Source organism: Bordetella genomosp. 7 (assembly GCF_002261265.1).
In the GTDB taxonomy this organism is placed as follows: domain Bacteria; phylum Pseudomonadota; class Gammaproteobacteria; order Burkholderiales; family Burkholderiaceae_B; genus Bordetella_A.
This window is the reverse complement of record NZ_NEVK01000004.1, coordinates 171027-286369: the sequence shown is the minus strand read 5'-3', so window position 1 is coordinate 286369 and position 115343 is coordinate 171027. Positions and strand designations below refer to the sequence as shown.

Annotated in this window: 101 protein-coding genes (2 of these 101 cut by a window edge); 52 read left to right on the top strand and 49 right to left on the bottom strand. The window is 66.3% G+C overall.

Features of this window, described 5'->3' with window-relative positions; all coding sequences use genetic code 11:
- The 4 genes from CAL19_RS08470 to CAL19_RS08455 form a co-directional block, all read right to left on the bottom strand.
- On the bottom strand, window positions 1-280 hold the 5' end (the start) of the coding sequence (locus CAL19_RS08470; RefSeq protein ID WP_094796545.1) for an aldo/keto reductase. The gene continues 635 nt to the left of window position 1, outside the view; 280 of the gene's 915 nt are visible here — the first part of the coding sequence; it begins with the start codon at window positions 278-280; its stop codon lies beyond the left edge, outside the window.
- A gap of 116 nt (window positions 281-396) precedes the next feature.
- Window positions 397-1641: an arginine deiminase gene (arcA, locus tag CAL19_RS08465; protein ID WP_094796544.1), complete on the bottom strand. Its 1245-nt coding sequence runs from the start codon at window positions 1639-1641 to the stop codon at window positions 397-399.
- 16 nt (window positions 1642-1657) lie between these two features.
- Window positions 1658-3085 (bottom strand): basic amino acid/polyamine antiporter, encoded by a 1428-nt coding sequence (locus tag CAL19_RS08460; RefSeq protein ID WP_026638544.1) that lies wholly within the window; start codon window positions 3083-3085, stop codon window positions 1658-1660.
- A 74-nt stretch (window positions 3086-3159) separates the two neighbouring features.
- The gene (locus tag CAL19_RS08455; RefSeq protein WP_249276276.1) at window positions 3160-4611 is read right to left on the bottom strand and encodes an alpha/beta hydrolase; all 1452 of its coding nucleotides are present in this window, start codon (window positions 4609-4611) and stop codon (window positions 3160-3162) included.
- Window positions 4612-5077: 466 nt separating this feature from the next.
- Here CAL19_RS08455 and CAL19_RS08450 point away from each other — a divergent pair, with 466 nt between their 5' ends.
- Window positions 5078-5269, top strand: a complete 192-nt coding sequence (locus tag CAL19_RS08450) for a YqaE/Pmp3 family membrane protein (protein WP_026638542.1) — start codon at window positions 5078-5080, stop codon at window positions 5267-5269.
- A 24-nt stretch (window positions 5270-5293) separates the two neighbouring features.
- Here the strand turns inward: CAL19_RS08450 and CAL19_RS08445 are convergent, their stop codons facing one another.
- The 7 genes from CAL19_RS08445 to CAL19_RS08415 form a co-directional block, all read right to left on the bottom strand.
- On the bottom strand, window positions 5294-5794 hold the full coding sequence (locus CAL19_RS08445; RefSeq protein WP_094796543.1) for a hypothetical protein: 501 nt from the start codon (window positions 5792-5794) through the stop codon (window positions 5294-5296).
- Window positions 5795-6168: 374 nt separating this feature from the next.
- Entirely contained in the window at window positions 6169-8577 is a 2409-nt protein-coding gene (locus tag CAL19_RS08440; RefSeq protein WP_419670172.1) for a penicillin acylase family protein, read from the bottom strand.
- A gap of 178 nt (window positions 8578-8755) precedes the next feature.
- Window positions 8756-9508, bottom strand: a complete 753-nt coding sequence (locus CAL19_RS08435) for an amino acid ABC transporter ATP-binding protein (protein ID WP_026638539.1) — start codon at window positions 9506-9508, stop codon at window positions 8756-8758.
- Between the two features lie 31 nt (window positions 9509-9539).
- The gene (locus tag CAL19_RS08430) at window positions 9540-10193 is read right to left on the bottom strand and encodes an amino acid ABC transporter permease (RefSeq protein WP_026638538.1); all 654 of its coding nucleotides are present in this window, start codon (window positions 10191-10193) and stop codon (window positions 9540-9542) included.
- A gap of 48 nt (window positions 10194-10241) precedes the next feature.
- Complete coding sequence (locus CAL19_RS08425; protein ID WP_094796542.1) at window positions 10242-11033, bottom strand: amino acid ABC transporter substrate-binding protein; 792 nt, start codon at window positions 11031-11033, stop codon at window positions 10242-10244.
- A 158-nt stretch (window positions 11034-11191) separates the two neighbouring features.
- Window positions 11192-11629: a universal stress protein gene (locus tag CAL19_RS08420; protein ID WP_094796541.1), complete on the bottom strand. Its 438-nt coding sequence runs from the start codon at window positions 11627-11629 to the stop codon at window positions 11192-11194.
- Between the two features lie 108 nt (window positions 11630-11737).
- Window positions 11738-12787, bottom strand: coding sequence for a serine hydrolase domain-containing protein (locus CAL19_RS08415; RefSeq protein ID WP_094796540.1), 1050 nt, complete (start codon window positions 12785-12787; stop codon window positions 11738-11740).
- 518 nt (window positions 12788-13305) lie between these two features.
- Between CAL19_RS08415 and CAL19_RS08410 the strand changes: the two genes are divergently transcribed.
- The 6 genes from CAL19_RS08410 to CAL19_RS08385 are packed head-to-tail and all read left to right on the top strand — an operon-like array spanning window position 13306 to window position 20061.
- Window positions 13306-14859: an ABC transporter substrate-binding protein gene (locus tag CAL19_RS08410; protein WP_026638534.1), complete on the top strand. Its 1554-nt coding sequence runs from the start codon at window positions 13306-13308 to the stop codon at window positions 14857-14859.
- A 24-nt stretch (window positions 14860-14883) separates the two neighbouring features.
- Window positions 14884-15801: an ABC transporter permease gene (locus CAL19_RS08405; protein WP_026638533.1), complete on the top strand. Its 918-nt coding sequence runs from the start codon at window positions 14884-14886 to the stop codon at window positions 15799-15801.
- A 2-nt stretch (window positions 15802-15803) separates the two neighbouring features.
- Window positions 15804-16718, top strand: coding sequence for an ABC transporter permease (locus tag CAL19_RS08400; protein ID WP_094796539.1), 915 nt, complete (start codon window positions 15804-15806; stop codon window positions 16716-16718).
- 3 nt (window positions 16719-16721) lie between these two features.
- On the top strand, window positions 16722-17699 hold the full coding sequence (locus CAL19_RS08395) for an ABC transporter ATP-binding protein (RefSeq protein ID WP_026638531.1): 978 nt from the start codon (window positions 16722-16724) through the stop codon (window positions 17697-17699).
- On the top strand, window positions 17699-18670 hold the full coding sequence (locus CAL19_RS08390) for an ABC transporter ATP-binding protein (RefSeq protein WP_094796750.1): 972 nt from the start codon (window positions 17699-17701) through the stop codon (window positions 18668-18670). The genes CAL19_RS08395 and CAL19_RS08390 overlap by 1 nt, the downstream gene beginning before the upstream one ends.
- Complete coding sequence (locus CAL19_RS08385; protein WP_094796538.1) at window positions 18667-20061, top strand: M20 family metallopeptidase; 1395 nt, start codon at window positions 18667-18669, stop codon at window positions 20059-20061. The genes CAL19_RS08390 and CAL19_RS08385 overlap by 4 nt, the downstream gene beginning before the upstream one ends.
- A gap of 51 nt (window positions 20062-20112) precedes the next feature.
- Here CAL19_RS08385 and CAL19_RS08380 read toward each other — a convergent pair whose 3' ends face one another.
- The 3 genes from CAL19_RS08380 to CAL19_RS08370 form a co-directional block, all read right to left on the bottom strand.
- A complete protein-coding gene (locus CAL19_RS08380) occupies window positions 20113-20601 on the bottom strand; it encodes a DUF411 domain-containing protein (protein WP_026638528.1) in 489 nt (162 codons plus the stop codon).
- Between the two features lie 110 nt (window positions 20602-20711).
- Window positions 20712-23150 (bottom strand): mechanosensitive ion channel domain-containing protein, encoded by a 2439-nt coding sequence (locus CAL19_RS08375; protein WP_094796537.1) that lies wholly within the window; start codon window positions 23148-23150, stop codon window positions 20712-20714.
- Between the two features lie 294 nt (window positions 23151-23444).
- Window positions 23445-24173, bottom strand: coding sequence for a TerC family protein (locus CAL19_RS08370; protein WP_026638526.1), 729 nt, complete (start codon window positions 24171-24173; stop codon window positions 23445-23447).
- Window positions 24174-24443: 270 nt separating this feature from the next.
- Here CAL19_RS08370 and CAL19_RS08365 point away from each other — a divergent pair, with 270 nt between their 5' ends.
- The 4 genes from CAL19_RS08365 to CAL19_RS08350 are packed head-to-tail and all read left to right on the top strand — an operon-like array spanning window position 24444 to window position 27106.
- On the top strand, window positions 24444-25586 hold the full coding sequence (locus tag CAL19_RS08365) for a DUF3182 family protein (RefSeq protein WP_051423643.1): 1143 nt from the start codon (window positions 24444-24446) through the stop codon (window positions 25584-25586).
- On the top strand, window positions 25573-26334 hold the full coding sequence (locus CAL19_RS08360) for an alpha/beta hydrolase family protein (RefSeq protein WP_026638524.1): 762 nt from the start codon (window positions 25573-25575) through the stop codon (window positions 26332-26334). Before CAL19_RS08365 ends, CAL19_RS08360 begins: the two co-directional genes overlap by 14 nt.
- 53 nt (window positions 26335-26387) lie before the next feature.
- Window positions 26388-26924 (top strand): CinA family protein, encoded by a 537-nt coding sequence (locus tag CAL19_RS08355; protein ID WP_051423642.1) that lies wholly within the window; start codon window positions 26388-26390, stop codon window positions 26922-26924.
- The gene (locus CAL19_RS08350; protein ID WP_094796536.1) at window positions 26921-27106 is read left to right on the top strand and encodes a hypothetical protein; all 186 of its coding nucleotides are present in this window, start codon (window positions 26921-26923) and stop codon (window positions 27104-27106) included. Before CAL19_RS08355 ends, CAL19_RS08350 begins: the two co-directional genes overlap by 4 nt.
- Window positions 27107-27126: 20 nt before the next feature.
- On the opposite strand, the gene CAL19_RS08345 is transcribed toward CAL19_RS08350, so the two are convergent.
- The gene (locus tag CAL19_RS08345; RefSeq protein WP_026638523.1) at window positions 27127-27672 is read right to left on the bottom strand and encodes a type 1 glutamine amidotransferase domain-containing protein; all 546 of its coding nucleotides are present in this window, start codon (window positions 27670-27672) and stop codon (window positions 27127-27129) included.
- Between the two features lie 46 nt (window positions 27673-27718).
- Here CAL19_RS08345 and CAL19_RS08340 point away from each other — a divergent pair, with 46 nt between their 5' ends.
- Window positions 27719-28747 (top strand): DNA topoisomerase IB, encoded by a 1029-nt coding sequence (locus CAL19_RS08340; RefSeq protein ID WP_026638522.1) that lies wholly within the window; start codon window positions 27719-27721, stop codon window positions 28745-28747.
- Between the two features lie 21 nt (window positions 28748-28768).
- Here the strand turns inward: CAL19_RS08340 and CAL19_RS08335 are convergent, their stop codons facing one another.
- The 20 genes from CAL19_RS08335 to CAL19_RS08240 all read right to left on the bottom strand — a co-directional run bounded on the left by CAL19_RS08335 (window position 28769) and on the right by CAL19_RS08240 (window position 47998).
- On the bottom strand, window positions 28769-29050 hold the full coding sequence (locus CAL19_RS08335; RefSeq protein WP_026638521.1) for a hypothetical protein: 282 nt from the start codon (window positions 29048-29050) through the stop codon (window positions 28769-28771).
- Between the two features lie 16 nt (window positions 29051-29066).
- Window positions 29067-29675: a hypothetical protein gene (locus CAL19_RS08330; protein WP_051423649.1), complete on the bottom strand. Its 609-nt coding sequence runs from the start codon at window positions 29673-29675 to the stop codon at window positions 29067-29069.
- Window positions 29676-29687: 12 nt separating this feature from the next.
- Entirely contained in the window at window positions 29688-30554 is an 867-nt protein-coding gene (locus tag CAL19_RS08325) for a glycosyltransferase family 2 protein (RefSeq protein ID WP_094796535.1), read from the bottom strand.
- The gene (locus tag CAL19_RS08320) at window positions 30551-31240 is read right to left on the bottom strand and encodes a PIG-L deacetylase family protein (RefSeq protein WP_231494526.1); all 690 of its coding nucleotides are present in this window, start codon (window positions 31238-31240) and stop codon (window positions 30551-30553) included. Before CAL19_RS08320 ends, CAL19_RS08325 begins: the two co-directional genes overlap by 4 nt.
- A gap of 19 nt (window positions 31241-31259) precedes the next feature.
- The gene (locus CAL19_RS08315; RefSeq protein WP_051423641.1) at window positions 31260-32255 is read right to left on the bottom strand and encodes a UDP-glucuronic acid decarboxylase family protein; all 996 of its coding nucleotides are present in this window, start codon (window positions 32253-32255) and stop codon (window positions 31260-31262) included.
- Window positions 32252-33223 (bottom strand): glycosyltransferase, encoded by a 972-nt coding sequence (locus CAL19_RS08310; protein ID WP_094796534.1) that lies wholly within the window; start codon window positions 33221-33223, stop codon window positions 32252-32254. Before CAL19_RS08310 ends, CAL19_RS08315 begins: the two co-directional genes overlap by 4 nt.
- Window positions 33210-34280 (bottom strand): glycosyltransferase family 9 protein, encoded by a 1071-nt coding sequence (locus CAL19_RS08305; protein WP_094796533.1) that lies wholly within the window; start codon window positions 34278-34280, stop codon window positions 33210-33212. Before CAL19_RS08305 ends, CAL19_RS08310 begins: the two co-directional genes overlap by 14 nt.
- Complete coding sequence (locus CAL19_RS08300; RefSeq protein WP_231494525.1) at window positions 34277-35239, bottom strand: glycosyltransferase family 2 protein; 963 nt, start codon at window positions 35237-35239, stop codon at window positions 34277-34279. The genes CAL19_RS08305 and CAL19_RS08300 overlap by 4 nt, the downstream gene beginning before the upstream one ends.
- 23 nt (window positions 35240-35262) lie before the next feature.
- Window positions 35263-36999: a carbamoyltransferase family protein gene (locus CAL19_RS08295; protein ID WP_094796532.1), complete on the bottom strand. Its 1737-nt coding sequence runs from the start codon at window positions 36997-36999 to the stop codon at window positions 35263-35265.
- A gap of 27 nt (window positions 37000-37026) precedes the next feature.
- Window positions 37027-38130, bottom strand: a complete 1104-nt coding sequence (locus CAL19_RS08290; RefSeq protein ID WP_094796531.1) for a glycosyltransferase family 9 protein — start codon at window positions 38128-38130, stop codon at window positions 37027-37029.
- The gene (locus CAL19_RS08285) at window positions 38127-38714 is read right to left on the bottom strand and encodes a D-glycero-alpha-D-manno-heptose-1,7-bisphosphate 7-phosphatase (RefSeq protein ID WP_094796530.1); all 588 of its coding nucleotides are present in this window, start codon (window positions 38712-38714) and stop codon (window positions 38127-38129) included. The genes CAL19_RS08290 and CAL19_RS08285 overlap by 4 nt, the downstream gene beginning before the upstream one ends.
- The gene (locus CAL19_RS08280; RefSeq protein WP_094796529.1) at window positions 38705-39433 is read right to left on the bottom strand and encodes an SDR family oxidoreductase; all 729 of its coding nucleotides are present in this window, start codon (window positions 39431-39433) and stop codon (window positions 38705-38707) included. The genes CAL19_RS08285 and CAL19_RS08280 overlap by 10 nt, the downstream gene beginning before the upstream one ends.
- 86 nt (window positions 39434-39519) lie before the next feature.
- Window positions 39520-39930: a PRC-barrel domain-containing protein gene (locus CAL19_RS08275; RefSeq protein ID WP_026638513.1), complete on the bottom strand. Its 411-nt coding sequence runs from the start codon at window positions 39928-39930 to the stop codon at window positions 39520-39522.
- 30 nt (window positions 39931-39960) lie between these two features.
- Window positions 39961-40689 carry a BON domain-containing protein gene (locus CAL19_RS08270; protein ID WP_094796528.1) on the bottom strand — a complete coding sequence of 243 codons (729 nt, stop codon included), beginning with the start codon at window positions 40687-40689 and terminating at the stop codon, window positions 39961-39963.
- Between the two features lie 140 nt (window positions 40690-40829).
- Window positions 40830-43532 carry an ATP-binding cassette domain-containing protein gene (locus CAL19_RS08265; RefSeq protein WP_094796527.1) on the bottom strand — a complete coding sequence of 901 codons (2703 nt, stop codon included), beginning with the start codon at window positions 43530-43532 and terminating at the stop codon, window positions 40830-40832.
- A 74-nt stretch (window positions 43533-43606) separates the two neighbouring features.
- Window positions 43607-43939, bottom strand: coding sequence for a DUF883 family protein (locus CAL19_RS08260; RefSeq protein ID WP_026638511.1), 333 nt, complete (start codon window positions 43937-43939; stop codon window positions 43607-43609).
- Between the two features lie 86 nt (window positions 43940-44025).
- Entirely contained in the window at window positions 44026-44475 is a 450-nt protein-coding gene (locus tag CAL19_RS08255; protein ID WP_432759161.1) for a hypothetical protein, read from the bottom strand.
- Window positions 44476-44501: 26 nt separating this feature from the next.
- Window positions 44502-44750: a hypothetical protein gene (locus CAL19_RS19595; protein WP_141214369.1), complete on the bottom strand. Its 249-nt coding sequence runs from the start codon at window positions 44748-44750 to the stop codon at window positions 44502-44504.
- A gap of 42 nt (window positions 44751-44792) precedes the next feature.
- Window positions 44793-46559, bottom strand: a complete 1767-nt coding sequence (locus CAL19_RS08245) for a thiamine pyrophosphate-requiring protein (protein ID WP_094796525.1) — start codon at window positions 46557-46559, stop codon at window positions 44793-44795.
- A 68-nt stretch (window positions 46560-46627) separates the two neighbouring features.
- Window positions 46628-47998, bottom strand: a complete 1371-nt coding sequence (locus tag CAL19_RS08240; RefSeq protein WP_038851989.1) for a sigma-54-dependent transcriptional regulator — start codon at window positions 47996-47998, stop codon at window positions 46628-46630.
- A 309-nt stretch (window positions 47999-48307) separates the two neighbouring features.
- Here CAL19_RS08240 and CAL19_RS08235 point away from each other — a divergent pair, with 309 nt between their 5' ends.
- The 10 genes from CAL19_RS08235 to treY all read left to right on the top strand — a co-directional run bounded on the left by CAL19_RS08235 (window position 48308) and on the right by treY (window position 69587).
- Entirely contained in the window at window positions 48308-49231 is a 924-nt protein-coding gene (locus CAL19_RS08235) for a sigma-54 interaction domain-containing protein (RefSeq protein WP_094796749.1), read from the top strand.
- 137 nt (window positions 49232-49368) lie between these two features.
- Complete coding sequence (locus CAL19_RS08230) at window positions 49369-50406, top strand: mechanosensitive ion channel family protein (RefSeq protein WP_249276275.1); 1038 nt, start codon at window positions 49369-49371, stop codon at window positions 50404-50406.
- A 174-nt stretch (window positions 50407-50580) separates the two neighbouring features.
- Window positions 50581-52146 (top strand): glycogen synthase GlgA, encoded by a 1566-nt coding sequence (gene glgA, locus CAL19_RS08225; RefSeq protein WP_094796523.1) that lies wholly within the window; start codon window positions 50581-50583, stop codon window positions 52144-52146.
- A 13-nt stretch (window positions 52147-52159) separates the two neighbouring features.
- Window positions 52160-55381, top strand: coding sequence for an alpha-1,4-glucan--maltose-1-phosphate maltosyltransferase (locus CAL19_RS08220; protein WP_249276274.1), 3222 nt, complete (start codon window positions 52160-52162; stop codon window positions 55379-55381).
- Window positions 55382-55393: 12 nt separating this feature from the next.
- Entirely contained in the window at window positions 55394-58729 is a 3336-nt protein-coding gene (gene treS, locus CAL19_RS08215; protein WP_094796521.1) for a maltose alpha-D-glucosyltransferase, read from the top strand.
- The gene (gene glgB / locus CAL19_RS08210; RefSeq protein ID WP_094796520.1) at window positions 58726-60927 is read left to right on the top strand and encodes a 1,4-alpha-glucan branching protein GlgB; all 2202 of its coding nucleotides are present in this window, start codon (window positions 58726-58728) and stop codon (window positions 60925-60927) included. The genes treS and glgB overlap by 4 nt, the downstream gene beginning before the upstream one ends.
- Window positions 60928-60929: 2 nt before the next feature.
- Window positions 60930-63044: a glycogen debranching protein GlgX gene (gene glgX / locus CAL19_RS08205; protein WP_094796748.1), complete on the top strand. Its 2115-nt coding sequence runs from the start codon at window positions 60930-60932 to the stop codon at window positions 63042-63044.
- Window positions 63041-64885, top strand: coding sequence for a malto-oligosyltrehalose trehalohydrolase (treZ, locus tag CAL19_RS08200; RefSeq protein ID WP_094796519.1), 1845 nt, complete (start codon window positions 63041-63043; stop codon window positions 64883-64885). Before glgX ends, treZ begins: the two co-directional genes overlap by 4 nt.
- A complete protein-coding gene (gene malQ, locus CAL19_RS08195; RefSeq protein WP_094796518.1) occupies window positions 64882-66978 on the top strand; it encodes a 4-alpha-glucanotransferase in 2097 nt (698 codons plus the stop codon). Before treZ ends, malQ begins: the two co-directional genes overlap by 4 nt.
- Window positions 66975-69587: a malto-oligosyltrehalose synthase gene (treY, locus tag CAL19_RS08190; RefSeq protein WP_094796517.1), complete on the top strand. Its 2613-nt coding sequence runs from the start codon at window positions 66975-66977 to the stop codon at window positions 69585-69587. Before malQ ends, treY begins: the two co-directional genes overlap by 4 nt.
- On the opposite strand, the gene CAL19_RS08185 is transcribed toward treY, so the two are convergent.
- Entirely contained in the window at window positions 69546-72596 is a 3051-nt protein-coding gene (locus CAL19_RS08185) for a GAF domain-containing protein (RefSeq protein WP_094796516.1), read from the bottom strand. The two genes, treY and CAL19_RS08185, sit on opposite strands and share 42 nt — an antisense overlap.
- A gap of 221 nt (window positions 72597-72817) precedes the next feature.
- On the opposite strand from CAL19_RS08185, the gene CAL19_RS08180 reads away from it, so the two are divergent.
- From CAL19_RS08180 to CAL19_RS08140, 9 genes are all read left to right on the top strand, one after another.
- On the top strand, window positions 72818-73588 hold the full coding sequence (locus tag CAL19_RS08180) for an endonuclease/exonuclease/phosphatase family protein (RefSeq protein WP_094796515.1): 771 nt from the start codon (window positions 72818-72820) through the stop codon (window positions 73586-73588).
- Window positions 73585-74799, top strand: coding sequence for a cardiolipin synthase ClsB (clsB, locus tag CAL19_RS08175; protein WP_094796514.1), 1215 nt, complete (start codon window positions 73585-73587; stop codon window positions 74797-74799). Before CAL19_RS08180 ends, clsB begins: the two co-directional genes overlap by 4 nt.
- Complete coding sequence (locus tag CAL19_RS08170) at window positions 74792-75814, top strand: lysylphosphatidylglycerol synthase domain-containing protein (RefSeq protein WP_051423640.1); 1023 nt, start codon at window positions 74792-74794, stop codon at window positions 75812-75814. Before clsB ends, CAL19_RS08170 begins: the two co-directional genes overlap by 8 nt.
- 127 nt (window positions 75815-75941) lie before the next feature.
- Window positions 75942-77519: a cytochrome c oxidase subunit I gene (ctaD, locus tag CAL19_RS08165; RefSeq protein WP_094796513.1), complete on the top strand. Its 1578-nt coding sequence runs from the start codon at window positions 75942-75944 to the stop codon at window positions 77517-77519.
- Window positions 77520-77528: 9 nt separating this feature from the next.
- Window positions 77529-78128, top strand: coding sequence for a DUF2244 domain-containing protein (locus CAL19_RS08160; RefSeq protein ID WP_094796512.1), 600 nt, complete (start codon window positions 77529-77531; stop codon window positions 78126-78128).
- Entirely contained in the window at window positions 78100-79122 is a 1023-nt protein-coding gene (locus CAL19_RS08155; protein WP_094796511.1) for an SDR family oxidoreductase, read from the top strand. Before CAL19_RS08160 ends, CAL19_RS08155 begins: the two co-directional genes overlap by 29 nt.
- A gap of 125 nt (window positions 79123-79247) precedes the next feature.
- A complete protein-coding gene (locus CAL19_RS08150; RefSeq protein ID WP_094796510.1) occupies window positions 79248-80144 on the top strand; it encodes an NAD(P)-dependent oxidoreductase in 897 nt (298 codons plus the stop codon).
- 93 nt (window positions 80145-80237) lie between these two features.
- On the top strand, window positions 80238-81689 hold the full coding sequence (locus CAL19_RS08145) for an NfeD family protein (RefSeq protein ID WP_094796509.1): 1452 nt from the start codon (window positions 80238-80240) through the stop codon (window positions 81687-81689).
- Window positions 81686-82474 carry a slipin family protein gene (locus CAL19_RS08140; RefSeq protein ID WP_094796508.1) on the top strand — a complete coding sequence of 263 codons (789 nt, stop codon included), beginning with the start codon at window positions 81686-81688 and terminating at the stop codon, window positions 82472-82474. Before CAL19_RS08145 ends, CAL19_RS08140 begins: the two co-directional genes overlap by 4 nt.
- Before the next feature lie 5 nt (window positions 82475-82479).
- Here the strand turns inward: CAL19_RS08140 and CAL19_RS08135 are convergent, their stop codons facing one another.
- The gene (locus tag CAL19_RS08135) at window positions 82480-83052 is read right to left on the bottom strand and encodes a DUF4142 domain-containing protein (RefSeq protein ID WP_026641364.1); all 573 of its coding nucleotides are present in this window, start codon (window positions 83050-83052) and stop codon (window positions 82480-82482) included.
- Window positions 83053-83185: 133 nt separating this feature from the next.
- Window positions 83186-83404, bottom strand: coding sequence for a hypothetical protein (locus CAL19_RS19590; protein ID WP_026641363.1), 219 nt, complete (start codon window positions 83402-83404; stop codon window positions 83186-83188).
- 130 nt (window positions 83405-83534) lie between these two features.
- Here CAL19_RS19590 and CAL19_RS08130 point away from each other — a divergent pair, with 130 nt between their 5' ends.
- On the top strand, window positions 83535-83819 hold the full coding sequence (locus CAL19_RS08130; protein WP_038852704.1) for a hypothetical protein: 285 nt from the start codon (window positions 83535-83537) through the stop codon (window positions 83817-83819).
- A gap of 55 nt (window positions 83820-83874) precedes the next feature.
- A complete protein-coding gene (locus CAL19_RS08125) occupies window positions 83875-84369 on the top strand; it encodes a DUF421 domain-containing protein (RefSeq protein WP_094796506.1) in 495 nt (164 codons plus the stop codon).
- A gap of 63 nt (window positions 84370-84432) precedes the next feature.
- On the opposite strand, the gene CAL19_RS08120 is transcribed toward CAL19_RS08125, so the two are convergent.
- The gene (locus tag CAL19_RS08120) at window positions 84433-85698 is read right to left on the bottom strand and encodes a glycosyltransferase (RefSeq protein ID WP_026641361.1); all 1266 of its coding nucleotides are present in this window, start codon (window positions 85696-85698) and stop codon (window positions 84433-84435) included.
- Between the two features lie 256 nt (window positions 85699-85954).
- On the opposite strand from CAL19_RS08120, the gene CAL19_RS08115 reads away from it, so the two are divergent.
- Window positions 85955-87379, top strand: a complete 1425-nt coding sequence (locus CAL19_RS08115; RefSeq protein WP_094796505.1) for an RNA polymerase factor sigma-54 — start codon at window positions 85955-85957, stop codon at window positions 87377-87379.
- Between the two features lie 166 nt (window positions 87380-87545).
- Here CAL19_RS08115 and CAL19_RS08110 read toward each other — a convergent pair whose 3' ends face one another.
- Window positions 87546-87917, bottom strand: coding sequence for a hypothetical protein (locus CAL19_RS08110; RefSeq protein ID WP_094796504.1), 372 nt, complete (start codon window positions 87915-87917; stop codon window positions 87546-87548).
- Window positions 87918-88125: 208 nt separating this feature from the next.
- On the opposite strand from CAL19_RS08110, the gene CAL19_RS08105 reads away from it, so the two are divergent.
- The gene (locus CAL19_RS08105) at window positions 88126-88443 is read left to right on the top strand and encodes a BON domain-containing protein (RefSeq protein ID WP_026641359.1); all 318 of its coding nucleotides are present in this window, start codon (window positions 88126-88128) and stop codon (window positions 88441-88443) included.
- A 53-nt stretch (window positions 88444-88496) separates the two neighbouring features.
- Here the strand turns inward: CAL19_RS08105 and CAL19_RS08100 are convergent, their stop codons facing one another.
- Window positions 88497-89354: an SDR family oxidoreductase gene (locus CAL19_RS08100; RefSeq protein WP_026641358.1), complete on the bottom strand. Its 858-nt coding sequence runs from the start codon at window positions 89352-89354 to the stop codon at window positions 88497-88499.
- Window positions 89355-89526: 172 nt separating this feature from the next.
- On the opposite strand from CAL19_RS08100, the gene CAL19_RS08095 reads away from it, so the two are divergent.
- From CAL19_RS08095 to asd, 10 genes are all read left to right on the top strand, one after another.
- Window positions 89527-90255, top strand: a complete 729-nt coding sequence (locus tag CAL19_RS08095) for a FadR/GntR family transcriptional regulator (RefSeq protein WP_026641357.1) — start codon at window positions 89527-89529, stop codon at window positions 90253-90255.
- A gap of 55 nt (window positions 90256-90310) precedes the next feature.
- Window positions 90311-91291: a DctP family TRAP transporter solute-binding subunit gene (locus CAL19_RS08090; RefSeq protein WP_026641356.1), complete on the top strand. Its 981-nt coding sequence runs from the start codon at window positions 90311-90313 to the stop codon at window positions 91289-91291.
- Entirely contained in the window at window positions 91291-91773 is a 483-nt protein-coding gene (locus CAL19_RS08085; RefSeq protein WP_026641355.1) for a TRAP transporter small permease, read from the top strand. The genes CAL19_RS08090 and CAL19_RS08085 overlap by 1 nt, the downstream gene beginning before the upstream one ends.
- Window position 91774: 1 nt before the next feature.
- Window positions 91775-93058, top strand: coding sequence for a TRAP transporter large permease (locus tag CAL19_RS08080; protein WP_026641354.1), 1284 nt, complete (start codon window positions 91775-91777; stop codon window positions 93056-93058).
- The gene (locus tag CAL19_RS08075; RefSeq protein ID WP_026641353.1) at window positions 93055-93963 is read left to right on the top strand and encodes an HpcH/HpaI aldolase/citrate lyase family protein; all 909 of its coding nucleotides are present in this window, start codon (window positions 93055-93057) and stop codon (window positions 93961-93963) included. The genes CAL19_RS08080 and CAL19_RS08075 overlap by 4 nt, the downstream gene beginning before the upstream one ends.
- A 10-nt stretch (window positions 93964-93973) precedes the next feature.
- Window positions 93974-95689 carry a thiamine pyrophosphate-binding protein gene (locus CAL19_RS08070; RefSeq protein WP_094796503.1) on the top strand — a complete coding sequence of 572 codons (1716 nt, stop codon included), beginning with the start codon at window positions 93974-93976 and terminating at the stop codon, window positions 95687-95689.
- A 13-nt stretch (window positions 95690-95702) separates the two neighbouring features.
- A complete protein-coding gene (locus tag CAL19_RS08065; protein ID WP_094796502.1) occupies window positions 95703-96947 on the top strand; it encodes a Zn-dependent hydrolase in 1245 nt (414 codons plus the stop codon).
- A 25-nt stretch (window positions 96948-96972) separates the two neighbouring features.
- The gene (locus tag CAL19_RS08060) at window positions 96973-98472 is read left to right on the top strand and encodes an aldehyde dehydrogenase (RefSeq protein ID WP_094796501.1); all 1500 of its coding nucleotides are present in this window, start codon (window positions 96973-96975) and stop codon (window positions 98470-98472) included.
- A gap of 762 nt (window positions 98473-99234) precedes the next feature.
- Entirely contained in the window at window positions 99235-99705 is a 471-nt protein-coding gene (locus CAL19_RS08055) for a hypothetical protein (RefSeq protein ID WP_094796500.1), read from the top strand.
- A 79-nt stretch (window positions 99706-99784) separates the two neighbouring features.
- Window positions 99785-100648 (top strand): archaetidylserine decarboxylase, encoded by an 864-nt coding sequence (asd, locus tag CAL19_RS08050; RefSeq protein WP_026641348.1) that lies wholly within the window; start codon window positions 99785-99787, stop codon window positions 100646-100648.
- Between the two features lie 27 nt (window positions 100649-100675).
- Here asd and CAL19_RS08045 read toward each other — a convergent pair whose 3' ends face one another.
- Window positions 100676-101485 carry a MetQ/NlpA family ABC transporter substrate-binding protein gene (locus CAL19_RS08045; RefSeq protein WP_094796747.1) on the bottom strand — a complete coding sequence of 270 codons (810 nt, stop codon included), beginning with the start codon at window positions 101483-101485 and terminating at the stop codon, window positions 100676-100678.
- A gap of 183 nt (window positions 101486-101668) precedes the next feature.
- On the opposite strand from CAL19_RS08045, the gene rocF reads away from it, so the two are divergent.
- Together rocF and CAL19_RS08035 are read left to right on the top strand one after the other, a co-directional pair.
- Entirely contained in the window at window positions 101669-102619 is a 951-nt protein-coding gene (rocF, locus tag CAL19_RS08040; protein ID WP_249276273.1) for an arginase, read from the top strand.
- 69 nt (window positions 102620-102688) lie between these two features.
- A complete protein-coding gene (locus tag CAL19_RS08035; RefSeq protein ID WP_094796499.1) occupies window positions 102689-103063 on the top strand; it encodes a DUF423 domain-containing protein in 375 nt (124 codons plus the stop codon).
- 18 nt (window positions 103064-103081) lie between these two features.
- Here the strand turns inward: CAL19_RS08035 and CAL19_RS08030 are convergent, their stop codons facing one another.
- The 7 genes from CAL19_RS08030 to CAL19_RS08000 all read right to left on the bottom strand — a co-directional run bounded on the left by CAL19_RS08030 (window position 103082) and on the right by CAL19_RS08000 (window position 110190).
- The gene (locus CAL19_RS08030) at window positions 103082-103720 is read right to left on the bottom strand and encodes a glutathione S-transferase family protein (protein WP_026641344.1); all 639 of its coding nucleotides are present in this window, start codon (window positions 103718-103720) and stop codon (window positions 103082-103084) included.
- The gene (locus tag CAL19_RS08025) at window positions 103717-104901 is read right to left on the bottom strand and encodes a PQQ-dependent sugar dehydrogenase (protein WP_094796498.1); all 1185 of its coding nucleotides are present in this window, start codon (window positions 104899-104901) and stop codon (window positions 103717-103719) included. Before CAL19_RS08025 ends, CAL19_RS08030 begins: the two co-directional genes overlap by 4 nt.
- Window positions 104902-105340: 439 nt before the next feature.
- A complete protein-coding gene (locus CAL19_RS08020) occupies window positions 105341-106042 on the bottom strand; it encodes an ABC transporter ATP-binding protein (protein WP_026641342.1) in 702 nt (233 codons plus the stop codon).
- Window positions 106042-106809: a high-affinity branched-chain amino acid ABC transporter ATP-binding protein LivG gene (livG, locus tag CAL19_RS08015; protein WP_026641341.1), complete on the bottom strand. Its 768-nt coding sequence runs from the start codon at window positions 106807-106809 to the stop codon at window positions 106042-106044. The genes CAL19_RS08020 and livG overlap by 1 nt, the downstream gene beginning before the upstream one ends.
- A complete protein-coding gene (locus CAL19_RS08010) occupies window positions 106806-108041 on the bottom strand; it encodes a high-affinity branched-chain amino acid ABC transporter permease LivM (RefSeq protein WP_026641340.1) in 1236 nt (411 codons plus the stop codon). The genes livG and CAL19_RS08010 overlap by 4 nt, the downstream gene beginning before the upstream one ends.
- Window positions 108041-108967 (bottom strand): high-affinity branched-chain amino acid ABC transporter permease LivH, encoded by a 927-nt coding sequence (gene livH / locus CAL19_RS08005; protein WP_026641339.1) that lies wholly within the window; start codon window positions 108965-108967, stop codon window positions 108041-108043. Before livH ends, CAL19_RS08010 begins: the two co-directional genes overlap by 1 nt.
- Window positions 108968-109074: 107 nt before the next feature.
- Window positions 109075-110190: a branched-chain amino acid ABC transporter substrate-binding protein gene (locus CAL19_RS08000; protein WP_026641338.1), complete on the bottom strand. Its 1116-nt coding sequence runs from the start codon at window positions 110188-110190 to the stop codon at window positions 109075-109077.
- Between the two features lie 523 nt (window positions 110191-110713).
- Here CAL19_RS08000 and proC point away from each other — a divergent pair.
- The 5 genes from proC to ugpE all read left to right on the top strand — a co-directional run.
- Window positions 110714-111547: a pyrroline-5-carboxylate reductase gene (gene proC / locus CAL19_RS07995; RefSeq protein WP_094796497.1), complete on the top strand. Its 834-nt coding sequence runs from the start codon at window positions 110714-110716 to the stop codon at window positions 111545-111547.
- Entirely contained in the window at window positions 111544-112110 is a 567-nt protein-coding gene (locus tag CAL19_RS07990) for a queuosine precursor transporter (protein ID WP_026641336.1), read from the top strand. Before proC ends, CAL19_RS07990 begins: the two co-directional genes overlap by 4 nt.
- Window positions 112111-112302: 192 nt before the next feature.
- Entirely contained in the window at window positions 112303-113616 is a 1314-nt protein-coding gene (ugpB, locus tag CAL19_RS07985) for a sn-glycerol-3-phosphate ABC transporter substrate-binding protein UgpB (protein WP_026641335.1), read from the top strand.
- Between the two features lie 99 nt (window positions 113617-113715).
- Window positions 113716-114597 (top strand): sn-glycerol-3-phosphate ABC transporter permease UgpA, encoded by an 882-nt coding sequence (gene ugpA / locus CAL19_RS07980; protein WP_026641334.1) that lies wholly within the window; start codon window positions 113716-113718, stop codon window positions 114595-114597.
- Between the two features lie 17 nt (window positions 114598-114614).
- Window positions 114615-115343, top strand: the 5' portion of a protein-coding gene (gene ugpE / locus CAL19_RS07975; protein ID WP_026641333.1) for a sn-glycerol-3-phosphate ABC transporter permease UgpE. It continues 99 nt past the right edge of the window; the window shows 729 of its 828 coding nt (coding positions 1-729); it begins with the start codon at window positions 114615-114617; its stop codon lies off the right edge, out of view.

Below are 115343 nucleotides of genomic sequence, written 5' to 3'. Positions count from 1 at the left end.
TTTCCGCCCGCCCGTAGCTGGGGGCGGTATCGATCAGGGTACCGCCGCCGCTGAAGAACCGCTGCAGTACCTCTCGAATCGGCGCCCGCTCCGATGCTTCGCTGCCTACATTGAAGCTGTCGGCGGTGCCCATGCCGATGACGGGTACTTGCTGCCCCGTGGCCGGGATAGCGCGGGTCTGCATGGCGGGGCGCGCGGACGTCGCTGCGCGGGCGCGCGGCAATTGTGTGGCCAGGATCAGGGCGGGCGCCCCGGCAAGAAGGCGGCGGCGGGTCAGCATAACGCGGGCTCGTGTTGCGTATGACTGTTTATTCTTGACCGGATCGCCGCGCGCCGCAACCGTCCCGCAAGCCCGGGCCTGGCCCGGGCAATCGCGCATCCACCCTGCCAGCGCGCTCAATCCGCGGGCTCGCGCACGATCGGGCAAGTCATGCAGTGACCGCCGCCCCGCCCTCGTCCGAGCTCGGCGCCCACGAACGTAACCACCTCGATGCCCGCCTTGCGCAACTGCGTATTGGTGTAGACGTTGCGGTCGTACGCCAGTACCACCCCGGGGGCAATGCACACAAGGTTGGCCCCGCTGTCCCACTGCGTGCGCTCGCGCATGTAGGCGTTGCCGCCGGTTTCCACCACGCGCATCCGGGGCACGCCCAGGGCCTGGCCGATCACTTCCGGCAGCGTCCCTTCTTCCTTGCGCAGATCGAGCTGGCCCGGGCGGTCGCCGGGCCGGTATGAAAACGCCTTGATTCCGTTGACGATGTCCGGGTACACCAGCAGGCAGTCGCGGTCCGCGAATGTCAGCACTGTATCCAGATGCATGGCCGCGCGCAGCTTGGGCATGGCGGCCACAATGACACGGTCGGCGGCGTCGCGCTCGAAGAGCGCGGCCGCAAGCTGGCTTATCGCCTGCCGCGAGGTGCGTTCGCTCATGCCGATCAGCACGGTGCGGTTGCCGATGGGCATGACGTCACCGCCTTCCAGGGTGGCCAGGCCGTGATCCCGTGTGGGGTCGCCCCACCATACGTTGACCTTGCCGGCAAAGTCGGGGTGGAACTTGTAGATGGCCGAGGTCAGAATGGTTTCTTCGTGGCGCGCCGGCCAGTACAGCGCGTTGAGCGTGACGCCCCCATAGATCCAGCAGGTGGTGTCGCGCGTATACAGCGTGTTGGGCAGCGGCGGCAGCAGATACTCGGTGACGCCGGCGGCTTCCCTGATCAGTTCCAGCCGCTGCCCGCCGATCGACTCGGGAAACTCTTCGGTAGACAGGCCGCCTATCAGGGTTTCGGCAAGCTGCCGCGGCGGCAGTTCGTCCAGGTAGGCGCGTATTTCATCAAGCAGCTCCAACCCGACCTGGTTGGCCACCACCTGGTTGTCCAGTATCCACTTGCGGGCCTCGGGTAACGCCACCGTTTCGGCCAGCAGATTGTGCATTTCCAGGACTTCGACGCCGCGGTCGCGCATTTTCGTCATGAAGTCGAAATGGTCGCGCTTTGCGTTGTCTACCCACATCACATCGTCGAACAACAGCGCATCACAATTGGAAGGGGTCAGCCGCTGGTGCGCGCGGCCCGGCGCGCACACCATCACCTTGCGCAATTGTCCGACTTCGGAATGAACGCCAAATTCTGAATGGTCTGCCATGATCAGCTCCTGCAGGTTAAATCGCGATCCATCCGCGCACGAGTCCGACAATGGCGGCTATGCAGCCCGCCCATGCCGCAACAAAGACGAGTAGTTCAAAGCGGGTGAACAGACGCCGTCGTTGTTCCCGGCGCGCCCAGTAATACAGCACCGAGCCCGGCGCATACAGCAGCGCCGACAACAACACGAACTTCATGCCGCCCGCGTAAACCATGAAGGCCGTGTAAAGCGCCGCGATAGCGGCAATCACCAGGTCGCGCTGCCGCGCCTTGCCGTCCTCATAGGTCTCGCCCCGCCGGGCCAGCATGAAGCCGTAGCCCGCCACCAGGAAGTACGGAATCAGCGACATGGCGCTGGTCAGGCTCAACATCAGCGCGAAGGCGTCCGTGGACCAGTAGGTGCTGATGACGAATAACTGCACGATGATGTTGGTCAGCCACAAGGCCGCCGACGGCACGCCGTTTTTGTTCTCGCGGGCAAAAATCCGCGGCATGTCATCATTGTTCGACGCCGCATGCAGGACTTCCGCGCAGATCAGCGACCAGGCCAGGTACGCCCCCAGCACTGAAATGAGCAGGCCCGCGCTGATGAACACGGCGCCCCACGGCCCCACCACCGCGGCGAGCACGCCCGCCATGGACGGCTGCCGCAGCGCCGCGATATCGGCCTGTTCCATCACGGCGTAGGGCAATAGCGACACCAGCACCATCAGGAACAGCGCCGACACGAAGCCGATCAGCGTCGCCACCCCTACATGCGAGCGTTGCGAGGCATAGCGGGAATAGACGCTTGCGCCTTCGATGCCAAGGAAGACAAATACCGTCACGAGCATGGTCAGGCGTACCTGCTCGAACAGGCTGGGGCCATCCGGCGCCTGCACGCCCCAGAGGTTGGCGCGGAACAGATCAAGCTTGAATGCAACGAACAGCACGACGATGAACAGCAGAATGGGTATGACCTTGGCCACCGTGACCACTGCGTTGATGAACGCCGCCTGTTGCACGCCCCGCAGGATCAGGAAGTGAAACAGCCAGATTCCCGCGGATGCCGTTGCGATCGCGATCACGGTGTTGCCGTCGCCGAATATCGGAAAAAATGCGCCCAGCGTGGACTTGATCAGCACCCAGTACGACACGTTGCCGATGCAGCTGCCTATCCAGTAGCCGAAGGCGGACAGGAATCCCAGGTAGTCGCCGAAGCCGGCCTTGGCATAGGCGAACACCCCGGCATCCAGGCGGGGCTTGCGTTCGGCGAGCGTCTGGAAGACCCTGGCCAGCGTGTACATTCCTGATCCGGCGATGGCCCAGGCAATGATGGCTCCGATAACGCCCGTCGCCCCGCCGAAGGTGCGCGGCAAGGAAAATATGCCCGCGCCTATCATCGAGCCCACCACCATGGCGGTCAGGGCCATCAGGCCCAGTTTCTTCTCGGTGCTGTGTTCCATTGTTCACCTCGGCTCAAAAGGTTCCCGCAGCGGACCGCGCCCGCCCTGTCCGGCGCACGGACCGCCATGGCGCTTCATCTGGGTATTGCTTGGTCTACTCGCTCCAGCAGATAGCTGTAGAAGGGGTTGGATGTCAGGCGCGCCAGCGTGTCCATGCCGATCACGAACGCGCCCACCTCGCCGCGTATCGACATGGCCCCCAGGCTGACGCCGTATTCTTCAATGTTGTCGGGGTGCTGCCCGTACAGCGTGTCGCTGGTGGGAAACGGCAGCGCCACGTGCGACAGCGAGTAGATCTCGCGCGGATAGTGCAGATCCAGCGGCCGGTCGGTAAAGCCGGCCGCGCCGGCCTGCGTCACCCGCTCGATCATGCGGCTGGACGATTCATTCTCGTTGGTGATCAGGGTCAGCCGGTAATTGCGCTGGCCGCCCGGCAGCGTGCCGGCAATCGCCCATTCCATGCCCCGGCGGAATAATGGCCTCAGCTTGGTGGCGCGGTTCAGGTCGAACAGCACCAGCTCGCTGCCATTGGCGGGCAGGCGCGCGTAAAGCGCATTGATCAACGCGCGCGTGCTCACCGTAAAGTCCAGCACCGAGTGAAAGGTGATGATGGGAGCAAGCCTTTCCAGGCTGCCGTCGCGCTGCCTGGCCGCCAGTTCGCTTTGCAGCTCGCGTGTCAGCTCATAGGATTGCCGCGCCGCATTGATGGGAAACGAGTTGTACTTGAACGGATTGAATTCCGGCACGACGCTCAGCCAGGCGGCCTTGGCAAACGCCGGCAGCAGCGCGGGCAGCCCGGCCAGGCCGGCGAACCGCGCAAAGCGGGTGATGCCGATCATGGGAGAAATCAGCACCAGCCTGTCGGGCCGCGCCAGCGCGTCGTCGTCCAGGGCATCCAACGCGTACATCAGCGCCAGCGCGCCGCCATTGGAAAATCCCACGATGTGCAGCGGCCGGGGCGCAGGCGCCTGGCGGCGGGCCTCCCGCACCGCCAGGCGGGTGGCGGCGGCCCAGTCTTCCCAGTGAGTGTCGGTCAGGGATGCGGGAACGGTGCCGTGGCCGGGCAGCCGGATGACCACCACCACATAGCCCACGGCCCGGTAATGCGCTGCGATATGCCGCAAGCTGTATGGCGAATCCGTCAGGCCATGCAGCATCACCACAGCCCCCGCCGGCTCGCCATCGGGCGTCATGACATACGAACGGTTCCAGTCGCGCGGGAAATGGTTGGGATTGACGCCTGCGCCTTCGAAATAGCGGTTGCTGTCGACCTGGTCGTGCGCGTCGAGCCCGGCGCTGACATGCTGGCGCACCAGCGCGAACAGGCGCTGTTCGTGGGCAAGGTATTGCTGCCAGGACGTCAGGTCCAACTCCGCCGCGCGCAGTTCGTCGGGCACGTAGGTATGCCATGGCGCAAGCGGTGGCCCCTGTTGGATGGCATAAATGCGCAGTCCCAGAAGCAGCATCAGCACGGCTGCCAGTGCGATTGCGGTGATTCTGGCCCAGGCCTTCAGCTTAGCGACCACGCCCCGCCCCCTTCGCGCCGGAAGTTCGGTGGAGCCCTGCCGGCTGCCCCGCGTGGGCGAGGCTGCGCCGGGCAGGTGGCCTACCCCCGGCGCGCCCGCGCCGCCGCAACGCGCCTGAACGGCCCGCCGTGCGGCCATGCGGCAGACAACGTCGTGCCGCGTAGCCCAACAGTCGGCGCCATCGGTGCTTGCATGGAAGCGCTCCGGCAAAATGTCGACGCACAGGCCAGCCTGCAACTAGCGCGGGTCTGCCCCCAGTCACTGCCCCGACGACTTACGTCGCAAGACTCAGTGACAGTTACAACGGTTTTAGTATCGTTGTGTGAAATACGCAAGCTTATGGGGGGTTTTATTCAAACAAACGTTACGTTTGCGGGCGGTGTGTCCGCCTGGCCGGCATGTCGCGGCCATGACGCGCCGCTGTACACTAACGCACCTTTTTGTCGATTACAGGAAGCTCGTCCCTATGCGACTGTTGATTGCCCTGCTTCTGCCCTGGCTGGGCTTTTTCACCATTGGCCGGCCCATTGCCGGCATTGTGTGCCTGATTCTGCAGATCACACTGATCGGCTGGATTCCCGCGGCGATATGGGCCGTCTACGCGCTCAGCCAGTACAACACCGACAAGAAAATCAAAGAGGCCATGCAGTCCCGCTAGGCCTGGCGTGGTCTGCGCCCCGCGCTAGTCTTCGGATGCGCGGGGGGGGCCTTCTCCATATAAGTCTTCATCGTCCTGCACGTCACCGAATTTTCCGTGGCGCGCATCCCGGTAGCCGTCGCTGCGATCCTGTCGCGCACCTGGCGCGACGCCATACCCCCGGTTGAAACCCTCGCCTTCATAGTTGCCGCTTTCGGCGCCGGCTTCGTACGGCTCTGCCTCGGCCCCCGTGCCGCTGCCATGCGTGCCCGGATGCGGGGTTTGCGGGGCTGCCAGGCCCGGCGGGCTGCTGGAGCTGTCTTGCCGGCGGCCGGTATCTGCGGGCGCCGGGGAACTCCCCTGCTCTTGGGCGCGCTCACGATCTCCGGAAAGTTCGTGCTCGTTGCGGGCATCGGGCGCGGCCCCCACGCCATTGTTGCCTTCGGCCGGACCCAGGTCGCTATGCGGCACCTGCGCGCCTTCTGAAAGGGGCGAGACGTGGCGCCCGCGGGGGTGGTCGGGGGTGGGGTTATTGCTGTGTGGCATGCGTGTCTCCTTATTGCGCCGCCGGCGCGGGCGCTAAAGGGTTGGTGGACGCAAGGCTTGTGCCGGGGCGGTGTCTGGCACGGCCATCGGCGGTTGTGGGGTGTCTGACACCCTGTGGGAGTCAGACACCGATCAGCGGCGGGCGTGGAACGGGTGTGGGTGTCTGACTCCGAAGGTGTCAGACACCGTGCAACTTGCTTACCGCGCACCGTGCAGCTTGCCGCGGCTTACCGCGGTTGGGTGTGGGGTGTCTGCCACCCTGCGGGAGTCAGACACCGATCAGCGGGGGTCGTGGAACGGGTGTGGGTGTCTGACTCCGAAGGTGTCAGACACCGTGCAACTTGCTTACCGCGCACCGTGCAGCTTGCCGCGGCTTACCGCGGTTGCAGCACCAGCGTGTCGCTGCGTTCGCTTTCTACTTTTTCGCGGCTGAAGGCCATGGGGATATATTTACCGGTGGCCCAGCCTTCGAGCAGGTCGCGATAGTGCGGGCTGCGCGGATCGGCCGACTGGCCCGGGGTGTTCTGCATGCGCGAGTTGTCCCACGCTCCCACGTCGATAACCTGCCGATACGATGCGCCGCTGATCTGCCGGAAATCCGACTTGCGGAAGGTGGCGCGATGCACCGTGTCATTGTCGCCGCTGACCGGATAGCGCGGCGTGCCATACGCCTTGGCCGTTGCCGGGGGCAACAGCCCCGCCAGGCCGTGTTCGAACTGGATGTGATGCAGACGGCCCCACTCCCATTGTTTCGAATCGGTGCCCAGTGTTGCCGTCAGGTTGCGCATGCCATCGGCCAGGGCGGCCAGCAGCAGCGCATCCCTTCCTTGGTCGGGTCGCGGGCCGAAGGCGGCATCGGGCGTGGCCAGTTTGTCGAGCGCCTTGCGGGTAGACAGCTCGCCGAACACCGCCCGCCCCTGCGGCGGAACGTACAGGTCGGATACGCGCTTGATGACCTCGGGCAGCCAGAACTCATACACCGTAGCCGCTTCGGAATCGATCTCGGTGCGGTAGTCCCAGTCTTTCAGCAGACGCAGCGCCTCGCCCACCAGCGGATCGGTCGAGTTCAGGCCCTTCGCATACCCGGCCAGCGTGCGCGCCGGAATAGACAGGTTGTCGTACTGCAGCTGCTGCGAGGCTTCCAGGTCCAGCCCGCTGCGGTCGGCCAGCACTTCACGGATACGCAGTGCGCGGTAGGGTTCTGACCACGTGCGCGCCGCCATGTCTTTATACGGATAGTCGTACGGCAGGTTGTACTCATTGGCCGTGGCGATATAGCCCTCGGGCGGGTTGAACGCCTTGGGCAGCGAGCTGGTGGGCAAGAAGCCGTTCCATTCGAAATCCCCATGCCCCGGCACGGGCAGCAGCCCCGACCAGTCGGGCCGGTTGCGCAACGGCGCGATACTGCCGCCGAACCAGCCGATATTGCCGTCTACGTCGGCGTACACCATGTTCTCGCTGGGCGTGTAGTGCTTCTCCATGCCAGCCACGAATTCCTGCCAGTTCTGCGCCTGGTTCAGGCGCAGGCTGGCCAGGTAGGCCGCCGTGCCCGGAAACTCCAGATATGCCGCGCGCAGTGCGTAGGCCTTGTTGCGCGCCGGGTCTGTGTGGATGACAGGCCCGTGCCGCGTGAACTTCAGCTGCCGCACCGCCGCCGGCTGGCCGCGTACCGGAATGGTCTCGTCCACGGTGCGCATGGTTTCCCATCCGCCGCGATAGCGATACTGGTCCGGGTTGGCCGGGTTGGTGTCGTAGACATACAGGTCTTCTTCGTCGGCGAACGAAAAAATCGTCAGGCCGAAGGCGATGCGGTCGTTGTGGCCCATGGACACGCCCGGCAGCGCCGGCTCGCCCGCCCCGATGACATTCCACCCCGGTGCGTTCAGGTGCACCATGTAGCGCAGCGACGGCATGGCGATGCTGCGGTGCGGGTCGCCGGCCAGGATGGGGCGGCCCGTTGCGGTGCGCTGCCCCGCGATCACCCAGTTATTGCTTTCGTAGCGAGCCGCCATGGCGTCCGGTTCGGCGTCCAGCACGGCGACCCTGTCGGCCGACAGGCGCCGCGCCAGTTCGGCGCGTTCTGCTTCGGCCAGCGGGCTGCGCGGAAAATCGGCCGCGACGAACGCCTGACCCTTGCGCGCCAGGTTGTAATCGGCCAGCACCGCCTCGGTGATGTCATTGACATTCAGCCCCGCGGGCATCTGCAGCGCCAGGGGCGGTTCGTACACGTTCAGGTCCTGTACGGTGTTCAGGCCCAGCGCGGCCACCTGACGCGCCAGCTTCACCTCGCTGGCCAGGTTGCGCGTCAGGCCATAGATTCGGATCAACGAGGTCTGCGGGCTCCAGTAGCCGGGCTCGGTGCCGGTTAGCGTGAACTCGGGCGGCATGTGCTCGGGGTTGGCCTTGACCCAGTCTACGTAGGCGTTGATGCCTTGCGCGAACGCCGTCAGGATGGCCTGCCCTTCGGGGTGGTAACTGGAGAACTCGGCCTGCAGGTCGCCACGGTACAGGAAAAGCCGCGCTGCGCGGTCTTGTTCGATGAACCGGGGCCCGAATTGTTCGGCCATCTTGCCTTCGCCCTGCCGGCGCCACAGGTCCAGCTGCCACATGCGGTCGCGTGCGGCGCTGAAACCCTGGGCAAAGAACAGATCGTGCTGGTTCTGCGCATAGATGTGCGAAACGCCGTACTTGTCGCGCAATATTTCAACCGGTTGTGTCAGCCCCGGCATATCAATGGTGGCTTTCTTGCTGCCCGGCGCGGCGCAGCCAGCCAGCAAAGCCATGGCGCCGCACAGCAGCCAAGCGCCTATCCTGCGATGGTATGGTCGCATGCTCTTCTCCTCTGTGTACCCCACACACGCGCGCGAATTATTTCAGCCGGCGCAACATTGTTAAGGTAGTCAGATGGCGAAGAAATACTGTTTTATTTTATGAGTGCTTGCTTCGAGTGTAACCACGCGGCTACAGCATCTGCCCCAGGAACTGGCGCGCCCGGGGATGTTGCGGAGCCTGGAAAAAGGCCCGTGCGGGCGCAGCTTCGAGTATGCGGCCTTCGTCCATGAACACCACGCGATGCGCCGCTTCGCGTGCAAACCCCATTTCGTGGGTGACGACCAGCATGGTCATGTGTTCATCGGCAAGCTGCCGCATGGTGCGCAGCACTTCGCCGGTGAGCTCGGGATCGAGCGCCGAGGTGGGCTCGTCAAACAGCATGATCCGGGGTTCGAGCGCCAGCGCCCGGGCGATGGCGACTCGCTGTTTCTGGCCGCCGGACAGGCGCGAAGGATAGTTGTCGCGCTTGTTCAACAGCCCCACCTTGCGCAACAGCTCCTCGGCCTTGGGTATGGCGACATCTCGGGGCACGCCCTGCACCGTGACAGGCGCCTCGATGATGTTCTGCAGCACCGTCATGTGGGGAAACAGGTTGAACGACTGAAACACCATGCCCATCTTGCGGCAGATGCGCCGCAGGTCGGCGTCGCGCGCATACACGCTGGGCCCGCCTGATACGGCAGTGGCCAGCGGCTCGCCTTCGACGTGGATGCTGCCCTCGTCGATGGTTTCCAGGTGGATCAGGCAGCGCAGGAAGGTGCTCTTGCCCGAGCCCGACGGCCCGATCACCGCCACCACCTCGCCCTTGCGCAGCGTCAGCGACACGTCGTCCAGCACTTTGACGTGCCCGAACGACTTGCCGATGCCGCGCGCTTCAATCATGATGGCGCGCTCGGCCGCGTCGGCCCCAGCGCTATTGGTCGTACTTGGCATAGCGTTTTTCCATGTGCTGGAACAGCCAGGTCAGCAACAGCGTCATGATCAGATAGAAGGCCGCCGCCACCAGGAACGGCGTCGTCGTGAAATCGCGCTGCACAATGCCGCGCGCGGTGCGCAGGATATCGTTGAGCGCCAGCACGTAGATGAGCGACGTGTCTTTGACCAGGGTGATGGTTTCGTTGCTGAGCGGCGGCAGCACGCGCTGCACCATCTGCGGCAGGACCACGCGCCGCAGCGTCTGCAGATAGGTCATGCCCAGCACCTTGCTGCCTTCATACTGGCCGCGGTCGATGGACTGGATGCCCGCGCGGAAGATCTCGGCGAAATAGGCAGCGTAGTTCAGGGCAAAGGCCACCACCGCCGCCGGGAAGTCAGGCAGGCGCACCCCGACCACCGGCACGAAGGGCAAGGCAAAATAGATGAACAGCATCTGCAGCATGAGCGGGGTGCCGCGCATGAGCCAGATGTATGCGTTGACGAGCTGGCTGAGCAGCCGCCAATGGGAAATGCGCGCCAGCGCCAGCAGCAGCCCCAGGGGCAGCGCCAGCGCCAGTGTCACGAAAAACAGCGTCAGGGTGGTCTTGGCCCCCTGTGCCATCGGCCCCAGCAGGGAGATGACGTAGTCCATGCGGCGATCCGGTCGGCCGGGCCGGGGGGCGCATGCCCCCGGACGGGCTTATTTAATGATGTTGGCGCCGAACCACTGTTGGGCGATGCGGGCGGCGGTGCCGTCTTTCTTCATGGCGTCGAGCGTCTGGTCGATCTTGGCCAGGAGCTCGGTGTCTTCTTTGCGCAGCCCCACGCCGTAGTCTTCGGTGCCGAAGTTTTCTTCCAGCACGCGGTACTGCCCTGCCCGCTTGCCGGCCAGATAACGGCCCACGACCTCATCGAGCACGACCGCGTCGAGCCGGCCGGCCGACAGGTCCATCAGGGCCGTGACGTTGTCGCCGAACATTTTCAGTTCTTTCAGGCTGGCGGCCACGGCCTGGTCTTTATTGATGGCGTCAATGGCGCTGCTGCCGTCTTGTGCGCCCACCACGCGGCCGGCCAGGTCGGCCTTGGTCTGCACCGGCGAGTCGGCCGCCACCACGATGATCTGGTGGTTGGCCATGTACGGAGCCGTGAACGCGATGTTTTTCTTGCGTTCTTCGGTGATGGTCAGGCCGTTCCAGAGCACATCGACACGTTTGCCGTTGAGCTCGGCTTCTTTGGCGCTCCAGTCGATGGGCTTGAATTCGACTTCCATGTCCAGGCGGCGCATGGCTTCGCGAGCCATGTCGATATCGAAACCGACGATCTGGTTGTTTTCGTCGCGAAATCCCATGGGCGGGAAGTTGTCATCCAGGCCCACGACGATTTTCTGGGCGGGGGCCGGCGCGCCGGCTTGCGGCGCCGTATCTTCGCCCTGGCCGCAAGCCGCGAGCAGCGACGTGGCGCAAACCAGGAAGACAGCAGTGAGTTTTTTCATGTGAGGAGTACGCCTAGGCGCGCGAAGGAAGAATCAACAGATGGCCCGCAAAAGGCCGAACTGTTGATTATATCCAGTCTGGACTAGGGTTTGCCCGTATCGCGGCGCAAACCCGGCGCGGGCAGACCGCTCCGGGCCGTGGCGGCTGCGCCGATGGGCTAGCGATACACCAGCACGGGCAGCTTGGACTTGGCCAGCACCTTCTGTGTCTGGCTGCCCAGCACCATGGCGGCCATGCCGCTGCGGCCGTGCGAACACATTGCGATGAGGTCGCAGCCCGCGTTGGCGGCATAGTCGACGATGGCCACATAGGGCTGGCTTTCTTCGTGGACGTGCGTGGCGCAGTCGACCCCCGCCTGCCGGGCCCGCTCTGCCGCGGCATCGAGCCAGGCCTGCGCGCGGGCGCGAGATTGCTGCCGCAGTTGCTGGTGCACGCCGGGAAGCTGTACGCCTTCCGAAGCCGACAGGTGCAGCGGCTCGATGACCGTCATGATCGTGACCTTGGCGCGCAGCGCCTGGGCGAGTTCTATGCCGCGCGCCAGGCCGATCTGGGAAAGTTCGGAACCGTCGATGGGAAGCAGGATGTGTTGATACATTAGGGACGCTCTTGGAAAGTGGCGGGCGGAAGCCCCGCCTGCGGCCCAGGGTAGTGCGCCCTGCTGCGGCGACGCTTGATGGCGATCAAGCGCCGCCGCACAGCCCGTTCAAGCGTCCACGGCGGCCTGGATTTTGCCGAACAAGGTGTCGGCGTACGCGGAATCGAGCCACCGCACGATGACCACCATGCGCCGCTCGGGCTCGACCCAGGTGAAGGAGCTGCCGGCGCCGATGCCGAAGAAGCTGGATTCGCTGACGCTGGGAAAGATGCGCCGGTCCTGGTTGAGCCAGATCAGAAAGCCATAGTATGGCGCCAGGCTGCAGGGGGTGCGCATGGCGCGCAGCCAATCCGCGGAGATGATCTGGCGGTTGTTGGCACGCCCGTCGTCGAGCAGCATGCGCCCGATAAGCGCCTGGTCTTCTGCACTGATGGACATGCCGCCGCCCCAATGCGATCCGCCCGGAACGGATGGCATCAGTTGGCCGTCGATGTCGACCCAGGCATTGTCGTAGCAGGCCCAGTGCCAGTCGTCGCTGGCGCCCAGGGGCTGCATGATGGCTTCGCGGAAAACTTCGGGCAACGGCTTGCGAAACAGGTGCAGCAACGCGTACGACAGCTGGTTGATGCGTACGTCGTTGTATTCCCAGTAGCTGCCCGGTTCTTGCAGCGGGCGCGCGTCGCCCTTCTTGCCTTGCGGCGGTTCGCCGAAGGTGACTGCGCGATAGCGGTCGACCTGGTCGGGCACGCCAAACCGTTCGCCTTCCCATTCGCTGGTCTGCTGCAGCAGGTGCCGCCACGTGATGCGCGCATTGCGGCCGCTGTCGAAACCGATGCCGGGCACGCGCGCGCGCACCGGCTCGTCCACGTCGGGCAGCAGGCCCCGATCGTGCGCCACGCCCGCAACCAGGGCCAGATACATCTTGGCCACGCTGAAGGTCAGGTCGGCGCGGCGCGGCTCGCCCCAGGACGCCACGGTGCATCCGTCCACCACTACCAGGCCCGTTACCGGGCCGCGGCCGTGCACGGGCCCCAACAACCGGTTCCAGGGCGGAGGGTCTTGCTGGTGCACGCCCCACACGCCATCGACCTCGCGGTCCCAACCGGTTTCGTGTTCTTGCGCGTAGCGGATCGCCTGCTGCATCAAAGCGTCTTGCATGTTGGTCCTTTGGTATACCAATGGGAGGGCAAGCACGCATGATACGCAAGCGCCCAGGCACCGGCAATTGCCATCCGCATTTGTGCGCGGGCGAGGCGGCGCCTCAGGAGCAGGGCGGGTTTTGGGCGGCATCCAGGGTATTCCCCATGCATGTCCGCATGTCGGGTGCTTTATAGTTGCCGCAGCACTCTATACGTTGGTATACAAATGTGCAGCGACTCCGCCCTGATATCCGCTGATGCAGGCCATGCGGTCGGCCCGGCCGGCGCCGCCCATGCCCGGCGCTCGCGGCCCGCGCCCGTTCTGTGTCGGACCCTGGGCGCAACGTTATGACGCCTGTGGCCTGCCCACCCGGCTTGCGCGCAAACTCGCGCGTGCCGCCGTTGCCGCCCCGCGCGCATCCGCCATAGCAGGCGCCAGACCCGCGCCCGGGCTAGCGGCACCGACGGGCCCGGGAACGATTCACGCAGCAACGCAGTATTCCGCTTATTCGTCCATACGGTTTACAGGAGCCTGCCATGGCTGAACGTCGCGTCAGTTTCGTTGCACCACGTTTTTTTCGTTTGCCCGCCGCCGCCCTGCTGCTGGCCGGCGCCGCCCTGGCCGCCCACCCCGCCTGGGCCGGCAAACAGGATGACACGCTGCGCATGGCGTACGACCAGGCGCCGGAAAGCGTGGACCCGTACTTCAATAACGTGCGCATCGGGGTGATCATCGCCGCCAACGTCTGGGACACGCTGCTGTATCGCGACCCCCTGACCAACGAATACAAGGGCCAGCTGGCCAAGAGCTGGAAGCAGGTCGACGACAAGACGCTGGAGTTCGAACTGCGCGAAGGCGTCAAGTTCCACAATGGCGAGGAGTTCGACGCGGATTCGGTGGTCTACACCCTGAACTTCGTGGCCGATCCCAAGAACAAGGCCACCACGCAGCAGAATGTGCGCTGGATCGACAAGGTCGAGAAACTGGACAAGTACAAGGTGCGCCTGACCACCAAAGAGCCCTTCCCGGCCGCCAAGGAATACCTGTCGACGACGGTGGCCATCCATCCCGCCAAGTACTACGCCGAGGTCGGCCCGCAGGGCATGAACGCCAAGCCGGTGGGCAGCGGGCCATACAAGGTCACCGAGTACGTGCCCGGCAAGTCGATCACCCTGGAAGCCAACAAAGACTATTTCAAGGATTCGCCCAAGGCGCAGCCGAAGATCGGCAAGGTGGTGATCCGCTTCATTCCCGACCGCCAGACCCAGATGGCCGAGGTGATATCGGGAGGCCAGGACTTCATCATGCACGTGCCCAAGGACCAGGCGGAGCAGTTGAAGACGCTGCCCCACCTGCAGGTCAAGAGCGGCAACACCATGCGCATCGTGTTCATGCAGATGAACATCCTGGACAATACGCCGGCCCCCCAGCTCAAGGACGAACGCGTGCGCAAGGCCATCCTGCATGCCATCGACCGGGAAGCCATCGTCAAGAATATTGTGGGTGAAGGATCCGAGATCCTGAACACCATCTGCACGCCGTCGCAGGAAGGCTGCACCGATGACGGGGCGCCGGTATACAAGTACGACCCGGCGCTTGCCAAGAAGCTGCTGGCCGAGGCGGGCCATCCCGATGGCTTTGACATCGACATCGTGGCCTATCGCGAACGCAACCAGACCGAGGCCATCATCAACTATCTGCAGGCGGTGGGCATACGCGCCAAGCTCAACTTCCTGCAGTATGCGGCCATGCGCGACATGATACGCGCCGGCAAGGCGTCGCTTACCCACCAGACCTGGGGCTCGAACCTGGTGAACGACGTATCGGCTTCGACGCCGGTGTACTTCGCGTTCGGCAACGACGACATCACCCGCGACGCCGAAGTGCGCGACCTGCTGGACAAGGGCGACCGCACCATCGACAGCGCGCAGCGCAACGCCACCTACAAGAAGGCGCTGACCCTGATTGCCGAGCGCGCGTACGCCGCCCCGTTGTGGTCGCTGCCGGTGTACTACGTGGCCAGCAAGGACGTGGAGTTCAAGGCGTACCCGGACGAACTGGTGCGCTTCTGGGACATGGGCTGGAACTGATCTCGCGCGGCCGGGAGGAAGGTGATGCTTGCGTTCGTGCTCCGGCGCCTGGGCCTGGCTGTACTGGTGGCGCTGACCGTCTCGATCCTGGCCTTTCTGCTGTTGCATCTGTCCGGCGACCCGGCCATGGCGCTGGCCGGCGAAGGCGCCCGCGAAGCGGACATCGAGATGATACGCAAGACATATGGGCTGGACCGGCCCATTGTCGTGCAGTATGCGGACTGGCTGTGGAACATTCTGAACGGCCGGTTCGGCACCTCGGTGTATTTCAAGACCGACGCGGGCCCCTTGATCTTTTCCAAGCTAAAGACCACGCTGTGGCTGGGCCTGGCGGCATTGGGCGTGGCCCTGTCCATCTCGATTCCGCTGGGGGTGCTGGCCGCTCTGTACAAGGGCAGCCTGGCCGACCGCCTGTGCCTGGCGGTGGCAGTGCTGGGCCAGGCCCTGCCCAACTTTTTCTTCGCGCTCTTGCTGATCATGCTGTTTTCGATCACCTGGAGAGTGCTGCCGGTGTCCGGCAGCGGCACCTGGCAGCATTTCGTGATGCCGGCCATTGCGCTGGGCTATTACGTGGCGCCGGCCTTCATGCGGCTGATCCGCGCCGGAATGATAGAGGTGCTGGGCGCCGACTACATCCGCACGGCCCGCGCCAAGGGGCTGCCGGCGGGCACCGTGATCTTCAAGCATGCCCTGCGCAACGCCATCGTGCCGGTGGTGGCGCTGGCGGCCGTGCAGCTGGGCTACCTGCTGGGCGGGTCGGTCGTCATCGAGACCATCTTCGCGCTGGATGGCCTGGGCTACCTGGCCTACCAGAGCATTACTTATAAAGACTATCCCGTCATGCAGTTGATCGTGTTGTTGCTGTCGGTGCTGTATGTGCTGCTGACCCTGGCGGCCGACGTCGCCAATGCCTGGCTGGACCCGCGGATCAGGGTGGCGTGACCATGGCCACGCCGTTACCCCCCGTGCTTGCCGGCGCACCCGCACCGGATGCGCCCGCGGCCGCCCCGGCACGCCTGACGTGGCGGCGGCTATGGCACAACCAGGCATTGCTCACCGGCGGACTGATTCTGGCGCTGATCGTGCTGGCCGCGCTTTTCGCCCCCTGGCTGGCCCCTCATGACCCCTACTACCAGGACCTGGCCCACCGCACCGTGCCCCCCGTCTGGTACGACAAAGGCAGCTGGCTGCACCCGCTGGGCACCGACCAGCTGGGCCGCGATTATCTGTCACGCCTGTTGTACGGCGCGCGCATATCGCTCTTGATCGGCGCAAGCGTGGCGCTGATCTCGGGCCTGATCGGCACGGCGCTGGGCATGGCGGCCGGCTATTTCGGCGGGCGCATCGACATGGTGGTGTCGTTCCTGATCACCACGCGGCTGTCGATGCCGGTGATCCTGGTGGCGCTGGCCACCGTGGCCATTGTGGGAGGCTCGCTGTGGGTGGTCATTCTGGTGCTGGGCCTGCTCAAATGGGACCGCTATGCCGTGGTCATGCGCAGCGCCACCCAGCAGGTGCGGTCGCTGGAATATGTATCGGCCGCCCAGGCCGCCGGCGCCTCGACCTGGCGCATCGTGCGCGGCGAGGTGCTGCCCAATGTGGTGCCCCATCTGATCGTGATCGCCACGCTGGAGGCGGCCAGCGCCATCCTGCTCGAGGCCGCGCTGTCTTTCCTTGGGCTGGGCGTGCAGCCTCCCCTGCCCTCGTGGGGGCTGATGATTTCCGAGGCCAAGGCGTATATGTTCTTTTCGTTCTGGCTTATTGCCATACCCGGCAGTGCGCTGGCGCTGCTGATATTCGCCATCAACCTGGCCGGCGACGGCCTGCACCAGTGGCTGACTCCGGACGACAGGGCCTGACCCATGAGCGCTGACGATATCGTGCTGGATGTGGAAGACCTGCGGGTCGACATCGATACCCCGCGCGCAGCGGTGCATGCGGTGCGGGGAGTGTCGTTCCAGGTGCGCCGCGGCGAGACGCTGTGCCTGGTGGGCGAATCGGGTTGCGGAAAATCCATGACTTCGCTGGCCATCATGGGGCTTTTGCCGCGCGCCGCGCGCCGCAGCACGTCCCGGCTGGCAGTGCTGGGCGAAGACCTTGCGCAAGCCAGCAGGCGGCGCGTCAATGCGCTGCGCGGCAACAAGATGGCGATGATCTTCCAGGAACCCATGACTGCCCTGAACCCCGCCTACACCATCGGGGAGCAGTTATCCGAGCATTACCGGCATCACCGGCGCGCCAGCGCCGCGCAGGCGCGCGAGCGCGCCGTCGAGCTGCTGGAGAAAGTCGGCATCGCCTCGGCAGGGCAACGGCTGGGGCAGTACCCTCACCAATTGTCCGGCGGCCTGCGGCAGCGCGTGATGATCGCCATGGCGTTGATGTGCGGTCCCGAACTGCTGATCGCAGACGAACCCAGCACGGCGCTGGACGTCACCATCCAGGCACAGATCCTGCGCCTGCTGGCCGACCTGCAGGCCGAGCTGGGCATCGCCATGGTGTTGATCACGCATGACCTGGGCGTGGTGGCTCGGATTGCCCGCCAGGTGGCGGTGATGTACGCCGGGCAGATTGTGGAACAGGCGCCGGTGGCCGAATTGTTCGCAGCGCCCCGCCACCCCTATACCGAGGGCCTGTTGGCCTGTATTCCGGTGCCGGGGCGCACGCAGCCGGGCACTCCCCTGGGCACGATTCCCGGGGTGGTGCCGGCGCTTGCCGGCGAACTGCGCGGCTGCGCTTTCCGCGAGCGTTGCCCGCATGCCCAGGAGCAATGCCGGCACGAGGTGCCTGTGCAACATGCACCCACGGGGCGCGAATGGCGCTGCATTCTGGAGGCCGCCTGATGGACGCGCTGCTACAGGCCCGGGGCGTGAGCCGCAGCTTCGAAGTCAAGACCGGCATGTTTCAGCCCCGCCGCACGCTGCACGCGGTCAACGACGTAGACCTTGCCGTGCCGCGCGGCGGCGTGCTTGGCATCGTGGGCGAATCGGGTTGCGGGAAATCCACCCTGGCGCGCCTGCTGCTGGGGCTGATTCCGCCGACAAGCGGCGAGATCAGTATCGAAGGCCGGGACATACGCGCCATGTCGCGCCGTGGCGTGGCGCGACGCGTGCAACCGGTTTTCCAGGATCCGTATTCGTCATTGAACCCCCGCCGCGATATCGCGTCGATTGTGTCGCTGCCGCTCGAGGTGCACGGCATTCCCGATCCCCGCCGCCGCAAGGCCATCGAGATGCTGGAGCGCGTGGGCTTGCCTGCGCGGCTGGCGGGCAATACGCCGGGCCAGCTGTCGGGCGGCCAACGGCAACGCGTGGCGATTGCGCGCGCGCTGGTAATGAACCCCGAAATCGTCATCTGCGACGAACCCACGTCGGCGCTGGACGTGTCGGTGCAGGCGCAGATCATGAACCTGCTGATGGCATTGCGCGAAGAGTTCAACCTGACCTATGTCTTCATCAGCCATAACCTTGCGGTGGTCGAGCATATCGCCACGCACGTGTCGGTAATGTACCTGGGCCGCGTGGTCGAATCGGCGCCGGCCGCCGAGCTGTTCCGCCAGCCGCGCCACCCCTACACGCAAGCGTTGCTGGCCTCGGTGCTGACACCCGAGCCCGGGCTGGGCATTCCGGACACCGGACTGGGGCTGGCCTTTCCCGACCCCATCAATCCGCCGCCCGGCTGCCCTTTCCATCCACGCTGCAAGCATGCCATGCCCCAGTGCCGGCAGCAGCGCCCCAACCTGGCGCCCCAGGACCGCTCGCTGGTGGCATGCCATCTCTATTCACCGCCTACCCAAGGAAGCGCCCAGCCATGAGTCGTGCCCAAGCTCTCGCCAATGCCGAACAGTGTTTTGATTCAGGCGCTTTCCGGGCCCTGCTCGCGCGCCGCCTGGCGATCCCGACCGAGAGCCAGAACCCGGAGCGCGCCGACGTGCTCGCGTCGTACCTGGAAGCAGAAATGCGGCCGGCCTTCGAGGCCATGGGTTTTGCGTGCGCCACCCTGACGCATCCACAGGCCCGTGCACCGTTCCTGTATGCCGAACGCATTGAAGACCCGGCGCTGCCCACCGTGTTCGGCTACGGCCATGGCGATGTGATCCGCGGCCTGGACCGCGAATGGCATGATGGTCTGTCGCCCTGGGAACTGGCCGAACGCGACGGGCGCTGGTACGGCCGCGGAATCGCCGACAACAAGGGGCAGCACAGCATCAACATGGAAGCCTTGCGCCTGGTGCTGCAGGCGCGCGGCAAGCTGGGTTTCAACGTCAAGTACCTGATAGAAATGGGCGAGGAAACCGGTTCGATGGGCCTGCGCGAGCTGTGCGCGCAACATAAAGAACGCTTTGCCGCCGACTTGCTGATCGCCTCGGACGGGCCGCGCCTGAGCGCCGCGCGCCCTACGGTGTTTCTGGGCGCGCGCGGCAGCCTGAATTTTGACCTGAGCATCGAGGCGCGCCAGGGCGCCCATCATTCCGGCAACTGGGGCGGGCTGATCTCCAACCCCGGTATCCAGCTTGCGCACGCGATCTCGACGCTGGTATCGCCCTGCGGGCAGATACGCGTGCCCGAATGGGTGCCGGCCGGGTTGCCCGACGCCGTGCGCCGCGCGCTGGCCGATTGCCAGGTGGACGGCGGCGCCGATGGTCCGCAGATCGAGCCCGACTGGGGCGAGCCCGGGTTGTCGCCGGCCGAACGCGTATTCGGCTGGTGCTCGTTCGAAGTGCTGGCATACAAGACGGGCAATCCGGACACGCCCGTGAATGCGATCCCGGCGCGGGCCTGGGCGCGTTGCCAATTGCGTTTCGTGGTGGGCGTAGATCCGGCTCAGCTGCTGCCGGCGCTGCGCCGCCACCTGGACCGCCAGGGCTTTCCCATGGTGAAGATTCAGACCACCCGCGAAACCATGTTCCATGCCACGCGCATTGACCCGGACGACCCCTGGGTACGCTGGGCGGTCGCGTCACTGGAAGCCACCAGCGGAAAGAAAGTGGCCATACTGCCCAACCTGGGCGGGTCGCTGCCCAACGATATTTTCACCGACGTTCTGGGCCTGCGCACCATCTGGGTGCCGCATTCGTACCCCGGATGCTCGCAGCACGCGCCCAACGAACACCTGCCGCCCGAGCTGCTGCGCGAGGCCCTGGGGTTGATGACCGGCCTTTACTGGGACCTGGGCGCGGGCGGCACGCCGCCGCTGCAGCGCTGAGCTGCCATGCGCCCGGCGCGCACGCGCCGTATTGCCGGCCGGGGGCCAGGGTCAGGTGTAGGCCTGGAACACCCGGGTCAGGCCCCAGCGGCGCACCAGCAGCACCTCGTAAGGATGCTTGCGCCCCTGGTATTCGGGCCCGTCCATCCCGGGCGAACCCAGCGGCATGCCGGGCACGGCCAGGCCGATCGCCGCGGGCTGCTCGCGCAAGAGCCGCTGGATGTCGCTGGCCGGCACATGCCCTTCCAGCGCATAGCCCTGTACTCGCGCGCTATGGCATGACGCGTACTCGGCGGGCATGCCCAGTTTCCGGCGTATGGGCCCGGTGTCGGGGACATCTTCGACCTGGACCTGGAAACCATACTCGTGCAGATGGGCGATCCAGTCGGTGCAGCAGCCGCAGGTGGGAGACTTCCATACCTGGACCCGCGCCGCCGCGGGTTGCGACCGCGCCAGCGCTGGCGCCAGTGCAGGCGCCAGCGCCAGCCCGCCCAGCAGGCGGCGGCGCGTCAGGAAAGACGGGCAAGATGAAGATGACATGGCAGTACCTGGCATAGGGCCGACGATAAACCGCCAGCGTACACCGGCCGGCCGCGTCGTGGCGCAAAGGCGCGGCCGGCCCTTGCGATCTGGCGCAACCCCAGCCGCGGTCAGGCGACTGGCCGTGGCGCAGCGGGTGCGTCGTCTTCGTCTTCGCTGACCCGGTCCAGCTCATTACCCAGGACGTCTTCGCCGCCGGCGCCGGTTTCTCTTGAAAGCCGGCGTCGCGTCTGGCCGGCGGCCCGGGCGTTGCCGTGTTCGTCCGGGCGGTCGGTCTGCAGGAACAGGTTGGCCGGCGGGGCGTAGCCGTTCTTGTCCTGGCCGAAGTAAACCACAGTGTGCGGATACGGCAGTTCGATGCCCGCGGCGTTGAAGTGTTTCTTGACCAGCCGGTTATAGCCGCGCTGCACCGCCCATTGCATGCCGGGCGTGGTCTTGATCAGCACGCGTATCGTCACGCCTTTTTCGCTGAGCGCGGTGACGCCGGGAATGCTGATGTCTTCAAGCACCTCGGGCGCCAGCACTTCGTCCTGCATCAGCTCTTCGAAAGCCTGGCGCAGGTGGTGGACGGCATCGTCGACGCTTTCGCGGTGCGCGATGGTGTACTCGCCCAGATGGTACGAGAAGTCGCGCATGTGGTTGGACACGACATCGACAGACGAGAAGGGAATCAGGTGATAGCCGCCGTCCAGCGTGCGTATGCCCACCGAGCGTATGGTGATCTTTTCCACCGTGCCGAAGATGCCGGCCACTTGCACCACGTCGTTCTGGTTCATGCCGTTTTCAAGCTGGATGAACACGCCTGTGATGATGTCTTGCACCAGCTTCTGCGAACCGAAGCCGATTGCCAGGCCCACGACCCCTGCCCCGGCGATCAGCGGCGCGATGTCGACGCCGATCTGCGACAGCACCACCAGCACTGTCAGGGTCACGATGACGATCAGGGCGGCATTGCGGAACAGCGCCAGCAGCGTGCGCTCGCGGGCGGTGGGCGTGCCCGAACCCTCGCTGAGGCTGAGCCTGTGTTCGATGATGCTGGCGATCAGCGTCCAGGCAACGGCGGCGATCAGCAGGATGATGGCCACATTGACAACGGTGCGCACAGCCGTCGCGCCGGCATCCGACACCAGCCAGCTCGACAGGTCGAACACCCGCCACGCGTCCAGAACGAACAGCGCGACAACGATGCGGATAAGTACGCCCAGCCCTTTCAGCGCGGCGGGCACGTAGGCGTTGACCCGGGCCTCGAGCATGGGCAGCCTGGTCCGCACGTCCTGCGGCAGGACGATGCGGCGCGACAGCGCGCCGTGCAGCACAACGAGCAGCAACGCGCCCACTCCCAGCGACAGCAGGGACTGTATGGTGGCCTGCACCATGAACGGCAATGCGTGTTCGGTATCGACCTGGCTGACGACCAGCAGCACGGTGAAATAGCCGACAGCCAGCCAGTGCCAGGTGCGCGCCAGCAGCCGGAACCATGTGCCGAAGTACGACGCCGTGGCCTGCGCGGCGCGTCTTTCCAGGCGTTGCCGCAATGCCACGCGGTTGCGCCATATTGTGCGCACCGCATACAGGTACGCCGCGAGCATGATGATCAGGCCCAGCAGTTCGCCGATAGACTCAGTCAGCAAGGCCTTGGCCAGCGGTTCGGCGAGCAGCAGGCCGTAGCCGATGGCCGTGGCGATGCGGCCCAGCCGGCTGTTCCAGTAGCGCGCCAGATCGTCTTCCATCGTGAACAGGCGCAACATGGGATACCGCGTGGCGAACACGCCGCGGATCAGCGCCTTGGCGAATTCCACGGCGATATAGGCCCGCACGAACATCACCTGCGCGGCGCTGATGTCTCCCCGCGGCGAGGTGCCGTAAAGCCCCGCTAGGTAGCCCGCGAGCCCGGCCGCCAGCACGATGGCCAGGTCTATGACCAGGGCGCCGGTCATTGCGCCGGCGCGGCGCAACATCACCGCCAGCACCGCGCCTCGTGGGGCGCCGGCCGTTGTATGAGGCTGGCGCGCGAGCCAGCGGTCGATGCGCGCATACGCATGCGCGGCGATGGCGCGCAGCAGCCAGAATGCCACCAGGGTTACCGCAGCCACCAGGGCGACCCCCAGCAGCGCGCTCGAAAGCTCTTGACGTTGCTGGGGCGTCATGCCGCCGCTGCTCAACGACGTCAATTCGTCTACGGCGCGGCCCGCGTGGGTGGCCATGCCGGCCAGGAAGGCCTGGGCGCTTTGCGCCAGGCGGCCCGGCAATGAGGGCGCGCTCGCCGTTTGCTGCGACGCCTCGTCCCCTGCCGCCGGCGCGGCATCGCGCAATTGTTCAACCAGCCGTTGACGCGCGGCGGGATCTTCCAGCAGATCCGCCAGGCGGGCGGGCGTCAGTTCGGATGTGTCGGTGGCGGTCGGCGCCTGCGTGGAAGACGTGTCGGCTGCCTGCGCGGCATGGGCGGCGCCGCCCACCAACATCGCCAGCAGCAGGATGAAGATGCAGCACGCATTCCTTGCCCAGGGCACGGCGGACCAGGCGCGTGGCAACGCCGATTCGATGAACATGCCCAAGGGTCTGGTATAGGGTGCTGGCCGGGTCAAATGGGGGACCTCCACAACAAGCGGCACTGCAAGCGCGGGCCGCGACGACGCGGCCTTCCGCAATGGGAAGGCCGTTGCCATGATAAAGCCCGCTGCAGCGGCAGGACAAACTGCCGCCCCGCGCATCATGGCAGATGCGGGGTGTGGCGGGTTTGGCAGGCTCTGGCGAAAAAGAAACGGGCCGCGCAACACGTTATGCGCTGCGCGGCCCGTGCGGGCGGAGAGCCGTCGCGCCCGCACGGGCGCGACGTGTCAGGCTCAGGCGTCCTGGCGCGCCGCCTGGGCGGCGGGCGCGGCGGCCCGCTTGCGCGCCGCGATCCAGCGGCCCAGGCCCACCACAAAGAGCGCACCCACGACCTCGGCGGCGAGCTTGGTGGCGCCCGAGATCTCGCCAAACTGCTCGACCACGACCACATCGGTAACCAGCATGCCGCCGGCAATCCAGCCCAGCAGGCCCGCGCCGAATGTCACGACCAGCGGGTAGCGGTCGATGAGCTTGAGCACCAGCGTGCTGCCCCAGATGATGATGGGCACGCTGACCACCAGGCCGAAGATCACCAGTCCGATCTGGTGCGAGGGGTCGGCCATCTGCGCCGCGCCCGCGATGGCGATCACGTTGTCCAGGCTCATGACGAAGTCCGCTACGATAATGGTCTTGACGGCTGCCCATACCGACGCGCCGCCCTGGATGTTGCCGTGCGCGTCCTCTTCGGGGATCAGCAGTTTGACGCCGACCCACAGCAGCAGCAAGGCGCCTACGATCTTCAGGTAGGGAATCGTCAACAGGGTGAGCGCGAAGGCAATCAGTACGACGCGCAAGCCAATGGCGCCGGCGGTGCCCCATAGAATGCCCTGCATGCGCTGCTTGGCCGGCAGATTGCGGCATGCCAGTGCAATGACTACAGCGTTGTCGCCGCCCAGCAGGATGTCGATAAGAATAATCTGGAACACGGCGGCCCAGCTGAGGGTTTGCAGGAACTCAAGCATGCAATCTCCGAGGTAAATAAGGTAGTAAAGACGCTGTTTCAGCCATTCTTACAACTAGCTGAATTCAAAGAGGCTGAATAATACCTTACAGTGGCCCCGCCGGAACGGCGTTGACGTGTTGTTACCAGTGACCCCGCACCCGGCCAACCACGGGGTAGCGTCCGAAATATTCCTTAAAATCAACGGATTAGCCAAGATTCTGCGGGATCTGCGCTAGCTTGGGCACGCGGCATGCGTACAGGGCGGACACCCGCCTACAGCGCCATTACTATGTCCAAGCTGAAAGCCAACGGTTCCGCGGCTCCCCCCGCGCTGGTCGTGCCCTATCCGCGCCGCCTGGGCGCGAGCGCCCACGACATCGCCAGTCATCGCGCCCTGGCGGGCAAGCTGGCAACCGTGCTGGGATGCCCGTGCGTCCTGGACTACGAACCCGGCGGCGACGCGCGCCCCGGCCGCGAGCGAATCTACTATGTGCCCGCGATGACGCTTGGCGCGCCGGCGGCCGAGCGGCTGGGCATCGGGAACGAGGCCGACCTGTATGGCGGAGTGGTGCCTTATGAGTTCGTCGCCACCAAGGCCATCTCGCACCCTGTGCTGGAGCGCGCTCATGCCGCGCCGCCGCCCGGGTGGCAGGCCAGGCTCGGCGAGCGGCTGCGCGGCTGTGTGCTGCAGGGCTATACCGTTTTTTCTTGCCAGGACGCATTGCGTGCGGGCGCCCTGCTGCTGCGCGACGGCCCGGTGCGCATCAAGCCCGTGCATGCCACCGCGGGACGCGGGCAACTGACCGCGCACGACGAGGCTGACCTGCGCGCCGCGGTACGCAGCCTGGACGAAAGCGAATTCGCGCAGTGCGGGCTGGTGCTGGAAGAACACCTGGAAGACGTGGACACTTATAGCGTGGGCGTGGCAAGACTGCCCGGCCTGTGCGCAAGCTATGTCGGCACGCAACGGCTCACCCGCGACAACCAGGGCGCGGCGGTTTATGGCGGCTCGGACATGATATTCGTGCGCGGTGACCTGGACGTGCTGGCGGCTCGCCATTGGCCGGCCGCCCTGCGGCACGCTATCGGACTGGCCATGCAGTATGACCGCGCCATCGAGCTGAGCTACCCGGGCTTCTATGCTTCGCGCCGCAACTACGATGTGGCCGGCGGCCGCAATGCGCAGGGCCAGTATCGCTATGGCGTGCTGGAACAGTCGTGGCGGGCCGGCGGCGCCAGCATGGGCGAAGCCTGCGCGCTAGAGGCTTTCGCCGCCGACGCCGGCCTGACACGGGTGCGCGCCAGGACCACGGAAAGCTATGGGGAAGGCAACGGCGAGCCCGCCGACGCCCTGCTGATCTACGACGACGATGACCCCTTCGTAGGCCGTATCCGAAAGTCCGCGGGAGTGGTGCGCCATGGCCACGAGTAACCATTCCGTGACGATCAACGTCGATGGGCAGGATCTGTCGGGCACGTTCCTGGCGCCTGCCACGCGGATGCCGGGCGTGCTGTTCATCCACGGCTGGGGCGGCAGCCAGCAGTTCGACCTGGTGCGCGCCCGCAGCATTGCCGGCCTGGGATGTGTATGCCTGACCTTCGACTTGCGCGGCCATGCGGCCACCGAGACGCAGCGCGCGCGCGTATCGCGCGCCGACAGCCTGCGCGACGTGCTGGCCGCCTATGACCGATTGCTCAGCCACCCGTGGATCGACCGCACGGCCATCGCCGTGGTGGGCAGCAGCTACGGCGGCTATCTTGCCGCCCTGCTGTCGGCGCTGCGGCCCGTGCGCTGGCTGGCGTTGCACGTGCCCGCTCTGTATCGCGACGAGGAATGGGAGCGCCCCAAGGGCGCCCTGGAGCGTGAAAGCCTGGCTGCCTACCGCCGGGCCCGCGTGGCCCCCGGGGAAAACCGGGCCCTGGCCGCGTGTGAAGCTTTTACCGGCGATGTGCTCATTGTGGAAGCCGAGCACGACGCGTTTATTCCCCATTCGACCATCATGAACTACCGGTCGGCGTTCGTGCGCGCGCACTCGATGACGCATCGCATCGTGGACGGCGCCGACCATGCGCTGACCGATAAAGCCGCCCAACGGGCGTACACCACCATATTGCTGGGCTGGGCGACCGAAATGATTGTCGGCGCCCGCGTGGGCGGCGAGCCTCTGCCGCCGCGCTAGCCCGGCCGGGCACGCCTCTTGCAAAGCCGCTGTCGATCTACGGAGTGTGTGGCATGAATGAAATAGAACGCGTGGCCCGCTACATGCGCGAGCAGTCCCTGGCGCTGGTGACGGCAGAGTCCTGTACCGCAGGCCTGATTGCCGCCACGCTTGCGGATGTGCCGGGCGCCGGCAGTTTGCTCGATTGTGCGTTCGTGACTTATGCGCCGCAGGCCAAGATGCGCTGCCTCGGGCTGGATCAGGGGCTGCTGCAGCGCTGCAACCTGACCAGCGAACCGGTCGCCCGCGCCATGGCGCTGGGCGCCAGCCGGCTGAGCCCGGCGCCCGTGGCAATCGCCAACACCGGCGTGTCGGACGCTACGGACGACGACATCGAGCCAGGCACCCAGTGTTATGCGTGGCTGTTCAGAAGCGGCGCGGCCGATGGGCGGCCGGTGATCTACACCGAAACCCGCGTGTTCTCCGGCGGGCGCAATGCGATCCGCCAGGCCAGCGCCCGTTATGCGCTGTCGCGCCTGCCTCATTACCACCGGGCATGGCAGGCCGGCGAATCCCCTACCCCTGCCATATCGGCAAAGGAGCCAACATGAAACCCACTGATCGACCCGATTCGAAACCGGATCCCACCGAAGACGATACGCCAAGGGAATCGCAGCAAAGCCACGGCGACAATCAGAACCGCAGCAAAAAGGATGGCCATGCGACCCAGGTCGGTACTGGCCAGGATCAGCAAAGCCAGCGGCAGCGTGGCGGCGGAGCCCGCCGCTCATAGGTTCGGCCGCGAACCTGCAGTTAACGATGCGCCCCGATCACCCGCAGCATTTCGCGGTTGAAGGCCGGAATATCGTCGGGCTTGCGACTGCTGACGAGATTGCCGTCTACCACCACCTCCTGGTCAACCCAGTGCGCGCCGGCGTTGCGCAGGTCGTCCTGTACCGAGGGCCAGCTTGTCAGCGTCCGGCCGCGCAGCAGATCGGCAGACGCCAGCAGCCACGGCCCGTGGCATATGACGGCGATGACCTTGCCCTGCTCCTGCATGGCCCGCACGAAATCGCGGGCGGCGGGGTGCATGCGGATCTCGTCGGCATTGACGACCCCGCCCGGCAACAGCACGGCATCGAAATCCGCGGCGCGGGCCTCGCTGAAGATCAGGTCCACGTCGAACCGGTCTCCTTTGTCGATGTGATGCATGCCCAGGATGGGCTCGCGCGCGGCCGATACGAGCGCGGTGCGCGCGCCCTGCTGCGCCAGCGCCTCGCGAGGCCGCGTCAGTTCCACTTGCTCAAAGCCATCCACCGCGAGGATAGCAACGTTGACATCTTTCAAGGAACCTTCCATAGATACCTCCGTTGTACATGAAGTCCGCAACGGGGGGCAGCAACCCGTGTTCCCGCTGCCCGCCGAAAGCGGCCTGGTGTATGTGGACGACCGGCGGCCCGGTTTTACCCGCGCGCGCACCCGCGCAGGCAAGTTCCGCTACCTGGACACGCAGGGCAAGGTCATCAGGGACCCGGCCGTGGTGAGGCGCATCGATGCGTTGGCCATCCCGCCCGCATATACCGAGGTCTGGATCTGCCCCCAGGCCAATGGCCATCTGCAGGCTACCGGTCGCGATGCACGCGGGCGCAAGCAGTATCGCTATCATCCCGACTGGACGGCCGTGCGCGATGCCAGCAAGTATGGGCAGCTGCTGGAATTCGCCGCGGGGCTGCCGCGCATACGGCGCCGGGTCGAGCGCGACATGCGGTTACGGGCGCTGTCGCAGGACAAGGTGCTGGCCGTCGTGGTGCGCTTGCTGGAAATCACGCTTATCCGCATCGGCACACGCGAATATGCCCGCGCCAACAAGTCGTATGGCCTGACGACGCTGAAGCGTCGCCATACTGCCGTGGCGGGCGATCGCCTGCGCCTGCGGTTCATCGGCAAGAGCGGCGTGCCCCACGATGTGACGGTCAGTGACGCGCGGGTGGCGCGCACCGTCAAGCGCTGCATGGATCTGCCGGGGCAGCAACTGTTTCACTACCGCGACGCCGACGGACAGGCGCGGCCGGTGAGCTCGGAAATGGTCAATGCATACTTGAAAGAGGCCGGCGGAGGCGGTTTCACGGCCAAACACTACCGCACTTGGGCAGGCTCGGTGATGGCGTTCGCCCTGCTGCAGCGCCTGCCGGCGGCCAGCGAAAGCGAGGCCAAGCGCAACATGGTCCAGGTCGTCAAGCAGGTAGCCGGCCGCCTGAGCAACACCCCGGCGGTATGTCGCAGTTGTTATATACATCCCGCGATTCTGCAAGCATACGTGCGCGGCGAATTGCCCCCACGCGGCGCGGCCCCCGACTCGCCGCGCGGCCTGAATGCCGACGAGCGACGCCTGTGGCATTTCCTGCGGACATACTCGTACCCGGCGACCGCCTGAGGCGGCAGCGCCGGGCAACCGTCAGAACAAGTGCGTACGCACGTGCTTGGCGTTGGGCCTCGGCTTGGAGCCATCGGCCCAGCTCGAATCATCCCGGGTGTCGCGGGGAGGGTCGCTGGCCTGCGCGGCCTCGTCTGGCGTGTGTTTGCCGGGTTTGGAAGGCTGGGTGGGCACTTGTACCGGCCCCTTCGGGGGCAGGACTTTGCCCGCCACCGCATCGGCGCCTTTGCCCTGCTGTGCTTGGGTATCCGGTGTATCCGGCTGTGCGCGCTTGCCTGCTCGCTTGCGACTGGCATGGGTCATGGTGTCGGGCCTCCGTTTATACCTGCGGCGTGCCCGAGGGCGCCTGGGGCCGTCCAACACTGACAGGCTCGCGTTGAGGCGGCTCCAGCGGGTTGAAGTCCTGCCATTTGCCGTTCATCCACCGTCCGTTGGCCCGCTCCACGTCGGCGCCTCCGGCTTCGCGCAGCAACGCCGCCGCGCGGGCTTCCTGGTCCGGCTGCACGTGAAGGGCCAGCAGTACACCCGCCTGGCGCACTTCGGGATGCTGCCTGGGGGCGGCCGGATGGCGGCGTCGCCCTCGGCCGGACACCCACAAGGCTCCACCCAGCGCGCCGATATAGGCGCCCACCCCGCCGGCCGCCGCCACCGCGATGGCGGACGGCTGGAACTGCCACGCCACCGCCGCGCATACCAACGCAAACAGAATGCCCAGCCCGGCCGCGCCCAGCATGGCGCCCACGGACGCACCGCGGGCGTCGGGGTCCGCCCGACGGTCTCCACCTACGGGATAAATGCCGTGCTCGCCCGCGATCCCTACGTAGAACGTGTGCATGTCCTCATCGCGATAGCCGGCCTCGAACAGCCGTTGCGCGGCCACCTCGGCCTGGTCAAAGGTCTGGAACCGCGCTGCAACGATCAATGCCATCATGGTCTCCTGCTAATGGTTGTGGCGCTGCGTACAGGCAAGCAATTCCTGTACCCGGCCCGACACCACGCGCCGCCGCGCGAGTACAGACCTCAGCCCCCTGCCTATATCCCGCGCGAGCCGCCAGCGCTGGCGTGCGGTCGGTTGCAGGCGGAACTCGCGCAAGGTGGCGCGCCAGGCCATCGCCGCAGGCAGGCGCAGCCAGGCAGTCCATATCGCGTTGCGCGCCAGCAGCCGGCGGCGCAACGTCGCGTCGCGCGCGGACGATGGCCAATGCCGCGTACATACTGCAGGGGCGTAGACAATGCGCCAGCCGCGCTCGAGCGCATCCAGCGCCAGCAGGGATTCCTCGCCGCCAATCAGCAGTGGCGGCCAGTACCCCCCCACAGCGCGGAACACCTCGGTGCGCATGACGCAGGCGCCGGCCATGAAGCCCATCAGGCAGGGACCGACGCCCGGCTGTTCCGGCAAGGGGCTTTCCTGCATGGCGCTGCAGGCCGGGTCGGGCTTGGCGGCGTCGCCCACCAGGACGCGGGCATTCAGTATGCCGATCTCGGGCGTGGCATCGAGTATGCGGATGGCGGCCTCCAGGGCGCCCGGTTCCCAGCAGGTGTCGTCGTCGCAGAACGCAACGTAGTCAGTCTGGACTTGGCGAACGCCCAGGTTGCGACCGGCGGCGCCCAGGTTGTCCGGGGCCTGCACCAGCGTGATGTCGGGGAAGCGGCGTCGCACCGCGGCGGCCGTGCCGTCGGCGCTGGCATTGTCCACCACCACCACCGGGTACTGTGCGGGCAGGCTCCCGAGCCGGTCCAGGGTGCGCAACAATTCGCTGCGTCGGTTATACGTCAGCACCACAATGGACAGGCGCGGCGGCATCATTTCCCTGCTTGCTCCGCCGACAGTTCCCAATAGCGCTCCGGCGCCGCGTCATCGCCCTGCCCCGGCACCAGCCCCAACGGTTCCAGTTGGCTTGCATAGGCGGCCACGGCGCGGGTCTTGCGCTCGCCGCGGTACGCGGGGCCCGGCACGGGTGTGGCCACGATGTGCTGTGCGCGCAGCGCCGCCAGCCTGGATTGCACTAGCCCGGGCTTGCGGCGGTACAGGGCTTCCTCGTAGGCAAGCCAGCGTCCTCCCAGCGGCCGTTCAAACAGCCGCCATATGGTCAGCGCCGCCTCCGACACCCGCAGATGATCGCGATGAAACAGCCCCAGCGGCAACAGCAACACGGCAGGCTGCAGTGTCGTGAGCGCAGTGGCCAGCATGCCGGTCAGCCGCCCGGGCCCGGCCTGCTGGCGGGTGTACTGCTCATCCAGCAGCCCCAGGTCAAGATTGCGGGCGCCGAGCACCGCCATGGCGGCGCGGTTTTCTTCGTGGCGTGCCAGCATCGCCTGGTCGGCGCTCTGGAAGCCGCAACGCCGATCCCAGTCGGTCAGCGGCGTGGAGCTCGGCGGCACCCCCGAGTACACCGTCAGCACTGTGCTTCCCGGGCATGCCGCGAGCCAATTGCCGCAACTCAGTACGGCGTCGTCGAAGTGGGGGGAAATCACGACGACGCTGCCCGACATGTCCATAGCCTACCTCGTCTTACTGCGCCTCGGCGGCAGCGGCGCGCGTGGGGCGATCTGCCGTCCGCCGGCGAAAATATTCGATCGTGCGCGCCAGCCCCGTCGCCAGCGATGTGGTGGGGTTCCAGTCCAGCCGCTCGCGCGCCAGGGTGATATCGGGGCAACGCTGCATCGGGTCGTCTTGCGGCAGTTCATGGAACTGCAGGGGCGAACTGCTTTTCGTCAGCTCCAGCACCAGCCGCGCCATGTGCAGCACAGTGATTTCAGCCGGGTTGCCCAGATTGACAGGCTGGCAGAGTTCAGGCGGGCTCTCCATCAGGCGCACCAGGCCTTCGACCAGATCGTCTACATAACAGAACGAGCGCGTCTGGACGCCATCGCCGTAGATGCTGAGCGGCCGGCCCGCCAGCGCCTGCACGATGAAATTCGATACCACGCGGCCGTCGTCGGCAGCCATGCCGGGCCCATAGGTATTGAAGATGCGCGCGATCTTCACGGTGACGCCACGGCGGCCGTACTCGGTGAACAGGGTTTCCGCGCATCGCTTGCCTTCGTCATAGCAAGAGCGCGGGCCCACCGGATTGACGTGGCCCCAGTACGCCTCGCGCTGCGGACTCTCGAGCGGGTCCCCGTAGACTTCGCTGGTCGACGCCTGCAGGATGCGCGCGCCGGTGCGGGCCGCCATCTCGAGCAGCTGCGTGGCGCCCTGCACGCAGGTGCGCAAGGTTGCAACCGGATCGGCCTGGTAGTGAACCGGCGAGGCGGGGCAAGCCAGGTTATAGATCCGGTCTGCCCGTATATCGGCGGGCAGCGGCACGGCCACATCGTGCCTGAGCACGGTCAGCCCCGGATGCGCGGCCAGGCCGGCCAGGTTCTCTGCCCGCCCGGTCTGGAAGTTGTCCACGCAGACCACGTCCCACCCATCGGACAGCAGGCGGCGGCACAAGTGCGATCCCAGGAAACCCGCGCCGCCGGCTACCAGCGCCCGCGGAGCGCTTATCGTGCTGTCTTTCATGATGACTCCGTCAACGTGGCGAAGACCTGGTTCCAGTCCTCGACAAACCGCTCGATGGAAAATCGCCGCAAGGCGGTCGCTCGCGCTGCCTGGCCCCAGGCGCGCGCCAGCTCCGCGTCGTCGATCAATTGCCGGGTCACATCGAGCAGGCGTTCGGGCCGGCTATCGACGTAACCGTCCTGGCCGTTGGTGATGACGCATGGCAATTCGGTGGCGGCAAAACCCACGACCGGCAACCCGCAAAGCATGGCTTCTACCAGTGACAGGCCCAGGCTGGCATAGCGCACCGGACTGAAAAAGCAGCGGTACCGCGCCATGAAAGCCGCGACTTCCATGTTGGGCACTTCGCCCAGGCCGCCCGCGGCTTCGGCGTCCATGCCGATCAGGTCCAGCGGGACCCGGGCGGCCGCCTGCGTATAGAGGTCGGCGCCCACCCGGCGTCCGCGCCGCATCAAGTGGTTCACCACCACGATGCCCCGGGGCAGATCGCCCCGGTACAGGTAGCCGGGATCGGGCAGCCCATGTTCCACGACGCGCTGGGCGATGCCGTGGTTGTCCCACATGACGGCGTTATGGGGCGTTACGTGCACCAGCAGGCCGCGCTCATGCCGGAACGGATGCATCGACTCCGCGGGCAGAGGCGCGGGCGGGTTATGTTCGATGTACGCGCACGGCAGGCGCCGTTGAGCGGCCGTCAGCAATAGCGGCGCGTCAGCCAGGTTCTGGGCCGACTGGTAAATGACCAGGTCGAACTCCAGGTTCCTGACCTGCCAGGCCGGCACTCCATGCACGTTCTCACCCCAGGGGATCTTGCGGCCCAGGGCCCCGTAGCCGGGACGATCGTCTTCGGTTTGCGGCACGTAGAAGTCGTGCGGCGCCTGCGTCAGCGCGTACAGATAATTGCCATGTACGTGCCAGACCAGGATGCGCAGCCGCCGCCGGCCGCGGGGCGATTCAAGAGGCGACATGATGGGGCTCTTCAAGATGTCGACACGCGCGCGCCAGCACGTCGTCGGCCGATATGGCCAGCGCGCAAGGGTGGCCTATCGGGCAGGTGTCGTAGCTGCACGGACGGCAAGGCATGTTGGCCGACAGCACGCTGTGGCGCCGGCCGTCCAACGGCGCCCAGCGGCGCACGTCGCTGCCCGATGCAACGACGACGCTGGGCACGCGCATCGCCGCGGCCACGTGCGACATGCCGGTGTCGTTGCAGATAACCAGACGGCACTGTTCCACCAGGGCGGCCAGTTCGCCCAGCGTGGTGCGGCCGCACAGGTTCGCAGCCCGCGTGCCGCACTCGCGCCACATGGCGCCCACCAGCGCGGCTTCATTGGGCGTGCCCGTCAGGGCAATCTGCCAACCTCGGGCCGCGATGGCGCCGGCCACCTGCGCGAACCGCGCGGTCGGCCAGCGCCGCGACGGCAGCCGCGCGCCCACATGCATCACGACCGTGCGACGCGGCTCCAGGCCTTCCTGCCGCAACAACGCCGCGGCGGCCGACGCCTCGCGGGCGCTGACAGGCAGCTCCAGCGTGGAATCCCACGCGGCCAGGCCCAGCCAGCGCAGCAATGCCAGGTAACGCAAAGGCTCGGGCATGCGGTCCGGCCATGGCATTCGGCATCCCGGAACGGCCTCGGCCTGCGTGGGCACGAACCCCGCCCAGTGGCGCGCGCCCAGGCAGCGCACGATGTCATTGGAATGTTTGCCGCTGCCATGCATCTGCAGCGCCACGTCAAATTGCATGGCATGCGCGCGCTGGTAGAACTGCGGCAAGGCCTGTTCGCGGGCCGCCTGTTCGGGAAAGTTCGCCGTTCCCGGAAACTCCAGCAGGTCATCGATGTACCGGTCGAAACGCTGGACGAAGTCGCGCGCGTTGGGAAGTCCCACCAGGGTGATATGCGCCTGTGGAAAAGCCTGGCGCAGGGCGCGCAATGCGGGCACGGCGCACAGCATATCGCCCAATTGCAGCGCGCGGAAAACCGCGATGCGCGGCGTGGCGCCGCCAGTAGTGCAGGATATGTTCATGGAAAGCGCAGTCCGTAACGGCTTATCCCGATCAGCCGCCAGGTGATGGACAGCAGCGGGATAAAGGCGGAAGTCAGGGCCAGCTCGGCCACGTGCGCCGGAGCGCGCGACGCGCCACGCAAACGGCGCACGAAAAATACAAGCGTCAGCGCCAGCCAGAGCGCGCCGAATATCGCCGCCGCCCCGGCATGGCCTGCCAGCATCGCCACGATCGCGGCTGCCAGCGACAGGGCGTGCGCCAGGTAGAACCAGGGCGGGCCGCGTCGCACCCGGGCACGGTACAGGCGCGGATATTTGCGATACAGCAGTACGTCGAACATGACTTTCTTCTGCATGCGCAGGCCCACGGCGAAGGGAGCCGGGCGCACGGGGTGCAGCACCCGCGCGTGGGGCGTGCGCACCACTGTCATGCCGTGCTCCAGCAACGCGAAGTACAGGTCCGAATCTTCGCGCCATGCCATGGTGTAGCGCGTATCGAAGCCGCCCACGGCCTGCAGCGCGTCGCGCCGCACGAAACAGTTTGCCGTGACAAACTCCGCGCGCGTCAGGCCGGCCGCATCGCGCTCATAATCGGTGGGCGGCTGCGCAATCGGCATGTCGATGGCGCCCGCGACGGCATGCACGCCCGGCTCCATTGCCAGCATCCCCTGCCATAGCCAGTCTGCGGCGGGGATGGTGTCATCGTCGGTGAAGGCAATGATGTCCGCCATGGCGCCACGCCAGCCCAGGTTGCGCGCAGCGGCAGGGCCCTGCGTGTCGCTGGCCGCCAGGTAGCGGACCCGCGGGGCGGCGCCGTCGGCGGCGTCAAAGCCCTGCACCAGGCTGCGCGTGCCGGGGTCTGCGCCGTCGTCGCAGACGATGACCTCATAGGCGCGTCCGGGAAAATCCTGGGTCGCCAGCGCCCGCAGGCAGCGCCGCAACAGTTCGGGACGCCCGCGGGTGGGTACCACAACCGACATGAGCAGCTTTTTCCCGCCGGGACTCATCGCGGCTTCTCCAGCAGGTACGAGCCGATGACCAGCGCATCCAGGGGCGAAGTCCAGAAGCACTCTACGGCATCGCGCGGCGAGCACACCACCGGCTCGCCGCGTGTGTTGAACGAAGTGTTCACCAGCACCGGCACGCCTGTACGCTTTTCGAAGGCCGCGAGCAGGTCGTAGTAGCGCTCGTTCTGGTCGCGCCGGATGGTCTGAACGCGTGCCGTGCCGTCGATGTGCCGCACCGCCGGAATCCGGGCGGCGCGGTGCGGCAGCACGTCGTAGACAAACAGCATGAAGGGCGCGCATAACGGGCTCTCGCCTCGCGCGTCGAACCACTGCGCTGCCCGCTCCTGCAGAACCACCGGAGCCACGGGCCGGAAATCCTCGCGGTCTTTCAGGCCGTTCAGGCGAGCCTGCATGCCGCTGTCCAGCGGAGAGGCCAGTATCGAACGCGCGCCCAGCGCCCGCGGCCCGAACTCCATGCGTCCCTGGAACCACCCCAGGATCTTTTCCTGCGCCAGCAGCTCGGCAGCCTCTTCGGCTACGTTGTCCAGCTTGCGGAACGCCAGGCGCGACCGGTACAGGAAACGTTCGATTTCATCGTCGTCGTACGCAGGGCCCAGATAGGCGTGCTCCATGGCCCAGCGGCGCGGCCCGCCGCGCCTTTGCTGGTCGACATAGAGCGCGGCGCCCAGCGACGTGCCGGAGTCACCCGCCGCCGGCTGCACCCATACACGCTCGAATGGGCCATCGCGGCTGAGCCGGGCGTTCATTACGCAATTGAGCGCCACGCCGCCCGCCATCGCCAGGTGCCGCGCGCCGGTCTGGCCATGCAGCCAGCGGGCCATGTGCAGAGTGGTTTCTTCCAGTACGTACTGCAGCGAACTGGCGAGGTTCTTGTGGTGTGTATCAAAGGGCGCGCCGCGCTGCCGGGGCGGGCCGAAGCGCTCGTGCAGGCGCGCGGGTTCTATCCGGTAGCCGCCCTCGTCTTCCAGGCGCACGATTTCGCGCAGCTGCGACAGGTATTCGGGCTGCCCGAAGGAAGCCAGGGCCATCACCTTGTATTCGTCCGATGAATGCAGAAAGCCCAGATATCGGGTGACGTCTTCGTACAGCAGTCCCAGCGAGTGCGGAAGCTCGACCTGCTTCAACCGGGTATAGCGGCCATCTCGATACACCCCATAACTGGTGCTGGCGCGCTCCCCTCGGCCATCCAGTGTCAGCACAGCAGTTTCTTCGCATGGCGCGGCCAGAAAGGCACTGGCTTCGTGCGACAGGTGGTGGTCCAGGAAGATCCATCGCGACTGGATATGATCGAGCGTAAGGCCATCGAAGCGCGCCTTCAGGTGGTGCGGCGCGCCGTCCAGCAATTGCCGGGGGGCATTCAGCACATACGACGTGAACAGGGGATCCCACGGCGAACCTTCGTGCGCGCGCGCGGTCGAGCGCGACGGCTCCAGCGGCAGCAGGATATGCCCGTTTTCCTGCGGCGGCTGCGGCAGCAGCGCCGGGTCGAAGGCATACACGATATGGTCCACATCGCGCAGCACGATTCCCGCCTCGGCCAGGCAGTAGTCGATGGCGTGGTATGGCAGCTGCCACGTAGAAAACGGAACCGGACGCTTGCCATGCTTGATGCGCGTAAAGCGCTCTTCCTCGGCTGCGGCAAGCACGACCCCGTCGCGCACCAGTGTGGCAGAGCAATCATGAAAGGCAGCATTGATTCCGAGTGTGTACATCGCGGTTCCTTCTGGTGTCGGCGTAGATCAGGGCGCCATGCTTACCGACGGCGCGCCGCTTCCTGCAAGCAATTCCCGCGCCGCTGCCGCCACGCTGGCCGGCGCCACTTTTGCCAGGCACGCGTGGTGCCCCTGCGGGCAGACACTGCGGTAGCAGTACTTGCATGGCACGTCGTGAAACAACACCCGATGGGGCACTTGCCAGGGCGTATGCTGCGGATTGGTCAACGCGTATAGATCGACCACCGGCACGCCCAGCGCCGCGGCGATATGCGCAGGCCCGCTGTTGTTGCATACCAGCACGGCGGCGGCCTCGATGGCTGCTGCGAGTTCCCCCAGGTTCAGTTCGCCGCTCAAGTCCACCAGCCCCGGAGCCAGGCGGCGCTGCCCGGCAAGTGCGCCATGCAGGCCCCGGTCTGCCGCCGTGCCCAACAGCACAATGCGCCGTCCCTCGTTGCGCATGGCCGCGATGGCTTGTGCGAACAGCGCGGGGGGATATCGGCGCGACGAAGCGCTCGCGCCGGGATGCACGGCAATCCACCCGCCCTGCTCCGCCACGCCCGCGGCATCCAGGCGCGCGCGCAGCCCGACACGGTCAGCCGGCCGCACCCGCCAGGCCATGGTCGTGGTAGCGCTGTGCGCGCCCACCGTCGCGACCAGATCGAGCTGGCGCTGCACCTCGTGGCGGATGTCGCTTTCGGGCTCGCATTCCCGGACCCAGTCTGTCACCAGTCGGTACGGATTCTCGCGGCTGTGCGCCAATACCCGTGGGATGCCCGCCAGATGGCACAGCAAGGCGGCCGGCAACGCACTCTGGCTGTACACCGTAAAAATCACGGCTGCGTCATAGCGTCCGGCGGCAAGCCGCCTTATCATGTCCACGTCCTGACCGTTGCCCTGCGCGTCGTTCTTTACCCAGGCGGCGTCATAGCGCAGCACATCGTCCACGTCGGGCAGGAAATCCGCCGCCGCTGCGCCCGCCGTGCTGGCCAGCAGGGTCAGGTGCGGACGTCCCGGCAGATTCTTCAGCGCGCGCATCGCCGGCGTGGTCATCAGCACATCGCCAAGGTTGTCCAGCCGTACGCAAAGAATGCGGCGCGCGGCACGCCACGCGGGATTCGTCGCCGTCATGCCACCTCCGCTGCCGGCCGTTGCAGGCGTTGCACAACCATGCGTGCGGCATGCGCCAGAGTGGGAACGCGCGCCGTCGGAGTGCGCCAGGGGCCGCGCACCCATTCGGTTTCATTTCCCACGTCCAGCAGTATCGTCCGGCAGCCGGCGCGATTGCCTGCCTCGACATCGTCGAGAATGTCGCCGATCAGCCAGGAACGAGCCAGGTCGATCCGATACTCGCGGGCAGCCCGCAGCAGCAGCCCGGGCTGGGGCTTGCGGCACGCGCACACGCCGGAATACGGCGCCACGCTGCCCCGGGGATGGTGAGGGCACCAGTAAAAGCCCGCCAGCGATGCGCCGGCGGCGGCAAACATCTCGTGCAGCCGCATGCGCACCGCCGTCAGCGCGTGCGGCTCGAAGCGGCCCAGCGCCACGCCGGGCTGGTTGCTGACCACGATCAGCGGAATCTGCAGCGACGCCAGCAGGCCCAGGCCCTCGAGCGCGCCATCGGCAAAGCGCATCCGCTCCGGGGCTACGTTGTAAGGCACGTCGGCCAGGATCGTGCCGTCCTTATCGAGGAAGATGGCGGGCGTCAGGGCCACGAGGTTTCCTTCATGGGCAGGACCATGACCTCCGGCACTACCGTTTCGTCCGGCTGCGTCAAGACAAAACGCACCGCGCGCGCGACATTCTGCGGATCCTGCAGGCAGCTGGTATCAATATCGGGAAAGCGGTCGAGCAGGAATGGCGTGCGCATCCCGCCGGCGATCACGGCGCTGACCTTCAGGCCCATGGCGCGCAGCTCGGCGTGCAAGGCATGGGACAGGCCCAGCAGCCCCCATTTCGACGCGTGGTAGGCGCTGGCGTTGGGCCAGGCGCGGCGCGCTGCCGTGGAAGCAATATTGACGATATGCCCATGGGGCGCCAGGCGATTCTTCGCCAGCTTGGCCATCAGGAACGGGCCGGTCAGGTTGGTGCGCAGCACTCTTTCCCAGGCCGCCACGTCCAGCTCGTCGATCGGCGCGGTGACGTCGACGCCGGCGTTATTGATCACGGCGTCCAGCTTTCCGTAGCGTTCGATTGCCAGGTCCAGCGCCGCGGATACCTGGGCCTCGTCACCGACGTCCATAGTGACTGCGCATGCCCGGGCGCCATCCTGCGTCAGGCGGGCCGCCTCTTCGTGCGCCCGCGCTTCGTCGATGTCCGCCACAACCACATGCGCGCCCTCGGCAGCCAGCATGCCGCATATCGCCGCGCCCAATCCGCTGCCGCCGCCGGTGACCAGCACCACGCGCCCCGCCAGGCTTTCGTTTTCCCTCATTGCATTCTCCGTATTGCCGCCGCGCTGCGCGTACGCGGGCGCGGCGGCGTCAAAGGAAGTGTCCGGCTACGCTTTGCCCTTGCCACTTACCAATACGGAGGCTGGTCGTAGTATTCGTAGAGATCCTGCGCCCATTGCCTGTCGCCCATGGCCGGCCAGTGGTCTTTGTCGAAACCCTGGGCGTTCTGCAGTCGTTCTTTCGAAACGTCCAGTACGAAGCACTTGCGATCGGTGTCCAGCACCAGCGCGCTCCAGGGCACCGCGTAAAGCTTGTCGCCCACTCCGAGCAGGCCGCCGTGTGACAGCACCGCGTATGCGATGCGTCCTTGCGGCACATCCAGCATGATGTCCTGGATGGTGCCCAGCTTCTCGTTTGCCGGGTTGTAGACGTCGTTGCCCGTGAGCGTGTCGGCCGCCATGATTTCCGGCCCCGGCCCGTCGGCCGTCGCCTTGCCTTTGCCGATGATGCGCGTCTGGCTCGTGGTGTCAGTGGTCATGATGAATCTCCTTAGCGGCAGCGGCCGCCGTTATTGCATGCGGGTGTCGTTGGGATGGCTGGTGCCTCCCACGCGTATATGGTTCTGGATGTCGTTGACGCCCAGGCAGTCGTCCACGCAGTCTTCGACGGCATGCTTGGTATGGCGCGACGGCACGCTGCCCTCCAGCGTGACTACGCCATCGCTGACCTGCACGGATACATCGCTGACATCCAGGCCGCTGTGACTGAGGCGCTCGCAGACGTCTTCGCGCACGCGCTCGTCCGACCTGACGTAGCCCTTGGGCGTAATGCGCTGAGACCGCTGCAACGCCGGGTCCCGCGAGCCGTAGCGGCGCTCGTCCGCCCACTGCCGCCGGGCGTCGCTATCGTGTCCGTACCTGTCCTCATCATCGCCATAACGCAGCTGCTGACGCTGCAGGCCGGGGTCTTCGCCTCGGAACCCGCCATAGCTGCTCTGGCCCGGATCCGCGCTGCGGCTGCGCACGCGTTCGTAGGGGCCGGTTTCGCGGGTGCCGGGATACTGGCCGCCCTGTTCATACGGCGCGCCGCGCGGGTTGGGCCGCCCGCCGCCCACCGGCTCCCGGGGCCGATCGGCGTAGTCGCGGCCATAGGAAGGCTCCTCGGCGCCCCACCGGCCGCTCTGCCTCGTGTAATGCTCGCGGCGATAGCGATGTGCGTCGTCCTGATCGTGCCCGTGGTCCGGGCGACGATCGTCCCCGCCGTAATACTGCGGGTCCGGTCGTTTTGAATGTTTCATGGCTCGCCTCCTGCTCGAATCGCCGGCGGATCGGAGAAGCCGTTCCGCCCGACATGCACAGGCAAGCAATCGGTGTGCCGCCCGCGCATGGCGGCCGCACACGCCGGCGGGCGGGAAAACTTACACCCCGCAGTAAGAAATCAGGGGCTGAGGGAGCCGTTCGCACGCTGCCGTCCCAGCAGCGCAGATATCGTGGCCAGCAACTCGCGCGGGTCGACGGGCTTGGATACGTGGATCTGGAAGCCGGCAAGCAAGGCGCGCAGCCGATATTCCGCTCCGGTATGGCCCGACAGCGCCAGCGCGGGCATGCGGGCGCCCAGCGGCACGCCCCGCTCGGCTTCGAGCGTACGGATGCGCCCGATGACCTCATAGCCTTCCATGTCCCCAAGCGAGATATCGCACACGAGCAGGTCGGGCCAGTCATCGCCGGAGGGCGACAGCGCCGTCAGCACCTGCGCGCCGCTGGCGCACGTGCGCACCGCCGCGCCCCGGTCGGCGAGCACCTCGGCCACGAGATCGCGGGCATCTTCCTGGTCGTCGGCCACCATGATGGTGACGCCGGCCAGATCGATGCCGGCCGGTTCGGACGCCGCTGCGGGCATTTCGTCTACCGCGCGCAGAGGAAACTCCAGGGTATAGACCATGCCCGCGCCGGGCTGGGCCACGGCTCGCAGGCTGCCGCCCAGGCGTTCCGCTTCGGCCTGCGCCTGGGCCGGGTTCAATGCCACCATGCTGCGCAGCACCTCGGGCTCGTTTTCGTCCGCCGCCTGGGCCGCCGCCTCTTCCGGAGCCAGACGTTCATCCGCGATACTGAGCCGCGTCACCGGGCCGTCTCTGCCCAGCCTCAGCTCGATGCGGCCGCCCGGCGGCGTCACCGCCACGGCGTGCGCGTACAGATTCCAGACCAGCTGTTGCAGCGCGCTGGGGTCACCCGTAATGCGCGCGGCTTCGGCTGCGATCTGCGTATAAAGATTTACGCCCTTGGCGGCCAACAGCGGGCGTGCCGCGTCCAGCACCCCCGCCACCAGCGCCACCAGGTTCACGGGCTGCATCGTCAGCCGGGTCGCGGCGGCCTCGAGCGCATGCTGCTGGCGCTGCAGGTTCCACATCTGGGCATAGACCCCCTGGCGCGCGAGCAACTGCTCGTGCGTGCCCTGTTCCACCACATGGCCGTGCTCCATCACGAGAATCAGGTCGGCGTCCACGATTGTGGACAAGCGGTGTGCGATGACCAGCGTGCTGCGCCCCTGCGATATGCGTGTGAGCTCGGCCTGGATGGCGCGTTCGGTGCGAGTATCCAGCGCGGAAGTCGCTTCGTCGAAGACCATGACGCGGGGGTTCTTCAGCAGCGCCCGCGCGATGGCAATGCGCTGGCGCTCTCCGCCCGACAGCTTGACGCCGCGCTCGCCCACGCGGGTGTCGTAGCCGGCCGGCAGGCTGGAAATAAAGTCGTCGACACGCGCGCCGCGTGCGGCTTCGACAATGGCCTCACGGGTGGCCTCGGGGTCGCTGTACGCAATGTTGTAAGCGATCGTCTCGTCAAACAGCAGCGTATCCTGCGGCACGATGCCCACCGCGCGGCGCAGGCTTTGCGGGTCGACGTACCGCAGGTCCTGGCCATCGACGACGATTCTGCCCTCGTCCGGGTCGTAAAAGCGGAACAGCAGCCGCGCCAGTGTCGATTTTCCCGAACCACTGCCCCCCACCACTGCCACGGTTGCGCCGGGCGGAATGCTGAAACTCACGTTCCACAATATCTGTCGCCCGGGCTCGTAGCCGAAGCTGACATTGTCGAACTGCACCGCCCCTTCGCGCACTTGCAAGGGGGGAAGCCCGTGGTCGTCGGCTACCTCGGGCTGCACCTGCAGCAATGCGCCCACGCGCTCTGCATTGATGAAGGCTTCCTTCGCCTGGCGGAAGACCAGGCCCAGGGTGTTCAGCGGCAGGCAAATCTGAATAATGTAGGCATTGACCAGCACCAGGTCGCCCACTGTCATGCGCATGTTCACCACTTGCTGTCCGGCCAGCAGCATGACCGACCCCACGCCGAACGCGATAATGGCGCTCTGCGAGATGTGCAGCGCCGAAAGCGACCGCTGATTGACGATGCCCACGTCCACCCAGCGCCGCAGTATGTCGGCGAGCCGCCGCGATTCGAGCAGTTCATTGGCATAGAGCTTTACCGCTTCATAGTTCAGCAGGCTGTCGACCATGCGCCCGCTGGCCTGCGAGTCGAACTCATTGATCTGGCGCTGAAACGGCGCGCGCCTTTCGGTCAGTATGGTGGTAACCACCGCATAGGCAGAGAAAGTGACCAGCACGATCACCGCAAACCACAAACTGTATCCGGCTACCAGGATCACCAGCACCGACACGATCTCTACCAGCGTGGGCAGCAGCGTGAACAGCGCGGTGCCCAGCAAAAAGCCCACTCCCGCTGTGCCGCGCTCAACATCGCGCGACAGTACCCCGGTTTGCCGGCCGCCGTGGAACCGCGCTCCCAGGCGGTGCAGATGCTCAAACATGCGAACCCGGAAGTCCGCCACGGCCATCTGCGTCACGCGCACGAACACCAGGTCGCGCAGTTCGGTGAAAAGGCTGCCCGCGAACCGCAACAGGGCGTAGCCCAGCAGCAAGAAAACCGGCAGCGTCAGCAGCACGCCCGGCTCGCTCAATGCGTCGACGATGCGCTTGAGCACTGCTGGCACGGCCACCATCAGCAGCTTGGCCGTCACCAGCAACAGCACCGCCAGCGCGGTACGCCGGCGGTGCGTCCATAGCGCCTGCAGAATGCTGCGGCTGACCTCCTGGCGCGCGCGGGCGGCGCTGCGGTCTTCTGTCATGTGGGCAGTCGGATACGGCGGGCGCGCGCGAGCGCCCTCGCCTGCCTCAGGCAGGCGCTACGCGGCGCACCCGGTCAGCGTCGCCAGTGGTCGGACGCCAGGCACGCGCCGATGGCTATGCCTACCAGGATGGCCAGCCCCGCCGTCTTCCAGGCGTGGTCATGCACGTAACCGTCGGCGGCCGACGACACCTGGCGGTAGCGGCCCACCGCCGAGCGCTCCCAGTCCTGGGCCTGTTCGCGCGCCACTTCCAGCTGGCGCTTGAGCCGGTCGCGCGTCGCCTCGACTTCGGCGCCGCTGTATGACGCAGTAGCCCGCAACAGGTCTTCTACGCCGGCGACCATATCGCGCAACCCGCTCTTGATGCGATGGCTCGAGTCGTGGTCGCGATGATTGAACATACTCATAAACGCCTCCTTGTTGATGTGCCGGGCGCCCCGGCTCGACCGCCCGGGCTGCAAGCCGCATGCCCGCCCACATCCGTCGGCCCGAATCAGTCGGCCTGACGGGCCCGCCCCTGTACAACGGCCTTGAACAAATGCGCGACGGCGCCGGCAAAGGCCTCGTCATACCAGGGATTGGCGCCACTGACGCCCACCACAATGCCGTCTACGCACGCGCTGCCCCACACCGTACCGTCCGACGGACGCAGCATGTGTGGGCGCGTCTCGCATATCACCTGGCTGGGCATGCCCGTGCGCCACGATATCGCCGCCTTGGCACGCGCATAGGCGGCGTAATCGGCATCCCAGGCAGCGCGGTCGCCCACGCTGTGCTCATAAAGTACGGCTTCCTCGAACGAGGCGGTCCGATCGGCGGCGGGGTCCAGCACCACAATATGCAGGAAGCCGCTTTCCCCTACGCGGCGGTCGGCCATGGCAGCCTCTATCATGGGCATGGCCATCGCCACGGCCCGGGCAGCGGCCTCGCGGTCGGCAAACATCGCCCTGCTTTCTGCCCGACCCGCCATCAGAGTTCCCGGGTGGCGCGTCGCCAGGTGGCTTCGAATGCCTCGTCCTGGTAATGGTCGATGCCGGGCGTCTGTTGCGGGTCTACGCCGGGCATGGGGTTGGGAATGCTGTCCGGCGGGTCGGGCCTGCGGTCGGGCGGCGGCGGCACTTCGTCCGGATTTCTTGGCGGATCCTGCACAGGGTCGGTGGGCATCGGCGTATGCATGCGCAGGTCTGCCGCCGGCATGGGGTGTGGGGTGTAGATCATCGTCTGCTCCTCGAGTGAGTGCGGTAAAAAAGGCCGGCCGGCTCAGCCGGCCCACCATTGCTTGATGGTGGCGCGCAACGCGGCGCCGCCCGAAGCGTCTTCCTGGCGCAGCGCCTTCAAATAGCTTTGAACCTGCTTGATCGGCACATGGGGCGGGATGGGCGGCACTTCGGGGTCGGTAACCATCTCCAGCAGCACCGGCCGCCGCGCGGCCAGCGCGCGGTCCCAGGCAGGGCCCGCTTCATCGGGGTCGTCCACGCGGATGCCTTCCAGGCCCAGCAGACGCGCAAACTCGGCGTACGGAAAAGCCGGCAGGCACTGCGAGTCTTTGAAGCGCGGATCGCCGGCCATGCGCTGCTCCCAGGTCACCATATTCAGGTCGCCGTTGTTGAGCACCATGACAATCAGGGTGGGATCGGCCCAGTCCTTCCAGCGATGGGCGATGGTGATCAGCTCGTTCAGCCCGTTCATCTGCATGGCGCCGTCGCCCGCCAGGGCAAAGACGGGCCGGTCGGGATGCGCGAGCTTGGCGGCGACCGCATACGGCACGGCGCTGCCCATACTGGCCAGCCCGCCGGACAGCGATGCGTCCATGCCTTTGCGCACGCGCAAGTGCTGCGCGTACCACACGGCGGCAGACCCGGAATCGCAGGTGATGATGCTGCGGTCGGGCAGGCGCGACGACAGCTCCCAGAACGGCCGCTGCGGATTCATGGGCCGGGCAGCCAGCATGGCGCGGGTCTCGACGGTCTGCCACCATCGCGCCACGTCCTTCTCTATTTTTTCCCGCCAGTGGCGCGATTCCTTGCGGCGCAGCAAGGGCAGCAGCGCCTGCAGTGTCGCCTTGCTGTCGCCCACCAGGCCCTGTTCCACGGGATATCGCAGGCTGATCATGCGGCCGTCGCGATCGATCTGAACGGCGCGCGCCTGGCCCTCGGCCGGCAGGAACTCGCTGTAAGGAAACGCAGTGCCCACCATCAGCAGCGTGTCGCACTCATTCATCATCCGCCAGCTGGGCTGGGTGCCCAGCATGCCGATGGAACCGGTCACGCCGGCCGCATCATCGGGCAGCACCGTCTTGCCCAGCAAGGCTTTTGCGATGCCCGCGCCCAGCAGATCGGCCACCTGCAGCAATTCATCGCCCGCCGCCGCCGCACCCGCGCCTGCCAGGATGGCCACGCGCTCGCCCTTGTTCAGGATGTCGGCCGCGTTCTGCAACGCGGTTTGCGCCGGGGCGCCCGCGTGCGATGTGACGCCGATGCCGCTGTGGACCGTGCCATGCTCGCGAGGCGGCGCGGGCACGGCCGGCAGATCCTGCACATCGTTTGGCACGATCAGGCAGGTCACAGCGCGGCGCTCCAGCGCGATGCGGATGGCGCGGTCCACCAGATGGCGCGCCTGCACAGGGCTCGCGGCCACCTGTACGAAATCGTGCGCGACGTCCTTGAACAGGCTCGCGAGGTCTACTTCCTGCTGATAATCGCCGCCCAGTGCACTGCGGGCCTGCTGGCCCACGATGGCCACGACCGGCTGATGGTCGAGCTTCGCGTCATACAGCCCGTTCAGCAGATGGATCGCACCGGGCCCGGACGTGGCCATGCATACGCCCACCTGGCCGGTGAACTTGGCATGGGCGCACGCCATGAAAGCCGCCGTTTCTTCGTGGCGCGCCTGGATGAACTCCAGTTCGTCGGTGCGGCCAAACGCGCCGATCAGGCCATTGATGCCGTCGCCCGGATATCCGTACACGCGACGGATGCCCCATTGCGCCAGCCGCGTGAGTATGAAATCGGATACGGTACCCTGCATGACTGCTCCCGGACAGATGTCTATCGAGAGCAGTCACAGCAAGCGCCATGCCTGTAGCGCCGGCCTCGTCAGGGGCCGGGCGGCGGCTTGTCGTCGGTGAGTACGATATGCCCGGCGCGGGCATATTCTTCAAGGCGGTTGTATAGCGTCTTGGCGCTGATGCCCAATACCGCGGCAGTTTGTTTCTTGACGCCGCCGCAACGTTCCAGCGTGGCGAGGATCAGCCTGCGGTCGGCCTCGGCCAACGTGATGCCCAGCGGCACCGTGACGCGCGCGGCCTGACTGCCGCCGTCGGGGGAAATCTGCGGCTGCAGGGCGTCGGCCGACAATACGCCCTCTTCGGCCAGGATGTAGGCCCTGCGCACGAAGTTCTTGAGCTCGCGCACATTGCCCGGCCACGCGTATTCGAAAATGGCCTGGCGCGCCTGCTCGGAAAACTGCTTGTCTTCGCCGTATTTCTCGTTCAGGGCCGCCAGAAAGCGGTCGGCCAGGAACAGAATGTCGGTGCCGCGCTCGCGCAGCGGCGGCAGTTCGACGGGAAAGACGCTCAGACGGTAATACAGGTCTTCGCGCAGCTTGCCGTCTTGTATGGCCTGTTCGGGGTTGCGGTTGGTGGCCGCCACCACGCGGATGTCGCATGCGATTTCGCGGTGGGTACCCACCCGCATGAACCGGCCGGTTTCCAGCACCCGCAACAGCTTGACCTGCAGGTCAAGCGGCATTTCGGTGACCTCGTCCAGGAACAAGGTGCCCGAGTCGGCGCGTTCGAAGTACCCCTTGTGCTGCCGGTCGGCGCCGGTAAAGCTGCCGCGCTCGTGGCCGAACAACTCGCTTTCGATCAGGTGCGGCGAAATGGCGCCGCAATTGACGGCAATGAACGGTTTGTTGCGGCGGCTGCTGAGTTCGTGGATGGCGTGCGCGGCCAGTTCCTTGCCCGTGCCGCTTTCGCCTATGAGCAGGGTCGTAACGTCGGTGGCGGCCACGCGCGACAACTGCGTGTACAGCTTTTCCATGCACTCGGACTGACCGAGCAGCTTGCCGAAACGGCCGGGTTCCTGGAAAGGCCCGGTGTCGGGCGCGGAGCCGCAGTTGGCCGCGACGCGCGTCATGATTTCGGAAAGGCGGTCCATGCATACCGGCTTGACCAGGTAGTCCGTGGCCCCCAGCCGCAACGCCTCGACGGCGTTATCCATACTGCCGTGCCCTGTGATCACCACGATCTCGGCATCGGAATTGGGCATGCGGCTGAAGATGTCCATGCCGCTGGCCCCCGGCAGCCGCACATCGGTAAGCACCAGGTCGGGAGATTGACGCTGCAGCTGGATTACCGCGTCTTTCATTGTGGCGGCCTGCGCCACCGTAAAACCGTGTTCGCGGCCAATTTCGGCCAGCACTTCGCGGACTGCCTCATCGTCGTCCAGCACAAGCAAATGTGGCATTGTTGCTCCGTAGAGGTGTAGCGCCGACCCCTGCGGCCGGTCATCCATGCTTGGTGAGCATACCGCGCGGCGGCGGCTTTGGGCGCACGTCAGGCCCCCGGTTCCACCAACGATTGCCAATGTTTGCACATGGTTGCAAATTTGACCATAGGCGCTACCGTATCATCCGGAATGGATCACGGCGGCCCCTCGGGCCCGATAATTGCGCGGGGAAACAGGTTTATGCAGGCACTCTCGTCCGCGCCGTCACGTACGCCGGCGGGCTCGGCGCACTTGTTCAACGACATGTTCGACGGCATGTGCGCCCAAATGCGCGAATTCGGCACGCAGGTACAACGTGCCGCGCGCAGCGACGCCACTGTTTTCATCATTGGCGAAAGCGGCACCGGCAAGGAAGTCGTGGCGCGCGCCATCCATGAAGGCAGCGATCGCGCCGCCCAACCCTTTGTCGCCGTCAATTGCGGCGCGATCAGCAGTTCGCTGGTGCATGCGCAGTTGTTTGGCCACGAGAAAGGCAGCTTTACTGGCGCGCTGGCCCAGTCCGCCGGTTATTTCGAATCGGCCAGCGGCGGCACGCTTTTCCTGGATGAAGTCACCGAAATGTCTGACGCGCTGCAGGTGCAGTTTCTGCGCGTGCTCGAGACCTGCACGTACCAGCGCGTAGGCGGCACCGAGCTGCTGCATACGGACGTGCGCATTGTCTGCGCCAGCAACCGCGACCCCATGGCGGCGGTAGAACGCGGCGAGTTGCGCCAGGACTTCCTGCACCGTCTGCTGGTGGTGCCACTGCGCGTACCGCCCTTGCGCGAGCGCGAAGGCGACGTGCGCGTGCTGGCGCAACGGTTCCTGGATGCCCTGAACCGCACGCACCAGACCCGCAAGCGCTTCTCGCCGCGCATGCTGGATTCGCTTTCCAGTTATGACTGGCCCGGCAATGTGCGGGAATTGCGCAATGTGGTGCAACGGGCATTCATCATGTCGGACCACGTGGTCGAAGCGGACTTTCATCGCCGGGCCCCGCGCAATGCGGGCCAGGACGCGCGCGACGGCAAGCTCAGCTTCCCGGTCGGCACATCGCTTGACGAGGCCCAGCGCGACCTCATCCTGGCAACGCTGGCACACCATGACGGCGACAAACAGCGCGCCGCCGATACGCTCGGCATCAGCCTGAAGACGCTGTACAACCGCCTGGGCGCCTACGCCGACAGCGCTTCGACCGGCAAGCCCGGCTAAGGGCCCGCGCCGCCGGCCCCGGCGACAGGAACACCGCTTGCTTGCTGGCCGCCTGTTTTGCCTGGCGGAGAAAGCGTGTGTTCTTAAACGATCTTGTCCAATACAGTCTGCTCGGCAGCCCGCTCTGGGCCTGGGCCTTGACGGCCGTTCTGGCGGGGGTTTTTCTGCTTGCCATGCGCGCGGCGCTGAGCCTGGTGCGCACCCGCCTGCAACGGCGCCTGGAAGCGGGGCCGCGCCCCGGAATTTCTCTTGCGCTGGAAATACTCGGGCGCACCAGCTGGCTCATTCTGTTCCTGATCGCCATTCTGCTCGCGGCGCGCGTCAGCGGCGTGATTGCGGCCTGGTCGGTGGCGGCGTCGCACCTGTGGTTCGTGCTGGCGGTTCTGCAGATCGCCTTGTGGATAGATCGCGCCATTGGCGCCGGCCTGGTGCGCACGCTGGTAGGCCGCGTAGGGGGGCGGGCCGTCACCGCCATGCTGATGGCACTGCTGCTGCGCATTGTGCTCTGGACCATAGTCGTGCTGGCCATGCTGGACAACCTTGGCGTGAACATCACGGCGCTGGTGGCCAGCCTTGGCATCGGCGGCGTGGCCGTCGCGCTGGCCGTGCAGACCATACTGAGCGACCTGTTCGCCTCGATTTCCATCGGGCTGGACAAGCCGTTCGAAGTGGGCGACTTCATTGTGTTCGGCTCGGTCGCGGGCAGCATCGAGCACATTGGCTTGAAGACCACACGCATCCGCAGCCTGGGCGGCGAACAGATCGTGTGCTCGAACACCGAGCTGCTCAAGCAGACCATCCAAAATTACAAGCGCATGCAACAACGGCGCATTGTGTTCGGGTTTACCTTGTCGTACCGCACTTCCCCCGAGGACGCGGCCGCCGTCCCCGACATTGTGCGCCGCCAGATCGAGGCGTCGTCCGACACGCGCTTCGACCGCGCGCATTTCGCAAGTTTCGGGGAAAGCGGGCTGGTGTTCGAGGCCGTGTACTACGTCATGAGCGCCGATTACAACCGTTATATGGATATCCAGCAGCAGATCAATCTGGGCCTGCTGCGCGAACTGCGCGACGCCGACATCGCCATCGCGGTGCCCGAACGCCGCGTGCGGGTATCGCGCGATCTTGCGGCACAGCCGGCGCCTGAGCCGCTTGCCGTGCCGAGCCAGCCCTGATCCAAAGCGACCGCTGCGGCCAGCGCGCCGACCCTCGCTTGGACCCCGGCGACAAGGCGCGCGCTGCATCGCAGCACCGGCGGCAACATCGGGCACGCTGTTTGCGTAAAGGGCGCCGGGCCCGGATGGGGCCCGGTTTTCCTTGAACAGAATGACACTCGCATGGGAGCAGTCATGGCGCGAATAAGAAGCTTGATGGTGACATCCGAAGCCTACCCTTTGGCCAAGAGCGGCGGATTGGGCGACGCGGTAACCGGATTGGCGCGCGCGTTGAGCCGAGCGGGCACCGATGTCAGCGTGCTGCTGCCCGCGTACCGTGGTGTGCTCGAACGGGTGGCGGGCGTGCGCCATATCGCCCACCTTGCGGGCATGCCCGGCGGCGAAGCCACGTTGGTGGCCGCGCTATGCCCCGAAACCGGGCTGCCCCTGTACCTGTTGTGCAACGATGCCCTGTACGACCGGCCGGGCCTGTACCTGGACGAGGAAGGCCAGCCCTATGCCGACAATGCCCTGCGGTTCGCCGCGCTGTCACACGCTGCGGTAAGGCTGGCCGGCGGACTGCCCGGCGCCCGGTCGCCCGATATCCTGCATGCCCAGGACTGGCATGCAGGCCTGGTTCCGCTGCTGGTGCGCGCCGCCGGCCTGCGTTACGTGAAAACGGTCATCACGGTGCACAACCTGGCGTTCCAGGGCGTTTTCCCGCTGGCCTGCGCCCGCGAGCTGGGAATTCCGCAAGCTTATTGCACCGACGACGGGGCGCGCTTCTACGACCAGCTCAGCTTCCTGAAAGCCGGCCTGCGCTACGCCGACCGCATCACGACGGTCAGCCGCAACTATGCGCGCGAGATACTTACGCCGAAGTTCGGCTGCGGGCTGGACCCGCTGCTGCGCGCCCGCGAGTCCGACCTTCTGGCCACTCCGAACGGCATCGACGACCGCCTCTGGAACCCTGCCACAGATCCCTACCTGGGCAGGCATTGCTACAGCGCCCGCAATCCGGCCAAGAAAGCCCGGGCCAAGGCGGCGCTGCAGAAGGCTTTTGGCCTGGCGGTGGACGTGTCCAGCCCGCTGCTTGCGATGGGCAGCCGCCTGACCGAACAGAAAATGGCGGACGTGGCCATCCAGGCCCTTCCGCAAGCCTTGCAGCGCCATGCCGGCTTGCAGGTCGCGGTCATAGGCCGTGGCGAAGCTCGCTACGAACACGCACTGACGGAAATCGCCGCCCGGTATCCCGGGCGTTGCACGGTGCGCATCGGCTATGACGAAGCTACCGCCCACCGCCTGCACGCCGGCGCCGACATGCTGCTGCACGGCAGCCGGTTTGAACCGTTCGGCCTGACGCCGCTGTACGCGATGCGGTACGGCACCGTGCCGATAGGGTCCCGCGTGGGCGGCATGGCCGACACCATCGTCGACCCCGGCGCGCCCGGGGCCGACCAGGCCATGCTGGCCGCGACCGGCATCCTCTTCGATGGCGACGGCGCGGACGACATGGGCGCGGCCATCGACCGGGCGCTGCGCCTGTATGCGCAACCTGCCGTGTGGCAAAGCATGCAGCGCAACGGCATGGCGTGCGACTTCAGCTGGAACTCTGCCGTCGAACCCTACGTAGCGCTGTTCGAGAGCCTGGCAGGCAAGGTGCCGCGCGGCCAGGTTCCGGCTCCGGCCCTGCGCCCCACGCCCGTGCCGGCTTATGCGGGCCGTTCGCTGGACGGCATCGCCGTGCCGGCAGCGTACTGACGCCGAGATGCGCATGGAAAGCAGCACGCGTCCACCGATCTTTACGTCCGCCGAGCCCGCCGGCGTGCGCGAGCCCTTGCGCCTGTATCTTGCGCAGGGGCCGCAGGCCCAAGCCGGCGTCGCCGCATGGGGCGCCCTTTGCGCACACGTGCGCGATGCGGGATTCAACGGCGTGGTGGTCGAGCCGCTATGGGAGCGCGCCGTGGCAACCGCCGCATGGCCGGCGCCCCGCGACCCGGACCGTCCGCATCCGGCCATGGGGTCGGAAACGGCCATGCCCGCTCTGCTGGCGCGCCTTGCCGGCGAGGCGGCGCGCCACGACCTGCAGTTGTACATGGATCTGGTCATGGACCGGACTTCGGCAGAGTCCCCTTCGTGCCGCCAGCATCCCGATTGGTACGAGAGCCCGGCTGATGATCCCGCGCGCGATCCCCGCAGCGAACCCGAACTGCGCGGCATCCGCCGCCTGCGCCCCGGCCCGCTGCCCGCCGAGCTCCTGGACGACTGGCGTCAACGCTTGGCGTTGTGGCTGGACGCAGGCCTGGCGGGCTTTCGTATCGACGCGCCCCACCGCATCGGGTCCGAAGACTGGCACACGCTGCTCGGCCCGTTGCGCGCCGCGTATCCCGACAGCAGCTTCCTGGCCTGGACGCCCGGCATGGATCCGGGCCAACTGAAAAGCCTGCGCAGCGCCGGGTTCGATGCCGTGTTCTCGTCGCTGCCCTGGTGGGATCGCCGGTCGGCCTGGCTGGCCGACGAGCATGAGCGCCTGCGCGCCGTGGCGCCGGTCATCGCCATGGCCGCCCCGCTGCCCGAGGCCGCACCGCCAGTGCAGGTTGCGCGCGGGGTCTGGTCGGCGGCGGTCAGCGGCGACGGCATACTGGTGGCGGGTGGGATCGAGACGCACGCGCCGCTGTACCGGCAGGTCAACGAGTGGCTGGGCGCGTTGCCCGCCGCGGGCGCGTTGCGCGTGGCGCCCGGCGTTGGCAACCATTGCACCGTGCTCGTGCATCACGACGCGTGGGCCGGCGACCCATTGCCCGGCGCCCGTGTCCTGCTTGTGAATCCATCCGACCGTGTGGCCGCGCGCGTAGATTGGCAGCATATCGGCCCCATGCTGCCGGCAGGCGCGCTGCGGCACGACGGCATTCCTGCCGAACTGCGCCTGCACGGGGATGAACTGCCGCCGGGCGGCGCGGCTGCCTTCACCGTCCGTCCCGGCGCGCCGGTGCAGGTTCCGGATACCGGGCGCCGACCTGGCGCGCGCGGGCAGCGCGGCACCCGCATCGTGGTGGAGAACGTCGCTCCCGCGGTGGATGGCGGCCTGTATCCGGCCAAATGCGTGGCGCAAGACACCGTACTCGTACAGGCGGATATCTTTACCGACGGCCACGAGAAGCTGAGCGCGCAGGTGCTCTGGCGCGCCGTCGACGAGCCCGACTGGAACGAAGCCCCCATGCGCGAGCTGTCCAACGACCGTTGGGAGGCCGCCATACGCCCGCAACGCATAGGGCGGCATGAGTTTGTCATCAGCGCGTGGCGCGACACCTGGAAGACTTTCCGCGCCGACCTCGTGAAAAAGCGAGACGCCGGGCAGGACCTCGGGGCCGACCTGCTCGACGGCGCCGCGCTGTTGCGCGATGCCCTGGCACGCGGGCGGGCACAGTCCGCCAATGAAGCCTCACTTGCCCCGCTGGCGCACGCCCTGCGCGCGCTCGAAGAAGGCAACGACGGCGCCGCCGCTGCCCTGTTCGCCCAACCGCTGTCGCAGGCCATGGAACGCTGGTCCGACAGGCCCTTCCATTATCTGAGCCCGGCTCCGTGGCCGCTGTGGGTGGACAGGCGCGCCGCCACCTATGCAAGCTGGTACGAATTGTTCCCCCGCTCGCAGGCCGCCGAGCTGGGGCGACACGGCACCTTCGACGATGTCGTGGCGCGGCTGCCGCACATACGCGACATGGGCTTTGACGTGCTGTACTTTCCGCCCATACACCCCATCGGACGTACGCACCGCAAGGGCCCGAACAACAGCCTGCACAGCGAGCCAGGCGACGTGGGCAGCCCCTATGCGATTGGTGCCGCCGAAGGCGGCCACGACGCCATCCATCCGGAACTCGGGACACTGGCCGACTTCTTGCGCCTGGTGGAACATGCGCGCCGGCACGGCCTGGAAATCGCCCTGGATTTCGCCATCCAGTGCTCTCCGGACCACCCTTGGCTGGCGCGGCATCCGGAATGGTTCGAGCGGCGCGCCGACGGGACCATACGCTATGCCGAAAACCCGCCCAAGAAGTACGAAGACATTGTCAACGTATCGTTCTACGGCGGCAGCGGCCGGCGCGCGCGCAAGTCGGCGCTGTGGGGCGCCCTGCGCGATATCGTGCTCTTCTGGGTGAGCCACGGCGTGCGCATCTTCCGCGTCGACAACCCGCATACCAAGCCGTTGCCGTTCTGGGAGTGGCTGATCGCCGAAGTTCAGGGGCGCTATCCGGACGTGATTTTCCTGTCCGAGGCGTTTACGCGTCCCAAGATGATGTACCGGCTGGCCAAGCTCGGCTTCACGCAGTCGTATACGTACTTCACGTGGCGCAATACGCGCGTCGAGCTGGCCGATTACCTTCGCGAGGTATCGCGTCCGCCGGTGGCCGATTTTTTCCGTCCGCATTTCTTCGTGAACACGCCGGACATCAACCCGTATTTTCTGCAGACATCCGGCCGGGCGGGGTTCTTGATCAGGGCCGCGCTGGCGGCGACGACATCCGGACTATGGGGCGTATACAGCGGGTTCGAACTGTGCGAGTACCAGCCGGTGCCTGGCAAAGAGGAATACCTGGACTCGGAAAAGTACCAATTGCGGCAGCGCGACTGGCACGCGCCGGGCAACATCATCGCGCACATCGCCAAGCTGAACGCGGTGCGCCGCGGCAGCCCCGCGCTGCAGACCCACCGCGGATTCACAGCCATCGACACGGGCAATGACCAGGTGCTGTGTTTCTTCAAGGCCACCCCGTGCCGCAGCGATGTGGTGCTGGCCGCCATCAGCCTGGACCCGCACCGGCCCCAGGGCCTGCAGATGGAAGCGCCTTTCTGGCTGTTCGGCCTGGCCGACGACGGCCTGTTGCATGCCTACGACCTGCTGCACGACCACCAGGAGTCCTGGCGGGGCAAATGGCGGGACTTCACGTTGACGCCAGAGCAGCCCTACCGGTTGTGGCGGCTGTCGATTGCCGATTGATAACGAGTCATTATGCCAACCGCAACTACCGCACTGCCCTCGCCCGGCAACAACCCGCTCTGGTACAAGGACGCGGTCATCTACCAGCTGCACATCCGTTCGTTCTTCGACGCAAACAACGACGGCATAGGCGACTTCGAAGGCCTGATCTCCAAGCTGGATTACATTGCCAGCCTGGGCGTGGACACTATCTGGCTCCTGCCCTTCTATCCTTCGCCGCGCCGCGACGATGGCTACGACATCGCCGACTACCGGGGCGTACATCCGGACTACGGCACCATCGCGGATGCACGCCGGTTCATCCGCGCGGCACATGCCCGCGGACTGCGGGTGATCACCGAACTGGTCGTGAACCATACGTCCGACCAGCACCCGTGGTTCCAGCGCGCCCGCCGTGCCCGTCCCGGCAGCGCCGCGCGCAACTATTACGTATGGTCCGACGACGACCAGGCCTACGCCGGCACGCGCATCATTTTCTGCGACACCGAAAAATCGAACTGGACGCGCGATCCCGTGGCGGGCGCCTATTACTGGCACCGCTTTTATTCGCACCAGCCGGACCTGAACTACGACAACCCGCAAGTCTTGAAAGAGATACTGGCCGTGCTGCGCTATTGGCTGGACATGGGCGTGGACGGGCTACGGCTGGACGCGGTGCCCTACCTGGTGGAACGGGAGGGAACGAACAATGAAAACCTGCCCGAGACGCACGCGATATTGCGCCGCATACGCGCCGTGATCGATGCGGAGTATCCGGGCCGCATGCTGCTCGCCGAGGCCAACCAGTGGCCCGAAGATGCGCAGGAATATTTCGGCAACGGCGACGAATGCCACATGTCGTTCCATTTTCCGCTGATGCCGCGCATGTACATGGCCATCGCCCAGGAGGACCGCTTTCCAATCACCGACATCATCCGCCAGACACCGGAGATTCCCGAGACCTGCCAGTGGGCGATCTTTCTGCGCAACCACGACGAGCTGACGCTGGAAATGGTAACCAGCGAAGAGCGCGATTACCTGTGGAACGTGTACGCGGCGGACCAGCGCGCCCGCATCAACCTGGGCATCCGCCGGCGCCTTGCGCCGCTGCTGGAGCGCGATCGCCGGCGCATCGAACTGATGAACAGCCTGTTGCTGTCGATGCCGGGTACGCCGGTGCTGTATTACGGCGATGAACTCGGCATGGGCGACAACATCCACCTGGGGGACCGGGACGGGGTGCGCACCCCCATGCAGTGGTCGCCCGATCGCAATGGCGGGTTCTCGCGCGCAGACCCCGAGCGCCTGCCGCTGCCGGTGCTGATGGGGCCGCTGTACGGGTACGAAGCCGTCAACGTCGAGGCACAGCAGCGGGACCCGCATTCGCTGCTGAACTGGACCCGGCGCATGGTGGCCAAGCGCCGCCAGTCGCGCGTGTTCGGCCGCGGCACGCTGCGCTTTCTGTACCCCGGCAATCGCAAGATCCTGGCCTATCTGCGCCAGGACGCCGACTGCACCATCCTGTGCGTGGCCAACCTGTCCAACGCCGCCCAGCCGGTCGAACTCGATCTTGCGGAGTTCGCGGGCAAAGTGCCGGTGGAAATGTTGGGCGACAGCCCCTTCCCCGATATCGGCACCCTGCCGTATCTCCTGACCCTGCCGCCCTATGGCTTTTATTGGTTCGACCTGAGCGCCGAGCATGCGCCGCCGGCGTGGCATGCGCAGCAGCCCGAACAGATGTCGGACCTGCACACGCTGGTGCTGCGGGGCCGCAGCAGCTTTGCGCTGACGGACTCGTCGCGTCGCGCCCTAGAGCACGACGTGCTGCCCGCCTACCTGGCCCGACAGCGCTGGTTTCCGTCGGAACACCGCGCCGGCACCGCGAAACTCGTGGCCATCGCCCACCTGGACGGCGGCGACGCCGAATACCTGATATGCGAGGTGGAGACCGGCACGGGCTCCGAGCGCCCGCGCCTGCATGTGCCGCTTTCGCTCAGCTGGCGTGCGGCGGACCCCCACGATTACGTTCTGGCGCGCACAAGGCGCGGGGCGGACCTGGGTACGCTGGCGGACGCCTCGCGCCAGGAGGGATACGTGCGCGCGCTGCTGGCCGGGCTACGGGCTGGCGCGGAGCGATCCGCACCAGACACCGGCGAGGCGGAGCTGTGTTTCCTGCCCGAGCCCGGCCTGCGCAGCCTGGACCTGCCCCCCGACGTGCCGCTGCGCTGGCACGGAGGCGAACAGAGCAACACATCGATCACCGTCGGCGACCACGCCGTGCTCAAGATCGTGCGCCGCATCGAACCCGGTATCTCGCCCGAGGTCGAGATGTCGCGGCGGTTGACGCAGGCGGGCTATGCCAACACGCCCGCCCTGCTCGGAGAAGTCGCTCGGCGCGATGCCGACGGAACCATGCGCACCCTTGCGGTAATGCATGCCTACCTGGTGCACGAAGGCGACGCATGGACCTGGACGAACGACTATCTCAAACGCGCGCTCGACGATGCGCTGCCGCGCAACGCCAGCGTCGACGAATTCGACGAGATGCTGGCCGGCTACAGCACCGTCGCCGGAACAATAGGGCGGCGCCTTGCCGAACTGCACAATGTACTGGCGGAACCCGTCGACGATCCGGCCTTCGACCCGCGCCCGGCCACTGCCGAGGACGCCGCCTTGCATGCGCAGGCTATCGCAGCCATGCTGGATCAGGCGCTCGAGCTGCTGGGGCAGATCGAATCGCAACTGGATCCCACCACACATGCTTGCGTCATCTGGCTGCGCGAGCATCGCGACCGGCTCGCCGGTCATCTGGCCGCCTTGGCGCAGGCCCAGATCGGCGCGCCGCAGCTGCGCATCCACGGTGATTTTCACCTGGGGCAAGTGCTCCTGGCACAGACCGACGCCTATCTGATCGACTTCGAAGGCGAGCCGGCACGCGCGCTGTCCGAACGCCGCGCCCGGACCTGCCCCTTGAAAGACGTGGCGGGCATGTTGAGATCCTTTGACTATGCCGCGGCGACGGCCAGCCGCGCGGAGTTGCCCGGAACCGTGGCCGGCGACGGCGGCGCGGGCGCGCCCGGCGAGGCCGAACAGGATCGCCGTGGCCAGCTGCTGGCCAGGTTCCGTTCTCGAGCCGCGCAGGCGTTCCTGCAGAGCTACCGCGCGGCGTGTGCGCCCGCGCTGCAATTGCCCGCCGACCGCGAGCACGCGCTGCTGCAGGCGACGCTGATAGAAAAGGCCGCCTACGAAGTGTTCTACGAGGCGCGCTACCGGCCCGACTGGGTCGCCATCCCTTTATGCAGCCTGGCCGAGCTGGCCCGGGCCGAACTGATGGCCCACGCCATCGACAACGAGGAGCATCGTTCATGATCGAGACGGCGCAGACCGCCCTACCCCGCCTGGCTCCCAGCGTACAGGAAGCCTTGCTGGCAGGCGAATATCCGGATGCGTTCGGCGTCCTGGGACCGCACGACATTGATGGCCGGACGGTGCTGCGGGCCTTGCTGCCCGGCTCGCTGAGCGTGGAGGCGGTATTCGACGACGGCTCCGCATTGGCCTTGCCCGCCGCCGGCGACGGGCTTTACATCGCAGATATCACGCGGCATTGCAGAAACGGCGTGCGACCGCACTACAAGCTGCGCGTGCAATGGCCGGGCGGCGTCGAAGAACTGGAAGATCCCTACGCGTTCGGCCCATTGCTGGACGACGAGCATCTGGGCATGCTCGCCCAGGGCTCATGGCTGTACGCAGGCCAGTGCCTGGGCCCCAGGCACTGCGAAGTCGACGGCGTGCGCGGGGTACGTTTCGCCGTATGGGCGCCCAACGCCCGGCGAGTCGCGCTGGTCGGCGACTTCAACGGCTGGAACGGGCTGCGCCACGGAATGCGGCTGCGTCATACCGCCGGCGTCTGGGAGATCTTTGTGCCGGCCGTGGCGCCGCAAAGCCGCTACAAGTTCCAGATCTGGGGCGCCGACGGCGTCACCACGCTGCGGGCCGATCCCATGGCGCGCCAGGCCGAGGCGCCGCCGGCCACGGCATCGCTGGTACCGGACGAGACGGGCTACCACTGGAACGATTCCGCATGGATGGACAGCCGCGCAGCCCGGCAGCGGCCGGACGCGCCCCTGTCGGTCTACGAACTGCATGTGGGTTCGTGGCTGGCAGACACCGGGCCCGGGCCGCTATGGGACCGCCTGGCCGACCGGTTGCCCGCCTATGCGCGTGCGCTGGGCTTTACCCATATCGAGCTGATGCCGGTTATGGAGCATCCGTTCGGCGGCTCGTGGGGATACCAGCCGCTGGGCATGTTCGCGCCCAGCGCGCGCTATGGCACGCCCGCCGATTTCGCACGTTTTGTCGACCAGTGCCACGCCGCGGGGCTGGGCGTGATCCTGGACTGGGTGCCCGCGCACTTTCCCAATGACCTGCACGGATTGGCGCACTTCGACGGCACCGCGCTATATGAGTACGCCGACCCCCGGGAAGGATTCCATCCCGATTGGAACACGATGGTCTACAACCTTGGGCGCAACGAAGTAAAGGCTTTCATGATCGCAAGCGCGCTGCACTGGCTGCGCGAGTTCCATATCGACGGACTGCGCGTCGACGCGGTGGCGTCCATGCTGTATCGCGACTACAGCCGCGGGCCCGGCGAGTGGATTCCCAACCGCTATGGCGGCCGGGAAAACCTGGAGTCGGTGGACTTTCTGCGCGAGCTGAACACGGTGGTGGCTTGCGAATGCCCGGGCGCCATCACCATTGCCGAAGAATCCACGGCCTGGCCCGGCGTCACCGCGCCCGTGGCCGATGGCGGCCTGGGGTTCGACTACAAATGGAACATGGGCTGGATGCACGACACCCTGCGGTATATGCGCCATGACCCCGTGCACCGGCGCTTTCACCACCACGACGTCACGTTCGGCATGATGTATGCCTATTCCGAGCGCTACATCCTGCCCCTGTCGCACGATGAAGTGGTGCACGGCAAGGGCTCGCTGCTGGGCAAGATGCCGGGCGGGCACGCCGACAGGTTGGCCAACCTGCGCATGTATTACGGCTATATGTGGGCGCACCCCGGCAAAAAACTGCTGTTCATGGGCGGCGAGATCGCCCAGGAAGCGGAATGGAACCATGATGCGCCCATCGACTGGGGCCTGCTCGATGACCCCGCGCGCCGCGGCATACAGCGGCTGGTGGCGGACCTGAACCGGCTGTACAGCGAATTGCCCGAACTGCACAAGCGCGATGCCGACCCCGCGGGCTTTGCCTGGATGGTGGGCGATGACGAAACCAATAGCGTATTGGCTTTTGTGCGCACGGACGGCCAGCATCACGTACTGGCCGTGTGCAACTTCACGCCGGTGGCCAGGCACGAATACCGCATCGGCGTACCCAGGCCCGGCCGCTGGCGCGCGCGCCTGAATACCGACGACGCGGCCTATGGCGGCACCGGCCTGGACGGCCCGGTGCTGGTCGATACGCAGGAAGCGCCCGCGCACGGCCAGGAGCAGTCCATCACGCTGACCCTGCCGCCGCTGTCGACACTGCTGCTCAGACATGAAGGATGATCATGGCCAACAATACCCCGTACCGGCTGAGCGCGGGCTCTCCCTACCCGCTGGGCGCAACCAGCGACGGGCTGGGCATCAACTTCGCGGTTTTCTCGGCCAACGCCACGCGCATCGAACTCTGCATCTTTGATGAACACGGCCGCAAGGAATTGTGCCGCCTGCCCCTGCCCGAATGTACCGACGAAGTCTGGCATGGCTATCTGCCCGACGCCCAGCCGGGCCTGGTGTACGGGTATCGCGCGCACGGGCCCTACGACCCGCAGAACGGCCACCGTTTCAATCCGAACAAACTGCTGCTGGACCCGTACGCGCGGCGCCTGGTCGGTCCATTGCGCTGGTCGGATGCGCTGTTCGGCTATCGCATGCAGCACGCCAAGGCCGACCTGAGCATCGACAGGCGCGACAGCGCCGCCGCCATGCCGAAGGCAGTGGTAACCGACGACTATTTCGACTGGGGACGCAGCGCCCCGCCGGGCACGTCGTGGAACGACACCGTACTGTATGAGGTGCACCTGCGCGGCGCGTCCATGCAACGCGATGACCTGCGCGCGCCGCTGCGCGGCACGGCCACAGCATTGGCCGATCCGCGCTTCGTGGAACACCTGCACAAACTGGGCGTTACCGCCGTAGAGCTGCTGCCCATACATGCGTTCCTGCAGGACCGCTTCCTGGTCGAGCGCGGCCTGCGCAACTACTGGGGCTACAGCACCCTGTCGTTTTTCGCGCCCGAACCGTCGTATGTGCCGCAAGGCGGCCCCAATGAGCTCAAGCAGGCCATACGCCGGCTGCATGCCGCCGGCATAGAAGTGATACTGGATGTGGTCTATAACCACACGTGCGAAGGCAGCGAACTGGGGCCCACCCTGTCGTGGCGCGGGCTGGACAACGCCAGCTACTATCGGTTGATACCGGGCCAGGAGCGCTACTACGTCAACGACACAGGCTGCGGCAATACGCTGAACATATCGCATCCGCGGGTGCTGCAGATGGTGATGGACTCGCTGCGTTACTGGGCCTCGGCATACCAGGTCGACGGCTTCCGGTTCGACCTGGGCGTCACGCTCGGACGCGAAGGCACCGGCTTTGATCCCGGCTCCGGCTTCTTTGACGCGATCCTGCAAGACCCGCAGCTGTCACGCCTGAAGCTGATATCCGAGCCTTGGGACATCGGCCCGGATGGCTACCAGCTGGGCCAGCATCCCCCCGGTTTCTCTGAATGGAACGACCGATTCCGCGATAGCGTGCGGCGATACTGGCGCGGCGACGATGGCATGGTGGGCGAACTGGCCGCGCGCCTGGCCGGGTCCCGGGACCTGTTCGACCGGCGGCACCGGCGTCCCTGGGCCAGCATCAACTACATCGCGTCGCACGATGGCTTCACACTGCGCGATATCGTCAGCTACGAGTCCAGCCATAACGAAGCCAACGGCGAAAACGGCAACGACGGGCATTCCGAGAACTTCAGCGCCAACTGGGGTCACGAAGGCCCCACCGACGACCGGGCGATCCTGCAAGTGCGCGCCCGTCTGCAGCGCGCGATGCTGGCCACCGTGATGCTGGCCGACGGCACACCCATGCTGCTGGCCGGAGACGAGTTCGGCAACAGCCAGGACGGCAACAACAACGCCTATTGCCAGGACACGGCGATCAGCTGGCTCGACTGGAACGATCTCGCGCAGGAACCAGGAGCCGAACTCGCGGCCTACACTGCGCGCCTGACGGCATTGCGGCGCGCTCGCAGCAGCCTGCGCACCTCGCGCTACGGCGACGCCAGCCAGGAAGCCGCGCCCGGCCTGCCACAGTTGTCCTGGTTTACAGAAGGCGGACAACCCATGGATGCCGCGGCATGGGAAGACGCCGCGCGCCGCACCCTCGCGATGCGGCGCGCGGCGGCGGATGGCGAGGCCGCGGCCGATGTCACCCTGCTGATGGTCAATGCCGGCAGCGAGCCGGTTCGCTTCCAATTACCGCCACCTGCGCTGCGATGGACGCTGGAACTGGACAGCGCCCGTGCACAACAACATCCCGCCAAGCCGCTGCAGGGCGACACGGTGGAAGTCGCCGCGCGCAGCGTGGTCGTACTGGGCGCGAAAGCGCCGCGAGAATCCGCATGACCGGCGCCCTGATCCCCGATCCGGCCGGCGCGCCGCCCGGCAGGCCCAAGCCCGATGCCGATGGGGCCCACCCTCAGTTCGGCGCACACGTGCAGGCCGACGGCACGACGCGCTTTCGCCTGTGGGCGCCTTCTGCGCCCGCCACGCTGGCGCTGGAAGTCGAAGGTTCAGCGCCCATCGCCCTGCGGCCCGATGCCGAGGGATGGGTGCAGGCCGACGTCGCGTGCGCGCCGGGCGCGCGCTACCGGTATCGCCTTGACGCGGACCGCACCGTGCCCGACCCCGCATCGCGCCAGCAGGCCGGCGATGTGCATGACCACAGCATCGTCAGCGAGTCCGGGGGATACGCGTGGGCGCACCCGGACTGGGCTGGCCGCCCCTGGGAACAGGCGGTGATCTATGAAGCGCATCCCGGGCTGGCCGGAGGATTCGCCGGCCTGCAGCAGCGCCTGCCGCGCCTGGCCGCTCTGGGCGTCACGGTGCTGGAACTGATGCCCATCGCTGATTTTGCGGGCCGGCGCAACTGGGGATACGACGGCGTGCTGCCCTTCGCGCCCGATGGCAGCTACGGCACGCCCACCGATCTCAAGCGCCTCATCGATGCCGCGCATGGGCTGGGCATGTGCGTCATGCTCGACGTCGTCTACAACCACTTCGGCCCCGACGGCAACTATCTTGCGCAGTATGCACGCGAGTTCTTCCGCGACGATATACAGACGCCATGGGGTCCGGCCATCGATTTCAGGCGGCCGCAGGTGTGCCGCTATTTCGAAGAAAACGCCTTGTACTGGCTGACGGAATACCGTTTCGACGGACTGCGCCTGGACGCGGTGCATGCCATCGCCAACCCGGAATGGCTGCCCCGCCTGGCCCGCTACGTGCGCAGCCATATCCCGACCAACCGCCATATCCACCTGGTGCTGGAAAACGACGACAACCGCGCGACGCTGTTGCGCCAGGGGTTCGATGCCCAATGGAACGACGACGCGCACCATGTGCTGCACCATTTGCTGACGGGGGAAACCCACGGGTATTACGCAGACTATGCACGCGATACCGCGGCCATGCTGGCGCGTTGCCTGGCCGAGGGCTTTGCCTACCAGGGCGAAGCCACGGCGCGCGACGCGCAACGCAGGCGCGGCGAGCCCAGCGGCGACCTGCCGCCCACCGCATTCGTGCTGTTCCTGCAGAACCATGACCAGACCGGCAACCGCGCGTTCGGCGAGCGCCTGCGCACCCTGGTCGGCGAGCGGCCCGACGCGCTGCGTGCCGCCGTGGCCCTGCAACTGCTCGCGCCTCATATTCCTCTGCTGTTCATGGGGGAAGAGTGCGGCTCGTCGGCCCCCTTCCTGTATTTCACGGATTACAGCGACGCGGATCTGGCCCGGGCCGTGCGCGAGGGTCGCCAGCGCGAATTCGACCTGGCGGCCCAGGCGGGGCAGGATGCGCCGCAGCCGCTGCCCGACCCCAACGACGCCGGCACCTACGCGGCGAGCTACCCCTGGACGGACGAGCCGGACGCACAGCTCTGGTACGACTACTATCAGGCTTTGCTGGCGGTGCGCCAGCGCATGATCGTCCCTCGCCTGGCGGGAGCCCGCAGTGAAGGCGCCCAGCCTCTCGGGCCACACGCCGTCGCGGCGCACTGGCGCATGGGCGACGGCGCCAGGCTGTGTCTCTACGCGAACCTGGGCCAGGCCGACGCAGTCGCGCCAGAACTGGATCCGCCTGACGGCAACGCGGTGCTGCTCTTTCAGAGCTGCGCGGGCGCTTGCGATGCCCTGATGCAGGGTCGCATTCCCGCGGCGTGCGCCCTGTGGCTGCTCGAGGAGCCGGCATGAGCAGCGCCTGGACCCCGCAGGACCCGCTCGAGGCGCTGGCCGACGCGGCCGGTATCGCCGTGGAGTGGGTGAATGCTCGCGGCGAGCCCCGGAAAGTATCGCCAGACACCTTGCGAGCCGTGCTTGGCGCCATGGATCTGGACGCCGCCACGCCGGCGCAGGCGCGCGAGAGTATGGACGCCCTGCGTCGCACCGACGACGCGCCGCCCGCGCTCACCGTCGCGATGGCGGGCGAGACCCTGGATCTGCCCCCCGCCCGCTCGCACCGTTATGTCATGCACTTCGAAAACGGCACGCGGGCCGAAGGCGTGGCGCAAGACCGCGAGGGGCGGCTGCAGGTGCCTGTGCCCGACCATCCCGGCTATCACACCCTGGAGATCGACGGGCGCCAGTATCGGCTGGCGGTCGCGCCCGCGCGCTGCCCCACGCCGGCCGAACTGCTGCAGCAAGAGGCGCCGCGCGCCTGGGGCATGGCCGCGCAGATATATAGTTTGCGTCGCGCAGACTCCACGCATCCATGCGCGGCCGGGTATGGCGATTTCGGAGCGCTCGCCGAAATGGTGGTGCAAGCCGCCCGACTCGGCGCCGACGCCATGGCGATCAGCCCCGTGCATGCGATGTTCGGCGCCGAACCCGACGCCTGCAGCCCGTACTCGCCTTCCAGCCGCTTGTTCCTGAACGTGCTGTACGCGGACCCATGCGCGGTATTCGATGTGGAGCAGGTGCGGGCCGCCGCGGCGGCCGTCGACGCAAGCGGCAGCGCGGCGGCGCTGGAACGCCTGCCCCTGGTGGACTGGGAAACGGCAGGCAGCCTGCGTCTGGCGCTGCTGCGTCGGCTCTACGACGGTTTCGAACATGCCTCTCCTGCCCTGCGGGCCGACTATGCGCGCTTTCGGCAGGCCGGCGGCGACGCCTTGCAGAGCCATGCAATATTCGAGGTGCTGCACGCGCGGCACGGCGCCGACTGGCGACAATGGCCCGCCGAGCTGCGCAATTCCCGGTCCACGCGCACCCACGGCTTTGGCGCCGCACACGAGCGTGAGGTCGGCTTCCATGTGTTCGCACAGTGGTTGGCGCGCGCCAGTCTGGCACATGCGCAGACCGCGGCGCGCGGCGCCGGCATGCGCCTGGGGCTGATCGCCGACCTTGCCGTCGGCACCGACCCGCGCGGCAGCCACGCATGGAGCCGGCAGGCCGACATTATCGAGGGCCTGTCGATAGGCGCCCCGCCCGACCTGTTCAACCCATCGGGCCAGGAATGGGGGCTCGCGGCCTTCTCGCCGCGCGCGCTGCAGACGCACGGTTACGGCGCCTTCATTGAGTTGCTGCGCGCGGTGCTGGCGGACACGGGGGGCATGCGCGTGGATCACATCCTGGGGCTTGCGCGACTGTGGGTCGTGCCCGCGGGCGCGCCGCCCGCGGCGGGCGCCTACCTGCGCTACCCCCTGCAAGACCTGCTGCGCCTGATCGCGCTGGAAGCCTGGCGCCACCAGGCCCTGATCGTGGGCGAGAATCTGGGCACGGTCCCCGAGGGGTTCAACGAACGGTTGGCGCAGCATGGCGTGCTGGGCACCACCGTGCTGTGGTTCCAGACCGAGCCGCTGCCGCCGGACGCGCCGGCGCATGCGCAGCCCGCTTTCATGCCGCCGTCCCGCTGGCCGGACGATGCGCTGGCCATGCCCGCCACCCATGATCTGCCCACCGTAAGGGGATGGTGGGAAGGCCGTGATCTCGATTGGCGGCGCCGCCTGTTCCGCGACCCTTCCGACACTGCCGCGCGGGCCATCATCCGCGGCCGCCGCGCGTCGCTGTGGGCCGGTTTGCGGCAAGCCGGGCTGGCGCCCGCCGGGCCGCCGCCCGACGAAGCGCCGATTGCGGCCGCGCTGAGCCTGGTGGCCGCGACGCCCGCTGCGCTGATGCTGGCTCCGCTGGAAGACCTGGCGGGCCTGGCCGACCAGCCCAACCTGCCCGGCACCGTCAGCCAGCACCCCAACTGGCGGCAGCGCCTGCCCGACGTCAAGAACGGCCTGCTGGACGATCCCCGGCTGCGGGCCCGCATCGATTCCATCAAGAAAGTACGGAGCCGTCCATGACGCCCCGCGCCACCGTCCGCCTGCAATTGCACGCCGACTTTACCCTGGACGACGCACGCGCCCAGGTGCCCTATTACTCCCGCCTGGGCGTAAGCCACTATTACGTGTCCCCCATCACCACGGCGTGCCCAGGGTCCACGCATGGCTACGACGTGGCCGATCATCGCCGCGTCAATCCCGACATCGGCGGCATGGAGGCGCTGCGCAGCCTGGTCCGCGAACTGCGCGCCCACCAGATGGGCCTGATCGTCGACATCGTGCCCAATCACATGGCGGCCCATGTCGCCAATCCGTGGTGGCGCGATGTCCTGGCTCACGGGCCCGACAGTGACTATGCCGACTGGTTCGACATCGACTGGGAGCCGGCCGATCCGGCGCTGCATGGCAAGCTGCTGCTTCCCCAACTGGCCCGGCCGTACGGCGCCAGTCTGCGCGCAGGAGACATCCGCCTGGTATACGACGACGCGCGGCAAGCCTGCGTGATCGAGGCCGGGGGCACACGGCTGCCGCTGGCGCCGGGCACCGAACCTGCGCAGGACCGCCCCGGCGTGCCGCGCGATAGCCACGACCCCGCCAGCGCCGACGGCCGGGCGCGGCTGCACCAGTTGCTGGAACGCCAGCACTATCGGCTGGCGTGGTGGCGTACGGCGGCCGACCAGATCAATTGGCGGCGCTTTTTCGAGGTTTCCAGCCTGGTCGGCGTGCGCATCGAGCTGCCCGAGGTCTTCGACGCTGTCCACGAGCTGACCTTGCAGCTGTATGCCGAAGGGTTGATCGACGGCGTGCGCGTCGATCATGTAGACGGCGTTGCCGACCCCATCGGCTACTGCGCCCGGCTGCGCGCCGCCCTTCTGGCGCATGGCCAGGCGCGCATGGCCGCCGGCCTGCCTCGCGATCCCTACCTGGTCGTCGAGAAAATCCTGGGTGCAGGCGAAACGCTGGACCAGCGCTGGGAAATTGACGGAACCACGGGCTACGACTTCATGGATCAGGCCGGCGCGCTGCTGCACGACCCGGCCGCAGCTTCGGTACTGATCCAGGCCTGGCAGGTGCTGGCCGGCGACCCTCGGCCCGTGGGGCAGCAGCTCGAAGCGGCGCGCCTGCGCATGCTGTCGCGCCACTTCGCCGCAGAACGCCGCGCCCTGGTGCGCGCGCTGCAGCAGTTGGCCCGACAGGACCTGGACACGCGCGATTGGAGCGAAGATGCGATCGATCGGGTATTGACGCGCCTGCTGGCCGCATTTCCCGTGTACCGCAGCTATGCCGGCCCCGAGGGCCGCAGCGCGGCCGACCAGGCCTATTGCCAGGCTGCGGCCACACGGGCCCGGCACGTGGCCGGCACCGCGCTCTCGCGCGCCGACACAGACCTGCTCGAGCAGATCGTCCACTGGCTCTGCGGCGAAGCAGCCACGAGCGCGGCTGCACACGCGGTGCGGCGGTTTCAGCAGCTGACCCCCCCGCTGGCGGCCAAAGCGCTGGAAGACACGCTCTTCTATCGTTACGGCCCCCTGCTTTCCCGCAACGAAGTAGGCGCGTCGCCGGACAAGTTCTCGCTGTCCGCCGAAGAGTTCCACCGCGCCTGCGCGGCCCGCGCGCGGCGCTTTCCCGCGGCGATGCTGGCCACCGCCACGCATGACCACAAGCGGGGCGAGGACGTGCGCGCGCGCCTTGCCGTGTTGACCGAAATGCCGCTGGAATGGCTGCGCCGCGCACAGCAATGGCTGGGCCCGGCCGATGGCGCGCCGGTAGCCGCCGACCGCTATATGCTGCTTCAGACCCTGGTGGGCGCCTGGCCGCCCGGCCTGACGCCGGACGACGAGCCTGCCGTGCAGGCGTTTTTCGAGCGGGTGCACGAGTGGCAAGTCAAAGCCGTGCGGGAAGCCAAGCGCCATTCGAGCTGGACCGAACCCGACGAGGCCTACGAACAGGCATGTTCACAGTATCTTGACCAACTGCGTCGGCCGGCGGACAACGGCGCCGCGCCGCTGGAACAGATTGCGGCATTTGCCGGCAGCATCGCCCTGCCCGGGATGCTCAACAGCCTGGCGCAGGCCACGCTGCGCATGACGGTTCCCGGCATGCCCGACCTGTACCAGGGCACCGAATTCTGGGATTTCAGCCTGGTCGACCCCGACAACCGGCGTCCGGTGGACTATGAGGCGCGAGCCGAAGCCCTGGGAAATCAGCCGGTAGCCATGGATATCTCGCAAGCATCAGCCCCGGCCTGGCAGTCCGGACAGGTCAAGCAGGGCCTGATCCACTCCCTGTTGCGGCTGCGCGCGGCGCACAGGTTGCTGTTCGACCATGGCGCCTACTTGCCCTTGTCCCTGCATGGCACACAGGCCGTGCACCTGCTGGCGTTCGCCCGCAGCCACGGCGACCAGCACGTGTTAGTGGTCGTGCCCCGGCTGTGCGCCTTGAAACTTGCCAACCCGGCGCAAGCGGCCGGCTTCTGGAGCGATACGCGCGTGCGCCTGCCCGCGGGCCTGGCGCGCATGGCCTGGCGTGATATCTGGTCTGACGACGTCCTGCGTCCGGACGCCCACGGTTGCCTCGACGTCCGGGCGCTATTGCAGAACCGGCCCGTCGGCGTCAGGCTGGCTGCATAGGGAGGCCGCCGGCCCGGGCGCCGGCGCGTGTTGCCGCGCCAACATGCGCCTGACGCGTCGCAGCATGTCCCCCAGCGAGAAAGGCTTCAATATCACTTCCAGCCCTTCGCCCTGGAATTCGCTGCCATCGACCACGTTCTCGGCGTAGCCTGTCATGAACAGTACATTCAGGCCCGGATGCGATTCGCGTGCAATGTCGGCCAGCTGCCTGCCGTTCAGCCCGGGCAGGCCCACGTCGGTCAACAGCAAGTCTACGCGCGGCGTCTGCGCAAGCAGCCGCGCGCCCGCTTCGCCGTCATGGGCGGCCAGGACCTGTACCCGCAGGCTGGACAGGCTTTCGCGCACCATTTCGCGCACATTGTGGTCATCTTCGACCAGCACGACCACCGCGTCGGCAGGCACGGCCAGGTCATCGGCAGGGTCGTGAGGCACCGGTCCGGCCTGCCCCACGGGCTCTCCCCGGTAGCGCGGCAGGTACAGGCGCACCGATGTGCCCTGCCCCTCGGCGCTTTCCATGATGACGAGGCCGCCGGCCTGGCGGGCGAAGCCGTAGATCATCGACAGGCCCAGGCCCGTGCCTTCGCCCAACGGCTTCGTGGTGAAAAATGGCTCGAATGCCCGCGCCAGCACCTCGGACGACATGCCGCAGCCCTGGTCCTGCACCAGCACCTCGATGAAGTCCCCTGGCGCCACATCGGGGTGCTGCCGCAGGAAGCCTGCGTCCAGCTGCGTATTGCGCGCCTCCACCCGCAATGTGCCGCCGTCGGGCATGGCGTCGCAAGCGTTGATCACCAGGTTCAGCAAAGCGCTCTCGAGCTGGTTGGCGTCGCATTTGACGGTATGCAGGCCGGCGTCGGCGCGACAGGCCAGCGTGACGCCCTCGCCGGTATAGCGGCGAAACAGGTCCTCCATGGACACGAGCGTCGCGCCCAGATCCAGCGCCTTGGGATCCAGGGGCTGGCGCCGCGAGAAACTCAGCAGCCGCTGGGTCAGCCGCGCCGCGCGTGCGGTGGAATCCGTCGCCGTGGTGATGAAGCGGCTGGCTTCCTCGTACTTGCCGGCCTCGAATTTGCGTTGGATAAGATACAGCGCGCCGCTGATGCCCTGCAGCATGTTGTTGAAATCATGCGCAATGCCGCCGGTCAGGCGGCCCACGGCCTCCATCTTCTGCGACTGCATGAGCGCGGCCTGCGCCTGCCTGAGCTGTTCGGCCTGCAGCTTGAAATCGGTGTCATCGCGTCCGACAAGATAAAAGTTGTCCTGCGCCCAGGAGCCCGTCCAGGCAATCCAGTTGTATGTCCCGCGCTTGTTCAACAGGCGGCATTCGATATGGCGCGCTTTCTGCACCGAGCCCGGGTCGGCGGGCGGCAGCAGATTCATCCGCAGGCCTGCCAGGTCTTCGCTGTGCACCAGTTCTTCAAGCGGCATGGCCAGGAACTGCTCCGGGGTCCAGCCAAGTATGACGCGCACGGCGGGGTTCACACTTACGAACCGGCCGCGCGAATTCGCCACCGCCAGCAATTCCGGAGACAGGCGCCAGATGCGATCGCGCTCGGCAATGGCCGACTCCACACGCTGTTCCAGCACGCGCGCATATTGCGATCGTTCTATCGCATCGCACAGACGCTCGGCGACCTCTTCCAGGAAGGCGATATCGGGGCCTTTAAGGGCGTGGTCGCGATGCGGCCGCACATACAGCATGCCCGACGGCCATCCCCAGCGCCGCAACGGAATCGCAATGGCCACGGGGCTGGCGTCACCGGCCTGGTTGGTCAGCAGCGGCGACAGGTACGTGGTGCGGCCGCTATCGTGGGCCTGCGCGCATTCGCCTCCGATGCGCCCGGCGTCAAACAATTCGCCGTCCTGACGCGCCTGGTCGGACATCCAGTGCATGGCGGTACGCGCGAGCTCGCCGCCAGGCCCGAATTCCAGTATCGCGGCCACGCTCAGGTTCAAATGCCGGCCCAGGGCTTCGCAGGCCACATGCTCGATGTCGGATTGCTGGTGGATTTCGCGCATCTGGTCCACCAGCGACAACAAGAAATTCTTGCGATGCTGCCCCGCCCACAGTTCTCGCTCGGCGGCTTTGCGCGCGGTAATGTCCAGCACCAGAACCGTAATGCGTTCGGGGCCTTCTTTGTGCACGTGCGCCTCGTACCAGGCGTCGCGGCCCTGATGAGGCGCTTCCAGTTCGAATTGGGCCGAAACTCCGGTGTCCACCACATTGGCGAAGGTTTCCATGATCATGTCGGGCACGCCGGGGATCATTTCGCGCAGTGAATGCCCCAGCGTATCGCCCGCATGCAGGCCGCTCTGCATCTCGAACGCGGGATTCACCTCCAGGAACCGGAAGTCCGTCACCTGCCCGTTGCGGGTGCGCATGGCTTCGCAAAGAAAAAACCCTTCCTGCATCCGCTGGAACATGCCGCGCCAGCGCTCGTTGCTCTCGCGCAGCGCCTGTTCGGTGCGAAAGCGCTCGATCGCCAGCGCCGCCGTGCGCGCCACGACGGCCATCGCATCGACGTCTTGCGGGGCGGGCATGTGCTCCGCCCGGTAATAGTTAGAAAAAACGCCCAGCAGCTTGCCATCGGTGCCCTTGATGGGGGTGGCCCAGCACGCCTTCAGGCCATGCCGCCTTGCCGGTTCGCGCCAGCGCTCCCAATTGGGATGCTGCTGTATGTCGCCGACATAAACCGGCGTGCCCAGGTAGGCCGCCGCGCCCCATGATGCAATGTCGGGCCCGATGGGAACGTCGTCGATGGATGACATGAACTCGTCAGGCAGGCTGGGCGCCACCAGGTGGCGCAGACGCCCCTGCTCTTCATCGAGCAGCATGATGGAGGTGCACAGCGCGACGCCGGACTGCTGCTCCACCGCGCGCAGCAGGTAGGCCATGACATCGGCCAACGGCATGCCGTCGGCGATACGTTGCAGCAGGACGCGCTCATCCTCCAGCCTTGCGCGAGTGTCGGCCCAGGGATTGCGCACGGTGTCTTGTTTGGTGAACATCTGATCCTCATACAGGCGGGCAACGGCCCGCGGGTACGGCCAATGCTCCGCACAGGCGGGCGGGTGCGTCAGCACGTAGCGTGCCCGGGTCGGCTCGCCCCAGGGGAAAACGCGCCTTTTTTTTCGCGCCGTGTAAAAACTTCGCGCCCACCTGCCGCTGCGCTCATGGCGACGCCAGGCACGCTACTTGCATAGCGCTGCCCATGCTAACGGAGAATCTTATGCCCGGCCGGGAAGCGCCGCCCCAACAAGGGCCTGTCGTCAAGGTACTGACGGTCAATGTCCATAAAGGTTTCACGTTGTTCAACCGGCGCTTCATCTTGCATGAGTTGCGCGCCGCGTTGCGCGACGCCGAGCCCGACATCGTGTTCCTGCAGGAAGTCATAGGCACGCATCATCGGCATGCGCGCCGGCTCGCTTCCTGGCCCGCGACTTCGCAATACGAATTCCTGGCCGACAGCCTGTGGAGCGACTTCGCCTACGGGCGCAACGCCGTCTATCCCGACGGTGACCACGGCAATGCAGTCTTGTCTCGCTGGCCCATCGTCGAACACCAGAACCACGACGTATCGATAGGCACCCAGGAAAGCCGCGGAATGCTGCACTGCAAGGTACGCCACCCGCAGCTTGCCGATGACATGCACGTGGTGTGCGTGCACCTGGGGCTGCGCGAGGCGCATCGTCAGACCCAGCTCGGGCGCCTGTGCGCGCTGGTGCGCCAGATCGATGACAGTGCGCCCGTTCTGGTTGCCGGCGACTTCAACGACTGGCGCCGCCGCGCGGGCCAGCTGCTGGCGGGTTGCGCCATGCACGACGTCTACCGCGGCACGCTGGGACGCGAGCCGCGCACATTCCCTGCCCGCTGGCCCTTGCTGGCGCTGGACCGCATCTATGTGCGCAATGTGACGGCGGCCAAGCCGGTGGCCCTGGCCTCTCGCGTATGGCGGCATTTGTCGGACCATGCGCCCCTGGCTGCCGAGGTGCGGCTATGACCGGCGTCTGGCGACACGACAATACCGTCGAACTCCTGGAAAACGGCGAGGCTTTCTTTCCGCGCGTGTTCCAGGCGATACGGGGCGCGCAACACGAGGTCCTGCTGGAGACCTTCATCCTGTTCGACGACGAGGTGGGCCGCGAGCTGCGCCAGGCGTTGATCGAGGCGGCGCAGCGCGGCGCGCAGGTCGACGTCACTGTCGACGGGTATGGGTCCGATTGCCTGGACGAGGCGTTCATCGGCGGACTGACTGAAGCCGGCGTGCGCTTCCACATCTTCGACCCGTATCCGCGCCTCTTCGGTTTTCGCGTCAATGCGTTGCGGCGGCTGCATCGCAAGCTCGTCGTGGTGGATGGCGAAGTGGCGTTTGTCGGCGGCATCAACTATTCGGCCGATCATCTTGCCTCTTTCGGGCCCGAGGCCAAGCAGGACTACGCCGCCGAACTGCGCGGCCCCATTGTGGACGATATCCGCGCATTCGCGCGCGACGTCGTGCAGCGCGGGCGCCGCCGTCGCTGGCCGCGGCCGCGACGCCGGGGCGCCGCCAGCGGGCCGGCCGGCCAGGGCGCGGTGCTGTTCGTCACCCGCGACAACGACCGCCACAGTACCGATATCGAGCGCTACTACCGGGCCGGCTTCCGTACCGCGCAACACGACATTATCGTGGCCAACGCGTATTTCTTTCCGGGCTACAGGCTGCTGCGCGACCTGCGCAATGCCGCCCGTCGGGGGGTGCGCGTGCGCCTCATCCTGCAGGGCGAGCCCGACATGCCCGTTGCCAAGCTGGCCGCGCGTACGCTGTACGACTATCTGATGTCGGCAGGGGTGCACATCTACGAATACTGCGAGCGCCCGCTGCACGGCAAGGTGGCTTGCATCGACGACGAATGGGCCACGATCGGCTCCAGCAATCTGGATCCGCTGAGCCTGGCACTGAACCTGGAAGCCAATGTCGTGGTACGCGACCGTGCGTTCACCGCCGACCTGCGCACCTCGCTCGAGCGCCTGATGCAACGCCATTGCCGGCGCATTGTCCCGCAACAGGGCGTCAGGCGCGTGCTGCGCCGCCTGTGGTTTGGCGTGGCCATCTACCACGTGCTGCGGCACTTTCCCACCTGGGCATCGTTGCTTCCGTCGCGCCCGCCACGGCTGGAACGCATCGACCCCCCCTCCCCCGCGGCGCCTGCCGACGAGAGCAATCATGAATAAACTGCGCCGGCTGTTCCATCACTCTTCCTGGCGCGCCATGCGCCGCTTCTGGAAGCGCACACGCAGGATCTGGACGGCTGTGCTCATGATGGCGGTTGTCGTGCTGCTGGTGCAGCTGGCCCGCGACGTCGAATGGCGCGAGGTCTGGAGCACATTGCGCAAGATGCCGGTGGCCGTCCTGGTGGAAAGCGCCTGCCTGGTGCCCATCGCTTACCTGGCCTACAGCTCGTACGATCTGCTGGGACGCGCCTATACCGGGCACAAGCTGCGCAAGCTCACCACGATGATGGTTGCATTCGTCAGCTATTCCGCCAACGTCAATCTGGGCGCCCTGGTGGGCGGCGTGGGCCTGCGCTTTCGCCTGTACAGCAAGCTGGGTTTGCGGGTGTCGGTCATATCGAAGGTGCTGGCCATGAGCATCTTCACCAATTGGCTGGGGTATGTGTTTCTGTTCGGCGTGCTGTTCACGTTGCATGAGGCGCCCGCAGAATGGCGGCTGAGCCCCTGGGCGCTGCGCGCAGCAGGCCTGGTCATGCTGGCCCTGACCGCCGGCTACCTTGCCCTTTGCGCTTTTGCGCGCCGCCGGCACCTGCACATCGCCGGGCGACACATTCCCTTGCCCACGTTGCGCATCGCGGCATTGCAGCTGGTGTTGTCGGTCATTTGCTGGGGCGCGCTCGGCGGGATCCTCTATTTGCTGTTCGGTCGGGAAGTGTCGTACACCTTGGTGCTGGCGGCATTGCTGCTCAGCAGCATAGCCGGCGCAATCGTGCACATGCCGGGCGGCGTAGGCGTGCTGGAAGCTGTATTCGTAGCCATGCTGGCGCACGAAGTGCCGAAATCCCAGGTGCTGGGAACATTACTTGCCTATCGTGCGCTTTATTACCTGGGACCGCTGGTGATCGCCATGCTGATGTACGCCACGCTGGAAGCGCGGTTGCGCCGCCAGGGCGGGGCCACGGCACGCGCGGCGCCTGCCGGTGCGGCAGGAAAATCGTCCGGCGCCACAGGCTAATACCGTACACGCCATCATGGAATTCAGGTGATTGTCAGCGCCCGGGGCGCTCAATAAATAGCGGTTCTGCATCCGCGACGTTCGACGCGATGTCCGCCGCGGGCCCTCCGCCTATTCTGGATACGCCATGGAAACACTGACCCATCACGCGCCCCACGGACACGAGGCTCCGCACGGTTGGCGCCGTTGGCTGTTTGCCACCAACCACAAAGACATCGGGACGATGTATCTCATCTTCTCGTTCGTCATGCTTCTTGTAGGCGGCTTGCTGGCGTTGCTGCTGCGCACCGAGCTCTTCGAGCCGGGCCTGCAGTTCTTCCAGCCCGAACTGTTCAACCAGTTCACCACCATGCACGGCCTTATCATGATCTTCGGCGCGATCATGCCGTCGTTCGTGGGCTTCGCCAACTGGATGATTCCGATGCAGATCGGCGCGTCCGACATGGCCTTTGCGCGCATGAACAACTTCAGCTTCTGGCTGCTGCCCGTGGCCGCCTCCATGCTTACGATGTCCTTCTTCGTATCCGGGGGCGCCACTGCGGCGGGCTGGACGCTGTACGCCCCGCTGTCCACACAGATGGGCCCGGGCATGGATCTGGCCATTTTTGCCGTGCACCTGATGGGCGCCTCGTCCATCATGGGCGCGATCAACGTCATCGTCACCATCCTGAACATGCGCGCTCCCGGCATGACGCTGATGAAGATGCCGATGTTCTGCTGGACCTGGCTGATCACCGCCTTCCTGCTGATCGCCGTGATGCCCGTGCTGGCCGCCGCCATCACCATGCTGCTGACCGACCGCCACTTCGGCACCGGCTTCTTCAATGCGGCCGCCGGCGGCGACCCGGTGATGTACCAGCACGTGTTCTGGTTCTTCGGGCACCCCGAGGTCTACATCATGATCCTGCCGGCCTTCGGCATCGTGTCCATGGTGGTGCCCGCGTTCTCCCGAAAAAAATTGTTCGGCTACGCGTCCATGGTGTATGCCACCTCGGCCATCGCGGTGCTGTCGTTCATCGTGTGGGCGCACCATATGTTCACCACCGGCATGCCCGTTGCCGGCCAGCTGTACTTCATGTACGCCACCATGCTGATCTCCATACCCACGGGGGTGAAGGTGTTCAACTGGGTGGCCACCATGTGGCGGGGTTCGCTCACCCTGGAGACGCCCATGCTGTTCGCCATCGGCTTCATTTTCGTGTTCACCATGGGTGGCTTCACGGGCCTGATCCTGGCCGTGGCGCCCATCGACATCCAGGTTCACGACACCTACTACGTGGTGGCGCACTTCCACTACGTGCTGGTGGCCGGCTCGCTGTTCGCGCTGTTCGCGGGCGCATACTACTGGGTGCCCAAGTGGACGGGCCGCATGTACAACGAGAAGCTGGGCAAAGTGCACTTCTGGTTCACCCTGATCTCGTTCAACATCACGTTCTTCCCCATGCACTTCCTGGGGCTGGCCGGCATGCCGCGCCGCTACGCCGACTACGCCGCGCAGTTCACCACCTTCCACCAGATGGCCACCATCGGCGCGTTCTGGTTCGGGCTGTCGCAGCTGCTGTTCCTGTATGTCATGGTGCAGTGCTACCGCGGCAAGGGCGCGACCGCGGCAGCCAAGCCCTGGGAAGGCGCCGAAGGCCTGGAATGGACCGTGCCGTCGCCCGCGCCGCATCATACATTTGCCCTGCCGCCCGAGGTGCATTGAGTCGCTGCCATGTTTTCCGCCCCAACCTGCACGGGCGCGATGCCAGCCCGTCGCTCTACTGAAGAAACCGCCGCGATTGCGGCCGCCGACATCGAACGACGCTGGACGCTCAAGCGCAACTGCTGCGTCATGCCACGGGAATTCCTGCAGGGCATGGCCGTCACGGCCGGCCTGGTGCTGGTGGTCAGCCTGGCGTTCAGCTGGCGCGGGCTGTGGCTGGTGGCGCTGTTCGGGGCGATGGAGATCGCCCTGATCGCGGGCGCCACCGTGTGTTTCGCCCGGCATGTGCGCGACGGCGAGACAGTCACGCTGCTTACCGACGGCCGCATGATCGTCGACATCTGCACGGCCGGCAACACCACGCGCCATGTGTTCAACCGCAACTGGGCACGCCTCGTGCGTCCGTCCGACTCGCCGGACGCGCTCTGGCTGCATTACGGCTCGGTGCGCGTGCGGCTGGCTCGCCACGTGCCGCCGGAGCGGCGCCGCGACCTTGAAACCGACCTGCGACGTTCGCTGCCCTGGCGCGGCCCACCCGGCACGTGCCGGGCGGCGGCCGCACCCCACACGGGAGATCAGCATGACCGTCCGATTGAAAAAACTGCATGACCAGGTCATGGTCATTACCGGCGCCAGCAGCGGCATAGGCCTTGCCACCGCCCGCATGGCCGCACGCCAGGGCGCCAAAGTGGTGCTGGCCTGCCGCAACCAGCAGGCGCTGGACGAAATCGTGGAAAGCATCAGGGCCGAAGGCGGCGATGCGCTCGCCGTGCAGGCCGACGTGGGCGTTGCCGCCGACCACGACCGCATACTGGGCGCCGCCACCGAAAAATACGGGCTGGTCGACACCTGGGTAAACAATGCCGGCGTGTCCATCTTCGGGCGGCTGGAAGACGTACCGGTCGAGGACCAGCGCAAGCTCTTCGACACCAATTACTGGGGCGTTGTCTACGGATCCATCACGGCCGTGGCGCATCTCAAGAAGCACGGCGGCGCGCTCATCAACATCGGCAGCGAAGTTTCCGACCGCGCCGTGCCGCTTCAGGGGGCTTATTCCGCGTCGAAGCATGCCGTCAAGGGCTACACCGACGCCCTGCGGATGGAGCTGGAGGCGGAAGGCGCGCCCGTATCGGTCACCCTGATCAAGCCGGCCTCTGTCGCAACCGGCTATGCCCGCCACGCCCGGAACTACATGGACGTGGAACCCAGCCTGCCGCCACCCATATATGCCGCGGACACCGTGGCCCGCGCGATCCTGTACGCGGCCCAGCATCCGCGCCGCGACATCTACGTGGGCAGCGCCTCTAAAGTCATGTCCTCCATGGGCTGGCGCATGCCGGGCGTGGCCGACCAGCTGGCGGGCTGGCTGATCCGCAAGCAGCGCAGCGAAACTGCCGCCGCCGATCGCGCCGATGCACTCTATGAAGCCGGCGCGCCTGTGCAGGACGATACGGCGCGCGACGGCGCGCACGCGCCCCATGTGCGGCGGCACAGCATGTATACGCAGCTTTCCACCAGCGGGCGCGGGCTGGTGTGGGCGGGCGCGGCAGCGCTGATCTGCGGCACCGTCCTGACTGCCGCGCGCGGCCGCCGCTGGCACTGAGCGGCATTGGCCGATGCCGGGCTCCTTGCGGGGCCCGGCATTCTCTAGCCTGCACCGCGCGCCCGCGGCTTGTATGATCACTCCTGTCCCGCCGCGGCCGCGGCATCCGAACGCGCTACATACTAATGAACACCGGTAAAGACACCATCGGCATGATAGGCGTTGGCCTCATGGGCCACGGCATCGCCACCAATATCGTCAAGCATGGCCATCGCCTGGTCCTGCTCGATCACCCCGGCAACCAGCCCGTGGACAAGCTGCTGGCCGCCGGCGCGGCCAAGGTCGCCAGCCCCGCGCAGGTGGCGCGCCAGGCCAACATCATCATCCTGTGCGTAACGGGCACGCCGCAGGTAGAAGACGTGCTGTTCAGCCCAGACGGCCTGCTGCAGGGCCTGCGGCCGGGCACCGTCGTCATCGATTGCTCTACCGCGATTCCCTCCTCCACGGTGCGCATTGCGCAGACACTGGCCGAAGCCGGCGCGCAGTTCCTCGACGCCCCCATGACCCGCACGCCCAAAGAGGCCGCCGAAGGCCGCCTGAACCTGCTGGTTGGCGGCGATCGCGCGCTGTATGACCGCTGCCTGCCGCTGCTGCGCTGCTACGCCGAAAATATTTCGTACGCAGGCCCGGTGGGATCCGGCCATCGCATGAAGCTCATCCACAACTATGTTTCGCTGGGGTGTGCGGCCATCATTGCCGAAGCCGCCGCGTGCGCGCAGCGGGCAGGCATCGAGCCGGACGTGCTGGTGGACATCCTGGCCAAGGGCGGCGGCGGCGGCGTCGCACTGGATCGCATGCGCCCTTTCCTGCAGTCCGGCGACGACTCGGGGCTGCGCTTCTCGCTGTCCAACGCGCGCAAAGACTTGAATTACTACACCACCATGGCTGAAGAAGCGGGCGCCGTGCATGGCGCAGCCAGCGCCATCGAACAGTTGTTCGAACTCGGCGCGCAGGCGTGCCCGCCGCAGGCCACGGTGCCGCACCTGGTGGACGTACTGGCCCGCAGCCCGCGCGAGACCTGACCCCGGGCGCGCCAGGCGCGCCTTGTAGAGCGTGGCGCTGCGCACTACCATGGGACCAGGGCTTGCGTTGCAAGCCCTTCCAGGAGGGCCGCCATGCCGCCACGAGTACCCCACCTGACTGCCTGCGCCTGCGAAAGACGCCTGTTGCAAGGGCTGGTCTGGCTGTTCCTGGCGGCGGCGCTCGTGTTCGCGGGGGCACACGCCCGTGAACCGGCCGCGTTGCCGGCGCAGCCCGCTCCGGTAGTCGTCCTGCAGTTGCAGGGCGCAGTGGGCCCGGCCACTACCGAATACCTGCGGCGCGGGCTGGCCGAGGCAGACCGGCGGCGCGCCGCTGCAGTAGTGCTGCGCATCGACACCCCCGGCGGCCTGGCCTCGTCCATGCGCGAGATTGTGCGCGATATTGTCGGATCGCCTGTGCCCGTCATCGGCTACGTTGCGCCCGGCGGCGCGCGGGCCGCCAGCGCCGGCACCTACATACTTTATGCCTGTCATGTCGCCGCCATGGCGCCTGCCACCAATCTGGGCGCGGCAACACCCGTGCAGATGGGCGGGCCCGGCGCGCCGGCCGACCGCCCCGCATCCCCCGAAAAGCGCGAGGGCGGGCCGGACAAGAAACCCGACAGCGCTGGCGCCGGCGGCGGCGATGCGCGCGAGCGCAAGGCCATCAATGATGCGGCGGCATTCATCCGGGGCCTGGCCGAACTGCGCGGGCGCAATGCACAATGGGCCGAAGACGCCGTGCGGGGCGCCGCCAGCCTGAATGCATCCGAAGCGCAGGCGCAGAACGTCGTAGACCTGCTGGCCAACGACATGCAGGACCTGCTCGCCAAGGCCGACGGGCGCGAGGTGCGCGTGAACGCGTCCGCCATCCCGCTCGCCACGCGCAACGCCCCGCTGGTGGAACTGCAGCCCGACTGGCGGACCCGCGTGCTGTCGGTGATCACCGACCCCAACATAGCCTACATACTGCTCTTGCTGGGCATATACGGCATCCTTTTCGAGATGATGAATCCCGGAGCCATCCTGCCCGGCGCGCTCGGAACCATCGCCCTGGTGACTGCGTTGTTCGCCCTGAATATGCTGCCCGTCAGCTACGCGGGGCTTGGCCTGGTGGTGCTGGGCATCGCGCTGATGGCGGCCGAAGCGTTTACGCCCACGCTCGGATTGCTGGGTGTGGCCGGCCTGGCGTTGTTCGCGTTCGGCTCGCTGTTTCTGTACGACACCCCGGCCGCCGACTTTTCCCTGTCGGTGCCCGTGGTGGCCACCGCGGCCGCCGCCAGCGCCCTGGTGCTGTTCATGATCTTCTTTGTTGCTTTGCGGGCCCAGCGCAAGCGCGTGGTGGCCGCAGGCAGCGCCCAGCCCGGCCAGCGCGTCGAGGTGCTGTCGTGGCATGGGCATTGCGGATTGGTGCGGGCCGGCGGCGAAACCTGGCAGGCGCGGTCCGATACGCCCCTGCGGCCGGGCGAGCAGGCCATCGTCCAGGGTCGCCAGGGCCTGGTTCTGCAATTGCAGCCCTCTGACACCCCTCACAAGGAACAGCAATGACGCTTATCGTATCCGTGGTTCTGGCAGCGCTGCTGGTGCTGCTGGCCGTATCGATGATCCGTGTCCTGCGCGAGTACGAGCGCGGCGTAGTCTTCACCCTGGGACGGTTCACCGGCGTAAAGGGGCCGGGGCTGATCATCCTGATTCCCGTGGTGCAGCAGATGGTGCGTGTCGATATGCGGACTGTCGTGCTCGACGTGCCCACGCAGGACATTATTTCGCGCGACAACGTGTCCGTGAAGGTCAACGCGGTGCTCTACTTCCGCGTCGTCGATGCCGACCGCGCAGTCATCCAGGTCGAACAATACATGGACGCCACGAGCCAGCTCGCGCAGACCACGCTGCGCTCGGTGTTGGGCAAGCATGAGCTCGACGAGATGCTCTCCGAACGAGACAAGCTCAATGCCGACCTGCAGGAAATCCTCGACCGCCAGACCGAAGACTGGGGCATCAAGGTCGCCAACGTCGAAATAAAACATGTCGATATCGACGAAAGCATGGTGCGCGCCATCGCGCGCCAGGCCGAAGCCGAACGCAACCGGCGCGCGCGCATCATCAACGCCGAAGGCGAACAGCAGGCGGCCGAAAAGCTCGTGCAAGCGGCCCGCGTACTGGCCAGCACGCCCGAAGCCATGCAGTTGCGCTTCCTGTCCAGCCTGTACGACATCGCTGGCGACAAATCATCCACCATTGTGTTCCCGGTGCCGATAGACCTGCTGCGCGGCGTATTCGACAAGGCCGCGGCGCGGCCGCATGCCGGCGCCGCGGATGCCCCTGCAAGATAGGCGCATCACAGCTGGCCGCTTTCCACGGCGGCCAGCATCGGCGAGTCGGCCTGCCAATACTGCATGGCCTGCAGTTCCCGAGCCTTCTCCAGGTGGCTCTGCAGCATGGGCACCACGCTTGCCGCGTACGCCTGGATTTGCGGATCTTTGCTGTTGCGCACGGTGCGCTTGTACAGTCGCAGCACGGCCGCCTGCCCTTCCAGGGCGACTTTGGTCAGATAAAGTTCATCGAACTCGCCGGGCGCGGCCTTCTGCAATTCTCCCAGCACGGCATGCTGCTCGGCCCCCACGGCAGTGGGCACCGAGCGCGATTTGTCGGCCGCCAGCGCGAGCAGGCTGGCCCGCGCATGCGCGTGATCGGCTCTGACGGCCCGCGCGTACTCCCGGACCTCGCTGCGCGTGGCGCGCTGCAGCGCCAGCTCGCCGGAGCGCAACTCGAACAGCCCCGCCCGCGTGGCGGCTTCCATGAACAGGCGATCTTGCTGGTCCAGCGCGGCAGAGGACGCGTATGCCTGTATACCCACAATAACAGCCGCCGCAGCCACGGCGGCGATGCCGGCCATCTTCCACGGATCCATGTCAGTCTCCCCCAATGTGGCCCGCCAGCGCGGGCGACTCAGGGATAGCAACCCGCGTGCCTGCGGGGGGCGATGCAGCTGCCCCCTTCCCGCGGCCCGCAGGCGGGGCGATGGGCGGCGGGTGTCCGGACAGCTACGAGCGATTGTCCACCGGCGGCGCGCCCGGCGTCTGGTTGCCCGGGTCCCACAAGTCATCCGGCTCCACCCCGGGTGGAATCCGCACCTTGGCGCCGGCGCGGTTCGGGTCGGCCGGACGATCGTTGAGCGTGCGCTCGGCGTCGCGCCGGGGCTCGCGATCCGCTTGTTTGTCGGACTCATCGGGCTGGGTAGGTTTCTGGCCAGTGGCATTCATAACGGCTCCTCATTGACGTCGACAGCAATGCGTCTTCCGCAAGCGGCATACCCGCGCCCGCGCCGGGCACGGCGTTTGCGATAAGCCCGGCGGGCGCCGCGGGCGCGCCCCTACGCCAAGGAGCTGAACCATGTCACAAGCAATGCTTCCGGTCTCGCCGTTTCCCTTTCGCGCAGTGCCTCGTCCGCCAGGCCTGGGCCCCAGCGATTCGTCGGATTCGGGCAGCGACCTGCCCGGCCCGGGCGGCGACCACGACACCGACTCCCAGGGCACGGGCGAGCGCGAAAGCGTGGAGCCCACCCTGGATGAGGACAGCGGCGCCGACATCGAGACGGACCGCATCGTGGACGAAGAAGAAGCCGGACTCGCGCGCACGCGCCCCGATCCGGCCCGCAACGGCGGCCAGCCGGACTGAAGCCAGGCCGCTGTCAGGCGGCCCCCACTGCACTGGTAACTAATGGAGCTGGGCCATGGATGTGAATTGGCCGGAACTGTTTCGTCTGACGGTGCCGCCGCTGGAGCTCTTCGTGCGCGGATCGGCAATGTACTGGTTCATACTGATTCTCCTGCGCATAGCGGGGCGGCGCGATATCGGATCGATGGGCGTGGCCGACATGCTGGTGCTGGTGCTGATTGCCGACGCCGCGCAGAACGGCATGGCGGGGCAGTACCAGTCCATCACCGATGGCGCGATCCTGGTGGCGGTAATCGTCGGATGGGTGGCTCTGATCGACCGCCTGACCTATTTTCTGCCCTGGCTGGACAGGATGCTGGAACCCAAGCAGATATGCCTGGTACGCGATGGCCGGATGCTGCGTCGCAATATGCGGCGCGAATACATCACACCCGACGAATTGTTGAGCGAATTGAGGCAACAGGGCTGCCACGGCCTGGCCGACGTCAGTCGCGCCTATATCGAGCCCGACGGCAATATCAGCGTGCTGAAGCGGCCGGGCGCGCCCTGACCTGCGGCTCGCCAGTGCGGCGCGGCCGCTCGCCGCGGCCCGCACTTCCCCCTACCCCCTGCGTCAGGCCGCCAGCTCCTGCGGCCGCGTATAACGCCGGGCTGGCGCTCGCGTGCGCACGGCCAGCTCGTCATACACAGCCAGCAAGTCCTTGCCCACCTGCTGCCACGTGAACAGGCGGCGCGCGCGCCGTGCCCCCGCCCATCCCATCTTCTGGCGCAATGTCGCGTCGCTTGCCAGTTGGGCCAATCGCGCGGCAAGCGCCTGCGGATCGCGGGCGGGCACCAGAAAGCCAGTCTTGCCGTCCTTGATCGTGCTGCGTATGCCGCCCGTGTCCGACCCCACCACCGGCCGCCCGCAAGCCATGGCCTCCACGGGCGTGATCCCGAATGGCTCGTACCACGGCGTGGTCACGAAGACATCGCTCGCGCTGTAATACCACTTCAACTCATCGCGGTCTTTGCGGCCGACGAAATCCACGCACGCCGTGACGCCGGCCTGCTCTGCCACCTGGCGCAACCGCGCCAGCTCGGGGCCATCGCGTTCATCGCCGCCCACCACGCAAAGACGCGCTGCCCTGCCGTAACGGTCGCGCAGCACTCCCAGGGCTTCGATCACGTTGTCCACGCCTTTGCGCTGCACCATCCGGCCCAGCTGCAGCACGCGGAAGTCCCCTTCCTGCCAGCCCAGGCGCCGGCGCGCCACGTTCGCATCGACGGGCGCCATTTCGCCCGGATCATAGCCGCAGGGCACGACGCGGATGCGGCCCGGATCCGCGTCGTAGAGATCCAGCAGGTCGCGCCTGTCCTGCGGGCATTCGGCGATGATGAGGCCCGCCTCGCGCACCACCGTGCTTTCGATATCGAAGCGGCTGTCGGGAAAACGGTCGGCTTCGCGCTGATGCAGTCGCCGCACGCGACCCAGCGCATGAAACGTCACCACCAGCGGCGTGCCGAAGCGCCGCGCCACCTCCAGGCTGGCATACGCCGACATGAAGAAGTTTGCGTGAATCACATCGTAGGGACGTGACTGCTGGGCGACGTGCCGCGACAGAAAAGCTGCGAAGTCGTCCATATACGGCAGCAAGTCTTCTTTGGGCACATACCGCGCGGGGCCCGCCGGCACGTGTATCACACGGATGCGCGGCTGCCAGGCCACCACTTGGGCCAGCATGGGGTCATCTCGGCGCGTGAAAATATCTACCTCATGTCCCGCCGCCGCGAACTGCCTGGCCGTCTGGGCGACATAAATGTTCTGCCCACCGCTGTCGACACTGCCGGCTCGCGCCAGGGGCGAGGCATGTTCGCTGACAATCGCGATCTTCTTCATAAAGGATTCTCCATACGGGACTGGACGCCGTCACTGCCAGGCGCTGCCCGCCAGAGTCGCAAGCACTATGCCGTCTCTGCGGTCCGGGCAGACGTACGGCGGCGCACGCCGGCTCCGGCACTTCTTACACGGCGCCGTAAGAAACGGACGCGCCGGGCATCCCTCTTGCGGACGCCCCGCTGGGGCCGACGAACTGGCATGGATCTTGCATGCTTACGAGTGTTCTGTTGGATATCGCCGTAAAAAGGAGACAACGTTGATTCACGCTACAGAGTTGCGCTTGCGCCAACAAACCGCACTGACGCCCCGCCTGCAACAGTCGGTCAAGCTGCTGCAGATGTCAGCCCTGGAGTTCAATCAGGAAGTGCGGCAAGCGCTGGTCGAAAACCCGTTCCTGGAAGAAGACGAAGAAAACCTTCCCGCATATATGGCGGGCGATGAAGCCGACGGCACGAACACGCCGGTGGAACCGGCCCAGGCTATCGCGCCATCAATCATTGCCAGCGAGAACGGCCCCGTCGAGTACTCTGGCGACTACCCCGCATCGCGCCATACCCACGACGGCGCGCCCATGGACATGGGCCAGTGGGTGGGCGCGTCCATCTCGTTGCAGGAGCGCCTGGACCAGGAACTGCGCACCTACCGCCTTTCGCCGCGTGACCGCCTGTTGGCGCAGTACATCGTGCAGGCGCTGGACGAAGACGGCTACCTGCGCCAGCCGCTGGATGAACTGGCCGACAATTCCATCTTTGGCACGCCGCCCGATGAAAGCGAGTGGCGCGCCGCGTTGCGCCTGGTGCAGCAACTGGATGTGCCGGGGCTCGGTGCGCGCGACCTGAAAGAATGCCTGACCCTGCAACTGCAGGCCATGGACGAGCAGCGCGCGGGCGTTGCCCTGGCGCGCCGTATTGTCGATGAACACCTGAACGTGCTGGCCCGTCACGACTATGAAGCGCTGCAGCGCGCGGTCGGTTCCAGCGAGTCGGAACTGAGGCAGGCCTGCGACATCATACGTTCGCTCGATCCGCGCCCGGGCCGGCGCTATGACCAGGCGCCGCCCGCCTACATTGTTCCGGACGTCATTGTCCGCAAGGAAAATGGCCAGTGGAAGGTGCATTGCAACCGCGGCGCCGTTCCGCAGCCTCGGCTGCATCGCGCGTATGCCGACCTGTTCCGGACCACGCGCTATCGCGATCGCGGGCCCATGGCGCAGGAACTGCAGGAAGCACGCTGGCTGGTGCGCAACGTCGAACAACGCTACAGCACGATACAGCGTGTGGCCGAAGCCATTGTCCGCTTGCAGCACATGTTCTTCGAATACGGGCCGGTGGCGCTGCGCCCACTGATGCTGCGCGAAGTGTCGGCCGAACTCGATATCCATGAATCCACGGTGTCGCGGGCGACGGCCAACAAGTACATGGCGACCCCGATGGGCATTCTGGAATTCAAGTATTTTTTCTCGCGCGAGCTGGCTACCGACACCGGCGGCTCTTGCTCGGCGGGCGCGGTGCGCGCGCTGATCGCCGATCTGATCGACAACGAAGATCCTCGCATGCCGCTGTCGGACGTGGCGCTGGCCAGCAGGCTGGCAGCCGACGGCATTGTCGTGGCGCGCCGCACCGTATCCAAATACCGCGCCCAGTTGAAGCGACCGCCGGCTGAAATGCGTCGGCAGTACTGACGCACCTGGCCGGCCGCACCCGGCCGGCCGCGCCTCGCCGGCCGCGCCTGGCCGGCCGCGCATCAATACAGACGGCGCTGCCTGGGGGTGCAGGCAGCGCCGCTTTTCTTTGCGCGCGGTGGTTGCGGCATGACCCCGGGGCGCTGCCGCCCCGGGATCCGCGTTATCACTTCCCGCCCGTGTTGGGCATCTTCGGATCCGTCGTGCCCGGCTCATTGCGGTTGGGCACCTGGTCCTGCGTGGTGGGCATACCCGTCGCGCTGCCCGGCGCTCCTTGATGACCCGGAGCCGTCGACGTGCTGCCATGCGTGCTCATCGAGCCCTGGTCACGGTGCGCCGGATTGGTTTCTCCAGCGGGGGGAACCTGTCCGGGAGGCACCGGCGTATTGGGCGGCACGGCCGTACTGTCGTTGGGCGTGGTCGAGGGCGAAGTGCTCGACGGCGTGCCCGTATCCGGGGTCGACTGCGCATAAGCGCCTGACGCCATCGCGCCCATCATCGCCACAGCCGCGGTCAGGGAAAGTAGTTCACGCTTCATGTGAGTCTCCTAAACAGTGGTCAGAGTCTTCGTTATCGCAACCTCCATGCCCGCGCATGGCCGGCGCAGCGCCGGGGCCGGCCCGTATCGGCCCATCCTGCAGCCCGCCAGCGTTACATAGACAGGTAAATCCCGCACACGCCAGCGGGCACGCGATTTGCGGCCACCGGCGCGGGCGCTTGTGCCCGTAAACCAATAAGGAGTAGTCATGAAGAACACCCGCCTTCTCAAAGCCCTGGGCGCGGCTGCGCTGGCCGCTACGCTGGCCGCCTGCGCCGCGCACGACGGACATCGCAGCGCGGGCCAATACACCGACGACACGGCGACGACGGCGCGCGTCAAGGCAGCCCTCGTCCAGACCGAGGGCGTGTCCGCCGCAGACGTGCAAGTGGAAACCTATAACGGCGTCGTGCAGTTGAGCGGCTTTGTGCCTAGCAAAGACGCCGCATCGCAGGCGGTACAGGCGGCGCGCGGCGTGGATGGCGTCAAGGAAGTGCGCAACGACATCCAGATCCGCGGCAAGTAAGTCGCATGCGAACGATGGCGCGCGCCTGCGCGTCGCACGCCATCGTTCGCGGGTCACCCGTTGACAATCTGCCCGCCGTTCGGATGCAGCACCTGCCCCGACATATAGCTGGCGTCATCGCTGGCCAGAAACACAAAGCACGGCGCGACCTCATCGGGCTGGCCCGGCCGGCCCATGGGTGTGTTCTTGCCGAACGATTCCAGGCTGTCCTCGGGGAAAGTCGAAGGAATCAACGGCGTCCAGATAGGGCCCGGCGCGACCGCGTTCACCCGTATTCCCCGCTCGGCCAGCGCGGTGGACAGTGAACGCGTAAAGGCCACGATCGCGCCCTTGGTCGCCGAATAGTCGATCAGCTTCGGATTGCCATGGTACGCGGTCACCGACGTCGTGTTCACGATCGCGCCGCCTTGCTGCATCAAGGGCAATATTTCCTGCGTCAGGCGGAACAGGGCAAAGAAGTTGGTGCGGAAGGTGCGCTCCAGCTGTTCGCGGCTGATGTTCTCGAACGTCTCCATGACGTGTTGCTCTGCGGCGTTGTTGACCAGCACGTCCACCCTGCCGAACGCTTCACGGGCCATGGCCACCACCTTCGCCAGATGCGCCTCGTCGCCCAGGTCGCCTGCCGCCAACAGGCAACGGGCGCCCGCTTGCGTCACGAGCCTCTCGGTTTCGCGCGCATCGTCATGCTCTTGCAGATACGTAACAAGCACATCGGCGCCCTCTTTGGCGTACGCGATCGCCACCGCCCGCCCGATGCCGCTGTCGCCGCCCGTTATCACCGCGCAGCGGCCTCGCAGCTTGCCCGCGGGCAGATAATCGCGTTCTTCGCCATCCGGGCGGGGGGACATGCGGTCCTGCCGCCCCGGCTGAGACTGCTGGCGGGGCTTGCCATCGTCGCTTGCCTGGGGAATTTGATTCGCTGACATACACAGATCTCCGGATGCGGTTGGCGCCGCGCGGACGCGCGGCACCGTGGCCGGCGCAAGACGCATGCCGGGGGCTATGGTTTTCCCCAGTGGGAAAGACGGCAGCGCTTGTGTAAAGTCAGTGGCCTGACCACTAGGCCACCAGGCATCCAGGCCCATGAGCACGTTCCACGCCGTCGCGGTGACGCGGCTCTATCGCATGATCGCCGACCAGATCGCCAGCCGCATACGCGCCGGCGATTTCCCCGCCGGCTCGCGCCTGCCGGCCGAACGGGATCTGGCCGAGCAGCTGCAGGTCAGCCGCTCTTCCATCCGCGAAGCCCTCATTGCCCTGGAAATCGAGGGATATGTCGAAGTGCGCGTAGGCACCGGCGTGTTCGTCCTTGCGCCGCGCGAAGACGGCAAGTATGGCCCGGCGACGGCTGCCGGGCCCGTGGCGACCGAGCCCAGCGATATCGGGCCCTTCGACCTGCTTGAAACCCGGCTCCTGCTAGAGCCCGAATGCGTGTCGCTCGCCGCCCAGCGCGGTTCTGCCGAGCAGATCGCGGCGATCCAGGCGGCTCATCGCGCCATGTCGCTGGCCGACTCCCCCGGCACGCACGATCGCGCTTTCCATGGCGCGATTGCCGAGGCCTGCGGCAATGCCGCGCTGGCTTCCGCCATTTCGCACATCTGGCAGCTGAGCACCGCCAGCCCGGTATTCAGCCGCCTGGAAGAACACTTCGTCACCACCCAGGTCTGGCAGGCGGCGCACCAGGAACACGAACGCATCCTGTCCGCCATTGTCGATCGCGACCCCATACGGGCGCGCCACGCCATGCACGATCACCTGGTCGGCATCCTGGCACGCCTGCGAGAAGATTTCGGCAGCGGCGGCCTGCGCTAGCTGTCGCCATCCCGCCCGAAAGGCCCCTAGACAACAACATCCCAAGGTGAAAACCATGCAGCTGACCCGTACTCTCACCACCCTGCTGGCTACCGCCGGCATCGCCCTCGCCGCTCCCGCCCAGGCTCTGGACATCAAGCTGGGCCACGTGCTGGCGCCCAGCCATAGCTGGCACAAAGCGGCCGAAGGGTTCGCCGCCGACGTCAAGGAAAAGACCGACGGCCGCGTCAACTTCGTGCTCTACCCCAGCGGCCAGCTGGGCAACGAAAAGACCATGATCGAAGGCCTGCAGATCGGCAGCCAGGGCGCGGCCATCATCGGCTCGGGTTCGCTGCAGCCGGTGGAGCCGAAGTTCGGCATCGTCGAGCTGCCCTACACCTGGAAGGACGCCCGGCAAGCCTACGCGGCCTATGACGGCGAGCTGGGGGAGGCGCTGGCCAAACTGGCAGCGGCCAAGAACCTGGTGATCCTGTCCTGGTGGGAAAACGGCTTTCGCCACCTGACCAACAATCGCGGCCCGATCAACACGCCGGCCGACCTCGACGGCCTGAAGACGCGCGTCACGCCCGACAAGATGCGCCTGGATACCTTCACCGCCCTGGGCGCCAATCCCGCGCCGCTGGCCTTCGGCGAGTTGTATTCCGCCCTGCAGCAGAAGGTGTTCGACGCGCAGGAAAACCCCTTGTCGATCATCTACACCTCGTCATTCTTCGAAGTGCAGAAGTACTTGTCGCTGACCGGCCACGTATGGGGTCCGGCCAGCCTGATCGTGGCCAAGCACACCTGGAACCGCATTTCGCCCGAAGACCAGAAGGTCGTACAGGCGGCCGCCGACAAGTGGCGCGACGAACAACGCAAGATGATCACCGAAAGCGACGCCGAGTATGTGGCGCGCCTGAAAGAAAAGGGAATGCAGGTCAACGAGGTCGACAAGGCGCCGTTCATCGCCGCCGTGGCGCCGGTCTGGAAAACCTATGAACCCATCTACGGCGCCGACCTGATGTCGGTGCTGCAGAAGTACCGCGAAGGTCAATAATGCTGCTGCGCCTTGCCGACCTGCTGTCGTGGGTCAGCAAGGCCATCGCCGCTGTGGCGGTGGCCGTGCTGGCCGCACTTATCACGTATGTCGTATTCCAGCGTTTCGTCACGCACGAAACGCCGCACTGGGCCGAAGAGCTGCCTCGCCTGGTGCTGGTGTGGGCCGCGTTTATCGGCGGCGTCACCTGCAGCCATGAACGAACCCACCTGCTGGCCGGATTGCTGCCCTTCTTTGTGCGCAACCGCCGCACGCTCGATTTCGTCGAGCGCCTGAACCAGCTGCTGATCATCATCGGCCTGGGCGTGCTCGGCTATGCCGGCTGGCAGCTCGCCCAGCTCACCATAGACCAGACTCTGCCCGCGCTGAACGTGTCGGCCGGCATGGTTTATATGGCCTTGCCCGTGGCGTGCGCGGCCGCGGTGCTGGTGCACGTGTCCCAATTACTCGCGGCCCGCGACGCCGCCTCGAAGGACCAATAAGATGTCAATGGGTGCCCTCTTTCTCATGGGCGTATTCACCGTCACGGTGCTGATCGACATGCCCATCGCCTTCGGGCTGGTGTTGTCGTGCCTGGCCTATCTTGCCGTGTACGACACCGCCCCGATGATGCTGGCTGCGCAGCAATATGTGGCGGGGCTCGACAGTTTCACGCTGCTGGCGATCCCTCTTTTCATCCTGGCCGCGCAGCTGATGAACGGCGCCGGCCTGACGCAACGCATCGTGCGCCTGTGCGCGGCGATCGTCGGCGATATCCGCGGCGGCCTGGCCGTGGTGGCGGTGCTGGCGTGCATGATGTTCGGCGCCTTGTCGGGCTCGGGCGTGGCAGACGTCATCGCCATTGGCAGCCTGCTGCTGCCCGCCATGGCTCGAAGCGGCTACGACAAGGGTTTCAGTTGCGCGCTGGTCGGCAGCGCGGGCGCCGCCTCGACCATCATTCCGCCCAGTATCGTGCTCATTGTGTACGGCACCATTACCGACACATCGGTAGGCAAACTGTTCCTGGCGGGCATTATTCCTGGCATTTTGCTGGGGATATCCCTGATCGTGGTGGCCATCTGGCAGGCCCGCAAATACAACTGGGCCGGCGGCGATCCGTTCAGCTGGGCCGAACTGCGCTCGGCGCTGGCCGGCGCCCTGCCTGCACTGATGGTTCCGGTGCTGATCGTCGGCGGCATCCGCATGGGTGTCTTCACAGCCACCGAAGCCGCTTCCAGCGCCATTGTGTACGCCTTGCTCGTGGGCTTCTTCTGGTACCGCAGCCTTACCCTGCGCACGGTCTGGGAAAGCCTGAAGTCCACCGGCGAAGGCAGCGCGGCCATCCTTCTGCTCATCGGCGCGTCCGGGCTGTTCGCCTGGATCCTGGTGGCCGAACAGGTGCCCCAGGCACTGTCGCAGATGCTGGTCCACTTCACCGACAGCAAGACCGCCGTGCTGCTGATCCTGACGGTGGTGCTGTTGCTGCTGGGCACATTCATGGAAGCCATTCCGGTCATCATCATCGTGGCCCCCGTGGTCATGCCGGTGCTCGCCCACTACAACATCGACCCGGTTCACTTCGGCATTCTGCTGTCCATCAACATGGCCATCGGCGCCAACACGCCGCCCGTGGGCGTCGACCTGATGGCTGCATGCAAGATCGGCGGCATCAACATGATGCAGACCCTGCGGCCGCTTACCTGGATGATGCTGGCCATGACCGCCGTGATGCTGCTGCTTACGTTTGTTCCCGAACTTGTCCTGTACTTGCCCAGGCACGTCCAATGAAACCTGAACTTCTCCCCTTGCGCCCTGCCCGGCTGCGCCGCAGCTGGATGTTCGTGCCCGGCCTGGACGAGGCTGCCCAGCGGCGCGGGCTGGAAAGCGGCGCCGACGTGCTGGTGGCCGACCTGGAAGAGTTCACCGCGCCTGCCGACCGGCCCGCCGCGCGCCAGCGCATCGTGGCGCTGTTCAAACTGTGCCGCGCGCGCGGCACGGTGGCCGCGGTGCGTATCAACACCCTGGCCGGCGACGGGCTGGCCGACCTGCGCGGCATCATGCCTGGCGCGCCCGACGCCATATTGCTGCCGCATGCCGAAAATGCCGAGCAGATCCGCGCGCTGGACGAGGCCATTGCGGCCTGCGAAGCCGAGTTCGGCCTGGCCGCCGGCCGCACCGAAATCGTGCCCACGCTGGAATCGGCCCGGGGCGTCAGCCGTGCGATCGAGATCCTGGGCGCCAGCGACCGCGTGTCGGCTTGCCTGCTGGCCGCCGAAGATCTCACCGCCGATCTCGGCGCCGAACGCGGCCCGGATGGCATCGAGCTGCACGCGCTGCGCAGCCGCTTCCTGGTCGACTGCGCGGCCGCCGGTTGCGTGCCCATCGATTGCCCTTTCAACTACCGCGACCCCCGGGCCCTGGCAGACGATCTGCGCTGGGCCCGCCGCATCGGGCTGAAGTCCAAGTGCGCGGTGTTTGCCGAGCAAGTGCCGGCCATACATGCCGCCTTCACGCCCAATGCCGCGGAAGTCCGGTCGGCCCGGGCCCTTGTGCTGGCGTACGAGGCGCAGAAGCGCGGCGAGCCGGATGCCGGCGCACCCATCGATCCGCCCGACTACAACACGGCGCGCCGCCTGCTGGCGCGCCATGCCGAATTCGAAGAATGGCATGCCGTGACGCATCCGGCGTCCTAGGAGACTTTGTATGACCCCCGCAATCCAGCCTTCGCGCAATGGCGGCCAGATTCTCATGCAGCAGTTGCGCGCGCATGGCGTGCATCGCGTATTCATGGTGGCTGGCGAAAGCTACTTGCCGTGCATTGACGCCCTGAACGAGCATGCCGGCGCGATCCAGCCTGTGGTATGCCGGCAAGAGAGCGGCGCGGCCTATATGGCCGAAGCCCATGGCAAGCTCACCGGCGAGCCCGGCATCTGCTTCGTGACGCGCGGACCTGGCGCCACCAACGCCAGCATCGGGGTGCACACGGCGTTTCAGGATTCGACGCCGATGATCCTGTTTGTTGGCCAGGTGGGCAACGACTTCTACGAACGCGAAGCTTTCCAGGAAATCGACTACCGCCGCATGTTCGGGCAGATGGCCAAGTGGGTCGCGCAGATCGACCGCACCGACCGCATTCCCGAATATGTATCGCGCGCCTTCAGGGTGGCCACCAGCGGGCGGCCCGGCCCGGTGGTGCTGGCGCTGCCCGAAGATGTCCTGTGGGGCCAGGCCTGCGTGCCCGACCTGCCGCGCTACGCACGTACCCCGCTCCACCCGGGCGCCGACGACCTGGAGCGCATGGTTGGACTGCTGGACCAGGCGCAGCGCCCGTTTCTCCTGGTGGGCGGCAGCGGCTGGACGGGTGACGCCATCGCACAGGTGGCCGCGTTCGCCCAACGCTTCGAACTGCCGGTGGGCACGGCCTGGCGTCGCCTGGAATGCTATGACCAGCGCCATGCCAATGCGGCCGGCCAGGTGGGCTGGGCCATGACGCCGGAGCTGCGCAAGCGTGTCCTGGACGCCGACCTGCTGCTGGCCGTGGGCACGCGCCTGGGCGAGGCCACTACCGAAGGCTACACACTCATCGAAAGCCCGCTGCCGCGCCAGAAACTGGTGCATGTGTACCCCGATCCCGGCGAACTGGGCCGGGTATTCGCGCCGACACTGGGCATCGCCAGCAGCGTGACGGCGTTCGCCGCCGCGCTCGACGGCCTGAACCCCGGCCACGCCGCCAGCCGCGCCGATGCCGTGCGCAGCGCGCACGCCGAGTACCTTGCCAGCCTCGCGCCGCTGCCCGCGCCGGGCGAGCTCAGCCTGGACGAGGCCGCCGCCCACGTCAACGCGCAGCTTCCCGCCGATGCCTGCATCACCGTCGGCGCGGGCAACTATGCGCTGTACCCGCATCGATACCGTCAGTTCACGGGCCCTGGCTCCAGCCTGGCGCCCACGGTCGGGGCCATGGGGTACGGCCTGCCCGCTGCAATCGCCGCCAAGCTGGAAAACCCGGCGCAGACGGTGGTGTGCTATGCAGGCGACGGCTGCTTCCAGATGAATATGCAGGAACTGGGAGTAGCCATGCAATACCGGCTGGGCATCATCGTTCTGGTGTTCAATAACGGCATGTGGGGCACGATCCGCGCCCACCAGGAACGCGATTTTCCCGGCCGCGACATCGCGCTGGGCTTCGACAACCCGGACTTCACGCAAATTATCAAGGGCTATGGCGGCTACGGCGAAGCCGTAGAGCGCACTGCCGATTTCGGGCCCGCGTTTGCCCGCGCCCGCGCGTTTGCCGAACGGGAGAACCTGCCCGCCCTGCTCGAACTCCGCTACGACCCCGACGGCATCGCCCCGGGCCAATCTCTGGCCGCCATCCGGGCCGACGCGCTGGCATCTCGGGCTACGCCCGCCTTTTCCTGAAAGGACCTTCACGATGACGACTCCGACCATATCCATTGACGGCAAGCGGCTCTGGCAGTCGCTGATGGACCTTGCAAAAATCGGCGCCACGCCCAAGGGCGGCAATTGCCGGTTGGCACTGACCGCGCTCGACGGCCAGGGGCGCGACCTGGTGGTCGGCTGGATGAAAGATGCCGGCCTGACCGTCCGCGTGGATCAAGTGGGCAATATCTTCGCGCGCCGCGCCGGCCGCAACGACACCCTGCCTGCCGTGATGACCGGCAGCCATATCGACACCCAGCCCACGGGCGGAAAATTCGACGGCTGTTACGGTGTGCTGGCCGGCCTTGAGGTCATGCGTACCCTCAACGATGCCGGCGTGCAGACCGAGGCGCCATTGGAACTTGCCATCTGGACCAACGAGGAAGGCTCTCGGTTCGTGCCGGTGATGATGGGCTCCGGCGTGTTCGCGGGTAAGTTTCCGCTCGAGACCGCGCTGAACGCGCGCGATGCGGACGGCAAATCCGTGCGCGACGAGCTGCAGGCCATCGGCTATGCGGGCGCCGATCCCGTGGGCGGCCGCCCCGTGGATGCCTACTTCGAGGCGCACATCGAACAAGGCCCCATTCTTGAACACGAAGACAAGGTGATCGGCGTGGTCACCGGATCGCTGGGCCTGCGCTGGTACGACGTCGTGGTCACGGGCATGGAAATGCACGCAGGCCCGACGCCCATGGCCATACGCAAAGATGCGCTGCTGGCAGCCAGCTACCTGGTGCAGGCAGTGATCGACATCGCCAACGCCAACCAGCCGCATGGCCGTGGCACGGTGGGCGAGATCCACGCACACCCCGGCTCGCGCAACGTGATTCCCGGTCAGGTGCGCATGACGGTAGACCTGCGTCACGAAGACGAAGCCACGCTCACCCGCATGCACGAAACGTGGAAGCAGGCCGCCCAGGATATCGCCACCCGCCACGGCGTTACCGTCGAAGTGAAAGATGTGCAGTACTTCCCGCCCACGCCCTTCGACCCGGATCTGGTGGGCAAAATCCGCGACGGCGCGGCCGCCCGCAACCTGCCCCGCATGGACATCGTCACGGGTGCGGGCCACGATGCGGTGTACATGGCGGCCGTGGCCCCCACGGCAATGATCTTCGTGCCGTGCAAAGATGGCATCAGCCACAACGAAATCGAAGACGCGCGCCCCGACCACCTGGAAGCCGGTTGCAACGTGCTGCTCGACGCCATGCTCAAGCGCGCCGGCATCGCAAGCTGAAGCGCGACCCGACAGGAGACTTCCCATGACTTTGCACGATCTTGAATACTGGCGCGCCAAGGCCGCCACCCTGACCCTGCGCGGCCAGGCCTATATCGACGGCGCTTACGTCGATGCGCTGGACGGCGCCACCTTCGCCGCGCACAGTCCCATCGATGGCCGCAAGCTGGCCGACGTGGCCGCTTGTGGAGAGGCCGATGTCGACCGCGCCGTACGAGCGGCGCGGCACGCCTTCGAGTCGGGCGTGTGGCGCGACCTGCCCCCGCGCGAACGCAAGACCCGGCTGCAGCGCCTGGCCGCGCTCATTACCGAACACACCGAAACGCTGGCGCTGGTCGAGACGCTGGATATGGGCAAGCCGATACGCGACGCGCTCGCCTTCGATCTGCCGGAAACGGCGCACTGCTACGCCTGGTTCGGTGAAGCCGTCGACAAGATATACGACGAAATCGCCCCCACCGGCGGCGAGTCGCTGGCCACCGTCACGCGTGAGCCATTGGGCGTCGTGGCGGCGGTCGTTCCCTGGAACTACCCGCTGCTGATGGCGGCCTGGAAGGTCGCGCCGGCCCTGGCGGCCGGCAACAGCGTGATCCTGAAGCCTGCCGAGCAGTCGTCGCTCAGCGCGATCATGCTGGCGGACCTGGCCGCGCAGGCCGGCATCCCGCCGGGCGTGTTCAACGTAGTGCCCGGCTTCGGCGCGCAGGCCGGCCAGGCGCTGGGCCTGCATCCCGACGTCGATTGCGTGGCCTTTACAGGGTCCACGGCTACCGGCAAGCGCTTCATGCAATATGCCGGCCAATCCAACCTGAAGCGCGTCTGGCTGGAATGCGGCGGCAAGTCGCCCCACATCGTGTTCGACGACTGCCCCGACCTGGACCGGGCGGCGCTGGCCGCGGCGGCGGGCATTTTTGTGAACCAGGGCGAAGTCTGCATCGCCGGTTCGCGCCTGTATGTGCAGGCGAGCATATACGATGAGTTCCTGGAACGCGTCACGGCGCATGCCCGCGCCATGCAGCCGGGCGACCCTCTGGACCCGGCCAGCGTAATCGGCGCCATGGTCGACGAGCGCCAGATGCAGTCGGTGCTGGCGCGCATCGACGCCGGACAGCGTGAAGGCGGAGTTTCACTGCGCGTGGGCGGCAACCGGGTGCTGGGCGACAGCGGCGGCTACTACATCGAACCCACCATCTTTGACTGCACCAGCCCCGACAACTCGCTGATGCGCGAAGAAATTTTCGGTCCGGTGCTCGCCGCCCAGCGCTTTACCACCGAAGACGAAGCCATCGCATTGGCCAACGACTCGATCTACGGTCTGGGCGCCGGCCTCTGGACGGCCAACCTCAGCCGCGCCCATCGTCTGTCGCGCCGCCTGCGCGCGGGCCTGGTCTGGGTCAACTGCTATGCCGAGGGCGACATCACCGTGCCGTTCGGCGGCGTCAAGCAGTCGGGCTTCGGCCGCGACAAATCCCTGCACGCCCTGGACAAATACAGCGACCTGAAAACCACCTGGATCAGCCTGGCCTGACACCGCGGCGCCAGATCGCCAGGTGTCTGACACCCAAAGGTGTCAGACACCCCCCGAATGAACGCAACCGCAACCCCATGCCACCGCGTCCCCGCGCCAGGTGTCTGACACCCAAAGGTGTCAGACACCCCCCGAATGAACGCAACCGCAACCCCATGCCACCGCACACCCGCGCCAGGTGTCTGACACCCAAAGGTGTCAGACTCCCCCCAAATGAACGCAACCGCAGCCCATACCACCGCGTCCCCGCGCCAGGTGTCTGACACCCAAAGGTGTCAGACACCCCCCGAATGAACGCAACCGCAGCCCATACCACCGCACACCCGCGCCAGGTGTCTGACACCCAAAGGTGTCAGACACCCCCCAAATGAACGCAACCGCAGCCCATACCACCGCACACCCGCGCCAGGTGTCTGACACCCAACGGTGTCAGACACCTCCCGGATGAACGCAACCGCAGCCCATACCACCGCGCACCCGCGCCAGGTGTCTGACACCCAACGGTGTCAGACACCCCCCGAATGAACGCAACCGCAGCCCATACCACCGCACACCCGCGCCAGGTGTCTGACACCCAAGGGTGTCAGACACCCCCCAAATGAACGCAACCGCAGCCCATACCACCGCGTCCCCGCGCCAGGTGTCTGACACCCAAAGGTGTCTGACCCCCCCCGAATGAACGAATCCATTCCCTCCCACCAACCGTAACAAAAGTTTGCATGTAGGCTAGAATCTCGGATTAGCGTCCCTGCCTTGCCCGCCATGTCCGAATCTGCTGCCGAAGTCCCACCCACTATCCTGGTCTACACCGAAGAACAGCGCGGCAGTTTCCTGGTCGAGTCGCCGCTGCTCGGCATGATTTCGGACGTGTCGGGCTCCGAAAAGCTCGTCGCCGTCTGCGATCCTTATAACCAGATCACCTTCCTGTATCGCGTCGACCACGGCACGAACAACCTTGACGCCGCGGCCATCATCGACCAGCCGGCGTCGCATTTCGACGGCAAGCACACCATCGTCATCAACGGCACCAGCTTCCGCCTGGGCCCCCCCGAAGCCGCCATGCGGCTGCTGCAAGGCAAGACGCGATGGATCCAGGACAAGGGCTCCGTGCTGTCGGTGCTGCTTCGCAACGCCGCAAGCCGCCATACCGGCTTTGCCTCGCGCCAGATACAGCGGGAACGCGTGCTGCACATCCCCGACGGCATCGCGATAGCGCCTCTGCCGCGCGCCTGAAGCTGGCGAACTGGCGCCAGGTGGCTATACCAAGTAACATTCCTAGCCCCCTCCTTGGCAGTACTTTCAAACGGATTCCATGCTTTTCAAAGACCAGCTTTTTCTTGCCAGCCAATATCTGGCGCCCCATCACCTGGTGTCGCGCCTGATGGGCCATGCCGCAGATTGCCGCACGCCCGCCGTCAAGAACTGGATGATCTCGCGCTTCGTGCGCCGATACGGCGTAGACATGAGCGAAGCCCAGCTGCAGGATCCGTTGGCCTACGAAACTTTCAACCAGTTCTTCACCCGCAAGCTCAGGCCCGGCGCCCGCCCCTTGGATGCCGAACCGGGCGGCGTAATCTGCCCGGTCGACGGCGCCATCAGCCAGCTCGGCCCCATTGAGCACGGCCGCATTTTCCAGGCCAAGGGGCACTCGTACAGTCTGACCAACCTGCTGGGCGGCGAGCCCGAGCGCGCGACGCCTTTCATCGGCGGCGATTTCGCCACCATCTATCTTTCGCCGCGCGACTATCACCGGGTGCACATGCCTTGCGCCGGCACCCTGCGCGAAATGGTGCACGTGCCCGGCCGCCTGTTCTCGGTCAATCCGCTGACGGCGTCCCATGTGCCCGAACTCTTCGCCCGCAACGAGCGGGTCGCCTGCCTGTTCGACACCGAATACGGCCCCATGGCCATGGTGCTGGTGGGCGCCATGATCGTGGCGTCCATCGAAACGGTATGGGGCGGGCTGATCACGCCGTACAAGCGGCGCATCCGCCACTGGCGCTACGACGCCGCGTCCCGGGCGCCCATCCACCTGGAAAAAGGCGCGGAAATGGGGTTGTTCAAGCTGGGCTCCACCGTCATCGTGCTGTTCGGCCCCAACCGCGTCCGCTGGACCGACACGCCGTCGGTGCGCGGGCCCGTGCGCATGGGCGAACTCATGGCCATGCCGGCCTGAGCGCTGGGCCGGGCCACGGCCTGGCCGCTACCACGGAAAATCAATCAGGTCGCCGTACAGCTGGCGCAGCTTTGCCTTGACCTCCGGCGACTGCTGATAGATGCGGATGAACTCAAGCAGACGCGGATCCTGCGCCTGTTCGGGCCGCGTCACCCACCGGATGGCGTAGCGCCGCACGTTTTCCGGGTCAGTGTTGTCAAACGCCAGGCCGTCCTTTTCGTCGATACCCGCATGCTTGGCAAAGGTCGTGTAGGTCACCGACGCGGTCACGTCATCGAACGTACGCGCCGATTGCGAACCTTCCACCTGGATCAGCGCCAGTTGCTTCGGATTGGCGACGATGTCCTGCATCGTGGCCTGATGGTCGGCGCCGGTGCGCAGCACCAGCAAGCCCATCGACTGCAACAGCAGCAGTGCTCGCCCCGCGTTGACCGGGTCGTTGGGGATTGCAATGCGCGCGCCCTGCGGCACGGGGTCGCCCCGTTTCAGCCGCTTGGAAAACAAACCTATGGTGGTGGAATAGCCGTAAGCAATGGGCGTGAGATTGGTGCCCCGGCTGCGGTTGAACAGTTGCAAGAACGGCTCGTGCTGGAAGAAATTCGCGTCGATCGAACCCTCGGCAGCGGCAATATTGGGCATGACCCAGTCGCTGAACTCCACCAGCTCTACTTTCAGCCCCTGCTTGCCGGCCTGGGCAATGGCGATTTCCGTTGCCTCGTTTGCGACACTGGGAATGACGCCTATGCGCAGCGGCCGCTCTGATGCGGCGCCGGCCGCGCCACCCATCGACAGCAGGAACAACAATGCGGCAAAGCCGGCCGTGAGTTTCTGGAACATGATGCAGGTACGCCCCGGGACGATAAAGCAGAAACCGTCATTGTGCCGCAGCGCCGCCCCAACCCGCCCGATGCCCCTGCGCATGACCTGGGCTCCCCCGTCGCGGCTTGCGCTGCGCATCCACATCGATAAGATACCGGTAGCCCAGCCGCCTTTCCCCGCGGCGAACCGGAGTCTGCCATCGTGTCCAGCATCTACCCGACTGCCCCTGCCGCGTCGCGCGCCATTACGCTTCTGGGCGCGCCCACCGACGTAGGCGCCGGCTCGCGCGGCGCGTCGATGGGGCCGGAAGCCTTGCGCGTCGCAGGGCTGGCCCAGGCGCTGCGCGCGCTGGGGCACCACGTCGAAGACGCCGGCAACCTGCCCGGCCCGGCCAACCCCGAGCTCCCCCCCGCCGACGGCCATCGCCACCTGCCCGAAGTGATCGCCTGGAACAGACAGGTACATGACGCCGTGCATACCGAACTGCGACGCGGCCGCCTGCCGGTGCTGATGGGGGGCGACCACTGCCTGGCCATCGGATCGATCAGCGCCGTGGCGCGGCATTGCCAAAGCGCGGGCAAACCGTTGCGCGTGCTGTGGTTCGATGCGCATGCCGATTTCAACACTCACGCGCACACGCCGTCCGGCAATATGCATGGCATGCCGGTCGCCTGTCTGTGCGGCCACGGGCCGGCGGCCCTGACTGCGCTGGCGGGCCATGCCCCCGCGCTGCAACCGGACTGGATACGCCAGATCGGTATCCGCAGCGTCGACGAAGGCGAAAAGCAACTGATCGACGCCGCCGGCATCCAGGTATACGACATGCGCACCATCGATGAGCTCGGAATGCGCGCCGTCATCGAGGCCGCCCTTGGCGACCTGGCCCCCGGCACGCATCTGCACGTGAGCTTCGACGTCGACTTTCTCGACCCGGAAATCGCACCCGCCGTTGCAACCAGCATTCCGGGCGGCCCCACATATCGCGAAGCCCAGCTGTGCATGGAAATGATCGCCGACACCGGCCTGCTGGGTTCACTGGATATCGTCGAACTCAATCCCGCGCTGGACGTGCGCAACAAAACCGCCGTTCTGGCCACCGAACTCGCGCAAAGCCTCTTCGGCAAGTCCACCCTGATCCGGCGCAATCGATAATCCCGCGGGCGCGGGCACGCTGTACGGCATGCCGCCCCGCCCCTGTACCGCACATACCAAGGAAATCACATGACCGACCGACAACTCACCATCCTCGCCGCGCTGAACATGATCGCCGCCGTGGGCGCGGGCGCGTTCGGGGCGCATGGACTCAAGCGGGTACTGTCTCCCGATTTGCTGGCTGTCTGGCAGACGGGCGTGCTGTATCACCTGGTCCACGCACTGGGCTTGTTCGTCGTGGTTCTGCTGGGTGCGCGTTTCGGCTCGGCGCTGCTGTCCACCGCCGGGGTGGTCATGTTTGCCGGCATCGTGCTTTTCAGCGGCAGCCTTTACCTGCTGGCAAGCACCGGCACGCGGTGGCTGGGCGCCATCACGCCGCTGGGCGGCGTGGCATTTCTGCTGGCCTGGGGCATGGTCGCCTGGGCGGCGTGGCGGTCCGCCTGACGCCTGGGCGGGGCCTTGCTACTCCAGGGGCGGGTCGAAATGGCGCGCCAGCACCTTGCCCACGTCGGGCTGCGCGGCCGCCTGCTCGGCAATCGCATACAGCGCGGGGCAGTTTTCCTTGAACCAGGCCGGCCCCGGACGCCAACGTATCATCACCGATATATACAGATCCAGCGCGCTGAACCGGCGCCCCAGCGCATGGGGCGCCCCCGCCAGGCGGTCTATTTCTTGCCATAGCTCGGCGCGCCGGGTATGCACGCGCGTGCGCAGCAGTTCCGCGGGGTCGCCCGGAGTCGTCCATTTGGCTGGCTCGTCCGCATACGTGAACGTGGGATATACCGCGCCCACGATGCGCATCAGCAAATGCCAGAACCGCTGCCGGTCGGTGCTGTCCGAAGGCGGCACCAGGCCCGCTCCGGGCGCGACATCGCTGATGTGCAGTACCATCGCCGCGCTTTCCGTCATTACTTCTCCACCGGGCAATACCAGGGTGGGAACCTGCCCCGTCGCGTTCAGGCGCAGCAACCGGTCCCGGCCGGGCCCGGGCTTCAGGTACGGCAAGTCGGTCACTGTGTACGGGATAGCGGCCAGGTCCAGCGCCATTTCTATGATCGCCGAACCACAGCCGCGCGATCCGATAAGCTCGTAGGTGCTCATTGCCTGCCTTCCTGTGTGGCGGGGGCCACGCGCAACAGCGCGCCGTCACCCGCGTCGGTCAAGACGTACACTTCGCCATCCGGCCCCTGGCGCACATCGCGTATGCGCGCGTTCAGGTCGTGCAGCAAGCGTTCCTCTGCGATGATTTCCTTGCCGCCCCGCAGTTGCAGGCGGATCAGTTCCTGGCCGCCCAGGGCGCCGATGAACAGCGATTCCCGCCATTCGGGATAGCGGTCGGCGTCGTAAAAAGCCATGCCGCTGATGGCCGGGGATTTCTTCCACCAGTACAGCGGGCCCTGCATGCCGGGCTGGCTCGTTCCCTTGGCTTCCGGGATGGCAAAGCCGGAATAATTGATGCCGTGCGTGGCCAGCGGCCAGCCGTAGTTAAGGCCCGGCTGCACGATATTGATTTCGTCGCCGCCGCGCGGCCCGTGCTCGTGTTCCCATAGTTCGCCCGTCCAGGGGTTCAGCGCCATACCTTGCGGATTGCGCATGCCGTACGTCCAGATCTCGGCGCGCGCGCCGGCCCGGCGCGCGAACGGGTTGTCGCGCGGCACTTGGCCGTCGGGGTGGATGCGCACAATCTTGCCCTGCAACTTGTCCAGGTCTTGCGCGGTCGGCCGGCGGTTGTTCTCGCCCAGCGCGATGTACAGCAGGCCATCCTTGCCGAACAGCATCCTGCCGCCATAGTGCTGGCCGCTGGATAACTTGGGTTCCTGGCGGAAAACCACCGTGAAGTCTTCCAGGCCGCGCGCATCGGCAGACAAGCGGCCGCGGCCCACCGCCGTGCCGCTGCGGTCGCCATCGGACTCGGCGTACGACAGATACACCAGGCGGTCCTGCTCGAAGTCGGGCGACAGCACCACATCCAGAAGGCCACCCTGCCCGCTTGCATGAACCTCGGGCAGGCCCGACAACGGCTGAGACAGGCCGGCCTGGGCATCCCAATGCCGCAAGCGTCCGGCACGCTCGGTGATCAGCATGCCGCCGCCCGGCAGAAACGCCAGCGACCACGGATGTTCCAGGCCTTTGGCCAAGGTGGTTACCCGGGCTTGGGCCCGCACAGGTTCGGGCGCCTGCGTCTGGGCCCCGACGGGCGCACCGCCCGCCAGCAACACGGCCAATCCGGCGGCGGACGCCACGAACCGGGGCCAGGCCCGGCAAGATGAAAATCTCGACATGAAGCACCTCGCAGCGTGCATGGGGCCCTGAAACTGTACTACATGCCCCCCACCACATCGCGCGACAAAACGTGTCAGAGACCCCAGGCCCCTCGCGCCCAGGTGTCTGACTCCCTTCGGGAGTCAGACACCAACACGGCATCCCCCCTCGCCCAGGTGTCTGACTCCCGAAGGGTGTCAGACACCAACACGGCCTCACCACCCCTCGCCCCAGGTGTCTGACTCCCGAAGGGTGTCAGACACCCACACGGCCTCACCACCCCTCGCCCCAGGTGTCTGACTCCCAAAGGGTGTCAGACACCAACACGGCATCACCCCCCTCGCCCCAGGTGTCTGACTCCCAAAGGGTGTCAGACACCAACACGGCATCACCCCCCTCGCCCCAGGTGTCTGACTCCCGAAGGGTGTCAGACACCAAAGGAACCAGCGGCCGACGCCGTCAGCCGCCCAGGTATGCCTTGCGTACCGCGTCGTTGGCCAGCAGGTTGGCGCCGGAGTCCTGCAGCACCACCCGGCCGTTTTCCAGCACATAGCCACGGTCGGCGACCTGCAGCGCCTTGTGGGCGTTCTGTTCCACCAGGAACACGGTGACGCCCTGCTCGCGGATGGTGCGGATGATGTCGAAGATCTGCGCGATGATCAAAGGCGCAAGCCCCAGCGTAGGCTCATCCAGCAGCAGCAGCTTGGGTTGCGTCATCAGCGCGCGTCCGATGGCCAGCATCTGCTGTTCGCCACCCGACATCAGGCCTGCGCGCTGGTTGGCCCGCTCTTTCAGGCGCGGGAACAGGCCGTACACGTGCTCCAGGCCCGCCTGGATAGCATCGCGGCTCGCGAAAAACCCGCCCATCATCAGGTTCTCGGACACCGTCAGATCCTTGAACACGCGCCGGCCCTCTGGCGATATGGCAATACCCGAACGCATGATGTGGTGCGTTTCCTTGCGGGTAATGTCTTCGCCCTCGAAGGTGATCGTGCCTTCACGCGCGCGCGGGTTGCCGCACACCGTCATCAGCAGCGTGGTCTTGCCGGCCCCGTTGGCGCCGATCAGCGTCACGATCTCGCCCTTGTTGACTTCTACCGACACGCCATTCAAGGCCTGGATGGCGCCGTAATACGTATGGATGTTGTCCAGCTTCAGCATCATTCTTCCCCCAGGTACGCCTTGATGACGCGCTCGTCACTGCGCACCTGCTCGGGCGTGCCCGTGGTGATCGGCTTGCCATGTTCCATGACCAGGATCCGGTCGGATATACCCATGATCAGGCTCATATCGTGCTCGATCAGCAAAACCGCCACGCCGAATTCGCGGCGCAGCTGGTCTATCAACTGTTGCAGATCGCGTTTTTCCTGCGGGTTCAGGCCGGCCGCGGGCTCGTCCAGCATCAACAGGCGCGGCTTGGTGATCATGCACCGCGCGATCTCCAGCCGCCGCTGGTGGCCATAGGCCAGATAGCCTGCCTCGCGGTTGGCGTATTCGCGCAGGCCCATAAAATCGAGCCAGTGCGCAGCCCGCGCCAACGCCGCGTCTTCTGATTCGCGGTACGACTTCAGCTTGAGCAGGCCGGGCAGCAGGCGCGACTCCACCTGCGTGTGCTGCGCCACCAGCAGGTTTTCCAGCACCGTCAGCTGCTTGAAGAGGCGCACGTTCTGGAAGGTGCGAACCAATCCGTGGCGGGCCACTTTGTGGCTGGGCAAGCCGGTGATCGGCTTATCGTCCATGACGATCTCGCCGGCGGTGGGCTTATAAAAGCCGCCCACGCAGTTGAACACCGTCGTCTTGCCCGCGCCGTTGGGGCCGATAATGGCGAAGACTTCGTCGCGGCGCACCTCGAACCCCACGCCGTCGACGGCCAGCAGGCCGCCGAACCGCATGCTCAGCCCGGCTACTTTCAACAATACTTCGCTCATTTGGCCAGCTCCACATGGGGACGCTTCATGGGCAACAGCCCTTGTGGACGCCACATCATCATCAGCACCATCACCAGGCCGAAAATCAGCATCCGATATTCGGCAAACTCGCGCGCCACTTCCGGCAACACGGTCAGCAGAATCGCGGCCAGAATCACGCCCACCTGGGAGCCCATGCCGCCCAGCACCACAATGGCCAGAATCAGCGCCGACTCGATGAAGGTGAACGATTCGGGGTTGACCATGCCCTGCCGCGCCGCGAAGAACGCGCCGCCAAAGCCCGCGAACATCGCGCCCAGCGTAAACGCCGACAGCTTGATGCGCGTGGGGTTCAGGCCCAGCGAGCGGCATGCGATCTCGTCTTCACGCAAAGCTTCCCATGCGCGCCCGACCGGCATGCGGATCAGCCGCGTGGATACGAACAGCGTCAGCAAGGCCAGCGCCAGCGCCATCAGGTACAGATAGTTCACCATGTGCTGGTTGTCGAACGTCCATCCCATGATGTCGTGGAAGGTACGCCCGCCCTCTTCGCTGGCGCGGCGCGACATTTCCATGCCGAACACGGTGGGCTTGGGAATGCCCGAGATGCCATCCGGGCCGCCCGTGATGAAGTTCAGGTTGATGAGCAGCAGGCGGATGATCTCGCCAAAGCCCAGCGTCACGATGGCAAGGTAGTCGCCGCGCAGGCGCAATACTGGGAAGCCCAGCAGGAACCCGAACAGTGCCGCCATGGCGCCTGCCAGCGGCAAGGCTTGCCAGAACCCCCAGTCAGCCCAGTGATACAGCAGCGCATACGTATAGGCGCCCACCGCGTAAAAGCCGACAAAACCAAGATCCAGCAGGCCGGCAAAGCCCACCACGATATTCAGGCCCAGCCCCAGCATGACGTAGATCAGCACCAGGGTGGCGATGTCGACCGAGCTGCGGCCGCTGAAAAACGGCCAGACCACGGCCGCCAGGATCAGCAGCGCGATGATCCACTTATTGCCCTTGGCAGGCGCTGCCGGCAACACGGGAATGCTGGTCTTGAGCCGCTGGAAGGGCTTGGCCAGCCAAGGGCGCACCAGTTGAAAAACAAACACCACTGCGGCAGCCAGGGCCACCATCTCCCAGTGGGCTTCCAGATGGGTGCGAGCGCCCTGGCGAACCAGCTGCAGCCCGAACACCGGCATGACGATGATGGCCGTCAGCACGGCCGCCATCGTCGCGTTCTTTAGGGTGTGGTTGGCCATCAGACTTTTTCCACCTCAGGTTTGCCGAGCAGTCCGGAAGGACGGAACAGCAGGATCAGCACCAGCAGCGAAAACGCCACAATGTCTTTGTATTGGGACGAGATATATGCTGCGGCCAGCGTCTCGGCCAGCCCCAGCAGCACTCCGCCCAGCATCGCGCCGGGAATGCTGCCGATACCGCCCAGCACTGCGGCGGTAAACGCCTTGATGCCGGCCAGGAAGCCGATGAACGGGTTGAGCTTGCCGATCGTGATGGCGATGAGCACGCCCCCCACGGCCGCCAGCATGGCGCCCAATATGAAGGTGAAAGAAATCACCCGGTTGGTGTCGATGCCCAGCAGGTTCGCCATGTGCATGTCCTGCGAGCAGGCGCGCGACGCCCGGCCCATGCGCGAATGCTTGATGAATAACCACAGCGCCACCATCAGCAGCACGGTGACCACGATGATCATCATGCGTGAATACGGCAGCGTCACGTCGAACTCCGAGCCCATCTGGAACTGCAGCGAGCCGGAAATCAGCGAAGGCACGGCCATGTCTCGCGCGCCTTGGCCCAGGGCCACCCAGTTCTGCAGGAAAATCGACATGCCGATGGCGGAAATCAATGCCACCAGACGCTGGCTGCCGCGCACGGGGCGGTAGGCCACGCGCTCGACGCTGAACCCATACACGCCCGTGACGGCTATCGCAACGAGCAGCATCGCCGCGATCAGGAATGGCAGGGGCAACCCGCTATTGGTGCCGATGGCGGTCAGGGTTACCAGGCCCACGTAGGCGCCGATCATGTAGATCTCGCCGTGGGCAAAGTTGATCATACCGATGATGCCGTAGACCATCGTGTAGCCGATGGCGATCAGCGCGTAGATCGCGCCCAGCGAAAGGCCATTGAAGACCTGCTGGGTAAGTTGAGGGATAAGGTCTGACATGGATGGAATACCTATGCTCCAAATGGTTCCGGCTCCGGTAGAACGACCCGGAGCCGGAAACCTGGGCGTGCGAACAAGTCCCGGCGGATGGCCGGGACGGCGCGAGTTTACAGCTGGGTCTTCTTGCCGTCTTTGTCCCACTTGAAGACGGCGAATTCAAAGTCCTTCAGGTCGCCCTTGGCGTCGTACTCGACTTTGCCGATGGCGGTGTCGAAGGCGGTCTTGTGCATGTAGTCTGCGACCTTGGCGGGGTCTTCGCCCACGGCGTCGATGCTCTTGGCCAGGATCTGCACGGCGGCATAGGCGGGCATCTGGAACGCGCCATCGGGATCGCGCTTGGCGTCACGGAAGGCTTTGACGATGCCTTCGTTGCCGGGCAGCTTGGTGAAGTCGGACGGCAGCGTCACCAGCAGGCCGTCGATGGCCGGGCCGGCGATGGCAACCAGGTCCTGGTTGGCGGTGCCTTCAGGGCCCATGAACTGCACATCCAGGCCCTGTTCACGCGACTGGCGCAGCAGCAGGCCCAGTTCCGGGTGGTAGCCGCCGAAATACACCAGGTCCACACCCGCGCTCTTGAGCTTGGTGATCACGGCCGAATAATCGCTGTCGCCAACGTTGATGCCTTCGAACATCACGACGTTGACCTTGTTCTTTTCCAGCGAATCCTTCACCTGGGTGGCCACGCCCGAGCCGTACGTCTGCTTGTCATGCAGCACCGCGACTTTCTGCGGCTTGAGCGTGTTGGCGATATAACGCGCGGCAAACGGGCCTTGCTGGTCGTCGCGGCCAATGGTGCGGAAGAAGAAGTGCGGTTTGGTGGTGTCGGTAACCAGCGGCGAGGTGGCGCCCGGGGTAATGGCCACGATGCCTTCTTGTTCGTAGACGTTCACCGCCGGCACGGTCACGCCCGAGCAGGCGTGCGCCACGGCGAACTTGGCTCCCGAATTGACCACGCGGTTGGCCGCGGGCACGGCCTGCTTGGGTTCGCAGCCATCGTCAATAAGAATGGGTTCGAGCTTCTTGCCTTTGACGCCCCCTTGGGCGTTGATGGTTTCGATAGCAGTCAGCGCGCCGGCCTGGATCTGCGTCCCGTATTGGGTGTTGGGCCCGGTCATGGGCTGCGGGATGCCGATCTTGATCGTATCGGCCGCCTGGGCCGCGCCGGCCAGGAGCAGCGCCCCAAAAGCCATGGCGACTGGGGTAACGCGTTGCAGAAGCTTCATTCGGATTCTCCAGCGATAGGGATGGACAGCTTTGGCCGGTAGCGGAGGCGCTGGGGGGTGCCTGGCGGCCCGATGCGACCATTGCCGGCTTCTTGGGCAAAAGTACAGCGTGGGCGGTATTCTGAAAGCACGACCTTGCGGTGTCACTGCGTGTATTCCCCAATATTTCGGGATCCATCAATAAATAGGGACGCTGTCGACGCAAAAATTGCAAAAACCGCCCGGCGCAGCGCTCCATGTACACAGCCCCGTACACACGATTTCCCCCGTAACAAGCGCCGCAAACCGTCCCCGTCCCTGCCCCGAAGTTGGGTGTCTGACACCCCAAGGTGTCAGACACCACCCGAACCAGCACCGCCTCCGCACCAGGGTGTCTGACACCCCAAGGTGTCAGACACCGCCCGACCCAGCACCGCCCTCCCCACAAGGGTGTCTGACACCCCAAGGTGTCAGACACCGAACCGGCGACACGCTGCTCGGGCCACCCACGCCGCGCGGCTGCCGGCGGCTACAATTGCGTCCCATGGACTCTCAGATCTCTATCGCCTTTATTGGCGGCGGCAATATGGCTACGGCGCTGGCGGCCGGCCTGGCCGGCAGGACCTGCCCGGCGGGCAACCTGCACGCCCTCGACCCCAGCCCCGACGTGCAGGAAAGCTGGCGCGCCCGTGGGGCCACAGCCTCAGCAACGCCGGACGCAACACTGCAGCGCTGCAACGTATGGATATACGCGGTCAAACCCCAGCAACTGCGCGACGCGGTGGCCGCAACCCGCCCCTGGCTGCAACCCGGCACCCTGGTCATCAGCGTGGCCGCCGGCATACGCGCGGACACGCTCGCAGGCTGGCTGGGCACGCCTGACGACCCCTGGCGCAATCTGGTGCGCTGCATGCCCAACACACCCGCCCTGGTGGGCGCCGGTGTCACCGGCTTGGCCGCCCTGCCGGGCGTGGACAGCGCCGGCCGCAAGCTGGCCGAAGAACTGCTGGGCTCCGTAGGCCAGGTCGTATGGGTTCAGGATGACGCCGCGCTGGACGCCGTCACCGCCCTGTCGGGCAGCGGCCCTGCCTACGTATTCCTGTTCCTGGAAGCCCTGATCGCGGGCGGCGTCTCCGTGGGCCTGACCCCCGACCAGGCGCGCCAGCTCGCCCTGGGCACCCTGGCGGGCGCCACCCGGCTGGCCGCACAATCCGACGATCCGCCCTCCCTGCTGCGCGAACGGGTTACCTCCAAGGGGGGTACCACCGCAGCGGCGCTGCAAGTCCTCCAGCAGGCCGATCTGCCGGCCGTGGTAGAACGCGCCTTGCACGCGGCCGCGCAACGCTCGCGCGAGCTGGCCAGCGAATTCGGCAAATGACCCGATCCCACGACTTCCAGCCCATGACCGCGCGGCAGTATGCCGTGGCGGTGTTCTGCATGGGGCTGATCGTGGTCGGCTCCAATATCCTGGTCCAGGTGCCGCTGAACGACTGGCTCACCTGGGGCGGGCTTTCGTATCCCGTGGCCTTCCTTGTCACCGACGTGCTCAACCGCCGGTTCGGGCCTGCGGCGGCGCGGCGCGTCGCCTGGGTAGGTTTCGGCGCCGCGCTGGTGGTGTCGGTATGGGTGGCCTCGCCGCGCATCGCGATGGCATCGGGCCTGGCCTATATTTGCGCCCAACTGGCCGACATCCAGGTTTTCGACCGCCTTCGCGAGCGGCGCTGGTGGCAGGCCCCCTTGCTGTCGGGAACTGTGGGTGCCGTGCTCGATACGGCCGTATTCTTCAGCGTGGCCTTCGCCGCCACCGGCACGCCGTGGGTCACCTGGATGCTGGGCGACCTGGCCATCAAGCTGGCCGTCAACCTCGGCATGCTGGCGCCGTTCCGGGCGTTGATGTGGAACCTGGCGCGCCCGGCCACCCTGCAACACCCCGCCCGCTGAGCCGGCCCCGCCACTGCCCGATCCCGATACTTTCCAACACGCCTGAATCCGCAGGCTTGACGTACGCTGTCAGTATTTGACAGCGCTAGCCTGTGATGTAAAAGTCACGACTTTGTCATATACCGTACATAAGGTGTCGTGTTTTCCATGGCAGATACGCTGCCCGTGGCAACGCAAACTGGAGGACCTTCCATGCGATCGCACCGCTTAGCCTTGACCGTAGCAGCCCTGTGCGCGGCTTTTGCCGCCACATCCGCCCAGGCCGTCACCGAGATCCAGTTCTGGCACTCCATGGAAGGCGCGCTGGGCGAGCGCGTCAACGAGCTCGTCCAGGAGTTCAACCAGAAAAACTCCGACTACAAGATCAACGCCGTATATAAAGGCAATTACGGCGAATCCATGAACGCCGGCATCGCCGCGTTCCGCGCCGGCAACGCCCCCGACATCCTGCAGGTGTTCGAAGTGGGCACCGCCACGATGATGTACGCCCGGGGCGCCATCAAGCCGGTGCAACAGATGTCCGAAGAAGCCGGCGAACCGCTCGATCCCAAGGCCTTCATCGGCGCAGTGGCCGGATACTACTCGTCGCGCGACGGCAAGCTGATCTCGATGCCGTTCAACAGCTCGACGGTCGTCTTCTACTACAACAAAGACGCCTTCAAGAAAGCCGGCCTCGACCCCGAAAAACCGCCCAAGACCTGGGAAGAACTGGCCGCAGCCGGACAGAAACTCAAGGCCGCCGGACAGGAATGCGGCTACACCACGTCGTGGCCGTCGTGGGTGCAACTCGAAACCTTTTCGGCCTGGCACAACGTGCCCTACGCCACCGAAGACAACGGCTTCGGCGGGCTCAACGCGCGCCTGGCCTTCGATACGCCCCTGCACGTACGGCACCTGGACAACCTGGCCAAGCTCGCCAAAGAAGGCATCTTCATGTACGGCGGGCGCGGCGACCAGCCCAACTCGCTGTTCATCGGCGGCAAGTGCGCCATGATCACCGGCTCGAGCGGCTTGCGCGCCAATATCTCGAAGAACGCCAAGTTCGAATTCGGCACGTCCACGCTGCCCTACTACGCAGACGTGTCCGGCGCCCCGCAGAACACCATCATCGGCGGCGCGTCTCTGTGGGTGTTCGCCAACAAGAAGCCCGAAGTCTACAAGGGCGTGACCAAGTTCTTCCATTTCCTGGCCAGCCCGGAAATCGCCGCCCGCTGGCACCAGCAGACCGGCTACGTGCCCGTCACCAAGGCGGCCTACGAACTTACCAAGAAGCAAGGTTTCTACGACAAGAACCCCGGCACCGAAGTGGGCGTACAGCAGCTCAACGTCGAAACCACCGCGCAATCGCGCGGCTTGCGCCTGGGCTTCTTGCCGCAGATCCGCGAAATCGAAGACCAGGAGATCGAACGCATCATGTCCGGCAAGGCCAGCGCCCAGGACAGCGTCAAGACCATGGTGTCGCGCGGTAACGAACTGCTCGAGAAGTTCGAAAAGAGCATCAAGTAAGCCAAGGTGCGCCGCCGGCCCCGTCCCGGGCGGCGGCTGCACCCGGCATGCAGCAAGGCGGCGCGGCGCGCCGCCGCTGTTTCACACCGGCGAACATCCATGGAAAAACGCGTTGTCTTCCGGCACAAGACCCTGCCCTATTTGCTGCTTGCGCCACAGATTGCCGTGACGCTGGTGTTTTTCTTCTGGCCCGCCGGCCAGGCCATGTGGCAGTCCATGCAACTGCAGGACGCCTTCGGCCTGTCGTCTGAATTCGTCGGCCTGGCCAACTTCATCGATTTGTTCCGGCAACCCGATTACCTGGACTCGTTCCGCGTGACGGCCGTCTTCTCGGTGCTGGTGGCCTTCGTGGGCCTGGCCGTATCGCTGCTGCTGGCGGTCATGGCCGACCGCGTCATGCGTGGCGCCGGGCTCTATAAAACGCTGCTGATATGGCCGTACGCCGTCGCACCGGCCGTGGTGGGCGTGCTGTGGCTTTTCCTGTTCTCGCCGTCCGTGGGCATCCTGGCGGTTGCGCTGCACCAGGTGGGGGTGGGCTGGAATCCCCGGCTGGATGGCGGCCAGGCCCTGACCCTGGTGGTCATCGCGGCCATCTGGAAGCAGATCTCGTACAACTTCCTGTTCTTCCTGGCCGGTCTGCAATCCATTCCACGGTCACTGATCGAAGCCGCCGCCATCGACGGCGCCTCGCCGGCGCGGCGCTTCTGGACCATCGTGTTTCCATTGCTGTCGCCCACCACGTTCTTCCTGCTGGTGGTCAACATCATCTATGCGTTCTTCGATACGTTCGCCATCGTCGACACCACTACGCAGGGCGGGCCCGGCACGGCCACCTCCATCCTGGTCTACAAGGTGTATAGCGATGCCTTCCACGGGCTGGATCTGGGGTCGTCGGCCGCGCAGTCGGTGGTGCTGATGGCCATCGTCGTCACCCTTACCGTGGCGCAGTTCCGCTACATCGACCGCAAAGTGCAGTACTGATACAAAGGCTCCCGACCATGGTTGAACGCCGTCCCTGGCTCGATATTCTGGCTCACGCGATCCTGTTGTGCGGCGTGGCGCTGGTGGCGTTTCCGCTGTACGTCACCTTCGTCGCGTCGACACAAACCGCGCAGGAAGTCGCGGCCGCCCCGATGTCGCTGCTGCCGGGGCCGCACTTCGCCGACAACTATGCGCGCGCCCTCGCCAACGCCGGCGTGGGGCGCATGCTGTATGTCAGCCTGATCATGGCTCTGGTGATTTCCATCGGCAAGATCGCCATTTCGTTGCTGTCGGCCTTTGCCGTGGTGTATTTTCGCTTCCCCGGGCGCATGTTCTTTTTCTGGATGATCTTCGTCACCCTGATGCTGCCGGTAGAAGTGCGTATCGCCCCTACCTACAAAGTGGTGGCGGACCTGGGCATGCTGAACAGCTACGCGGGCCTTACGCTGCCGCTCATTGCTTCGGCCACCGCCACGTTCCTGTTCCGCCAGTTCTTCCTGACCGTTCCGGACGAGCTGGTAGAGGCCGCCCGCATCGATGGCGCCGGCCCCTTGCGCTTCTTCCGCGACGTGCTGCTGCCCCTGTCGCGCACCAGTATCGCCGCGCTGTTCGTCATCCAGTTCATCTATGGCTGGAATCAGTATCTCTGGCCGCTGCTGATCACCACCCAGGAGAACATGTACCCCGTGGTCATCGGCATCAAGCGCATGATCAGCGGAGGCGACAGCGTCACCGAGTGGAACATC

What these genes read in the sequence shown, in the direction of transcription:
- CAL19_RS08000 (WP_026641338.1), bottom strand. Translation starts at nt 110,190, where the DNA reads ATGAAGCTTCTGCAACGCGTTACCCCAGTCGCCATGGCTTTTGGGGCG.
- CAL19_RS08095 (WP_026641357.1), top strand. Translation starts at nt 89,527, where the DNA reads ATGAGCACGTTCCACGCCGTCGCGGTGACGCGGCTCTATCGCATGATC.
- CAL19_RS08065 (WP_094796502.1), top strand. Translation starts at nt 95,703, where the DNA reads ATGACGACTCCGACCATATCCATTGACGGCAAGCGGCTCTGGCAGTCG.
- CAL19_RS08325 (WP_094796535.1), bottom strand. Translation starts at nt 30,554, where the DNA reads ATGATGCCGCCGCGCCTGTCCATTGTGGTGCTGACGTATAACCGACGC.
- CAL19_RS08155 (WP_094796511.1), top strand. Translation starts at nt 78,100, where the DNA reads ATGACCGTCCGATTGAAAAAACTGCATGACCAGGTCATGGTCATTACC.
- CAL19_RS08045 (WP_094796747.1), bottom strand. Translation starts at nt 101,485, where the DNA reads ATGTTCCAGAAACTCACGGCCGGCTTTGCCGCATTGTTGTTCCTGCTG.
- CAL19_RS08085 (WP_026641355.1), top strand. Translation starts at nt 91,291, where the DNA reads ATGCTGCTGCGCCTTGCCGACCTGCTGTCGTGGGTCAGCAAGGCCATC.
- CAL19_RS08010 (WP_026641340.1), bottom strand. Translation starts at nt 108,041, where the DNA reads ATGGCCAACCACACCCTAAAGAACGCGACGATGGCGGCCGTGCTGACG.
- CAL19_RS08125 (WP_094796506.1), top strand. Translation starts at nt 83,875, where the DNA reads ATGGATGTGAATTGGCCGGAACTGTTTCGTCTGACGGTGCCGCCGCTG.
- CAL19_RS08020 (WP_026641342.1), bottom strand. Translation starts at nt 106,042, where the DNA reads ATGCTGAAGCTGGACAACATCCATACGTATTACGGCGCCATCCAGGCC.
- CAL19_RS08440 (WP_419670172.1), bottom strand. Translation starts at nt 8,577, where the DNA reads ATGGCTTTGCTGGCTGGCTGCGCCGCGCCGGGCAGCAAGAAAGCCACC.
- CAL19_RS08330 (WP_051423649.1), bottom strand. Translation starts at nt 29,675, where the DNA reads ATGGCATTGATCGTTGCAGCGCGGTTCCAGACCTTTGACCAGGCCGAG.
- CAL19_RS08390 (WP_094796750.1), top strand. Translation starts at nt 17,699, where the DNA reads ATGGACGCGCTGCTACAGGCCCGGGGCGTGAGCCGCAGCTTCGAAGTC.
- asd (WP_026641348.1), top strand. Translation starts at nt 99,785, where the DNA reads ATGCTTTTCAAAGACCAGCTTTTTCTTGCCAGCCAATATCTGGCGCCC.
- CAL19_RS08445 (WP_094796543.1), bottom strand. Translation starts at nt 5,794, where the DNA reads ATGCCACACAGCAATAACCCCACCCCCGACCACCCCCGCGGGCGCCAC.
- CAL19_RS08120 (WP_026641361.1), bottom strand. Translation starts at nt 85,698, where the DNA reads ATGAAGAAGATCGCGATTGTCAGCGAACATGCCTCGCCCCTGGCGCGA.
- glgB (WP_094796520.1), top strand. Translation starts at nt 58,726, where the DNA reads ATGATCGAGACGGCGCAGACCGCCCTACCCCGCCTGGCTCCCAGCGTA.
- CAL19_RS08150 (WP_094796510.1), top strand. Translation starts at nt 79,248, where the DNA reads ATGAACACCGGTAAAGACACCATCGGCATGATAGGCGTTGGCCTCATG.
- CAL19_RS08435 (WP_026638539.1), bottom strand. Translation starts at nt 9,508, where the DNA reads ATGATTGAAGCGCGCGGCATCGGCAAGTCGTTCGGGCACGTCAAAGTG.
- CAL19_RS08270 (WP_094796528.1), bottom strand. Translation starts at nt 40,689, where the DNA reads ATGAAACATTCAAAACGACCGGACCCGCAGTATTACGGCGGGGACGAT.
- CAL19_RS08360 (WP_026638524.1), top strand. Translation starts at nt 25,573, where the DNA reads ATGGCCACGAGTAACCATTCCGTGACGATCAACGTCGATGGGCAGGAT.
- CAL19_RS08290 (WP_094796531.1), bottom strand. Translation starts at nt 38,130, where the DNA reads ATGACGGCGACGAATCCCGCGTGGCGTGCCGCGCGCCGCATTCTTTGC.
- livG (WP_026641341.1), bottom strand. Translation starts at nt 106,809, where the DNA reads ATGAGCGAAGTATTGTTGAAAGTAGCCGGGCTGAGCATGCGGTTCGGC.
- CAL19_RS08265 (WP_094796527.1), bottom strand. Translation starts at nt 43,532, where the DNA reads ATGACAGAAGACCGCAGCGCCGCCCGCGCGCGCCAGGAGGTCAGCCGC.
- CAL19_RS08295 (WP_094796532.1), bottom strand. Translation starts at nt 36,999, where the DNA reads ATGTACACACTCGGAATCAATGCTGCCTTTCATGATTGCTCTGCCACA.
- CAL19_RS08310 (WP_094796534.1), bottom strand. Translation starts at nt 33,223, where the DNA reads ATGTCGCCTCTTGAATCGCCCCGCGGCCGGCGGCGGCTGCGCATCCTG.
- CAL19_RS08180 (WP_094796515.1), top strand. Translation starts at nt 72,818, where the DNA reads ATGCCCGGCCGGGAAGCGCCGCCCCAACAAGGGCCTGTCGTCAAGGTA.
- CAL19_RS08135 (WP_026641364.1), bottom strand. Translation starts at nt 83,052, where the DNA reads ATGGATCCGTGGAAGATGGCCGGCATCGCCGCCGTGGCTGCGGCGGCT.
- CAL19_RS08275 (WP_026638513.1), bottom strand. Translation starts at nt 39,930, where the DNA reads ATGACCACTGACACCACGAGCCAGACGCGCATCATCGGCAAAGGCAAG.
- CAL19_RS08335 (WP_026638521.1), bottom strand. Translation starts at nt 29,050, where the DNA reads ATGACCCATGCCAGTCGCAAGCGAGCAGGCAAGCGCGCACAGCCGGAT.
- malQ (WP_094796518.1), top strand. Translation starts at nt 64,882, where the DNA reads ATGAGCAGCGCCTGGACCCCGCAGGACCCGCTCGAGGCGCTGGCCGAC.
- CAL19_RS08025 (WP_094796498.1), bottom strand. Translation starts at nt 104,901, where the DNA reads ATGTCGAGATTTTCATCTTGCCGGGCCTGGCCCCGGTTCGTGGCGTCC.
- CAL19_RS08105 (WP_026641359.1), top strand. Translation starts at nt 88,126, where the DNA reads ATGAAGAACACCCGCCTTCTCAAAGCCCTGGGCGCGGCTGCGCTGGCC.
- clsB (WP_094796514.1), top strand. Translation starts at nt 73,585, where the DNA reads ATGACCGGCGTCTGGCGACACGACAATACCGTCGAACTCCTGGAAAAC.
- CAL19_RS08405 (WP_026638533.1), top strand. Translation starts at nt 14,884, where the DNA reads ATGCTTGCGTTCGTGCTCCGGCGCCTGGGCCTGGCTGTACTGGTGGCG.
- CAL19_RS08315 (WP_051423641.1), bottom strand. Translation starts at nt 32,255, where the DNA reads ATGAAAGACAGCACGATAAGCGCTCCGCGGGCGCTGGTAGCCGGCGGC.
- livH (WP_026641339.1), bottom strand. Translation starts at nt 108,967, where the DNA reads ATGTCAGACCTTATCCCTCAACTTACCCAGCAGGTCTTCAATGGCCTT.
- CAL19_RS08055 (WP_094796500.1), top strand. Translation starts at nt 99,235, where the DNA reads ATGTCCGAATCTGCTGCCGAAGTCCCACCCACTATCCTGGTCTACACC.
- CAL19_RS08245 (WP_094796525.1), bottom strand. Translation starts at nt 46,559, where the DNA reads ATGCAGGGTACCGTATCCGATTTCATACTCACGCGGCTGGCGCAATGG.
- CAL19_RS08370 (WP_026638526.1), bottom strand. Translation starts at nt 24,173, where the DNA reads ATGCTTGAGTTCCTGCAAACCCTCAGCTGGGCCGCCGTGTTCCAGATT.
- CAL19_RS08030 (WP_026641344.1), bottom strand. Translation starts at nt 103,720, where the DNA reads ATGAGCACCTACGAGCTTATCGGATCGCGCGGCTGTGGTTCGGCGATC.
- ctaD (WP_094796513.1), top strand. Translation starts at nt 75,942, where the DNA reads ATGGAAACACTGACCCATCACGCGCCCCACGGACACGAGGCTCCGCAC.
- CAL19_RS08300 (WP_231494525.1), bottom strand. Translation starts at nt 35,239, where the DNA reads ATGTCGGTTGTGGTACCCACCCGCGGGCGTCCCGAACTGTTGCGGCGC.
- CAL19_RS08420 (WP_094796541.1), bottom strand. Translation starts at nt 11,629, where the DNA reads ATGTATCAACACATCCTGCTTCCCATCGACGGTTCCGAACTTTCCCAG.
- CAL19_RS08075 (WP_026641353.1), top strand. Translation starts at nt 93,055, where the DNA reads ATGAAACCTGAACTTCTCCCCTTGCGCCCTGCCCGGCTGCGCCGCAGC.
- CAL19_RS08060 (WP_094796501.1), top strand. Translation starts at nt 96,973, where the DNA reads ATGACTTTGCACGATCTTGAATACTGGCGCGCCAAGGCCGCCACCCTG.
- CAL19_RS08320 (WP_231494526.1), bottom strand. Translation starts at nt 31,240, where the DNA reads ATGTCGGGCAGCGTCGTCGTGATTTCCCCCCACTTCGACGACGCCGTA.
- CAL19_RS08425 (WP_094796542.1), bottom strand. Translation starts at nt 11,033, where the DNA reads ATGAAAAAACTCACTGCTGTCTTCCTGGTTTGCGCCACGTCGCTGCTC.
- CAL19_RS08380 (WP_026638528.1), bottom strand. Translation starts at nt 20,601, where the DNA reads ATGTCATCTTCATCTTGCCCGTCTTTCCTGACGCGCCGCCGCCTGCTG.
- glgX (WP_094796748.1), top strand. Translation starts at nt 60,930, where the DNA reads ATGGCCAACAATACCCCGTACCGGCTGAGCGCGGGCTCTCCCTACCCG.
- CAL19_RS08235 (WP_094796749.1), top strand. Translation starts at nt 48,308, where the DNA reads ATGCGCGAATTCGGCACGCAGGTACAACGTGCCGCGCGCAGCGACGCC.
- glgA (WP_094796523.1), top strand. Translation starts at nt 50,581, where the DNA reads ATGGCGCGAATAAGAAGCTTGATGGTGACATCCGAAGCCTACCCTTTG.
- CAL19_RS08185 (WP_094796516.1), bottom strand. Translation starts at nt 72,596, where the DNA reads ATGTTCACCAAACAAGACACCGTGCGCAATCCCTGGGCCGACACTCGC.
- CAL19_RS08350 (WP_094796536.1), top strand. Translation starts at nt 26,921, where the DNA reads ATGAAACCCACTGATCGACCCGATTCGAAACCGGATCCCACCGAAGAC.
- treY (WP_094796517.1), top strand. Translation starts at nt 66,975, where the DNA reads ATGACGCCCCGCGCCACCGTCCGCCTGCAATTGCACGCCGACTTTACC.
- CAL19_RS08140 (WP_094796508.1), top strand. Translation starts at nt 81,686, where the DNA reads ATGACGCTTATCGTATCCGTGGTTCTGGCAGCGCTGCTGGTGCTGCTG.
- CAL19_RS08160 (WP_094796512.1), top strand. Translation starts at nt 77,529, where the DNA reads ATGTTTTCCGCCCCAACCTGCACGGGCGCGATGCCAGCCCGTCGCTCT.
- CAL19_RS08170 (WP_051423640.1), top strand. Translation starts at nt 74,792, where the DNA reads ATGAATAAACTGCGCCGGCTGTTCCATCACTCTTCCTGGCGCGCCATG.
- CAL19_RS08220 (WP_249276274.1), top strand. Translation starts at nt 52,160, where the DNA reads ATGGAAAGCAGCACGCGTCCACCGATCTTTACGTCCGCCGAGCCCGCC.
- CAL19_RS08260 (WP_026638511.1), bottom strand. Translation starts at nt 43,939, where the DNA reads ATGAGTATGTTCAATCATCGCGACCACGACTCGAGCCATCGCATCAAG.
- treZ (WP_094796519.1), top strand. Translation starts at nt 63,041, where the DNA reads ATGACCGGCGCCCTGATCCCCGATCCGGCCGGCGCGCCGCCCGGCAGG.
- CAL19_RS08430 (WP_026638538.1), bottom strand. Translation starts at nt 10,193, where the DNA reads ATGGACTACGTCATCTCCCTGCTGGGGCCGATGGCACAGGGGGCCAAG.
- CAL19_RS08460 (WP_026638544.1), bottom strand. Translation starts at nt 3,085, where the DNA reads ATGGAACACAGCACCGAGAAGAAACTGGGCCTGATGGCCCTGACCGCC.
- CAL19_RS08365 (WP_051423643.1), top strand. Translation starts at nt 24,444, where the DNA reads ATGTCCAAGCTGAAAGCCAACGGTTCCGCGGCTCCCCCCGCGCTGGTC.
- arcA (WP_094796544.1), bottom strand. Translation starts at nt 1,641, where the DNA reads ATGGCAGACCATTCAGAATTTGGCGTTCATTCCGAAGTCGGACAATTG.
- treS (WP_094796521.1), top strand. Translation starts at nt 55,394, where the DNA reads ATGCCAACCGCAACTACCGCACTGCCCTCGCCCGGCAACAACCCGCTC.
- ugpB (WP_026641335.1), top strand. Translation starts at nt 112,303, where the DNA reads ATGCGATCGCACCGCTTAGCCTTGACCGTAGCAGCCCTGTGCGCGGCT.
- CAL19_RS08375 (WP_094796537.1), bottom strand. Translation starts at nt 23,150, where the DNA reads ATGTTCATCGAATCGGCGTTGCCACGCGCCTGGTCCGCCGTGCCCTGG.
- CAL19_RS08255 (WP_432759161.1), bottom strand. Translation starts at nt 44,475, where the DNA reads ATGTTTGCCGACCGCGAGGCCGCTGCCCGGGCCGTGGCGATGGCCATG.
- CAL19_RS08385 (WP_094796538.1), top strand. Translation starts at nt 18,667, where the DNA reads ATGAGTCGTGCCCAAGCTCTCGCCAATGCCGAACAGTGTTTTGATTCA.
- CAL19_RS19595 (WP_141214369.1), bottom strand. Translation starts at nt 44,750, where the DNA reads ATGATCTACACCCCACACCCCATGCCGGCGGCAGACCTGCGCATGCAT.
- CAL19_RS08305 (WP_094796533.1), bottom strand. Translation starts at nt 34,280, where the DNA reads ATGAACATATCCTGCACTACTGGCGGCGCCACGCCGCGCATCGCGGTT.
- CAL19_RS19590 (WP_026641363.1), bottom strand. Translation starts at nt 83,404, where the DNA reads ATGAATGCCACTGGCCAGAAACCTACCCAGCCCGATGAGTCCGACAAA.
- proC (WP_094796497.1), top strand. Translation starts at nt 110,714, where the DNA reads ATGGACTCTCAGATCTCTATCGCCTTTATTGGCGGCGGCAATATGGCT.
- CAL19_RS08090 (WP_026641356.1), top strand. Translation starts at nt 90,311, where the DNA reads ATGCAGCTGACCCGTACTCTCACCACCCTGCTGGCTACCGCCGGCATC.
- ugpA (WP_026641334.1), top strand. Translation starts at nt 113,716, where the DNA reads ATGGAAAAACGCGTTGTCTTCCGGCACAAGACCCTGCCCTATTTGCTG.
- CAL19_RS08345 (WP_026638523.1), bottom strand. Translation starts at nt 27,672, where the DNA reads ATGGAAGGTTCCTTGAAAGATGTCAACGTTGCTATCCTCGCGGTGGAT.
- CAL19_RS08145 (WP_094796509.1), top strand. Translation starts at nt 80,238, where the DNA reads ATGCCGCCACGAGTACCCCACCTGACTGCCTGCGCCTGCGAAAGACGC.
- CAL19_RS08395 (WP_026638531.1), top strand. Translation starts at nt 16,722, where the DNA reads ATGAGCGCTGACGATATCGTGCTGGATGTGGAAGACCTGCGGGTCGAC.
- CAL19_RS07990 (WP_026641336.1), top strand. Translation starts at nt 111,544, where the DNA reads ATGACCCGATCCCACGACTTCCAGCCCATGACCGCGCGGCAGTATGCC.
- CAL19_RS08130 (WP_038852704.1), top strand. Translation starts at nt 83,535, where the DNA reads ATGTCACAAGCAATGCTTCCGGTCTCGCCGTTTCCCTTTCGCGCAGTG.
- CAL19_RS08410 (WP_026638534.1), top strand. Translation starts at nt 13,306, where the DNA reads ATGGCTGAACGTCGCGTCAGTTTCGTTGCACCACGTTTTTTTCGTTTG.
- CAL19_RS08080 (WP_026641354.1), top strand. Translation starts at nt 91,775, where the DNA reads ATGTCAATGGGTGCCCTCTTTCTCATGGGCGTATTCACCGTCACGGTG.
- CAL19_RS08240 (WP_038851989.1), bottom strand. Translation starts at nt 47,998, where the DNA reads ATGCCACATTTGCTTGTGCTGGACGACGATGAGGCAGTCCGCGAAGTG.
- CAL19_RS08450 (WP_026638542.1), top strand. Translation starts at nt 5,078, where the DNA reads ATGCGACTGTTGATTGCCCTGCTTCTGCCCTGGCTGGGCTTTTTCACC.
- CAL19_RS08415 (WP_094796540.1), bottom strand. Translation starts at nt 12,787, where the DNA reads ATGCAAGACGCTTTGATGCAGCAGGCGATCCGCTACGCGCAAGAACAC.
- CAL19_RS08110 (WP_094796504.1), bottom strand. Translation starts at nt 87,917, where the DNA reads ATGAAGCGTGAACTACTTTCCCTGACCGCGGCTGTGGCGATGATGGGC.
- CAL19_RS08400 (WP_094796539.1), top strand. Translation starts at nt 15,804, where the DNA reads ATGGCCACGCCGTTACCCCCCGTGCTTGCCGGCGCACCCGCACCGGAT.
- CAL19_RS08280 (WP_094796529.1), bottom strand. Translation starts at nt 39,433, where the DNA reads ATGAGGGAAAACGAAAGCCTGGCGGGGCGCGTGGTGCTGGTCACCGGC.
- CAL19_RS08035 (WP_094796499.1), top strand. Translation starts at nt 102,689, where the DNA reads ATGACCGACCGACAACTCACCATCCTCGCCGCGCTGAACATGATCGCC.
- CAL19_RS08355 (WP_051423642.1), top strand. Translation starts at nt 26,388, where the DNA reads ATGAATGAAATAGAACGCGTGGCCCGCTACATGCGCGAGCAGTCCCTG.
- CAL19_RS08070 (WP_094796503.1), top strand. Translation starts at nt 93,974, where the DNA reads ATGACCCCCGCAATCCAGCCTTCGCGCAATGGCGGCCAGATTCTCATG.